This window comes from Rhizobium sp. 42MFCr.1, from assembly GCF_000377185.1.
Lineage (GTDB): Bacteria > Pseudomonadota > Alphaproteobacteria > Rhizobiales > Rhizobiaceae > Rhizobium > Rhizobium altiplani.
In genome coordinates, this window is sequence record NZ_KB897819.1 from 1 (window position 1) to 112987 (window position 112987).

The window sequence follows — 112987 nt, forward strand, 5'->3', positions numbered from 1 at the left end:
GAGACGGTCGAGCGCTCGTTTGCCGATGCCAAGCAGCTTCACGGGCATCGCTATGCCCGCTTTCGAAGTCTCACCCGCGTCGCATGCCAGTGCCTGCTGGCTGCAGCCGCCCAAAACATCAAGAAGATCGCCATGGCGCTCACCAAGCCACCCAGACCAGCCATCGCATGAGGGCCAGAGGCCGCCAACTTCGCCCCGCCTCAGAACCCAACTAAAACAACCAACGTCCAAAAAACAAACCCGCCGAAAATATCGACGGGTTTGTCAGCAGTCTGACGGAGCGGGAGGATGCCTCCCGCTCCGTTTTTATTTCACGATCCAGCCGTATAGGCGGCGATCGCCGCCATGTTGACGATGTCGGAATCCTTTGCGCCCATCGAAGTGATCTGAACGGCCTTGTCGAGGCCGACGAGGATCGGGCCGATGACAGTCGAACCGCCAAGCTCCTGCAGCATCTTCGTGGAGATCGAGGCTGAGTGAAAGGCCGGCATGACGAGCACGTTGGCCGGGCCGGACAGGCGGCAGAACGGATACTGCTCCATGACCTTGCGGTTCAGCGCCACGTCGGCCGCCATCTCGCCGTCATACTCGAAATCGAGGCGGCGCTTGTCGAGGATTTTCACCGCCTCGCGCACACGCTCGGAGCGTTCGCCCGACGGATGACCGAAGGTCGAATAGGCAAGCATGGCGACGCGCGGCTGATAGCCCATGCGGCGCGCAAAGCCTGCGGCCTCGACAGCGATATCGGCGAGCTCCTCGGCGTTCGGCATATCGTGAACCGCTGTATCGGCGACGAACACCGTCCGGCCGCGGCACAGCGCGATCGATACGCCGATGACCCGATGGCCGGGTTTCATGTCGATGCAGCGGCGCACATCTTCCAGGGCCGTCGAATAGTTGCGGGTGATACCAGTAACCATCCCATCGGCGTCACCAAGCGCCACCATGCAAGCGGCGAAGTGGTTGCGATCCTGATGGATCAGACGCTGTGCGTCACGATGCAGGTAGCCTTTGCGCTGCAGGCGCGCATAGAGGTAGTCGATATAAGTTTCGACGCGGGTGGAGATACGTGCGTTGACGATTTCCAGCCCCGGCCGATTGAGGTCGATGCCGGCGCGCTCGGCGGTCTGGTGGATCAGGTCTTCGCGGCCGAGCAGGATCGCCGTGCCGAGCTCCTGGTTTGCGTAGGACATTGCCGCACGCATGACCTGCTCTTCTTCGGCCTCGGCAAAAACCACCCGCTTTGGACGTCGGCGAACGCGTTCGTAGAGGCTCGCCAGCGTCGAGGCGATGGGATCGCGGCGGCCGGAAAGTTCGCGGGCATAGGCCGCCATATCTGTAATCGGCTTGCGCGCTACGCCGCTGTCAATCGCTGCCTGTGCCACGGCAACCGGGATCGCCGAGATCAGGCGCGGATCGAACGGCACCGGAATGATGTATTGCGCACCAAAGCGCGGGCGGTTGCCCTGATAAGCGGCAACAACATCGTCAGGAACGTCCTCGCGGGCGAGATTTGCCAGCGCCTCAACAGCAGCGATCTTCATGGCGTCGTTGATGGTGGTCGCACGGACGTCCAGCGCGCCACGGAAGATATAGGGAAAACCGAGGACGTTGTTGACCTGGTTCGGATAATCGGAGCGACCCGTTGCCATGATGGCGTCGTCGCGGATGCGGGTAACCTCTTCGGGCGTAATTTCCGGATCGGGATTGGCCATCGCAAAGATGATCGGGCGATCAGCCATGGAGCGGATCATGCTCTCGGAGAACGCGCCCTTCTGCGAGAGGCCAAAAACCACGTCCGCGCCCTTCATCGCCTCCTCGAGCGTGCGCGCCTTGGTCTTGACCGCATGCGCCGACTTCCACTGGTTCATGCCCTCGGTGCGGCCCTGGTAGATCACGCCCTTGGTGTCGCAAAGGACGATATTCTCGGGCGCGAAGCCCATGGCCTTGATGAGCTCAACGCAGGCGATGGCTGCTGCACCCGCGCCATTGCAGACGAGTTTCGTCGTTTTCAGGTCGCGACCGGTCAGTTCCAGCGCATTGATGAGACCAGCGGCAGCAATGATCGCCGTGCCGTGCTGGTCATCATGGAAAACCGGGATGTCCATCAGTTCGCGCAGACGCTGCTCGATGATGAAACAGTCGGGCGCCTTGATGTCTTCGAGATTGATGCCGCCGAACGAGGGACCGAGGAAGCGGACGCAGTTGATGAACTCATCGACGTTTTCGGTATCGACTTCGAGATCGATGGAGTCGACGTCGGCAAAGCGCTTGAATAGCACCGACTTGCCTTCCATAACAGGCTTGGAGGCCAGTGCACCGAGATTGCCGAGACCGAGAATTGCGGTACCATTCGAGATGACCGCGACCATGTTGCCGCGCGTCGTATAATCATAGGCGGTGGCGGGATCGGCGGCGATTGCCTTCACCGGAACGGCAACGCCAGGCGAATAGGCGAGCGACAGATCGCGCTGGGTCGCCATAGGCTTCGTGGCGTTGATCTCCAGCTTTCCGGGCCGCCCCATGGCGTGGAACTCAAGAGCCTCGTTGTCGGTCACTGATGTAACCGGCCGCTGCTTCTTCTCGGTGTCGGGCATTTTTCCTCCAACGTCTTGTGGGTGACGCCTTGCTCTTCCTCAATCGCGGTTGTCATCTATAGCGGCGGGCGGCTAGGGTTGGCACCTCTTTTTTGGAAAAAATGCATCTCCGTGAACGAACGAATAGACACTGGAATAGAAGCCTTTTCGGCTGCCGAGCTGGCCACGGAAGAAAGCCGCGCCTCGGCAACGCCGATGATGGAGCAATTCATCGAGATCAAGGCCAACAACCCTGACTCGTTGCTGTTTTATCGCATGGGCGATTTCTACGAGCTGTTCTTCGAGGATGCTCTGGAAGCCTCCCGTGCACTGGGCATCACGCTGACCAAGCGCGGCCAGCACATGGGGCGGGACATTCCTATGTGCGGCGTGCCTGTTCATGCGGCCGACGACTACCTGCAGAAGCTGATCGCCCTCGGTTTCCGGGTTGCCGTCTGCGAGCAGGTCGAGGACCCGGCCGAAGCCAAGAAGCGCGGATCCAAGTCCGTCGTGAAACGCGACGTTATCCGCCTGGTGACGCCGGGCACAATTACCGAGGAAAAGCTGCTTTCGCCGTCGGAATCGAACTATCTGATGGCACTTACCCGGATTCGCGGCAGCGCCGAGCCGGTATTGGCGCTGGCTTGGATCGACATCTCGACCGGAATTTTCCGCCTGGCCGAGACCGAAAGCTCGCGGCTGCTTGCCGATATCCTGCGGATCGACCCGCGTGAACTGATCGTGCCCGATACGATCTTTCACGATGCCGAGCTGAAACCTGTTTTCGACGTACTCGGCCGCACCGCCGTTCCGCAACCATCCGTGCTCTTCGACAGCGCCACCGCCGAGGGGCGGATCGCGCGCTATTTCAATGTCTCTACGCTTGATGGGTTCGGCACCTTTTCGCGCGCCGAGCTTGCCGCCGCCTCTGCAGCCGTCGCCTATGTCGAGAAGACACAGATCGCCGAACGGCCGCCGCTCGGCCGGCCGGAGCGCGAAAGCGGCGCGTCAACGCTGTTCATCGATCCCGCCACCCGTGCCAATCTCGAACTTGCCCGCACGCTTTCAGGCGATCGCAACGGCTCGTTGCTGAAGGCGATCGACCGTACCGTGACGGGCGGCGGGGCACGCTTGCTGGCCGAACGGCTGATGTCGCCGTTGACCGATCCCATCCGGATCAATGAGCGGCTGGATTCGATCGGTTTCCTGATGGAGGAGCCTTCGCTTTGCGGCGACCTGCGCCACCATCTCAAGCATGTTCCCGATATGCCGCGCGCGCTTTCGCGTCTTGCACTCGACCGTGGCGGGCCGCGTGACCTTGCCGCCATCCGTCAGGGCCTGAGTGCTGCGGGCGATGTCGCCCGGCTGCTGTCGGAAGCACTGCTGCCGGAAGAGCTGAAGCTCGCGCTTTCGCGCCTCGAGGCCCTCCCGGCCGGCCTCGCAACGCTGCTTTCCGAAACACTGGGCGACGAGCTGCCGCTGCTGAAGCGCGAGGGCGGCTTCTTGCGGGACGGCGCCAACACCGAACTGGACGAGGTCAGGGCGCTGCGCGATCAATCGCGCCGGGTGATTGCCGGCCTGCAGCTGCAATATGCCGAGGAAACCGGCATCAAATCGCTGAAGATCAAGCACAACAATATCCTCGGCTACTTCATCGAAGTTACTGCCGGCAATGCCGGGCCGATGACCGATACGCCGGAGGCCAAGGGTCGCTTCATCCACCGCCAGACGATGGCGAACGCGATGCGCTTCACCACCACCGGGCTTGCCGATCTGGAAAGCCGGATCGCCAACGCCGCCGACAAGGCGCTTGCTATCGAACTGGCGGCATTCGACCACATGACCTCGGCCGTCGTCGCCGAAGCGGAAGCAATCAAGGCAGGCGCTCGCGCGCTCGCCGTTATCGACGTTGCCGCCGGCCTTGCGCTGCTTGCAGACGAGCAGGCCTATTGCCGGCCGCTTGTCGACGGCTCGAAGATGTTTGCGATCGAAGGCGGACGCCACCCTGTCGTCGAACAGGCGCTGCGGCGGCAATCATCTGGCCCGTTCGTTGCCAACAACTGCGATCTCTCTCCCGTCTCCGGCGGAAAGGATGGCGCGATCTGGCTGCTGACCGGCCCGAACATGGGCGGTAAGTCGACCTTCCTGCGTCAGAATGCACTGATCGCGATCCTCGCGCAGATGGGGTCCTTCGTGCCGGCGACGTCAGCCCATATCGGCATCGTCGATCGGCTGTTCTCGCGCGTCGGCGCTTCCGACGATCTTGCGCGCGGCCGATCGACCTTCATGGTCGAAATGGTCGAAACGGCGGCGATCCTCAATCAGGCGACCGACCGGTCCCTTGTCATTCTCGACGAGATCGGCCGTGGTACGGCTACCTTCGACGGCCTTTCCATCGCCTGGGCGGCCGTCGAACATCTGCACGAAGGGAACCGCTGCCGCGGCCTCTTCGCCACCCACTTCCACGAACTGACGGTGCTGTCGGAAAAGCTTGCACGGTTATCGAACGCGACGATGCGCGTGAAGGAATGGGACGGCGACGTGATTTTCCTGCACGAGGTCGGCCCAGGTGCTGCCGACCGCTCCTACGGCATCCAGGTTGCCCGGCTTGCCGGCCTGCCGGCCTCGGTGGTGGCGCGTGCCCGCGACGTGCTGACACGCCTCGAGGACGCCGACCGCAAGAGCCCGGCGAGCCAGCTCATCGATGACCTGCCTCTGTTCCAGGTGGCGGTTCGGCGCGAGGATGCCAGCCGTGGCCCATCGAAGGTGGAAGAAGCGCTAAAGGCCATGAGCCTCGACGACATGACCCCGCGCGAGGCGATGGGCGCGCTCTACGACCTCAAGAAGAAGCTGAAGCAGGGCTAGCCGATGTTCATGGATCGGCTGTTCAACGATACCCAGAGGCTTGCGGCGATCTTCAACGCGCTTGAAGCGCTGCGGCTTGCGGATGAGCACGGCACCCCGCGCGGCTGGGCTTCGCCCTTCGGCCTGCTGCAGATCATCCGCTGCTGCGCCCGGATTCTGGAACTTTCCTCGTGTGTTGCCAAAGCCGGCTACCGCGAGTGCGACCAAGAGACGCTGGAGGCGATCACCAGCGAAACGCGGCAGGTGCTCTATTCCGTACAGGCTCAGATCGCTGCCTGATCGCCCGATGCCGCCGCTTTCGCGCGCGGCAACACCTTTTCGCCAAAATTAAAGGTTCTGCAGTATGAAAGCCCGTGTCATCGGCGGGCAAAGAGGCTATAGCGCATGCAGACGAAACGAGAGGAGCAGCAGCACACGGCTGCGCCACGCGAACAGGAAGCCGCCCCGCGCATGGCGACGACGAACGACATCGATTTCTCCGATATCCTCGACACCGATAATCTCTCGAAGACGTGCGACGCGGTGGCCGAGTCCAACAAGACGCGGCCCGACGTCATGCGGTCCGATCTGCTGGCGATCCTCAAGAAGGCGAGCAGCGAAGGTAGACAGATAGCGCGCGAGTTGCTTTCTGCCGATGGCAGCGGCATCAATTGTGCCCGCCGTATTTCCTGGCTGCAGGACCAGATCGTCACGGTCCTCTACGAGTTCGTCTGCACCCACGTCTTTCCGAAGCAGAAGGACAAGTTCGCCGTCACCGCCGTTGGCGGCTATGGCCGCGACACGCTGGCGCCAGGCTCCGATATCGACCTTCTGTTCCTGTTCCAGCCGAAGCCGGCGGAGGAGACGCACAAAGCAGTCGAATTCATGCTCTACGTCCTCTGGGACATGGGCTTCAAGGTTGGCCATGCAACGCGCACCCTGGAAGAGTGCATTGCGCTGTCGAAGTCGGACATGACGATCCGCACGGCGATCCTCGAGATGCGCTACATCTGTGGCCTGCGATCGCTGGAAACGCAACTGGAGACGCGCTTCGACAAGGAAATCGTCACCGGCACCGGCCCCGAATTCATCGCCGCCAAGCTTGCCGAGCGTGACGAGCGCCACCGCAAGGCGGGCGACACGCGCTATCTCGTCGAGCCGAACGTCAAGGAAGGCAAGGGCGGCCTGCGCGACCTGCACACGCTCTTCTGGATTTCTAAATACTACTACCATGTTCGCGACACGGCGGAGCTGGTGCCACTCGGGGTTCTCTCCAAGCACGAGTATCGCGTTTTCGAGAAGGCCGACGACTTCCTCTGGGCGGTGCGCTGCCACATGCATTTCCTGACCGGAAAGGCCGAGGAACGGCTGTCCTTCGACATTCAACGCGAGATCGCCGAAGCGCTTGGATATCATTCGCGACCCGGCCTTTCGGCCGTCGAGCGCTTCATGAAGCACTACTTCCTCGTCGCCAAGGACGTCGGCGACCTGACGCGCATCCTCTGCGCGGCGCTCGAGGATCAGCAGGCGAAGTCGACGCCCGGCCTCACCGGTGTCATCAGCCGCTTTGCGCACCGCAGCCGCAAGATCGCCGGCAGCACGGAGTTCGTCGAGGACCGCGGTCGTATCGCGCTTGCAAGCCCGGATGTCTTCAAGCACGACCCGGTCAACATCATCCGCCTGTTCCATGTTGCCGACATCAACGGGCTGGAATTCCATCCCGATGCGCTGAAGCGGGTGACGCGCTCGCTCAACCTCATCGACAGCGATCTGCGCGAAAACGATGAGGCCAATCGCCTCTTCATGTCGATCCTGACTTCGAAGGGCGACCCCGCGCTCATTCTGCGGCGCATGAACGAGGCCGGTGTGCTCGGCCGCTTCATTCCCGAATTCGGCAAGATCGTCGCGATGATGCAGTTCAACATGTACCACCACTATACGGTGGACGAGCATCTGATCCGCACCGTCGACGTCCTGTCGGAAATCGACAAGGGCAAGGCCGACGACCTGCACCCGCTCGCAAACAAATTGATGCCCGGCATCGAGGACCGCGAGGCGCTCTACCTTGCCGTGCTGCTGCACGACGTTGCCAAGGGCCGCCAAGAAGACCATTCCATTGCCGGCGCCCGTGTCGCCCGCAAGCTATGCGCCCGTTTCGGCCTGTCGCAGAAGCAGACAGAGTTGGTCGTCTGGCTGATCCAGGAGCATCTGGTCATGTCGATGGTCGCGCAGACGCGCGACCTTACGGACCGCAAGACGATCACCGACTTCGCCGATGTGGTGCAGTCGCTCGACCGGCTGAAGATGCTGCTGATCCTGACGATCTGCGACATCCGCGCCGTCGGTCCCGGTGTCTGGAACGGCTGGAAAGGCCAGTTGCTGCGCACGCTTTACTATGAAACGGAACTGCTGCTTGCCGGCGGCTTCTCGGAGGTTTCGCGCAAGGAGCGCGCCAATTTCGCAGCCGAAGCGCTCTACAACGCGCTCTCCGACTGGAGCCAGAAGGATCGCAAGATCTATAGCAAGCTGCACTACCAGCCCTATCTGCTCTCCGTTCCCCTGGAAGATCAGGTCCGGCACGCCGGCTTCATCCGGCAGGCGGACAAGGCCGGCCAAGCGCTGGCGACAATGGTGCGGACCGACAGTTTCCACGCGATCACCGAGATCACCGTATTGTCGCCTGACCATCCGCGCCTCCTGGCCGTCATCGCCGGTGCCTGTGCCGCTGCCGGTGCCAACATCGTCGACGCGCAAATCTTCACGACGTCGGATGGGCGCGCGCTGGACACGATCCATGTCAGCCGCGAGTTCAAGGACGATGCCGACGAGCTTCGCCGCGCCGGCACCATCGGGCGGATGATCGAGGACGTGCTTTCCGGCCGCAAGCGACTGCCCGAGGTCATCGCGACCCGCACCAAGAACCGCAAGAAGAGCAAGGCCTTCGTCATCCCGCCGTCGGTCAACATCTCCAACAGTCTGTCGAACAAGTTCACGGTCATCGAAGTCGAATGCCTTGACCGACCCGGCCTGCTGTCGGAAATCACAGCGGTTCTATCGGATCTCTCGCTCGACATTCAGTCGGCCCGCATCACCACCTTCGGCGAGAAGGTCATCGACACCTTCTACGTGACCGATCTCGTCGGCCAGAAAATCTCGGGCGACAGCAAGCGCTCGAATATCACCGCGCGCCTCAAGGCCGTGATGGCCGAGGAACAGGACGAGCTGCGCGAGCGCATGCCCTCCGGCATCATCGCGCCGCCTGCTACGGCCAGCGCCGCGATGCAAACAGAAAAGAAGGCGGATTCGCCCGCATGAGCCCAAACGCATGAGCCTCGTTAGAAAATTCGCCACCGTCGGCGGCGCCACGCTCGGCAGCCGCATCTTCGGCTTCGCCCGTGAAACGCTGATGGCGGCCGCACTCGGCACCGGTCCGATGGCCGACGTCTTTTATGCCGCCTTCCGTTTTCCGAACCTCTTCCGGCGGCTCTTTGCGGAAGGCGCTTTCAATGCCGCCTTCGTGCCGCTCTTTGCCAAGGAAATCGAGGCGAACGGCACCGATGGTGCCAAGCGCTTTTCTGAAGAAGTGTTCGGCGTGCTGTTTTCGGTGCTGCTGCTCATCACCATCGTGATGGAGCTCTCCATGCCCCTGCTCGTGCGCTTCGTCATCGCGCCGGGCTTTACCAACGATCCGGACAAGTTCGACATTACCGTGCGCATGGCGGCGGTCATGTTCCCCTACCTCATGTGCATGTCGCTGACGGCGATGATGAGCGGCATGCTGAATTCGCTCCATCATTTCTTCGCCGCCGCGATTGCGCCCGTTTTCCTCAACGTCGTGATGATCGGCGCGCTGTTCTACGCGCTCTATATCGGCGCGGAGCCCCTGCAGACCGCGTGGTATCTCTCCTGGGGCGTGCTCGTCGCCGGTATCCTGCAGCTCGCCGTCGTCTACTTCGGCGTGCTCCACGCCGGCATGAGCATCGGGTTGCGTTTCCCGCGCTTCACGCCCAACGTCAAACGACTGCTGATCCTCGCGATCCCCGCGGCGGTGACTGGCGGCATTACCCAGATCAACCAGATGATCGGCCAGGCGATTGCGTCCTCGCGCGAAGGCGCCATTGCAGCCCTCCAGTATGCCGACCGTATCTATCAGCTGCCGCTCGGCGTCGTCGGCGTCGCCGTCGGCGTGGTGCTGCTGCCGGAACTTGCCCGCGCCCTGAAGGGCGGCAATCTGCGCGAGGCCGCAAACCTGCAGAACCGGTCGATGGAATTCGTACTGTTCCTGACCATCCCCGCTGCCTTCGCGCTCTGGATTCTCTCCGACGAAATCATCCGTGTGCTCTATGAGCGCGGTGCCTTCCATCAGGAAAACACCTCCATCGTCGGCTCCATCCTCGCCATCTACGGCATTGGCCTGCCGGCTTTCGTGCTGATCAAGGCGCTGCAGCCGGGATTCTACGCGCGCGAGGACACCAGGACGCCGATGCGCTTTTCCGCCATCGCCGTTGGCGTCAATTGCGCCACGGCGCTGACGCTCTTCCCGTTCCTCGGCGCTCCCGGCATTGCAGTCGCGGAAGCGACGGCAGGCTGGATAAGCACCGTACTGCTCTTCACCACCCTGCTGCGTCGTCGCCATCTCACCTGGGAATGGGCCTTGGCGCGGCGCACGGCGCTGCTCGTCGTGTCGGCGGCCGTCATGGGCGGCGTGATCATGTACCTGCAGCACCGCTGGGAGCCGTGGCTTGCCTCAAGCGCGCACCTGACGACGAAGGTCGGCACGCTCGGCCTTCTGATCGTGATCGCCATGGCTGTCTACTTCGCGACCGCATTCCTGATCGGTGGCGCAAATCTCGGCATGATCCGGCGCAATCTCAATCGCAAGCCGGCTGCAAAGGTAGACGGTTGAGCCTCAGCAATAGGTCCATCGTCGTTTGGCGCCTACGTCCACATGGACGATGCCGTTGCAGTAACGGCCGATCCCGCCGATTCCTGGTGCCGATTCAGCGATCGCAATGATGGTGCGCTCCGAAACGCCGGGGATCCGGATATCGGCGGCTGCGCAGTAGCGATGCTGGGAATGAGATCGACCGTGCGCCCGGAACCCCGAGGTTACCATTGGACGGCGACCGGTCTTGGCGGCGATATAAGCAAGAACGCCGCGTAGCCGCGGCGGGAAGCAGTTCGCCTGGACGCTGACGGTCTGCAGCGAGTAGGCAAGCGTTTCCTTATGCTTGAGCGGCGGTATTGCAACTCTTCTGACGTTCTGGGCGTCGGCACTGTCGAAACACGACAGACTGAACAGGCCGGCGAGTGCGATGGAAAATGCCGAATGCATGGTTCCCTCCCCTCGAAATGCGCCGGAATCGCCGGCGCAGTTTTTGGCGAATGGAACGCTCACCCCAAAAATGGCCTTTTTGTGAAATTCTTTACCTACCGTTACGGAACCGTAACACAATTTACGGCCAATTGATGAATTAGCTCTACCTCAGAGGTGGTATAAATTTCCAAGCTGCGTAAATTTTCTTGACATATTCACAGCAAGCAATTCATCGCCAATCTCCCGTTCATGGCGTTTCTCGTGCAAATACCACCGCCAATCCCCGCCGGGTGCAATGTGTGTCAAAACGCTTGCTAGACCTCACGGTCGCGAAGGCGCTCCCGTCGGCGCGAGGAGCATGATCCTTGACCGAGCCCCCGCAACCGGCAACAACACGACACGACAAATCGGAGCCTGCAATGTCCCAATCGCTCTTCCTCGTAACGCTCGTCGTCGACGACTACGATCGCGCCAAGGACTTCTACTGCGGCGCGCTCGGCTTCGAATGCCTCCAGGATGACGTCCAGCCGGATGGCAAGCGCTGGGTCGTCGTCAGACCGAAGGGCAGCGACGGCGCAGCCTTTCTGGTCGCGCAGGCGGCCAACGATCGGCAGATGGCGGCAATGGGCAACCAGACGGGCGGGCGTGTCGGCTTCTTTCTCAAGACCGACGATTTCGCAGGCGACCATGAGTCGATGCTGGCCAAGGGCGTGCAGTTTCTCGAGGCGCCGCGGCACGAAAGCTACGGGACCGTCGCCGTGTTTGCGGATCCTTACGGCAACACCTTCGATCTGATCGAACACGCCGCAGGCTGAACCCCTTGATTGCGGGAGCGCGCGCGTGCATAAGCGCGCCCGTTAGCAACATGGGTTACAGACCCTGGGGCCCTCCACCAGCCTAATCGAGGACATAATGAACGAATTCAGGAAAGTCGTTTTTTCCGGCGTCCAACCGACCGGCAATCTCCATCTCGGCAACTATCTCGGCGCGATCCGCAAGTTCGTGGCACTGCAGGAAGGCAACGACTGCATCTACTGTGTCGTGGATATGCACGCGCTGACGGCGCAGCTCGTCCATGAGGATATGCCGAACCAGATCCGCTCGATCGCCGCCGCCTTCATCGCCTCCGGCATTGATCCGGAAAAGCACATTGTCTTCAACCAGTCGGCCGTGCCGCAGCATGCAGAACTCGCATGGATCTTCAATTGCGTAGCGCGCATCGGTTGGATGAACCGCATGACGCAGTTCAAGGACAAGGCCGGCAAGGACCGCGAGCAGGCCTCGCTCGGTCTCTACGCCTATCCGAGCCTGATGGCTGCCGACATCCTCGTCTATCGCGGGACGCATGTCCCCGTCGGCGACGACCAGAAGCAGCACCTTGAACTCGCCCGCGACATCGCCATGAAGTTCAACCTCGACTACGCGGAGCATATCCGCAAGACGGACTATGGCATCGACATCACCGTCGGCAACGAGCCGGTGCATGCCTATTTCCCGATGGTCGAGCCGCTGATCGATGGCCCGGCGCCGCGTGTCATGTCGCTTCGCGACGGTACCAAGAAGATGTCGAAGTCGGATCCATCAGATCTTTCGCGCATCAACCTGATGGACGACGAGGAGGCGATCTCGAAGAAGATCCGCAAGGCCAAGACCGATCCGGACGGCTTGCCCAGTGAAGTCGACGGTCTCAAGGGTCGCCCGGAAGCGGACAACCTTGTCGGCATCTACGCGGCGCTCGCTGACAGGTCGAAAGCTGACGTGCTTGCCGAATTCGGCGGGCAGCAGTTCTCGGTCTTCAAGCCGGCGCTCGTCGATCTCGCCGTCAATGTGCTCTCGCCGATCACCGCCGAGATGCGCCGCCTGATGTCGGACACCAGTCACATCGACGCGACCCTGCGCAACGGCAGTGAACGGGCTCGGGCCCGCGCCGAGGTGACGATGAAGCAAGTGCGCGACATCGTCGGCTTCTTGTACTGAGATAGGCCTCAAGAGCTTACCCGGGGCGACCTTTGCCGCCCCGGGCTTGTCGAAGCCAAACCTGCGGCGTAGTCTGTTGAAACGACCGTCAGGAGGCTTCGATGCGAGATCGCAACCTCATCCAGATCGGCACGATGGAGATCCGGTTTCTGATCGACGAGGATCAGAGTGCCGGCGGTCTCGTGATGTTCGAATTCACGGTCCCGCCCCAGGCACGCGTCCCCGCCCCCCATTACCACCGGGACGTCGACGAAGTGATCTACGGATTGTCCGGCACGATGTCGACGACGCTGGACGGGCGCAAACACGAGATCGCAGCAGGGGAAACCCTGTTCATTCCGCGCGGTTACGTCCACACCCACGAGAACCTGCATGGCGAAACCGCCAAGGCGTTGATCACCATGACGCCCGGCCTGATCGGCAGGCGCTATTTCGAGGAGATGGCGTCGGCCATCAATGTTCAGGGCAAGCCTGACATCGAACATGTGAAGGCGATCATGCGTCTCTACGGACTGGTTCCGGCCTGACTACACAGCACGCAGGCGATCCTTCGAGGGCGACCAAACGAAGGCTTGCAAATCTTCAGGTTCAGGTGTCAGAGTCCGCCCCATGGTATCAAAACGACTCTCCCGGCTCGAAGGTCATCGCCGCAAATTCATGGCTGTCATTGACGATACGCCCGAATGCTCCCGCGCCGTCCACTACGCCGGTCGGCGCGCCAAGAACTCGAATGGCGGCCTTGTGCTGATGTACGTGATTCCGGAGGGCGACTTCCAGCAGTGGCTGGGTGTGGAGGAAATCATGCGCGCCGAGGCGCGCGAGGAAGCGGAAGCAGTAGTCGCCAAGGCGGCGCATGTGGTTCGCGAAACGATCGGCATCGACCCTGAGATCGTCATCCGCGAGGGAAGCGCCACGGAACAGATCAACGCCGTCATCGAAGAAGACCGTGATATCGCCATCCTGGTGCTGGCCGCAAGCTCGGCAAAGGAGGGACCGGGGCCGCTGGTGTCGTCGATCGCCGGGCGTGGCGCGACATTTCCGATCCCCGTCACTGTCCTGCCGGATACATTGACCGACGAGGAGCTGGATGCCCTCGCATAAAGCCATTTCTTGAGTGCCAGTCTCTTGAATAGAGTTGCCAATCGGCTTATTTTCTTTTTTTGAAGAATTCTAAAGACGGCCTGGGCCACTGCCCGCCGCACGGAGAGCGACATGTTTATTCAGACCGAAGCCACACCGAATCCCGCCACGCAGAAGTTCCTGCCGGGTCGGGTCGTGATGGAAAACGGCACGGCCGAGTTTCGGAGCGCCGACGAGGCCCAGGCATCGCCGCTCGCGGCTCGTCTGTTCGAAATCCCGGGCGTGACCGGCGTCTACTTCGGTTATGACTTCATCTCCGTCTCCAAGGACAATGCCGAGTGGCAGCACCTGAAGCCGGCGATCCTTGGCTCGATTATGGAACACTTCATGTCGGGCAAGCCTGTCATGGGCGATGCATCGATTCTTTCCGAAGATCTCGATGCCGGCGGCGAATTCTTCGACGAAGCCGACGAGTCGATCGTGCTGACGATCAAGGAGCTGCTGGACACACGCGTGCGGCCGGCCGTTGCACAGGATGGTGGCGACATCACCTTCCGCGGCTTCAAGGACGGCAAGGTTTATCTCAACATGAAGGGCTCTTGCTCCGGCTGCCCGTCCTCGACGGCGACGCTGAAGCATGGCGTGCAGAACCTGCTTCGCCATTTCGTTCCGGAAGTCGAGGAAGTCGTCGCCGCCTGACGGCGACGCCCCTGTTCCGGCATTCGTCCTGGCGCAGCAATTGCAAGCGCGGCAGGGTGATTGTATGGACGCTGAGGAACGCTTTATTCGGAAATTGATGCCATGATCATACTGGCGCTCGACACCGCAGGTGTGGATTGCGCTGCCGCTCTCTATGACAGCGGCAGGAATACGATGCTGGGGGAGGCATCGGACATGATCGGCAAGGGGCATGCTGAGCATCTGATGGGGATCGTCGACCGCGCGATGGATAAGGCGGGCCTGGCGCTTTCGGCCGTCGATCGTATTGCCGTCACCATCGGTCCTGGCTCCTTCACGGGCATTCGCGTCGGCGTCGCCGCTGCCCGCGGCTTTGCGCTGTCGCTCGGCGTTCCGGCCGTCGGCATCACCACGCTTGCGGTGATGGCTGAAGCGCAGCGGCAAAAGACGCCCGGGCGCCCGGTGCTGACAGCCATGGATGCCAAGCGAAACGAGATCTACTTGCAGGCCTTCAATGCCGATGGCGAACCGCTCGACGAAGCGCGCGCCGTGACTGTCGAGGAAGCGCAGACGGTTGCTGCGGCATTCGATGGCGAAATAACCGGTTCGGCCACGCCCCTCCTGAAGCCGGACGCTACCGGCGACCATGCCAACCATTTCCCGATTTCTTTGGTGGCGCGCCTCGGTGCCGACGCCGATCCGTCTGCTGGAAAGCCTAAACCTCTTTATCTGCGCGGACCCGATGCCAAGCCGCAGGCCGGATTCGCAATTGCGCGAGTATGACGATGTTGGAATCCTATTTGACCTTGAAGCCGGAATTTGAAATCGTCGCGATGGATGCCGATGATTGCCGCGCGGTCGCCGCGCTGCACGGCGAGCGTTTCGCCCGCCCGTGGGGCGATGGCGAATTCTACAGCCTGCTCAGCCAGGATACCGTCTTCGGCTTCGTGGCCCGCCAAACCAATGCATTCCTCAAGAAGCCGTTGCCGGGCTTCGTGCTGGCGCGCCAAGTCGCCGGCGAAGCGGAAATCCTGACGATCGCCGTGCAGACAAAGGTCGCGCGCGCCGGCCTCGGCTGGCGGCTGATGCAGGCTGCCATGCGCGAAGCGAAACTGCGCGGTGGCGAGAGCATCTTTCTCGAGGTCGACGACGGCAATGCGGCCGCACTCGGGCTCTACGGCAAGCTCGGCTTCGAGAAGGTCGGCGAACGCCGGGGATACTACAAGGATGCCAAGGGCGCGGTTTCCACAGCGCTTGTCATGAAGCGCGTTCTTCGCTAGTTCCGTTGCTTGAACGTTGACTATCGGAAGGCAGCCCATGACTGACGTCGCCAAGACCCTCGAGGAGCTTTGCGCTGAACGCGGCATGCGCATGACCGAGCAGCGCCGTGTAATCGCACGCATACTCGAAGAATCCGCCGACCACCCCGACGTGGAAGAACTTTATCGCCGCTCGGTGAAGGTCGATGCGAAGATCTCGATCTCGACAGTCTACCGCACCGTGAAGCTGTTCGAAGATGCCGGCATTATCGAGCGTCATGACTTCCGAGACGGCCGCTCGCGTTATGAGACGGTGCCGGAAGAGCACCACGACCATCTCATCGACCTCAAGTCGGGTGTGGTGATCGAGTTTCACTCGCCCGAGATCGAGGCATTGCAGGAGCGCATCGCCCGCGAGCACGGCTTCAAGCTGGTCGACCACCGGCTGGAACTTTACGGCATCCCGCTCAAGCCGGACGAGCGCTGAGACATGATCGCAGCCATGGAGTCTTCGTCTTGATCGCCTGGCTGCGCGTCGCCTTTGCGGGTATCGTCATTTTCGTCGCCAGTCTCCTGCTCATGCCCTGGCAGCTTTTGGCGCTCCGCTTCGACTGGAAGCTGCGGCGCTGGCTGCCCCGCGTCTGGCATCGCATCGTCTGTTTCTGTCTCGGCATCCAGATTCGCGTCCATGGGAAGATGGAAACGCACAGGCCGTTGATGCTGTGCGCCAATCATTCGTCGTGGATGGACATCATGGTGCTCTCCGCGGTTGCCGACGTTGCGTTCATCGCCAAGATCGAGGTGCGCGACTGGCCGATTTTCGGCACGCTGGCGAAGCTGCAGAAGAGCGTCTTCGTCGTGCGCGAGGAAAAGCGCAAGACCGGTCATCAGGCGAACGAGATAGCGACCCGAATGGCGGATGGCGAGATCGTCGTCCTGTTTCCGGAGGGCACGACGTCGGATGGAAACCGGCTTCTGGAGGTCAAATCGTCGCTGTTTGGCGCCGCCGCCATGGCGGTTCCCGCTTCGCCGACCGGAGCCGTCGTCGTCCAACCGGTCGCGGTGGCCTATACCGGCGTCCACGGTCTGCCGATGGGGCGCTATCATCGCCCGCTTGCCTCGTGGCCGGGCGATGTGGAGATGTTCCCGCATCTGAAAGACATGCTGCGATGCGGCGCCTTTGAGGTGGAAGTCTGTTTCGGCGAAGCCGTCGAATATCGTGCGAACAGCAACCGCAAGGAAGTCAGCACGACCATCGCTCGTCGCATCCGCACGATGCTTGGCGCAGCATTGCGCGGTCGCAAAGCGGCCTGAGGCAAGATTTCCTTTTCTCGCGCATGAAAAACCACTAAATAGCCGCCCATGACCCAGGACAGTGCCCTTCTTCATGCCCCGGAGACCGATCTCCGTGATGGCAGCAACAGCCGCAAGGTGTTCATCAAGACCTATGGCTGCCAGATGAACGTCTATGACTCGACACGCATGAGCGATGCCCTCGCGCGTGACGGATACGAGTCGACGGAAGTCTTGGAAGAGGCAGACCTTGTTCTGCTGAATACCTGTCATATCCGCGAAAAGGCTGCCGAAAAGGTCTACTCGGCGCTCGGCCGCCTGCGCGACATGAAGAAGGAGCGCAACAAGGAAGGCCGGGAGTTCATGATCGGCGTCGCCGGTTGCGTGGCACAGGCGGAAGGCGAGGAAATCCTGCGCCGGGCGCCCGCCGTCGACGTCGTCATCGGTCCGCAGACCTATCACCGCCTGCCGGAAGCGCTGCGCAAGGCGAAGGAAGGGCAGCGGATCGTCGACACGGAATATGCCCTCGAAGACAAGTTCGAGCATCTGCCGATCGCCGAGAGCAAGAAAATCCGCTCTCGCGGCGTAACCTCCTTCCTGACGGTTCAGGAAGGATGCGACAAGTTCTGCACCTTCTGTGTCGTGCCCTATACGCGCGGTTCGGAAGTATCTCGGCCTGTCAGCCAGATCGTCGAGGAAGCACAGAAGCTCGTGGAAGGCGGCGTGCGCGAAATCACGCTGCTCGGCCAGAACGTCAACGCCTGGCATGGTGTCGGCCCGAATGATCAGGAATGGACGCTCGGAGACCTGCTCTACCGGCTGGCCGAGATCCCCGGACTTGCACGTCTGCGCTACACCACCAGCCATCCTCGCGACATGGACGATCGCCTGATCGAGGCGCATCGGGACCTGCGCGCGCTGATGCCCTACCTGCATCTGCCGGTGCAGGCCGGCTCCGACCGCATCCTGAAGGCGATGAACCGGCGCCATACGGCCGCCGAATACCTGACCCTCGTCGAGCGCATCCGCGCCGCTCGCCCAGACATTGCCCTTTCCGGAGACTTCATCGTCGGTTTTCCGGGGGAGACAGAGCAGGATTTTGAATATACACTCCGTCTCGTGGAGGAGGTGCGCTATGCGCAGGCCTTCTCCTTCAAGTACTCGACACGGCCGGGCACGCCCGGTGCGGAACTGAAGGACCAGGTGCCGGAAGAGATCAAGGCAGAACGGCTAGAACGCCTGCAGGCGCTTCTTCTGAAGCAACAGCAGGAATTTGCCGAATCCTGTGTCGGGAAAACGATCGAACTGTTGCTCGAAAAGCCCGGTCGCATGCCAGGACAGCTTATCGGCCGTTCTCCGTGGCTTCAGTCCGTGAATGTTGATGCAAAAGCATTGCAAATCGGTGACATTATTAACGTGCGAATCACCGGAACCGGAACCAACAGCCTGTTTGCCGAGATAGCAGAGGCTGAGGTCTAAACCCTAGGAGCTCGACCGCTTGAACGGACAAGAATTGGTTTCTTCACCGCGCCACCCACGCATTGCGAGCGACGCCAATCACTTTATTCTGACGTTCGAGAACAATCGGTTCGCCAGTGAGTTGTTCGGTCAGTTCGACCAGAACCTCAAGCTGCTTGAAGAGCGTCTCCACATCGACGCTCGAGCGCGCGGCAATTCCGTCGTTATCTCGGGAGACATTGTCGCTACCAAACAGGCGCGGCGTACACTCGATTACCTCTATGAGAAACTCCAGAAAGGCGGCAGCGTGGAGCGATCCGACGTTGAAGGCGCGATCCGCATGGCGGTCGCCGCAGACGATCAACTGAGCCTGCCGACGATGGAGCGCAAAGCCAAGCTCACCATGGCGCAGATTTCGACCCGCAAGAAGACTATCGTCGCGCGAACGCCGACCCAGGACGCCTACGTGCGCGCTCTGGAACGGGCCGAACTGGTTTTCGGCGTCGGTCCGGCGGGTACCGGCAAGACCTATCTCGCCGTCGCTCATGCGGCCCAGCTCCTCGAACGGGGTCTTGTCGAGAAGATCATTCTTTCCCGCCCGGCGGTGGAAGCCGGCGAGCGGCTCGGCTTCCTGCCCGGCGACATGAAGGAAAAGGTCGATCCCTATCTCCGCCCGCTCTATGACGCGCTCTACGACATGATGCCCGCCGACAAGGTCGATCGGGCAATCACGGCCGGTGTTATCGAAATCGCTCCGCTCGCCTTCATGCGCGGCCGGACGCTCGCAAACGCCGCCGTCATTCTCGACGAAGCGCAGAACACGACCTCGATGCAGATGAAGATGTTCCTGACGCGTCTTGGCGAGAATTCCCGCATGATCGTCACCGGCGACCCGAGCCAAATCGACCTGCCGCGTGGTGTCAAATCCGGACTGGTGGAGGCCCTTCAACTACTGAATGGCGTCGAAGGCATTTCGATCGTCCGCTTCCGGGATACGGATGTCGTACGTCATCCGCTTGTCGGCCGCATCGTCAAGGCCTACGACTCGACCTATATCGCGGAAGCAGAGGAAGCCAGCCGGCAGGATTGATGGCCGAACTCGACATTCAGATCAGCATCGAAGAGGGCGACTGGCCCTCCGAGGATGCGCTGCATGCATTGGCGGATCGGGTGCTGGAAACAGCCGCCACCTATCTGCGTGAAACGGTCAAGCAGCCCTTTCCGAAGATGGTGCCCGAGGTTTCGCTTGTTTTCACGGATGATGCCTCGATCCAGGACATCAATGCCGAGTGGCGCGGCAAGGACAAGCCGACCAATGTGCTTTCCTTTCCGGCCTTCCCGGTCAAGCCGGGCAACGTGCCGGGACCGATGTTGGGCGACATCATTATCGCAAGAGAGACCGTTGAGCGGGAGGCAGTCGAGCTCGAAAAGAGCTTTGACGACCACCTGACCCACTTGATGGTGCATGGTTTCTTGCATCTCTTCGGCTACGATCATAATAATGACGCTGAAGCCGAGATAATGGAGGGGCTCGAGACTCGCATTTTGGCGGTACTCGGCCTATCTGACCCATACGAGGGTCAAGACCTTAAAATGGAACCATGAGCGACTTTACGACGAGACCGGCCGCGGAGGCCAAGGACGCCGACCAATCCTCCTCTTCTGACGAGGGTGGCAGTAGTAGTAGGCAGTCTGGACGACCCCAATCCTTCTGGACGCGCGCCGCGCGTATCTTGAGACCACAGCAGGGCTCGCGCCTTCGCGAGGACATCGCCGATGCGCTGCTGACCGACGCTGCCGACGGTGACGTCTTTTCGCCCGATGAACGGGCAATGCTGCACAACATCCTTCGCTTCCGGGAAGTGCGCGTTGCTGACGTGATGGTGCCGCGGGCCGATATCGAAGCCGTCGATCAGAACATCACGATCGGCGAACTGATGATCCTGTTCGAGGAATCTGGCCGTTCGCGCATGCCTGTTTATGCGGATACGCTCGATGATCCGCGCGGCATGGTGCATATCCGCGATCTCCTGTCCTACGTCGCCAAGCAGGCGCGCAACAAGCGCCGCGGCAGCACCAAGACAGTCAAGTCGACAGAGCCTCTGGTCGAGGTTTCACCCGAACACTTGCAGAAGCCTACACGCGCTGCGAAGCCGAATTTCGACCTCAGCCGCGTCGACCTACAGAAGACGCTGTCGGAGGCCGGGATCATCCGCAAGATCCTGTTCGTTCCGCCGTCGATGCTTGCGTCGGACCTCCTTCGCCGCATGCAGGTCAACCGCACGCAGATGGCGCTGGTCATCGACGAATACGGCGGCACCGATGGATTGGCCTCGCACGAGGACATCGTTGAGATGGTCGTCGGTGACATCGATGACGAGCACGACGACGATGAAGTCATGTTTAAGCGCGTCTCCGAAGACGTCTTCGTCGCGGATGCCCGTGTCGAACTGGAGGAGATCGCCGAGGCGATCGGGCCGGACTTCGACATCACCGAACAGGTCGACGAAGTCGACACGCTGGGCGGCCTGATCTTCTCCGAGCTCGGGCGTATTCCGGTGCGTGGCGAGGTCGTGCAGGCTCTGCCCGGTTTCGAGTTCCATATCCTCGACGCCGATCCGCGCCGGATCAAGCGCGTGAGGATCACCCGCAAGCGTCAGGCCATCCGTCGCCGCGTCAAGATCGACGGCGACAGCACGCCCGGTTCGGATCACGGCGAGGAGAGGCAAACCGACGCCTCCACGTCGACCTGATGCCGCAACGCACGACAAACGGCGGCTTTTTTGAAAGACTGCGAGCGGGTTGATTCGCAGCTTGATGGGAGTGCGCATGGAGCGGCTTGCGGACAGGGTTATCCTTGCCTGGGGGTTCAAGAGGGTTGCGTTGGCGGTCCTTGCTGGCGCCGTCGGCGTTCTGGCCCTGCCTCCATTTGGCTTCTTTGCCGCAATGTTCGTGTCGTTCACGCTGCTCGTCTGGCTGATCGACGGCTCGGCTGCCGCTCCGGAAAGCGGGCTCATTGGGCGACTGTGGCCATCTTTTACCGTCGGTTGGCTCTTCGGCTTTGGCTATTTCGTCGCGGGTCTCTGGTGGCTTGGCCACGCCTTGATGATCGACGCGGAGGCCTTCGCTTGGGCGCTGCCACTGGCGATCCTCGGCCTGCCTGCCGTGCTCGCCATCTTCTACGGCATTGCTGCGGCGCTGGCGCGAACCATGTGGTCCGATGGCATGGGGCGGATTGCGGCGCTTGCGGCGAGCTTCGGGTTGCTGGAGTGGCTGCGGAGCGTGCTTTTCACCGGCTTCCCCTGGAACGCTATCGGCTACGGCATGACGCCCGTGCCGCTCATGATGCAATCGGCGCACGTCATCGGCATCATGGGCATCACGTCGCTCTCGGTCTTCATCTTCGCCGCACCCGCACTCCTCGGCACCCGGCAGGGCGCAAAGCTCGGGCTCTCGCTGGCAGCCCTGCTCTTCGCCGCACATATCGGCTATGGCGCCTATATCCTCTATGGCCCACAACCCGCGCCTGCATCCGACTCCCCGAGCCCGGTCATTCGCCTGGTTCAGCCGATGATCGAGCAGACGGCGAAGATGGACAGCGACGCCGACCGCGCTGCTATCTTCGAGAAGCACCTGAAGCTTTCCGTCGAGCCTCCGAAGGACGGCGGGCGGAAACCGGACATCATTGTCTGGCCGGAAACGTCCATTCCCTTCATCCTGACCGACAATCAGGATGCGCTCAGCCGGATCGCGGACACGCTCGACGACAATCAGATCCTGATTGCCGGCGCTGTCAGGGTGGAGGACATGGGGCCTGGCAATCCGCCTCGCTACTACAATTCGATATACGTCATCGACGGCCGTGGGCAGATTGCCGGCGCGGCCGACAAGGTGCATCTCGTGCCGTTCGGCGAATACGTGCCGTTCGAGAATATCCTCGACGATTTCGGCATCCAGAATGTGGTCGAGATGCCAGGCGGCTTCTCACCCGCCGCCACGCGCCAGCTTCTGAGTTTGCCCACGGGGATCAAGTTCTATCCCCTCGTCTGCTACGAGATCATTTTCCCCGACGAGATGACCGGCGATCTAGGCGCCGCCAATGCCATTCTCAATGTCACGAACGACGCGTGGTTCGGTGCAACACCCGGCCCCTACCAGCACTTTCAACAGGCTAGGTTGCGTGCCGTGGAGACCGGCTTGCCGCTGATTCGAAATGGCAATAGCGGAATTTCAGCCATCGTGAACGCCCGTGGCGAGGTCATTGCGGGTCTCGGCCTCAATGAAACTGGCTTTGTCGACGCAACCATCGAGCGCTTCGACGCCCAGCGCGATCCGGGTTACCCGCGCCAAACTTACTTCCGGTTGATCGAGATACTTCTGTTTGCAATTGCGCTGGTTTCGCGTTTTGGTTTAGTTTTCAAGCAGAATTGACCGAAAACCCCTAAAATTGCATAGTGGTTCGGATCGGCGTTCTTAGCGTATGTTTCAAGGTGGTTAATCAAGACTTTGCAACGTGGCGTTTTGGGGATGGGTTTGGGCATGCCGGTTTGAACAAGGTTGAAAATTTTTGTTAGGGCAGGACCATGATTGAGAACAAGAAGCGGCCGAACCCCATCGACGTACACGTTGGCAGTCGCATTCGCCTTCGGCGAACGATGCTCGGAATGAGCCAGGAAAAGCTCGGAGAGAGCCTCGGCATCACCTTTCAGCAGATCCAGAAATACGAAAAAGGCACCAACCGTGTCGGTGCCAGCCGCCTCCAGAATATTTCCAGCATTTTGAACGTTCCGGTTTCCTTCTTCTTCGAGGACGCGCCGGGCGAACAATCCTCCGGCCTGTCCGGCATGGCGGAAGCCTCCAGCTCCAACTATGTGGTCGACTTTCTTTCGTCGTCCGAGGGGCTTCAACTCAACCGCGCCTTTGTAAAAATCACCGATCCCAAGGTTCGCCGCAAAGTCGTCGAGCTGGTGAAGGCACTCGCCGCCGAAGCCGACAGCGAATAACCGCCATTCAAAATTCGGAGCAGAGACAAAAGCGGTCGCAACGGCCGCTTTTGGCATTTTTGGGGCAAAATTTGCCACTTTGCAGCAGATATAAAGATATATTTATGTCCTTCTACGCTTGTTTTTCTGATGCGAACTGAGTACCTACTAGGCAGCTTTTGTTCTTTGAGGGGAATCCCGGAATGCGCGCGAATTACCTTTTCACCAGCGAGTCAGTTGCCGAAGGTCACCCGGACAAGGTGTGTGACCGGATCTCCGACGAGATCGTGGATCTGGTCTACCGCGAAGCCGCCAAGACCGGCGTCAACCCCTGGGGCGTGCGCATTGCCTGCGAGACCCTGGCAACCACCAACCGCGTCGTGATCGCCGGTGAAGTGCGCCTGCCGCCGAGCCTGATGAAGAAGGACAAGAACGGCAACGACGTCATCAACCCTTCGAAGTTCAAGGCCGCTGCCCGCCGCGCCATCAAGGACATCGGCTATGAGCAGGACGGGTTCCACTGGAAGACGGCGAAGATCGACGTGCTCCTGCACTCGCAGTCCGCCGACATCGCCCAGGGCGTCGATAGTGCCGCCGACCAGCAGGGTGACGAAGGTGCCGGCGACCAGGGCATCATGTTCGGCTACGCCTGCAAGGAAACGCCTGACCTCATGCCGGCGCCGATCTATTACTCCCATAAGATCCTGCAGCTGCTCGCGACTGCCCGCAAGAAGGGCGACGGCGAAGTTGCAAAGCTCGGCCCGGACGCCAAAAGCCAGGTGACGGTGCGCTACGTGAACGGTAAGCCTGCCGAAGTCACGTCGATCGTTCTCTCCACCCAGCATCTCGACGAAAGCTGGGATTCGAAGAAGGTTCGCGCGGTGGTCGAGCCCTATATCCGCGAAGCCCTCGGCGATCTGCCGATCGCCGACGATTGCAACTGGTACATCAATCCGACCGGCAAGTTCGTCATCGGCGGTCCTGACGGCGACGCCGGCCTCACCGGCCGCAAGATCATCGTCGACACCTACGGCGGTGCTGCTCCGCACGGTGGCGGTGCGTTCTCCGGCAAGGACACGACCAAGGTCGACCGCTCGGCCGCTTACGCTGCCCGTTACCTCGCGAAGAACGTCGTTGCCGCCGGTCTTTCCGACCGCTGCACGATCCAGCTGTCCTACGCTATCGGCGTCGCACAGCCGCTGTCGATCTATGTCGACCTGCACGGCACCGGCAAGGGCGTGACGGAAGACCAGATCGAAGCCGCGATCCGCAAGAACATGGACCTGTCGCCAACAGGCATCCGCCGTCACCTCGACCTCAACAAGCCGATCTATGCCAAGACTTCGGCCTACGGCCATTTCGGTCGCAAGGCTGGCCGCGACGGCTCGTTCTCCTGGGAACGCACCGACCTCGTCAAGGCGCTCAAGGACGCCGTCAAGGTCAAGGAAGCAGCATGACCGACATGGAGCGTCGCGGACGCGCGACCGAAGCCTTCTTCGGTCGCCGCAAGGGAAAGGCTCTGCGCGAACATCAGGCAGAGCGACTGAACACCCTGCTTCCGGCGTTCCTCATCGATCTTTCAGCGGCTCCGCCCGAGCCGCTGAAGACCCTCTTTCCGGTGCCGACCGAAAGGCTGCGCCTGGAAATCGGTTTCGGCGGCGGCGAGCATCTGATCCATCGCGCCGTGGAAATGCCCTCGACCGGCTTTATCGGGGTCGAGCCTTTCATCAATTCCATGCAGAAGCTGCTGACGAGCGTCGACAAGGCAGGCGCCAGGAACGTTCGTGTCTACAACGATGATGCGACGCAATTGCTGGATTGGTTGCCGGACGCCTCGATCGACCAGATCGACCTGCTTTACCCGGATCCGTGGCCAAAGCGGAAGCACTGGAAGCGCCGCTTCGTGTCGAAGACGAACCTCGACCGATTCCACCGCGTGCTGAAGCCGGGCGGGCTGTTCTGCTTTGCGTCCGATATCGATACCTACGTCAACTGGACGCTGCTCAAATGCCGCGACCATGGCGGCTTCGAATGGCTAGCACAGAATGCGGCAGACTGGCTGACGCCCTACGAGGGCTGGCCGAGCACACGCTACGAGGCCAAGGCACGGCGTGAAGGCAGATCTTCCGCCTATCTCACATTCAAGCGCGTCTGAGCCTGCCTAGTGCAGGCTCACCGTTTTCAGCTCATCCTCAGCGGCCTTGAAGAAGGTGCTGGAGCGATTATCCGTCAAAAGGATCGGCGTGCCATCGGCGCCGAATAGCGCCCAGAGGTCAACGCTCGGATCGATGTCTGGCGCTTCCGGGAAGCACTTGGCAACTTCTTCGTTGCGCATCTTGCGGATATAGGCGACCTCGCCGTTGCCGATGCCGGCAAGTTCGGTTTTGGTCAGGTGCGAATTGGCTTCTTTCATCAACATTCCTGTACCTCCAAGAGAAGGGACCAACGGCTCAACATGCGCCGTTGTCCTACTGTGAGACCGAAATGTTAATTTTCTTCACCATGCGGCTCGGTTCGGGGCGGATGAGATCCACCGACAGCAACCCATTCTTGAGGCAAGCGCCCAAAACCTGCATGCCGTCGGCCAGAACAAAGGTCCGCTGGAACTGACGCGCGGCGATGCCGCGATAGAGATAATCGCGCTCTTCCTGCTCTGCCTGACGGCCGCGGATCGACAGCTGATTTTCCTCGACGGAGACATCGAGGTCGTCCTCAGCGAATCCCGCGACGGCAAGGGTTATGCGCAGCCTTTCCGGATCGCCGGAAGCGCGGTCAGGAGCAACGCGCTCGATATTGTAGGGGGGATAGCCATCACTCGCCTTGGAAAGGCGCTCCAGCGTCTTCTCCATGGCGTCAAAGCCCAAAAGCAGCGGGCTCGCGAAAGGCGTCATGCGGCTCATCTTTCAAGTCCTTGATTCAAGCGACCTTGCCGGACCTGAAATGCAGCATCCGACTGTCGACAATATGGGAATTGCCGAGCCCGGGCGCAAGGCGGACGTCCATGCTCGCTCCCGGGAAGCCAGCAAGGGTCCGACCTTGACAAAGCAGGCGCCGACTCGCATCAAATCCTGCCCGCGCCGGCTGTGCCGATTTGCGACGGGAATATAAACAAACGGTGCATGCCACGAAGACGCGCACCACGAGGATGGGAACGATCGGAATGGCAAACCCTAGAAAGATCATCATCGACACTGACCCCGGTCAGGACGACGCAGCCGCCATCATGCTGGCCTTTGGCAGCCCGGAAGAGCTCGATGTACTCGGCATCACCACGGTCGCCGGCAACGTGCCACTGTCCTACACCAGCCGCAATGCGCGCATCGTCTGCGAGCTCTGTGGTCGCACCGATACGAAGGTCTTTGCCGGCGCCGACAAGCCGATTGCGCGCAAGCTGGTGACCGCGGAGCACGTGCATGGCAAGACCGGCCTCGACGGTCCGGTTCTCGACGAGCCCACGATGCCGCTGCAGACGCAGCATTCGGTGGATTTCATCGTCGAGACGCTGCGCAGCGAGCCGGAAGGCGCAGTGACGCTCTGCACGCTGGGGCCGCTGACCAATATTGGCCTGGCCTTCCAGCAGGCGCCCGACCTCATCCCGCGCGTCCATGAACTGGTCATGATGGGCGGCGGCTTCTTCGAGGGTGGCAACATTACGCCGGCCGCCGAATTCAACATCTACGTGGATCCCGAGGCAGCCGACATCGTCTTCCGCTCCGGCGTTCCGATCGTGATGATGCCGCTCGACGTCACGCACAAGCTTCTGACACGCAAGGACCGCGTCAAGCGCATGGCTGATCTCGGCACACGCCCGGCCATCGCCATGGTCGAGATGCTGGAATTCTTCGAACGCTTCGATGTCGAGAAATACGGCTCGGACGGCGGCCCGCTGCACGACCCGACGGTTATCGCCTATCTGCTGAAGCCGGAGCTTTTCAAGGGGCGGACCTGCAATGTCGAGATCGAGGTGAAGTCGGAACTGACTGCCGGAATGACCGTCGTCGACTGGTGGCACGTGACCCACCGCAAGCACAATGCGCAGGTCATGCGCGATGTCGATGCGGACGGATTTTTCGATCTGCTGATCGAGCGTTTCGCCCGCATCTGATTTCGGATTGTTTGACGGGCGCCTGAGGGATCAGGCGTCCTTCTGGTCGAAAACCGAATTGGTTTCGGGTTCGACCAGCTTCGGTCCGCCCTTGGCGACGCCGACCATGGCCGGGCGCAGAACACGCTCGCCAATCGTGTAGCCAGCCTGAACGACCTGAACAACGGTGTTGTTCGGCACCTCAGGGTTCGGTACTTCGAACATGGCCTGGTGGAAATTCGGATCGAACTTCTGGCCAACCGGCTCCAGCTTTCGGACACCGTGGCGCTCGAGCGCCGCCAACATCGAGCGTTCCGTCATCTCGACACCCTCGATCAGCGTTGTCAGGCCGGCATCAGCGGCAGCCCTTGCTTCCTCCGGAATCGCATCGATGGCGCGACGCAGGTTGTCCGAAACGGCCAACATGTCGCGGGCGAAGCCAGCAGCCGAATAGGTCTTGGCGTCCTTGATTTCCCGCTCGGTGCGGCGGCGCAGGTTATCCATCTCGGCAGCAAGCCGCAGATAGCGGTCGCGCAGCTCTGCGTTCTCGCCCTTCAGAAGTTCCAGCGGATCGGGCTGTGCGGTGGCTTCGTTCTCGACGTTTGCGGCGGCGTCCGCTGCGGCTTCGGCCGCGGCTGCGTCAGGTCCGTTCTTCGTCGTTTCGTCAGTCATGACGTTCTCCGGTGATTGGTGTCTTTTAGGATGTGCCCGATATCGAGCTTTGACGGGCAAAAATCAAGTCTGCGTGACTGAAAAGCGCGCGATGCGGGGCAACTCATGCCGGGTTGAGCGAGAGGGCCAGCTTGACTTGCTCGCGCTAAAGTTCTTTTATTTTAGAGCTACCTAAACCTTTCTTGCTTCGGCCTAATCCTGGGTCAGGGAGCTGCTACCATGAGCGATCAGAAAAGCTATTCCGGGCGCTGCTTCTGCGGCGCCGTGGAGATTGTTGCTACCGGCGAACCGGTGGCGATGGGATACTGCCACTGTGCCTCCTGCCGGCATTGGTCCGCAGGGCCGGTCAATGCCTTCACGCTCTGGCAGCCGCAGGCTGTCCGGGTCACTAAAGGCGGAGAGCATGTCGAGGGCTATCAGAAGTCCGATACCAGCGTGCGGAAGTTCTGCGAGCTGTGCGGTGGGCATCTCTACACCGAGCACCCGACCTGGGGCGTCACCGACGTCTACGCGGCACTTCTGCCGGATCTCGACTACACCCCGGCGCTGCACGTGAACTATCAGGAGAGCGTGCTGCGCATTCGTGACGGCCTGCCCAAATATAAAGACATGCCCGCGGAGATGGGCGGCTCGGGCGACACGTTGCCTGAGTAGCCGCGCTACTTCGCGCCGCGTGACAGTCGCGTCATAAGCTGAGCGGTATAATCGACCATCGGGACGATGCGCGAGTAGTTGAGACGCGTCGGCCCGATCACTCCCACGGCACCGACAATGCGGTCGTCATCGTCACGATAAGGCGCAACGATCAACGACGAGCCGGAGAGCGAGAAGAGCTTGTTCTCCGAGCCGATGAAAATGCGCACACCTGGCCCGCTTTCGGCCAGATTGAGGAGTTCCAGCAAGCTGTCTTTTTTCTCGAGGTCGTCGAACAGCATGCGCAGGCGGTCGAGATCGTCGGCACCGGCGAGACCGGCGAGCAAATTGGCGCGGCCGCGAATGATGAGCTGAGCCGGTTTGCCTTCGTCCGCGCTGCCGGACCACACAGCGATGCCGCGCTCGACGAGATCCTGCGACAGCGTGTCGAGTTCGCGGCGGACATCGTCCTTCAGTCGGCTCAGCTGATTGCGCAGTTCCGGCAGCGTCTGGCCGGTCATATGCGCGTTGAGGAAGTTTGCGGCCTCGGTCAATTGCGATGATGTGACGCCTGCCGGAAGCTCGATGATGCGGTTTTCCACCTGGTCGTGATCGCCAACGAGCACCGCAAGCGCCTTGGTCGGCTCGAGGCGAATGAACTCGACATGCTTGAGCACAGGATCGCTTTTCGAGGTGATGACAAGTCCGGCGCCGCGCGAAATGCCCGAGAGCATTCGGCTCGCCTCGTTCATCATCAATTCCATCGGATTGTCGCGGCTTTCGGCGCGCACCTGCCGATCGATGTTGGCACGATCCTCGGCCGAGAGATCGCCCACCTGCATGAAGGCGTCGACGAAGAAGCGCAGGCCGATCTGCGTCGGCAGACGCCCGGAACTGACATGCGGTGAATAGATGAGGCCGAGTTCTTCCAGATCGCTCATCACATTGCGTACGGACGCCGGCGACAGCGACATCGGCAGGATTCGCGAAAGGTTGCGGGAACCGAGCGGTTCGCCCGTTTCCAGATAGCCCTCCACGATGCGGCGAAAGATTTCCTTGGAGCGTTCATCCAGCGCAGCCACTGCCTCTGAAACCGACGTCGATCTGAACTCCATGAAACCTTGCGTACCCGTGCTGACGATGATCCGACAAAATATAGCCAATCTCTCCGCAGCGGCAAAAGGGAAATTGCAAATGGACGCTGCCAATCGTAGAAGCTCTCAACACCATAGCACGCATGATCTACCCGAAGCCTGCTCACGCCTTCGGCACGATGATTAGGAGAATAGTATGCGGCCCTCAGGCAGAAAAACCGACCAGATGCGCAAGGTCTCTTTCGAGCGCAATTTCTCCAAGCACGCGGAAGGCTCCTGTCTGGTGAAGTTCGGCGATACGCATGTGTTGTGCACGGCGAGCGTCGAGGAAAAGCCGCCGGCATGGCTGCGCAACACCGGCAAGGGCTGGGTTACGGCCGAATACGGCATGCTGCCGCGCGCCACCGGCGATCGCATGAAGCGCGAAGCTGCGGCCGGCAAGCAGGGCGGTCGCACCCAGGAGATCCAGCGCCTGATCGGCCGCTCGCTGCGCGCCGTCGTCGACCTCAAGGAGCTCGGCGAGCGCCAGATCACCCTCGATTGCGACGTCATCCAGGCGGACGGCGGAACCCGCACCGCCTCGATCACGGGCGCCTGGATTGCGCTCTACGACTGCCTGAAATGGATGGAGAGCCGCAACATGCTCAAGGTCGAGCGCGTGCTCAAGGACCATGTCGCGGCCATTTCCTGTGGCATCTTCGCAAACCAGTCGGTCCTTGACCTCGACTATCTCGAAGACTCCTCGGCCGAGACCGACGCGAACTTCGTGATGACCGGCACTGGCGGTATCGTCGAAATTCAGGGCACCGCCGAAGGCACGCCCTTTACCGACGAGCAGTTCGCTTCGCTGATGACGCTCGCCAAGGGGGGCATTGCCGAACTCGTGGCGATGCAAAAGCAGGCGATCGCCGGATGAACGACGTGCTGGAAGGCATGCTGGAGACGGCGCTCTATGCTGAGGATCTCGACAAGGTCGAAGCCTTCTATGAAGGCGTTCTCGGTCTTTCGAAGATCTCGCGGAGCGGCAACCGGCATGTCTTCTTTCGCTGCGGCCCCGGCGTGCTGCTGATTTTCAATCCGAAAGAAACGATCAAGCCGCCCTCACCGACCGCGCTGCAGGTGCCGCCTCATGGCACAAGCGGTGCGGGACACGCCTGTTTCCGCGTCTCGGGCGAAAATCTCGATGCGATTGCCACCCGGTTGATGTCCGAGGGTGTCGCCATCGAATCCGAAGTCACCTGGCCGCAGGGCGGCCGATCGATCTATTTCCGCGATCCAGCGGGCAACAGCCTTGAATGCGCTGAAGCCCGTATCTGGGGCCTCGAATAGGACAATCATGCGCAAGCTCGAAACCAAGACCATTGTCGTTGCCAGCCACAATGCCGGCAAGATCCGGGAAATCCAGGACCTGATCGGCCCCTTCGGCTTCACCGCGAAGTCGGCGGCTGAATTGAACTTCGTGGAGCCTGACGAAACCGGCACCACCTTCGAGGAAAACGCAAAGATCAAGGCGCTCGCTTCTGCGGAAGCCGCTGGACTTCCGGCGCTGTCGGATGATTCCGGCCTCGCCATCGATGCGCTCGGCGGCGATCCTGGCGTCTATACCGCCAACTGGGCCGAGAAGCCCGACGGGACCCGCGACTTCGCGATGGCGATGGAGAAAGTCGAGGCGGCGCTGGACAAGGCCGGCGCTTCAAAGCCGGAACAGCGTACCGCCCGCTTCGTAAGCGTGCTCTGCCTTGCCTGGCCGGACGGCCATACGGAGCTCTTCCGCGGTGAAGTCGAGGGCACTGTCGTCTGGCCGCCGCGCGGCAGCCAAGGCTTCGGCTACGATCCGGTCTTTCAACCCGAGGGCTATGACACTACCTTTGGAGAGATGAGCGGGGAAGAAAAACACGGCTGGAAGCCGGGCGACGCAGAGGCCCTGTCGCACCGCGCCCGCGCCTTCAAGATTTTCGTCGAAACCTGCCTGGAAGCCTAAGGGCAACGTGGACACTTTGGAACAGCCTGACCTGATGCGCTATGCCGCTCTTCTGCCCGATACCGGCGAACCCGGCTTCGGCGTCTACGTGCATTGGCCGTTCTGCGCTGCCAAGTGCCCCTATTGCGATTTCAACAGCCATGTCCGCCACCAGCCGGTCGATCAGGAGCGCTTCACTGCGGCCTTCCTGAAGGAAATGGCAACGGTGCGCCAATTGAGCGGGCCGAAGACGGTGACGAGCGTCTTCCTCGGCGGCGGCACGCCCTCTCTGATGAACCCTTCGACGGTTTCGGCCATTCTCAATGGTATTGCCAAGCATTGGCATATGCCAGACGGTATCGAGATCACCATGGAGGCGAACCCCTCCAGCGTCGAGGCGGAGCGTTTCCGGGGCTATCGCGCCGCCGGGGTGAACCGCGTCTCGCTTGGCGTCCAAGCCTTGAATGACCGCGACCTGAAGTTTCTCGGACGGCTGCACGACGTTGCCGACGCGCTGAAGGCGATCAAGCTGGCACGCGACATCTTTCCGCGCATGTCCTTCGACCTGATCTATGCTCGCCCGAACCAGACTGTCGAGGAATGGGAGCGCGAGCTGAAGGAGGCGATCTCCTACGCGGTCGATCACCTCTCGCTCTACCAGCTGACGATCGAGGAAGGCACGCCCTTCTACGGCCTTCACAAGGCGGGCAAGCTTGTCGTTCCGGACGGCGATCAATCGGCATTGCTCTACGAAGCGACGCAGGAGATCACGGCTCGCGAAGGAATGCCGGCCTACGAGGTGTCCAACCACGCGCGCCCCGGCGCGGAGAGCCGCCACAACCTCACCTATTGGCGTTACGGCGACTATGCCGGTATCGGCCCCGGCGCCCACGGGCGGCTGACGCGCGGCGCGATGAAGATCGCGACGGCGACCGAGCGGAAGCCGGAAAGTTGGCTCGATCTCGTCGAGCGCGACGGCCACGGCATCCTCGATCAGGAACAACTCGGCTACGAGGAGCAGGCGGACGAACTGCTGTTGATGGGACTACGCCTGAAGGAAGGTGTCGATCTCGCCCGCTGGCAACAGCTTTCAGGCCGCGATCTCGACCCAAAGCGTGAAGAATTCCTGCTGGAACACGGCTTCGTCGAGCGGATCGGCAATTCACGGCTTCGCTGCACGCCGTCGGGTATGCTGATCCTCGATTCCGTCGTAGCCGACCTCGCCTGCTAGGCCGGCCGCTTTCGTCCCAGGGAAAACAACCGCCCGTCGATCGCCGCAAGGCCGATCGCGATCATCGCCATGCCGATCAGATGCTTGGCTTGCAGTTGCTCGCCGAGAATAGCTGCGCCGAGCAGGATGGCGCTGACCGGGATCAGGAAGGTCACGAGCATGAGGTTTGTCGCCCCTGCCGTTGCCAGGATGCGGAAGAACAGCACATAGGCGATCGCCGTCGACAGCAAGGCCAGACCCAGCAAGGCCATCCAGGTCTCGAGTGACGGGGCGGCCAAAGTCCAAGGTTGATCCACGACGAGCGCGATCGGCAGCATCAGGATCGTCGAAGCGGTAACCTGTCCGGCGGCGGGAATGAGCGGCGCCATGCCCATCTGGCGGAAGCGTCGGCCGAAGATCCCGGCGAAGGAGTAGGAGAGCGCAGCACCGAGCACGGCAAGCTGCGCCAGCACGTTCGAGCCGAGATCACGCAACACGTCGAAGCCAATCATGTAGGCAACGCCAGCAAAGCCAACGAGGACGCCGAGCAGGCGGTTGCCGGTCATCTTTTCGTCCGCGGTCAGGAAATGCGCGACGACGACACCGAAGAGCGGCGTCGTGGCATTCAGGATCGAGGCAAGGCCGCTTGCGATGTGCGTCTGGCCCCAGACGATGAGGCAGAAGGGGATCATGTTGTTCAGGATGCCCATGCCGAAGAACGCCGCCCAGGACCTAGCGTCGCGCGGCATCGCATGGCCAGTGGCTCGGACGATAAGGTTCAGCGCAAGTGCGGCAATCAGAACCCGGCCCGAGACGATCGTGAACGGCGGCAGGGTCTTCACCAGAATACCGTTGAAGAGGAAGGAGCCGCCCCATAACAGGGACAACACCAGCAGCATTCCCCACTCGGCAAGGCCCATCTGTTTCTGCTGCATTGTCTTCTCCCTAGTCAGCCTGACGGAATACATCCAGCCGCTGGCTGCCACCACCCGATTGTTGCGCGTCTCGAACGCGGCCATTCTCGATTAATTCTCGCTCATCGCGCAGCTTAAATCAGCTTTTTCGACGGCTTTCCTGCTGATATTATTGCGATGCCTGGCAGGAGACAAACGAGTCTTTCTCGATCCATGATATAGCTGAGCTAAACCATGAGCGACTATCTTCCCTCTCTTTCAGCACTTAGGGCCTTCGAAGCCGCCGCGCGACACCTCAGCATGACGCTTGCGGCAAAAGAGCTCAACGTCACGCCGGGCGCCGTCAGCCTGCAGATCCGTGACCTGGAAGCATCGCTTGGCGTCAAGCTCTTCGAGCGCAAGACGCGCGCGCTGGCCTTGACGGTTGAGGGCGCGGATTATTTTTCGACGCTTAGGGCAGCATTCCGTCTGGTCCGGGAGGCGACGGCGGCAATCACGGCGCGGGGACGCGGCGCCGTCCTCAACGTCACCTGCACGGCGGGATTTGCGACCTACTGGCTCGTGCCGCGTCTCGGGCGCTTCGAGGCGATGCACCCTGAAATCGACGTTCGCATCAGCGCATCGCACCGCGTGCTCGACTTTCAGCGTGACGGCATCGACCTCGCAATCCGCCACGGGCTCGGCGGGTATGACGGCCTGATCAGCGAGCGGCTCGTCGATGACGAACTCGTGCCGGTCTGCACGCCAAAGCTTGCCGCTGAACTGGGGAGCAATCCGTCGCCCGGCGCGCTCGCTGGTTTCCAACTGATCCATGACGTCTATCGCCATGACTGGCAACTCTGGCTGGAAGCGGCCGGCGCAATGGGGGTCGATCCGTCGCGCGGGCCGATCTTCATGCATGGCAACGGAGCCTATGACGCGATGAAGGCCGGGCTCGGCTTTGCCTTGATGCGACGCTCGTTTCTGGAGCGGGACCTGAAGGAAGGTGCGGTGATCACGCCTTTCCCGCTTGGGATCGCAAGCCGCCTTGCCTTCCACCTCGTCTATCCGGGCCCTGCGCTCGAGCGACCGGCAGCGGCGGCCTTTCGCCGCTGGCTGCTGACCGAGGCACAGGCCTGACCTGATTGTGGCTGATTTGTCATGCTGATTAAAAAGTGGAGCAATTTAATCATAAAATAGGGTTTTCTTCGGGCTTTTTCTTGACTATTACACTCCAGATAAAATTCTGCAATGAGCCTTCCGGTGTGATAAGCCAATGAATAATCTTCAATTTTCTTCTCGATTCCTTTCCACATCAGCTTTGACGGGCGTGGTGCTCGCCCATCTTCTCGCGCCGGCTGCGGCACAGGAGGCCGCGGGGCAGCAAGACGGAGCGACGGTTCTTGAAGATATCATCGTCAATGGCGGCAGCGGCGGCGTGATCCAGGCTGACGGCTATGTCGGCAAGAGCAGCGCGACAGGCACGAAGACCGACACGCCGTTCATCGAGATTCCTCAGTCGATTTCGTCGGTAACCGAGCAGCAGTTGAGGGACCGCAATCCGCAGAGCCTGCTCGATACGGTCGCCTACACACCGGGCACTCGTGTCGGTGCTTACGGCTTCGATCCGCGCTTCGATTCATTCTCGGTGCGCGGCTTCGACGTGACCTATACCGGGATCTTCCGCGATAACCTTCGTCAGCCCGGCGCAGGTTCGTCACTCTTCAAGACCGAGCCTTACGGCCTCGAAGGTGTCTCAATCCTGCGTGGACCATCCTCAGCGCTGTATGGAGCAACGGGCGCCGGCGGTCTCTACAACCTCATCACCAAGCGGCCGACGGAAGACGCTTTTCACGAAGTTCAGCTGCAGTATGGCACTGACCAGCGCTATCAGACCCAGTTCGACCTCTCGGGTCCCGTCAACAACGAGGACCCCTTCTACTATCGCCTGACGGGCCTCTACCGCGATGCCAACACGGAACAGGTCAGCGTTCCCGACGACCGCGTCTATATCGCGCCGGCCTTCATGTGGAAACCGGACGAAGATACCAAGCTTACCATTCTCGGCGAGTATTCCCGAACCAAGACCGGCGGTACGGCGGCCTACTATAACGATCCGGCCGGCAACGTAACCGACATTTTCGCAGGCAATCCGGCCTTCAACGATTCAGTCCAGAACCAGGCGCGCATCGGCTATGAATTCGAGCACCGGCTGAACGACGTCTTCGTGTTCCGCCAGAACGCCCGCGCATCGACGCTCAACATCGACGCCGACTGGGCCTTTGCCTACGCCCCCAACGCGGTCGATCCAAGTCTCCTCGACCGCAGCGCCGGCACGTTTGACGAGCGGCTGACGCCCTTCGTCATCGACAATCAATTGGAAGCCAAGTTCGAAACGGGGGCGGTCGACCATACGGTGCTTGCGGGCCTGGACCTGACCAAGCTGCGCTGGCGTTCGCTCGATGGTCGTGGCGTGTCGCCGCCGCTCGACACCAACAATCCGACCGCGGGAGCGTCCGTTGCACCGATCGACTTCGACACGCGCACCATCCAGGATCAATGGCAGGTCGGCACCTACCTGCAGGACCAAATCCGCTATGACGCATGGATACTCACCGTCGGCGGGCGCTACGACTGGGTTTCGACCGACACCGACAATACCGACCTCAGCACGAACGCTCTGACCAGCCTCTCGCAAAAGGACAAGGCATTCTCCGGCCGTGTCGGCTTGGGCTACGAGACCGATTTCGGCGTTGTACCTTATGCCAGCTACTCCACCGCCTTCGCACCCAATGCCGGTATCAACCAGGAGACGGACCAGCCCTTCAAGCCGACGGAAAGCGAGCAGGAAGAGATCGGCGTCAAGTACCTGCTCCCGAACAGCAACACGCTGCTGACGGCTGCGCTGTTCAATATCGACCAGAAGAACAGCCTCTACTACGAGGTCGTGAATCTGCCGACAGGACCGGCGAACATTCAGGTGCAGCGCGGCAAGATTCGCTCCCGTGGCTTGGAACTCGAAGCGAACACGAGCCTCGACAACGGCCTGTCGCTGGTCGCGTCTTATACCTACACCGATACCGAGATCCTGGAAGGAACGACCGGGACCGTTGGCAATTCCGTCTCGTCGGTTCCGAGGCACATGGCTTCGCTCTGGGCGAATTACACATTCCAGGAGAGCAGCCCGGTCTACGGCCTCGGCATCGGCTTCGGCACCCGTTATCTCGGCAAGAGTTACACCAGCGACGCCAACACGGCGCAGAACGGCTCACGCGTCCTCTTCGACGCCGCCATCAGCTATGATTTCGCGGCGCTGGACAAGAAATACGACGGCCTGAGCCTGCAGGTGAACGCCACCAACCTCTTCGACCGCCGGGAGGCCGTCTGCTCGGCGGGCTTCTGCTATCGCGACCAGGGCCGCGCCGTGATCGGCAGCCTGCGCTACACATGGTGAGCTGATGGCGAGCGCACAGCACCATGTCGCCGATCGAGGCCATAGCGCCTCGATCCTCTCGCCGGCTTTCGCCGGCGAGCATGCGTGGTGCAGCGAGAAGATGGTGCTCTCAACCGAGCTATCGGACGGGGTACCGCTGCCGCGCTTCTTCGGTGACGGCGGGTTCAGGCAGGCGATTGATCGTTATGCCGAGGCATGTGGAGACAGCGACAGGCGCGCCGTCGTCTCGATGTGGTCGTTATATTACTTCTCAACTCTTTCCATTCCGTACGTGCTGGCGCGCCGCCTCGCCGCGCAGGCGCTGCCGATCGCCTTCGATGAGATGACCATCGCATTGCAGGAGAACGGGCTGCCACGGGCGTTCGGCGTTCCACACCGGGGCGGGCATGCCGCGGTCGAGGAGGACGACGGGTTCGGGGCGATAGGTCCATTGTTGGAGCAACATCTTTCCGAGGCGGTCGCGAAACTCAACGCTTGCGGTATTTCGGCCAAGCTGTGCTGGAACAATGCCGCTGTCTATCTCGACTATGCGCTGCGATTGACCCGGCCAGCTGAAGGCCCCGATCTCACGGTGTTCGTGCGCGGCTGCCTGCCGGATGGCGGCGTCAATCCTCTTTGCGGCAGCGTCCGATATGTCGAGGAGGATGGTGAGCGCGTCGCCCGGCGGAAGATATGCTGCTTGCGCTACATGCTGCCCGGCGTGCCTAGCTGCGGCAAGCCTTGCGCTCTTCCGAGCCAAAGAAACGTACAATGACCCTTTCCACGATCACGAGACGTGGCTTTCTCGCCGCCGCGTCCACGACGCTCTGCGCGCCGGCTCTCTTGAAGGCCGAGACGCGCTGGCCGCTGACCGTGACCGACGCGGTCGGTCGAACGGTGACGATTTCAAGGAAGCCGAAGTCGATCATCCTCGGAACGGGATTCAATCTTTTCGCGCTGTCGCTGATCCATCCGGATCCGGTCAGCCTGCTTGCTGGCTGGGCGACCGACATGAAGACGGACAATCCGTTCATCTACGACGCCTTTCGCAGCAAGTTTCCGGCCCTCGACAAGGTCCCGCGCGTCAGCAATGGGCAGGCGGATGGCATGAACTTTGAGGCCGCACTCTCCTTGGAGGCGGACCTTGCAATCATGGGCAGGTGGCAGGCCGATGGCGAACAAGGCGAACGTGCCATCGACTATCTCCAATCGATCGGCGTGCCTGTCATCGTCGTCGATTTCAATCTCGATCCACTGAAGACCACCCCGCGAGACATTCGCCTCCTCGGCCGCGTTCTGGAATGCGATCGGCAAGCGGAAGATTATGCGCAGTTCTTCGAGAAGCGGGTGCAGCGCATCAAGGCGGAGTCGGCAGGGAGAGGCGAGGATGCGCCGCTGGTGCTGATGGACGCCTTCCCGAGCGCAACACGGGGCAGCTGGGCGATCGGCCGGACCGGCCTCGGCGAGTTGATCACGCTTGCCGGCGGACGCAACATCGCGGACAAGAACCTACCGCCGCAGGGCGGGCCGGTGACGGCGGAATACATCATCGCGGCGGAGCCGGACGTCTATATCGCCACCGGCTCGCCGGGTGGCGTCTACACCGTCTTCTCGATTGGCCCTGGCGTCGATCCCGCAGAAGCCCGTCGGTCGCTCCAAGAAACCGTTAAGGCACCCGCCCTTGCCCCACTGAAGGCTGTGCGCGAGGGAAATGTGCATGGCATGTGGAACTTCTTCAACGCCGTGCCGCTGAATGTGCTGGCGGCGGAAGCCGTGGCATCCTGGGTAAGGCCTGACCTGTTCGGCGATCTCGATCCGGCGGGCAGCCTCGCCGAAATCAACGAGCGTTTCGCTGCGGTCCCGTTCGAGGGGGCATACTGGACTAGCTTGGCGGGCTAACGTCCAGGCGCACCGGTCTTAAAAAGACTGCCGGTCGGCGTGTTGAGGAACATCTCCAGCGGAATGTATTCCTGATGCAGGAAGCCGGTGGACGGCAGCAGATCCTCGCGCACCATTTCGATCACGGCAACCACCGAGGCCGATGTCGTCCAGGCAATCGCCGTGCGGCGAGCGCCTGCTATCTCGATCGGATAGTAGGCGCGCACAAACTCCTTGCGGCGCAGGTTGCCGTTCTCCGTGCCCTCCGCTGCCACGTGGACATACACAACATCATCCTCGACCGGCGGCTTGGCGTTGGTGAGGATTTCACCGGCGAGCTTGCGCCTGTCGCGCATCAGGAGTTCGTGAAAGAAGAAGTTCATCAGATCCATGTGTCCGGGATAGCGCATCGTCTTGTAGTCGAGGTTCTCGACCTTGCCGAGCATGGTGTCACACATGGTGCCGAGGCCGCCTGATGTCGTGAAGGCCTCCAGCTTCACACCCTCGACGTAGATCGTCTCGTGCCATTCCATCGGCGAGACGAGCTTGCGAATGCCCCCCTCGATCACTTCGCAGTCGTTCAAATACTCATTGACCACGCCTTCGGGCGACCAGTTGAAGGCGTAGCCGAGGAGACCGGTCGGATGCTGCGGCAGGGCGCCGACGCGCATGCGAATGGAACGGCATTTGTCGAATCCATCCGCAAGGCTCGATCCGACAATACCGACGAAGCCGGGGGCGAGGCCACATTGCGGCGCCATCAGCCCGCGCGCGGTCTTGGATAGTTCGATGATGAAATTTGTGGTCGGCACGTCTTCCGTGAGGTCGAAATAATGGATCCCCGCAAGATGGGCAGCGCGCGCCAGGCCGATGTTGAGGTGATAGGGCAGGCAGGAAAGCACGGCCTCGACACTCGACAGCAGTTCGCCGATGGTGGTGGGGTCGGAAACGTCCCCACTCCTGCACTCGAACGGAAGGCTCTCTGTCGGCGCCTGAATATCGATGCCGAGAACGTCGAAGCCCCCCTCGTGCAGGAGCGTCGCTGCCAACCGCCCGACCTTGCCCAGCCCGAGAACGGCAATCCTGTCGAAACTCATCAACTCCCTCCCCTTTTGTGCACGCGGCACACGCTCCTCACAGCCAGCGTACAGAAGATTGTGCGCAAAAGAAAACGGCCGGAGCAATGCCCCGGCCGTCAAAGCACAGAAGGTTTCCCGACTATTCGTTGATCAGGCGCTTCAGCAACTCGATCTCATGCGAGAGCTTCGTATCCTCAGCAATCAACTCCTCGATCTTGCGAACGGCATGCAACACGGTCGTATGATCGCGACCGCCGAAGCGACGGCCGATTTCCGGGAAGGACCGCGGCGTCAGCGTCTTCGACAGATACATGGCGATCTGGCGCGGCTTGACGATGACACGGGTGCGGCGGTTCGAGACCAGCTCCTGGCGCGACACGTTGTAGTGCCGTGCGACGATGCGCTGGATATCCTCGATGCGGACGCGACGCGGCTCACCCGAACCAACAAGGTGGGCAAGAAGCTCGTCCACGCGCTCTACCGTCAGGTTCGGCTCGAAGGAGCGACGGAAAAGCAGCTGGTTGAAGGCGCCTTCCAGTTCGCGGCCGCTCGCAGTGATGTTGCGGGCAACATGGTTGAGCAGTTCCGCCGGGATTTCCAGTGACGGATCCTCGACGCGAGCTACGGCGAGGCGACGCTTCAGGATTTCGAGGCGCATTTCGTAGTCCGGCGCATCGAGCTCGATGGCAACGCCGCCCTGCAAACGCGAGCGGACGCGTGGATCGAGCGATTCCAACTCCCAGGGAGCGCGGTCGGCAGCGACCACGACCTGCTTGGCGCTGTCGAGCAGCATGTTCAGCAGGTGGCAGAACTCGTGCTGGATCATCTTCCCCTGCAGGAACTGCATGTCGTCGATGATCAGAAGGTCGATGTTGCGCAGCGAGTCTTTGAGCGTCAGAGCATCATTGTCGCGGATCGCGGTTGCGAAACGCCACATGAAATACTCTGCCGTCAGATAGACGACGCGCAGTGCGCGCGGGTTCTGAACCGCGGCATTGGCGATCGCCTGCAGAAGATGCGACTTGCCGAGGCCGACGCTGGAATGGACGAACAGCGGATTGAAACGGACAGCGCCCTGTCCGGCTTCCGCAATCGTCTTGGCGGCGGCAAGTGCCACGCGGTTCGAGCTGCCTTCGACGAAGGTGTCGAAGGTGAAGCGGGAATCCAGAGGCGAGCCGAAGAGCGGCTGGCCGGAGGTGGCAGGACGGGCTGCGGCAGCGGACGAAACCGCCTGCTGCGCAATCTGGCCGGCATGCTGCGCCACAGGGCGGCGCGTCTGCGCAGCGGCAACAGGCTCCGGGGAAACCGGCTCTTCAGCCGGCTTACCAACGCCACGCGTTGCCGTGCGAACAAGAATTTCGACTTTCAGGATTTCAGAGTCTTCGGCCCGGAACAGGCTGGTGATCAGCTCAAGATACCGATTGTTGATCCAGGACTTCAGGAAAGTCGTCGGCACCGTCAGGCGCACGACGCTCTTTGAAACCGAATGCAATTTCAGCCGTGCAAACCAGCTTGCATAAACATCCGGACCGACCTGCGCCTTCAGACGGGCGCTGACACGCTCGAAAAGTACACCATGCTTCATGTCTCCCTTTTCCCCTGCCGCCTCGGCGCAAATAGAGCCAAACGCCTGCGGTTCATTGTCCCCACTCTCCAGGACATCCGCCGTCATTGTATTCATCTGCATCATGCCGCCTTCCATTCGTCGGCCGACTTTGTTTCGTCGCCCGATTATTTCCCCGCTATGGCTAGAAAGTGGCACCCTCATGAGCCACTCGCCTGCCGGTTCACTCAAATACTGCCCCACTCGCAAGATGCTCCCGGGAAAGTGCGCGCCGCATCATGCGGTTCGACTGCGTTCCCTCGGACTGGATGCCGTTCCTCGTAACACCGGCGTCCAATCGTCCTGCCACGACTTCTCTTCCCAATTCGGCTTCACGCAACGCGTGCAACCAACACACAAAACATCACCGTTCCGCGACAGCCACATCGCGGTCAAAAATGCCTAACTGCGTGAAAAACCGAAGACTTTGACTCTCCGTAACAAGTGGCACAGGATCATCGCCCTGCCGACGTGGCAGTTTCAGACCAAGCCTTTACAGGTGATGTCTGGACCCCTTGTTGATCGGCATTTAGGCAGGATCGAATGCGGGAATCAACGATGAATTTTACGCAAAATTAAGAGCGGGCCGTTGACTCCGGCTGCAGTTTTTGAGCGTCACATCGATGTCAAAAAAGAATCGCTTTTGAATCAAGGGGATTCCGATTCTGGGCATTTTTGACACGCATAAAAAGAAAAAAATAAAAAAGCTTCTTGACTCTGCTCAGACCGCAGATTGTAGGGCCTGAGTCGAGCACACCTGAAGTATCCTACAACAAGTATTTGTTTTCATTGCATTTTTCATGTCACACGCCCGACATGAAATCGTCGCCGAATTAACCATACGGAAGCTAGTCGGCGGAATCGAAAAAGCCCGACAAAGTTGCCGGGCTAATCATAATGCTGCGTTTATTAACGAAAGATTATGCGGTCGCAGAAACCGACAGAGCCTTCACACGAGCTGCCAGGCGCGAAACCTTACGGGAAGCCGTGTTGGCGTGCACAACGCCCTTGCTTGCGGCGCGAGCCAGTTCCGGCTGCGCGGCCAGGAAAGCTTCCTTAGCCTTGGCAGCATCACCAGATGCGATTGCCTCTTCGACCTTGCGAACGAAAGTACGAACGCGCGAGCGACGAGCCTTATTGACGTCGGTACGGCGGGCGATCTTGCGGGTCGCTTTTTTCGCCGAAGTTGTATTGGCCATGGATGCCTCTCTAAGAATTCGAACAAACTCCGTCATCACCGCGGGCCTTGCGGCCACTTCATACAGCAATGCGGGAGCATAATCGGAAAACCGGAGTGGCTTCCCGAACCGTGGGCGGGCATATAACCCTAAAGCCGACCCACGTCAACGCGCATTTTCAAGGAAACGCCGCCTTTCTCCAAGGCTCAGCGGTTCTTAAAGGCAGGCTTACGCTTTTCGATGAAGGCCGTCATCCCCTCTTTCTGGTCTTCGGTGGAAAACAGGCTATGGAAAAGCCGGCGCTCGAAGCGCAGACCTTCGTCCAGGGTCGTCTCCAAGGCGCGGTTGACCGCTTCCTTGGCCATCAGAACGGAAGGACGCGACAGCGAGGCAATCCTGGCGGCCGCCTCCAGCGCCTCGTCCAACAGGCGCTCGGGCGCCACCACACGTGAAACGAGTCCTGCGCGCTCCGCTTCGGCGGCATCCATCATCCGGCCGGTGAGGATCAGATCCATGGCCTTATATCTGCCGACGGCGCGCGTCAGCCGCTGAGAGCCGCCCATGCCGGGGATGACGCCGAGGGTGATCTCGGGTTGGCCGAACTTGGCAGTCTCCGAAGCGATGATGATGTCACACATCATCGCGAGTTCGCAGCCACCGCCAAGCGCAAAGCCGCTGACGGCAGCGATGACAGGCTTGCGCACCTTGGCAACGTCGTCCCAGCCGCTCATCAGATCGCGGCTATAGACATCGACGTAGCCGAGAGGCTGCATTTCCTTGATGTCGGCACCGGCGGCGAATGCGCGCTCGGAGCCAGTCAAAACGATCGCACCAATAGCGTCGTCGGCCTGGAAGGCTTCATGAACCTGTAGAAGCTCCTTCAGCACTGTAGAATTCAGCGCGTTCAGCGCCTGCGGGCGATTCAATGTGATGAGCCCTACCGCTCCGCGAGTTTCGACGATCAGCGTTTCGTAGGCCATGGACAATCCTCCCGTTATTTTTGGCAGTCAGGGCAGTAGAAGGTCGAGCGCCCCGCCTGAACGATGCGCGCGACCGTACCGCCGCAACCGGGCGTGCGGCAAGGTAGACTTTCGCGATCATAGACCGAGAAAGAGTGCTGGAAATACCCGAGAGACCCATCCGTCTGGATATGATCCCGCAGGGACGAGCCCCCCGCCTTGATGGCGTCGGCGATGACGTCGCGGATCGACGCAACGAGGAGGTCCATCTGCTTGCTCGGCTTACCGGTCTTGGTGACGACAGTCGCCGCTGCCCGGGTGGGGCGCAAATGCGCGCGCCACAGCGCCTCGCAGACATAGATATTGCCGAGCCCGGCAATATTCTTTTGATCGAGCAGCGCGCTCTTCAGCGGCTGCGCCTTGCCCATGAATCGTTCCGCCAGATAGGCAGCGCTGAGTTCGTTGCCGGTCGGCTCCGGCCCGAGGCCGAAGAGGAAGGGATAGAGATCAAGCTCGGAGCGCTGCGCCATATCCATGAAGCCGAAGCGGCGCGGGTCATTATAGATGACGCGGCTGATGCCATTCGGTCCTTCCAGGTGGAAGATCGCGTGGTCGTGCTTTTCATCCTTCGAACGGGCATGATGAAACTCGCCGGGAGCATCGGATAGCGGTCCTGCCTCGATGCGGAAGGAACCTGACATGCCGAGATGCGAGATGATCGTCGTGCCGTCATCGAGATCGATCAGCAGATATTTGGCGCGGCGACCGAGCGCGACGATTTCGCGACCGGTTGCCCGCGCCTCCAAACCGTCCGGAAAGGGAAATCGCAGGTCCTTGCGGCGCAGTTCCAGGCGGGCGATCCGCGCGCCTTCCATGGTGGGGGCAAGCCCGCGTCTGACGGTTTCGACTTCTGGCAATTCCGGCATCTTAACCCATCTATATCTAACATGTTTCAACCACGGGCGTTGTGCGCTATAGCGCCAAGGTGCCGCAGCTTTGACCGTGGCCCACAGATAGCGCTGCGCGGGTCCGTTCGCTATGGTCGCCGCGCCGATTTCAGATAGATGGAGTATTTCGATGTCAGAGAGCCGTACCTCCGCCGAAGGCGGCATGGAAACATCCTACGGCTTCCGCGAAGTGGCGGATGGTGAAAAGCAGGGCCTCGTCAACGAGGTCTTCCATAAGGTCGCCAAGCGCTACGACATCATGAACGACGTCATGTCGGTCGGCATGCATCGCGTCTGGAAGGATGCGATGATCTCAGCCCTCAATCCGCGCAAGGAACCCGGCTACAAGGTTCTCGACGTTGCCGGCGGCACCGGCGATATCGCGTTTCGCATCGTCGAGGCCTCGAACCGGCAGGCCCATGCAACCGTGCTCGACATCAACGGCTCGATGCTCGCCGTCGGAGCCGAACGCGCCGCCAACAAGAAGCTCTCCGACAACCTGACTTTCGTCGAGGCCAATGCCGAGGACTTGCCGTTCGAAGCAAACAGCTTCGACGCCTATACGATTGCCTTCGGCATCCGCAACGTGCCGCGCATCGACGTGGCGCTCAGCGAAGCCCATCGCGTGCTGAAGCGCGGCGGCCGGCTGCTCGTGCTCGAATTCTCCGAAGTGGACATGCCACTGCTCGACCGCGTCTATGACAGCTGGTCGTTCAACGCCATTCCGAAGTTCGGCAAGGCGATCACCGGCGAGGCCGAGCCCTATCAGTATCTCGTCGAATCCATCCGTAAGTTCCCCAACCAGGAGAACTTCGCCGAGATGATCCGCAATGCCGGCTTCTCGCGCGTGAGCTTCACGAATTATACCGGCGGCATCGCAGCCCTTCATTCCGGCTGGAAGCTCTGACGCATGGTTGAGGGCACATCGTTCACCCGCTGGCTTTCGCAGGCAGGCAATCCGGCATGAGCACTCTGGGGGCATATTTCCGGCTCTCTCGCGTCGGCTGGATTCTGGTGCGCGAAGGTGTAATTTCGGCCCTGCCGTCGGAAGATCTTCCGCCGTCCGTCGGCATCGCCAAGTCGTTTGTCGGCTTGTTCGCGCGCAATCGTTCGAAATCGAAGAAGCGCAGCGACCGGCTGGCGCAGGCGGTGGAGCGGCTCGGCCCCTCCTACGTGAAGATCGGCCAGTTCCTGGCGACGCGTCCGGATGTCGTCGGCGTCGAGTTTGCCGACGATCTGTCGCAGCTTCAGGACCGCATGGCATTCTTTCCGCTCGCAGCGGCCAAGGCGAGCATCGCCGGGTCTCTCGGCCGCCCGATCGAGGAGCTTTATGCGAGCTTCGATGAGCCGATTGCAGCGGCTTCGATTGCCCAGGTGCACCCCGCCGAGGTCGATACGCCTGCCGGACGCAAGAAGGTTGCGGTCAAGGTCGTCCGCCCCGGCGTGCGCCAGCGGTTCACGCATGATATCGAGGCGATGTACCTCGTCGCTCACATGCAGGAGCGCTTCATGCCTTCTAGCCGGCGCCTGAGGCCGGTGGAGGTCACGAAGACACTGGAGCAGACCACCAAGGTCGAAATGGACTTGCGGCTGGAGGCCGCGGCCCTTTCCGAGATTGCTGAAAACACTGAGAAGGACCCGGGCTTCCGTGTGCCGAAGGTGGATTGGGAGCGCACCGGCCGCGACGTGATCACAATGGAGTGGATCGACGGCGTGAAGATGTCGGATGTCGAGGGCCTGCGCGCCGCCGGCCACGATCTCAACCTGCTCGCGGACACGTTGATCCAGTCGTTCCTCCGCCACACGCTGCGCGACGGCTTCTTCCACGCCGACATGCATCCCGGTAACCTCTTTGTCGACGAACACGGCGATATCGTCGCCGTTGACATGGGGATCGTCGGACGCCTGGGGAAAAAAGAACGCCGCTTCCTCGCCGAAATTCTCTTCGGCTTCATCACCCGCGACTATATCCGGGTCGCGGAGGTCCACTTCGAAGCCGGCTACGTGCCGGGCCACCACAATGTCGAGAGCTTCGCGCAAGCGATCCGCGCGATCGGCGAGCCGATTCATGGCCAGCCTGCCGAGACGATCTCGATGGGCAAGCTGCTGACGCTGCTATTCGAGGTGACTGAACTCTTCGACATGGCGACGCGGCCGGAACTGGTCATGCTGCAGAAGACCATGGTCGTTGTCGAAGGCGTGTCGCGCATGCTCAATCCACGCTTCAACATGTGGAAGGCGTCCGAACCCGTCGTCGGCGATTGGATCCGCAACAATCTCGGTCCGAAGCGCATCGTCACCGATCTCAAGGACGGGCTGAAGGCGGCTGTGAAGCTTGCCGAAGCGGCGCCGGAGATTGCCGCCAAGACCGAGAAGTTTCACCATCAGCTGCTACAGATGAGCGAGAATGGATTGCGGTTCGACGCGGAAACGGCCGAGGCGATCGGCAAATCCGAGGCGCGCCACAATCGCTCTGGTCGGGCCGCCCTCTGGATTATCGCTCTTGCTCTTCTCTATATAGCCTGGGTGATCACCTGATCCATCGCAATGCATGCTGTGTTCGATATTTGGGATATCCCATTCAGTAGCGCCGTCGCATACTCTCACTTTTCAAGGAGATATGGCAGATGAAGCATGAACGCCCCCGCATCGAACTTTCCGGGCAACCGCTCAGCTTTGCTGAGATGGTGAGGGTCGGATCGGGCAAGGTGGCGCTGTCAGCTTCCGCGACCGGAATGGCCCGCATCGAGATTGCCCGCGGGATCGTTGAGGACGCGATCAAGGCCGGGATGCCCGTCTACGGGGCGACCACCGGCGTCGGCGCCATGAAGGATGTCGAGTGGTCTCCGGAGGACCTAGACGCTTTCAATCTCGGGCTGGTACGTGCGCATCACTTCGGCACCGGGACACCGTTTTCGAGCTCCGTGGTGCGCAACGCCATGGCCATTCGCATCAACACCGCATTGACGGGACAGGTCGGCTGCACGCGTGAACTCGTCGATGCCTATATGCGCATGCTGGAGGCCGACATCATCCCGGTCGTCCGCCGCACCGGCTCCATTGGTTGCGCCGACATCGGTCTCATGGGCCAGATCGGCGCCGTGCTGACCGGCGTCGGGGAAGCGATTTACCGTGGCAAGCGCATGCAGGCGGCCGATGCCTTCGCCGCGGCCGGCATGAAGCCCTTCACCATGGCTCCGCGCGACAGCCTGGCGTCGCTCAGCGTCAACGCGGTGAGCTTTGCCGCGGCGGCGGACGCGACCCGCAGCGCCGCGGCCTCCATACGCGTGCTGCTGGCCTCGGGGATGATGGCGTCAGGCGCGCTCGGCGCCTCCCGCGACCCGTGGCTTTCCGTCCGCCATGTCGGCACCTCCCGGGAGGCCCTGATCGGCTCCTGGCTCTGCAATGCGTCGGACGCCTGGCAATGGCCAGTCAAGACCCACGTCCAGGACCCGTTGAGCTTGCGCATGATCGCGCAGGTCTTCGGGGCGGTGATCGAGAACCTGCTGACGACGGGCCACAAGATTTTGGCCGCCACCGGACGCTCCGACGACAACCCCGTCGTCGTCGAGGGGCGGGTGATGACCTCGGGCGGGTCGCTACCGCTCGACGTGACGATCCTTCTCGAATCGGCTGCTCTCTGCATGGCGCACGCGGCCCGCAATGCCTTCAACCGCTGCGTCCTGCTCGGCAACGGCCAGCGCCGCGACCTGCCGGTCAATCTCGTGCCGCCCGGCCGTATCGCCACCGGTTTCGGCCCGATTATCAAGCTGGCCGGCGAAATCTTCTCCCGCGTGCTGTCGATGTCGAACCCGGTTTCCGCGCAGTCGCTGGTGGTCGCAGCCGGGCTTGAGGACGAGGCCGCGTTCCTGCCGCTGGTGATCGAGCGTTTCGAGCGTCAGATGCGGGCACTGATGCGCCTCGCCGCTCTCGAGGCGCTGCTTTCCGCACAGGCCGTGGACATCCTCGGCGACAAGCCGAAAGGTGTCGGCGGAATGCTCTATGACGTCGTTCGCAAGCATGCGGACTTTTATACGGTCGACCGGCCACTTTCTGCCGAGGTGGAAGCGATCGAGGAAGAATTCGGCTCCGACGCCTTCATGTCCAAGCTGATCGAAGAGGTGCCTATCGCATCCTTCGACGATTTCTTTGCGCTCGGCTCGCTGGCGCGCATCGAGCAGCGCCTGACCCAGGAACCGGTCGCCATCTGATCCTTCAATATTCGCCACGGAGCAAGCGGCATGGCTGATTTCGATCTCGTTCTGCAAGGCACGGTCGTTTTGCCGGAGCGCATTCTGGAAGCCGGCTACGTTGCCGTCCGCGATGGCAAGATTGCGGAAATCGGCCTCGGCGTACCGCCTGCCGCCCGCGAACGCAATCTCCTCGGCAAGGCATTGATCCTGCCCGGAGCAATCGACGCCCAAGTTCACTCTCTGTCGCAGAAGAACCAGGAGGATTTCATCTGGTCGACGCGCTCGGCTGCTGCCGGCGGCGTGACGACGATCGTCGACATGCCCTATGATGAAGGCAATCTTGTCTGTTCGGCGGAAGCGGTAAAGAAGAAGATCGCCTCTGCCGGCCCGCAGGCGCGGGTCGATTTTGCGCTCTACGGCACCGTGGATCCCGAGGAAGGCGCCAAGCGGGTCGCCGAAATGGTGGATGCCGGCGTTGCCGCCTTCAAGTTCTCGACGTTTGGCACGGATCCGAAACGTTTTCCGCGCATTCCCCCTGCCCTGTTGGACGAATGCTTTGCCGCAATTGCGCCGACCGGGCTGACCGCCGGCGTCCACAACGAGGATGACGAGGCCGTCCGCACCTACATGGAGCGCGTGAAAGCAAGCGGGATCACCGATTGGCGGGCGCATGGGCTGTCGCGGCCGCCGATCACCGAACTGCTGGCAATGCACACCATCTTTGAAACCGGCGCCAATACGGGATGCCCCTCGCATGTGGTCCATTGCTCGCTCGGACGCGGCTATGACATCGCGCGCGCCTATCGCCGTGACGGTTTCGAGGCGACGGTGGAATGCTGCATTCACTATCTGACGCTGGACGAGGAAAACGACGTCAAACGCCTCGGCGGCAAGGCGAAGATCAATCCGCCGATCCGGCCGCGTGCCGAGGTCGAGGCGCTGTGGCGCAGGGTTGCCGAGGGCAATGTCTGGCTGGTTTCGACGGATCACGTCAGCTGGTCCGAAAATCGCAAGACCAATCCTGACATGCTGGCGAACGCGTCCGGTGTGCCCGGGCTCGAGGTGATGGTGCCGCTCTTCATCAAGGGTGCCGCCGAGCGCGGTATCCCGCTGACCTGGGCGGCCAAGCTGATGGCAGAGAACCCGGCAAAGCATTTCCGCCTCGACCACGTGAAGGGAGCGCTCACGCCAGGCAAGGACGCCGATATCGTCGTGCTTGAGCCGCGCGAAACGGTCTATGACGCAGCTGCGAGCGGCAACAACGTGGTCGGCTGGAGCCCTTATAACGGCATCCGCCTTCCCTGGACGGTCGCCGCGACCTATCTGCGCGGGGAGAAGATCACCGATGGCGCGACGGTGCTGGCTGAACCGGGGACCGGGCGATTTGTCCATCCGCTGCCGAGGCAGGTGATCGCGGGAGCCGCAGAATGACCAGAAACCTGCCGGTCAACGCAGGTCGTATCGCCGAGGATATCGACGCCCTAGCGGGAATCACTGAACCCGGCCATCCCTGGACCCGCCGTGCCTTCTCGCCGCTCTTTCTCGAGGGGCGCGCCTATATCGAAGCGCGCATGCGAGCGGCTGGCCTTGAGACCCGGATCGATGCCGCCGGCAATCTGATCGGCAAGCGGCGGGGCGCCATCGACGGGCGCGGCACGATCATGCTCGGTTCGCATTCAGACACCGTGCCGGATGGCGGGCGTTTCGACGGCATTGCCGGCGTGGTGGCGGCGATTGAGGTCGCGCGTGCACTCAGCGATCGGGGCATCGAGCTCGATCACGACCTGGAGATCGTCGACTTCCTTGCGGAGGAGGTCAGCATCTTCGGCGTTTCCTGTATCGGCAGCCGAGGCATGACCGGGCAACTGCCGGAAGCCTGGCTTTCGCGCGCGACGGAAGGACGCAACCTCGCCGAGGCCATTGCCGAGGTCGGCGGGCGCCCGGGCGTGCTGCAGCAGCAAAACAGGCCCGATATTTCGGGCTTTCTCGAACTGCATATCGAGCAGGGTCCGGTCCTTGAGAACGACGAGAAGAACGATATCGGCATCGTCACGGCGATCGCCGGGATCACCCGCATTGAGATCATCGTCGAAGGCCGCGCCGACCATGCCGGCACGACGCCGATGGATAGCCGCTCGGATGCGCTGGTCGCCGCCGCACAACTCGTCCTCGATATCCGCAATGCCGCAGCCGCCCGGGCGAAGACGCCGGGGCATTTTGCGGCGACGGTCGGCGAGTTCCGGATCGAGCCGAATGCCGCCAACGTCGTTCCCTCGAAGGTCGTCCTGCTGATCGATGGGCGCGCCGAGATTCGCAACGACATGGAGGCCTTCTGCGAGTGGCTGGACGAACATGTCATAAAGTTAGCCATCGCTTACGGAGCGTCCATCAAAAGCCCGATGCGCGTCTCCGACAACTATCCGACGCCGAGCGATGCCGGGCTATTGAAGACGCTCGAAAGGGCTTGCGAAACCGTCGGCGCCAGGCACCGGCGAATGGCATCGGGCGCCGGTCACGACATGGCCTGGATTGCCAAGGTGGCGCCCGCCGCGATGATCTTCGTACCCTGCAAGGAGGGGCGCAGCCACTCCGCTGACGAGTGGGCCGAGAACGACGACATCGCGCTTGGGGCGGCCGTGCTTTTCGAAGCCGTCATGGACATGGACAAGAGCTTGAAGCAGGAGAATGCCTGATGGGACGCATACTCGTTGAGAAGGACGTCGAAGCAGCGGTCAAGGGCGGGTCGGTCTATGCCGCCGGCGGCGGCGGCTGGGCGGATCACGGACGCATGCTCGGCTATGCAGCGGTCAACGTCGGCAAGCCGGAACTTGTGTCGATCGACGAGCTGAAGGACGACGACTGGATCGCGACGGCCGCCGCGATCGGCGCGCCGGCTTCCACGACACCCTGGGAGATGCAGGGCATCGACTATGTGAAGGCGGTGCAGCTGCTGCAGGACGAACTCGGCGAAAAACTGTCCGGCCTGATCATCGGCCAGAACGGCAAGTCGTCGACGCTGAACGGCTGGCTGCCCTCCGCCATTCTCGGAACAAAAGTCGTCGATGCCGTCGGCGATATCCGCGCGCATCCGACCGGCGACATGGGCTCGATCGGCATGGCGGGCTCGCCCGAGCAGATGATCCAGACGGCGGTCGGCGGAAACCGCGCCGAAAGCCGATACATCGAGCTTGTCGTGAAGGGGGCGACGGCGAAGATCTCGCCGATCCTGCGGGCGGCTTCCGACCAGTCGGGCGGCTTCATCGCCAGCTGCCGCAATCCGCTGCGCGCCTCTTATGTGCGTACCCACGCAGCACTTGGCGGCATCTCGATGGCGTTGGCGCTGGGCGAGGCGATCATTGCGGCTGAGAAGAACGGCGGTTCAGCCGTGATCGATGCCATCTGCAAGACAACAGGCGGGCACATCCTGGCCGAAGGCATCATCACCAAGAAGGACGTCGTCTATACCAAGGAGGCCTTCGACATCGGCACGATCGTCGTCGGCTCCGGCGACAAGGCGGTGACCATTCATGTGATGAACGAATACATGGCCGTCGACGACATCGAGGGCAAACGGATCGCCACCTTCCCCTCGGTTATCACAACGCTCTCGCCCGAGGGCGAGCCGCTGAGCGTCGGTCAGTTGAAGGGTGGGATGCATGTCTTCATCCTGCATGTGCCGATGAGCATCATTCCGCTGTCGGCAAGCGTTCTCGACCCGACCGTCTATCCCCCGGTGGAGAAGGCGATGGGGATCGAGCTTGCCCGCTACGCGCTCGCGGCAAAGGCCTGATCGCATGGCGCGGGACGTCGGCCTCGAGGAATTGCTGAGGGAAGAGCTGGGTACTATGTCCGGTCTCAGCGAGAAGCCGATGTTCGGTGGTTTGGCCTTTCTGCTCGACGGCAATCTCCTTTGCGGCGCCCGACAAGACGGCATGCTGGTCCGCCTCGGCAAAGGCAATGACGGCTGGGCGCTCGATTTGCCCGGCGCGGTGCAGATGCTTTCCGGCGGTCGCGCCATGCACGGCTGGATCCGGGTCGGCGCGGAGATTTACGGCGATGACGATTTGCGGCGCCGCCTCCTGGAGACCGCGACGGCCTTTGTGCGCTCACTGCCCGCCAAGTGAACGGAGCTTGGGCCCAAGAGACCAAAAAAAGACAGAGATAGAGGAACGACCAAGATGCCGAAGCCCAATCCACGTCACCCGAAATTTCCGATACCGGGCGGGCCGGAGCTGCGCGCCAAGGGTTGGCGGCAGGAGGCGCTGCTGCGGCTCCTGGAGAACGTTCTCTCCGTCGGTGAGGATCCGGACAATCTCATCGTCTATGCCGCGCTCGGCAAGGCAGCGCGCAACTGGGCGGCGCACAAGGGCATCGTCAAGGCACTGACCGAAATGGACGAGGACCAGACGCTGCTGATCCAGTCCGGCAAGCCGATCGGCCTCGTGAAGACGCATCCGAAGGCGCCGCTTGTCATCATGGCGAACTGCAACATCGTCGGGCAATGGGCGAAGGCCGAGATCTTCTACGAGCTGCAGCGCAAGGGGCTGATCTGCTGGGGTGGGCTGACGGCTGGCGCGTGGCAGTATATCGGCAGCCAGGGCGTCATCCAGGGCACCTATGAAATCTTCATGCGCATTGCCGAGCGCCGGTTCGGCGGTGATCTCTTCGGACGCTTCGTGCTGACGGCGGGGCTCGGCGGAATGGGCGGCGCGCAGCCGCTCGCCGGCCGCATGGCGGGGGCCGCCATCCTCTGCGTCGACATCGATCCCGAGCGCGCGAAGAAGCGCCAGGAGATCGGCTACTTGCAGGAAATCGCGCCGGATCTCGATACGGCGCTTGCGATGATCGATGCTGCCGTGAAGGACAAGCGGGCGCTTTCGGTTGGTCTCGTCGGCAATGCTGCGGAAATCTATCCCGAGATCGCGCGGCGCGGCATCGTGCCGGATATCGTCACCGACCAGACCTCCGCGCACGACCTCGTCTACGGCTACGTGCCGAAGGGCATGAGCCTTGCGCAGGTTCGCGAACTGCGCGAGGACGGTCAAGGACAGCTGATGGCGGCAAGCCGAGCTTCGATCGTGCAGCACGTCACTGCCATGCTGGACTTCCAGAAGAAGGGCTCCGAGGTCTTCGACAATGGCAACCTTATCCGCACACAGGCCAAGGAAGGCGGCGTCGCCAACGCTTTCGACATTCCGATCTTCACCGAAGCCTATCTGCGACCGCTCTTTGCCCGGGCAATCGGCCCTTTCCGCTGGATGGCACTGTCAGGCGCGGAAAGTGATATCGCCCGCATCGACGTTCTGCTGCTCGAAATGTTCCCAGACAACAAGATCATCACCAACTGGATCCGGTTGGCGCGCGAGCACGTGCCCTTCGAAGGACTGCCGGCGCGTATTGCCTGGCTCGGTCACGGTGAACGCACGATGCTTGCCCGCCGGGTCAACGAGCTCGTAGCAAGCGGTGAACTGAAAGGGCCCGTCGCCTTCTCGCGGGATCATCTTGATGCCGGCGCGATGGCGCATCCGAACATCATGACCGAGCGGATGAAGGACGGCTCCGACGCGATCGCCGACTGGCCGCTGATCGACGCGATGATGCTCTGCTCGTCGATGGCCGATCTCGTCGTCGTCCATTCCGGCGGCGGCGGCTATGCCGGCTACATGACGAGCTGCGGCGTCACCGTCGTGGCCGATGGCACCGACGCTGCCGACGAGCGGCTCGACCATGCGCTTACCAACGACACGGCGCTTGGCGTCATGCGCTATGCCGATGCCGGCTATGACGAGGCGCTCGACGAGGTGGCCAAGAAGGACGTTCCCTACATTAGGCTCGGATAGCGCTAAGGCACCTGTCTCGGAAACATTTCTGTCCGATTACGCTATGGCGTGGCGCAACCGATCGATCGCAGGTCGTGCGCCTCTGATAAAGATCGAGTGTTGATTCGACGCTGCCCTTCCAACGAACGGACCCGCCATGCAGCCCCGCACCTACGGTATGCTCCTCGTCAGCATTGCTACGATCATGTGGAGCACCGCGGGGCTCTTCGTCCGCGCGCTCGATCTCGATGTCTGGACCGTGCTCGGATGGCGCTCGCTGTTTGGCGGTCTGGCGCTGACGATCATCATTCTGGCAAAGAAGCGGATCAGCGCGGAACCCGGCAAGGTACCGCTCTTTTTCTATCCGCTGTTCGGTCTCATGGCCGCTATATCGATGTATGGCTACATCGGCGCGCTGAAGCTGACGACCGTCGCCAACGTGCTGGCGATCTATGCGACCGTCCCGTTCGTCGCGGCAGCCATCGCTTATGTCTGGTTGAAGGAGAAGATCAGCAGGCGTGTGCTCATCGCCAGTATGATCGCCTTCGTTGGCGTTCTGATCGTTGCAGGTTTCGGCGCGAGGCCCCAGGACATCGCCGGCAACGCGCTGGCGTTCTTGATGACCCTGACCTTCAGCATCCTGCTCGTCGCGGCGCGGCGCTACCCCGCACTGCGCTTGGCGCCGGTCAATGCGCTTGGATCCGGCTTCTGCGTGCTGCTCTGCCTGCCACTGATGTCGCACGCGATACCGAGCCTGCAGGAGATCCTCGTGCTTGCCGTCTTCGGGTCGACGACATCGGGAATCGCCTATCTACTGTTCATGACCGGCGGCCGCTATATTCCCTCGAGCGAGGCGGGGTTGATCGGTCTGCTCGACGTCGTGCTCGGCCCGCTCTGGGTCTGGCTCGCCTTCTCCGAGACGCCAACGCTTTCCACGCTCATCGGCGGCGTGATCATCCTGATCTCGGTTTTCTGGTATCTCTGGAGCGGCATGGCGCGGTCACAGCAACCACGCCGCACCTTGAAGAACGTTTAGCCGACCCATTATTTTTCGCGAAGATTACCGCTTCGCCAGCTTGGCGGCGGTGAGCGCCGCGACCATGCCAAGCGCCAGCAGCACCAGCGTGAAGGCAACGACGGCGTTCCAGCCATCGGCACCCCAGAAATAGCCACCGACCGAACCGGCAACACTGGAGCCGATGTAGTAGGACAATAGATAAAGCGCGGACGCGTGCCCCTTGGTGCCGCGGGCAAGGCGACCAACGAGGGCGCTCGCCACCGAGTGGGCGACGAAGAAGCCCGATGTCAGCAACACGATGCCAAAGACGATCAGCGGCAGCGAGGATGACAGCGTGACCGCGACGCCGACCGCCGCAATCGCAATGCCGGCCGGCAGCACGATGAAATGGCCGATGCGATCTCCAAGCAGGCCGGCGATCCAGGATGCGGCGATACCGAACAGATAGACCGTGAAGATCAGGCCGAGCTCCGTCTGGTTGAGATTGTATGGCGGCTGAACGAGGCGGAAACCGATGTAGTTGTAGACGGTGACGAAGCTGCCCATGGCGAGAAAGCCGATGGCGAAGAGCAATGGTAGCGCCGGGTTGCCTATATGGCCAACCCAGGCCCTCACGTGAAAGCGGACATCGAAACCCTTGCGCGGCGCAAAATTGCGCGACGCGGGCAGCAGCAGGAAGAAGCCGATTGCCGCGGCAAGGCCGAGCACGCCAAGCGAACCCAATGCAATGCGCCATGAGAAGAACTCAGCCAATGTGCCGGTAACGACGCGGCCTGCCATGCCGCCAAAAGCATTACCGGCGATGTAAAGACCCATTGAGGCGCCAAGACCGCGGGGATCGATCTCTTCCGAGAGATAGGCCATCGCCACGGCCGGCACGCCGCCAAGCAGCAGCCCTTCAAGCGCGCGGATGACGAGCAGCGGGTGCCAGCTCGACACGAGGGCGCAGGCGATCGTGCAAAGGGCAGCCCCGAGCAGCGAGGCGAACATCAGGATGCGGCGGCCGAAGCTTTCGGAGACGGCAGCGGCACAGAAGATCGCGACGGCGAGAAAGCCGGTCGACAGAGATAACGACAGAGAGCTCGCGGCCGGGCTTACGCCGAAGTCCGCGGCAAAGATCGGCATCAGTGGCTGCACGCAATAGAGCAGCGAGAAGGTAGCAAAGCCGGAAAGGAAGAGGGCGAGGCTGGCACGTCGATAAGGTGACGTGCCGCGCAGCAAGAACTGCTTTTCCTGCATTTCCGCCGTCGTTCGCACGAGGTGGAGATTCGGACGGGGATGGGTTTCGGAGGCGTCTGGCGAGCTGTTTGCGGCGCGTTGCATTGGGGGTACCAACCTTTCACGCCTTTTGATCTAGCCAGCAGCGCGCCATTTGTCCAATATATGAAAATACCATTCTTCATAGCTTTTGGAGATACCGATGGAGTTGCGCCATATCCGCTATTTTCTCGCCGTCGCCGAAGAGGGAAATTTCACCCGCGCCGCAGCAAAACTCGGCATCGGCCAGCCGCCACTCAGCCAACAGATCCGCGATCTTGAAAACGAGATTGGGGCGGCACTGTTTCATCGCGTCCCACATGGCGCGGAACTGACGGAGGCGGGGAGCGCCTTTTTGCCGGAGGGTCGCGCTGCCATCGCGGCCGCCGAGAAGGCGAAGCTCGCCGCCCAGCGCGCCACCCGAGGCGAGACCGGTCGGCTGGCGCTCGGCTTCACGGCGTCCTCAGCCTTCAACACGGCGGTCAGCGGCACGATCCGTCGCTTTCGCGGGCAGTGGCCAGAGGTGAGCCTCTCCTTGACCGAGATGAACAGCAACTGGCTGATGGAGAAACTGCTGCGTGAGGAAATCGACGTTGCTTTCATCAGGCCCGGCCTGGAGGATCCGAAGAACGTCACGCTGAAACGCCTGGCGGATGAGCCGATGCTGATTGCCTTGCCGGCGCACCACCCGCTTGCGAAATACGAGAAGGTGCCCGTGTCGGCGCTTGCCGGCGAGCCGTTCATTCTGTTTCCGCGGACGGTTGGCCTCAGTCTCTATGATGATATCGTGCGTGGCTGCCGCGATGCCGGTTTCGAGCTTGTCGTGACGCAGGAGGCGCCGCAGATCCCATCCGTCGTCAATCTGGTCGCCGCCGATCTCGGCGTATCGATTGTGCCAGCCTCGATTGCCCACCTGACACTCGACGGGGTCGCCTATCGCCAGATCGAGGGGCCGCCGCTGGTGGCGCGTCTCGGGCTTGCGATGCTGAAGGCCCAGCGGTCGCGCGTCGCCGCAAACATGATGAGCCTCGTCTGATCAGCCGGCAGGATCCCAATAGGGCGGATCGCCGAAGGTCTTGCGCAGGTGGTCGGCGACAGCGCGCAGCTTGGCGGACGGATTGCGCCCCTCCGGATGCGCCATGTAGATGAACTCGGCTTCCGGCCTGTAGCCGACATCGATCTCCTGCAGCTGTCCCACACTGATAGCAGGCCCAGCAATGAAGGCTGGCAGAAGCGCGATACCGAGACCCGCAGCCGCGGCATCGCGGATCATGTCTCCATTGTTCATGCCGACGGCCTGGCTTGCCCGCACGACGATGGCTCCATCCGGCGTCTGGAACCGCCAGTCCGCAACGCCCCGGTTGGTGTAGAAGATGCCTTTATGGCCATCGAGATCGGCAAGGGTCTTCGGCACACCATGGCGGCTGAGATAATCCGGTGACGCGACCAAAAGCCGACGGCTGCGACTGAGTTTCCACACGACCAACCGGGAGTCGACGATCGGACCGTGCCGGACCACGGCATCATACCCTTCCGAGGAGACATCGACGCGGCGGTCGTCGATGTCGAGCACCAGTCGGATTTCCGGATGCGCGGCCAGAAACGGGTATAGCGCGGGGCCAAGATGCATGCGCCCGAAGGTAACGGGGGCGGCAATGCGCAGCGGGCCGGACAACGTGCCTCGGCGCACCGCCATCTCGGCGGTGGCTTCCTCGATTTCCTGAACGATCCGCGTCGCGCGCTCCAGAAAGGCCGTACCGTCTTCTGTCAAAGTGAGTTTTCGCGTGGTGCGATGCAGAAGCACACCGCCAAGCGACTTTTCAAGCTCCGCAAGCCTCTCGCTGACGACAGACTTCGATAGGCGCAGGCGTCGGGCAGCCTCGCTGACCGAGCCGGATTCCACGATCGCCACGAAGGCCGTTATTCCCTCAACCCTGATCATCGTTCGGCAAATCCGAATTCGAGTTCCACCATTTGGAGACTAATCCGAACGAAAAGAAAATGCCATCTTCTGCCCATCGAAAGGGACGGCAATCGCCATCCCAACCCCATACTGGAGATGGAACAATGAACCGCTTGAATGGAAAAGTCGCCATCGTCACTGGCGCAAGTGCCGGCATCGGTCGCGCAACGGCCAAGCTCTTTGCGGCCGAAGGCGCCAAGGTCGTCGTCGGCGCCCGCCGCCAGGCTGAACTCGAAAGCCTGGTCGCAGAGATCAAGGCAGCCGGCGGATATGCCGTTGCAGTTGCCGGCGACGTCCGCTCGGAAGACTATCACAAGGCGCTGGTCGCCACCGCCGTCGAGCGCTACGGCAAGCTCGACATTGCCTTCAACAATGCCGGCATCCTTGGCGAAGCCGGCCCGAGCACCGGTGTTTCCGAGGCCGGTTTCACCGAAGCGCTGACGATCAACCTGACGGCCTCCTTCCTGGCTGCCAAGCATCAGATCGCGCAGATGGAAAAGGATGGCGGCGGCTCCGTCATCTTCACCTCGACTTTCGTCGGCTACAGCTTCGCCTTCCCCGGCGTTGCCGCTTATGCCGCCAGCAAATCCGGCCTTATTGGCCTGACGCAGGCGCTCGCCGCCGAATTCGGCCCGAAGAACGTGCGCGTAAACGCGGTTCTGCCGGGTGCGGTCGATACCGACATGTATCGCGAGATGAACGACACTGAGGGCAAGCAGAGCTTCATCACCAACCTGCATGCGCTGAAGCGTGTCGCAGCGCCTGAGGAACTTGCGCGCTCCGTACTCTACCTCGCATCCGACGACTCGAGCTTCGTCACCGGTACGGCCTCGTTGGTCGATGGTGGCGCATCGATCACCCGGACCTGATCCTGCGTTCGACTATCCGCTCTGACTGGACAAGCTTTCCGGAAAAGAGCGGATTATCGCGACGGCATTTTCATCACATCATCCAAGGCAGCAACGGGCGCTCGCCCAACGGGAACACAGGAACTCACGACAATGGCACGCTTACAGAACAAGACAGCCCTGATCACCGGCGGCACCAGCGGCATCGGCCTCGAAACCGCCCGTCAATTCATCGCCGAAGGCGCTCGCGTTGCCATCACCGGCAGCAGCGAAAAGAGCGTCGCGGCGGCCCGTGCCGAATTTGGCGACAAGGCGTTGGTCATCCAGGCGGATGCCGGCAACGCAGCCGGCCAGAAGGTCGTCGCCGGCGCGATCAAGGAGAGCTTCGGGCATCTCGACATTCTCTTCGTCAACGCCGGCGTGGCGGAGTTCGGTGCGCTCGAACAATGGAGCGAGGAAGCCTTCGACAGGTCGGTCGCGATCAACGTCAAGGGACCTTTCTTTCTGATCCAGGCCCTTCTGCCGCTGTTTTCGAAGCAGGCTTCGATCGTTCTCAACACGTCGATCAATGCCCATATCGGCATGCCGAATTCGAGCGTCTACGCCCTGACCAAGGGCGCGCTGCTGACGCTTGCAAAGACGCTCTCCGGTGAACTGATCGGCCGCGGCATTCGCGTCAACGCCGTCAGCCCCGGGCCCATCGCGACACCGCTCTATGGCAAGCTCGGCATGTCGGAAACCGACACCAAGGCAAGGGCGGCACAGATCCCGGTCGGCCGGTTCGGCGATGCCGGCGAAGTCGCCAAAACCATCATCTTCCTCGCCTCCGACGAGGCTCCCTACATCGTCGGCAGTGAGCTCGTTATCGATGGCGGGATGAGTAACCTCTGAGGACCGAGACCCATCAGAGGATGCCTGAGAAGGCCGCGGACCCCTCTCCTCCGCGGCCTTTCCGTGTTCATCAGCCGGCATCATGAGGACGACACCGCGGGGAGGAGAAGCACCGGATCGCGGCCCGCACTTACGCCGAACGCTTCGTCCTGCTCCTGATATAGACCCAGTCCGCTGCCAGCATGACGACCAGCGACAGGCCAACGAGCGGGAAGAACACTCCGCAAACAGCGAGCATCGCGATCAGGCCGCGGACAACACGCTTGTCAGCAGGCATCGGCGGGACGCCGAGCGAGCCCGCTGGGCGTCGCTTCCACCACATGACGGCCGCCGAAACCGCAAGCAGGATGATCGCCGCGCAAGCGGCAAGCAGCACCAGTTGGTTCGCAAGCCCGAACTGCTGACCCAGATGAGTGTTGATGCCCCATTCGAGCGATTTGCCGAGCGGACCGTAGTCGGCATAGCTCATGTCGATCAGCGGCGTCCCGGAATATTGGTCGAGATGCACGACCCGCTGCTTGGAAAGATCGTCGGGATAGACCGATCCGGTAAACACCCCATCCGCTGTGGTTGGTATGTTGACGGCGTAACCCCGATGCAGGCCAAGACGATCAAAGGTGGCTACGGCGTCATCGAGGCCAATCGCCTGTGCATGATGGGCGTGCCCTGACGAGTGCGGTACTTGCGCCTGCTCCAGCGACCAGGATGTCTTGGCGACGTGGTCGAGATGCTCGTCGGACATAGGTACGGCAACCCGCACGCCCGCGGGATAGCCGAAGTTGTTGCCATTGGCCCATTCGTTGACCTTGCCGCCCCAGACCCCCGACCAAGGCATGCCTGTGATGGCCAGGAAGACGATGAAGAAGCCGACGAAGATACCGGTGACCGCATGAGTGTCCCGCCAGAAGACCCGCCGCTTAGGGGTGCCGCGAACGGAGAGAACACCGCCTGTCTGTAGGCGTGGCCACCAGAGGTAGACGCCGGTGGCAACCAACAGGATCGACCATCCGGCGGCGATCTCGATCAGCATACGCGCGTAGTTGCCGAAATATTTGAGGCTGTGGAGGTAGCGGATCGTCCACATGACAGTACCGCGATCCGGCAACGCGCCCAGCACCTTAGCGGTATACGGATTGACGTAGACGGCAAGTTTGCCTTCCGCCTCGGTGCCGATGGTGACTTCGGCAGAGGCATCGGGCGTGGCAGGGTCGGTAAACTTGACTGCAATTCCGGGGTAAACAGCAAGGGCAGCAGCCACCATCGTGGAAGGTGCCGCGCGGTTTGCGCCTTGCTGCACTTCGACGCGCTTGAGTTCGGAATGGATCACCGCGTCAATCTCATCCTTGAACAGGTAGAGGCCGCCGGTGATCGCCAGCGTGATCATGAAGGGCAGGACAAGAAGGCCTGCGTAAAAATGCCAGCGCCAGACGGCGCGATAGAGGTCGGAGGCGGAGCGCGCGGAGGCGCTGACGCTCTCGCGACCGATGGTAAGATCGGACATGGAGGACTCCCAACGTAGGAAAATCGAACCTCGGCGTGACGCGCGCTAGGTCGAGCGATGACGTCAGGCGGTAATGGGAGGTGCTCGCGGTTCAGCGATCCGCCCGCGTAAAGCGGGCGAAACGTCAGCATCGGTTCGGATCGCTGCGTCGATTGCAGTTTCGACTGCGACGTAGAGGACCGCCGCCTGCGCGGCGAGAACTGCCGGCGTGGCAGCCGATGCCAGACGGCAGAGCGTGCCGCATGGCCACTCGGGCGCCTTCTTGGCCGGCAAGTTGCCAAGTCCGGCATCGTCGATGGAACCGTGTCCGCTTGAAGAGCAGATGATTGCGAAGGGATCGACGGCGGACGCCGCCATGGAACCCTGCACAGTGCCGCTCAGCAGTCCTTGGATCAGGAATAGACAGGCGACCAGCAGCGCGACGGCGCTGGCCGATACCCGATCCCGCAAGATGCTTCGCATGGTCCCCATGCTTCGCTCCATGCCACAAGAGGGCAGCATTGTCACTGCGACCAACGCGCTTCCGGTGCCGATTGCATATTATTCCCCAAAGGCTTAGGGTTTGATGCAATCAGATAATCGATGGGAAAAGCCATGGTTCTCAGCGGCAAACGCATCCTCCTCATCATTTCAGGCGGGATCGCGGCCTATAAAAGCCTGGACTTGATCCGACGGCTCAGAGAGCGGGGTGCGTCCGTGCGACCGCTGATGACGACGGGGGCGCAGGAATTCGTGACGCCGCTTGCCGTCGGCGCGCTCGCCGCCGATCATGTGTTCACCGATCTTTTCTCCCGCCAGGACGAGCAGGATGTCGGCCATATCCGGCTGGCGCGCGATTGCGACCTCGTGCTGATTGCGCCGGCGACGGCGGACCTGCTCGCCAAGATGGCGAATGGGCTTGCGGACGACCTTGCCTCGACGGTGCTGCTTGCGACCGACCGTCCGGTACTCGCCGCCCCCGCCATGAACCCGCACATGTGGGCGCATCCGGCAACCAAGCGCAACGTCGAGACCCTGCGCGGCGACCATATCCGTTTTATCGGACCGATGTCAGGCGAGATGGCGGAGAGCCGCGAAGCGGGCGTCGGCCGGATGGCTGAGCCGCTCGAGATCGTCGCGGCCGCGGAAGCGCTGCTCAACGATGGACCGAGGCCGCTTACCGGCCGCAAGGCGATCGTCACCTCGGGGCCGACTCATGAGCCGATCGACCCTGTGCGCTACATCGCCAATCGCTCTTCCGGCCGTCAAGGGCACGCGATTGCCGCCGCCCTCTCCGCCCTTGGGGCTGATGTGACACTCGTTTCCGGGCCAGTCTCGGTCCCTGATCCCATGGGTGTGAAGGTCATTCACGTCGAGCGCGCAGACCAGATGCGCGACGCCGTTCTCGCCGCGCTTCCCGTCGATGTCGCGGTGATGGTTGCGGCCGTCGCCGACTGGCGTGTTGCCTCGGCCGCCGACCAGAAGATCAAGAAGCATCCGGGCGAATCCATCCCGACGCTCGCGCTGACTGAAAATCCCGATATTCTGAAGACCGTCGGTCATCACACGCTGCGGCCGAAGCTGGTGATCGGCTTTGCGGCGGAGACCCAGGATGTCGAGAGCAACGCCATGGCGAAACTCGAACGCAAGGGGGCTGACATCATCGTCGCCAACGACGTTTCGCCCGCAACCGGCATCATGGGCGGCGTTCGCAACAGGGTGAAGATCGTCGCTCACAGCGGCATCGAACAGTGGCCAGACCTTGCGAAGGAAGAGGTTGCGACGAAGCTCGCGGCGATGATCGCTGAACGGCTCAAGCAGTAATCGCGACCGGGGCGGTCTTTGCCACGGCCAGCGCCGGACGAAACGGTGCGATATCGAGGCCAATGTCGGCAAGCGTAACGGCACTGCCATCCGGGATCTCCGTCCAGGCATCGACATCGTCGTTGAGCGGCTCGGACACCAGGCAATAGCCCCTGCCGACAGGAGACGCGTAGAGCGTCGGCGCCTTGCGGTCGGTCGCATAACGGATCGCATAGAGTAACTTGCCATCGGAAAAGGCGGCCGTGTAGCGCACCAAGACTGAACCCAGGACGTTTTCGGCAAGGCCCTCTACGAAGCGTATCATCTCCGCCATGGCTGCCATCGGCGTCTGGCGCAGGCCAAACTGCAGGGCGAGCAGGAACATCAGTTCGGAATCGGTGGTCCCGCCGCGCGCGTTGAAAAGCTCATCGTCTAGCATGGCCTCCATGGGACGGCGCAGCCGTTCGAAGCCTGAGATCTGGCCGTTGTGCATGAAGGACCAGTTGCCGAAGGTGAAGGGATGGCAGTTGTCGCGCCGCGTGCCGCCGCCGGTGGCGGCCCGCACATGCGCCAAGAACAACGGCGACCGGATCTGCCGCGCAAGGCTCTTCAGGTTGCAGTCGGACCAAGCCGGCAAGGTATCGCGGTAGCGCCCTGGCTCCAGCCGGTCGCCATACCAGGCGATGCCGAAGCCGTCGCCATTGGTGGGGGTTTTGGCGCGGGTGGCGCAATGCGACTGCTCGATCAAGGAGTGCGCGGGCGAGGACACCAGTTCCTCCAGATAGAGGGGGTCTCCACGATAGGCTGCCCAGCGACACATGCTCTTTCCACTCCCGAGCCCGCCCTGAGGCGGGAGAATGCCGAAACGCGACAGTGATTGTCGAATCCGATGGTTAATAAGACCTGAACGGCCTCGTGGCTTGCAAGCGGAAGATGACAAATTTCCGGCGGCGGACGCGATCACATTGCGCAATGGCGCATCTTCTTTTGTGAACAGTGCGTTGCCGGGCAGGCTGATTTCGCGGATGCCGGTCAGGCGGCTATAGTCCCGGGCAAGTTGAACCCTTCGAGAGGATGCCATGTCGATCCGTCCCGTAAAGCATATGAGCACCGCAACTCCGACGATGGAGGGCGCCGGCGTGAAGCTGCATCGCGTCTTCGGCTTCGGGGATCCGTCAATGACCGACCCGTTCCTTATGATGGACGATTTCCGCAATGACAATCCGGCCGAATACATCCGTGGCTTTCCCTGGCATCCGCATCGCGGCATCGAGACGATCACATACGTGCTCGCCGGCACGGTCGAGCACGGCGACAGCCTCGGCAATCGCGGCCTGCTCGGCGCCGGCGACATCCAGTGGATGACGGCCGGCAGCGGCATCATGCACCAGGAAATGCCGAAGGGCGATTTCGCCGGACGGATGCACGGCTTCCAGCTTTGGGCCAACCTGCCCTCGTCGCTAAAGATGACGGCGCCACGCTATCAGGACGTCAAATCAGCCGACATTCCTGTCGTGGTCGACGACGACGGCACTGCCGTACGCGTTATCTGCGGCGACTTTTGGGGAAAGGCGGGCCCGGTTGACGGCGTGGCTGCCGAACCGATCTATCTCGACGTCTCGGTGCCGCCGGGCAAGAAGAAGCGCCTGCCCGTCGACACCTATCGCAACGCCTTTGCCTATATCTTCGTTGGCTCCGGCACGTTCCGCGACGCCTCCAAGCCGTTTGGCGTCCGCGTCGAGAAGGAGGTCAACGGGGAGGAGTTGAACATTCGCGATATGTCCGGCAACCGCACGCTCGTCGTCTTCGACAGCGGTGATGAAGTGACCGTGCAGGCCGGCGACGAAGGCATCCGCTTTCTGCTCGTTTCGGGCAAGCCAATCGAGGAGCCGGTCGCCTGGCATGGGCCGATCGTCATGAACTCGCGAGAGGAGATCATGCAGGCGATGCGGGAACTGCAGAACGGCACCTTCATCAAGGCCGCACATTGAGCCGGCTTATCCACAGGCGCTACCACTAAATCTGTATATCGACACAACGAAACAACATTTCATTGTAAACGTTGGCGTATTCCCGACAGCGAGGAAATGAAATCGGGCATTCCTGAAGATGTGGCAGCGACTCGGCCGAGGTTTTTTCTTGCATCGCGGACGAATCATCCTACCTTCTTTCCATCGACAACAGAACGAAAGGAAGGTGATCCAATGTCTAATGAGATTTCAGACCTCGTAAAAGGCATGGAAGTGGTGATGAAAGCGAGGCAGCCCTCGCTCTAAGCCCCACCTTCCTAGGATCGCTTTGACGGTCCGGCCATTTACAGGCCAGAACTCATGGAAAGGGTCGCCTCGAGCGGCCCTTTTCATTTTCCATCACAGGATTGACGACGCCCACGATCTTGGCGTATTCGTAAAGTCATCAAATGACTTTACGAATACCGACGATGCAACCACTCGCAAAAACGAAGCTTGCCGACACGGCCATCGAGGCAATCCGCGCCGAGATATTGGGTAAGCGTTGGGCCGTTGGGGAAAAACTGCCCAACGAGGCAACGCTGTCGTCCATGCTCTCCGTCAGCCGCGGCACCATACGGGAAGCCGTCCGCGTGCTGGTGTCGCAGGGCCTTCTCGAAACCAGGCAGGGCTCCGGAACCTACGTGCTGTCTACCACCGATACGAGGCTGCCGCTCACCATGGCGCGTCGTGCCGGTCTGCGTGATCTCTTCGAGGCCCGGTGTGCACTCGATGTCGAGGCGGCGCGGCTGGCCGCGGTACGACAAACTCCGCAAACCATTGCGGAATTGAGGGCGCTTCTCGCCAAGCGGGGCAATTTCGAAGGCGGCGACAAAAGCGGCTTCGTCGAACGCGACCTTGCCTTCCACCAAGCCGTCATTGCGGCTTCCGGCAACCGCGCGATGGTTGAGATCTATCAGTTCTTCTCCGCCTCGATCGCCGAAACGATCGCGGCGACTTTGGACAATGAGATACCCGAGCCTGATCTGCAGGCGCATGCCGACATCATCGACGCGATCGCCACCGGCGATCCGCAACAGGCCGACGCGGCCGTTCGCCGCTTCATGGCTCCCATCATCAGCGCTCTCGACCGGATGCTCCATTCATGACCACCTCCCTTCAGGACTCCGCGGAGGTCTACGACCTCGCGGACGAGCAACTTATCGATGCCGAAGCCGATAGCGTTCCCCAACCACAACCCCCAGTGGGCAGCAGTGCAGCGGCACGCTTCCTTCTCGGGGTTAGTCTCGTCCTGATCGCCTTCAATCTGCGGCCGGTCTTCTCCAGCGCCTCCGCGCTGCTGCCCGAAATCAAGACGGAACTCGGCCTCTCGTCGCTCGGCGCCAGCTTGCTGACCACCCTGCCCGTCGTCTGCCTCGGTGCTTTTTCGCCAGTGGCGCCGCGGCTTGCCCAACGAATCGGAGCAGAGCGTACGCTTCTGGGGGTACTGCTCCTGCTGGCCCTCGGGACAGCGCTCCGGGGCCTTTCATCCGTTCCGCTACTGTTTATCGGCACCGCGCTCGCCGGCGCTTCCATTGCTGTCGGCAACGTGCTGCTGCCTGGCTTGGTCAAGCGTGACTTTGCCGATCGCGCCGCGCTGATGACCGGCTTCTACACGATGGCGCTCTGCGCGGGCGCGGCAAGTGCTGCGGGCTTCACGTTGCCGCTCGAGCACGTTCTCGGCGACTCGCTCTCCAGCGCACTGGCCGCCTGGGGGCTGCCCGCGCTGATCGTCGGGATCATCTGGTTGCCGCAAGTGCTGTCCACCAAGAGCCAGGTCAAGCGCAGCGGCTTTTCCGTCCAAGGACTCTGGCGAGACCGGCTGGCATGGCAGGTCACGCTCTTCATGGGCCTGCAGTCTGCTCTGGCTTATTGCGTATTCGGCTGGCTCGTTCCCATCCTGCGCGAGCGCGGCGTTGACGGTGTCACCGCGGGAGCGATCGTTTCGGTATCGGTGATGGTTCAGGCCGCGGCTTGCCTTGTAGCTCCGCAGATCGCCGTGGGGGGCAAGGATCAGCGACTGATCAACGCGTCGCTCTGTGCCGTCGCCGTCGTCGCCTTGCTCGGCCTACTGTTTGCGCCGCTCTCGACGATCTGGGTCTGGGCCGTGCTGCAGGGCATCGGCCAGGGCGGCCTGATCGCCGTCGCCATGACGACAATCGTGCTGCGCTCCCGCGATCCGCATGTGGCGGCCCATCTTTCCGGCATGGCGCAATGCGTGGGCTACCTGCTTGCGGCGATTGGCCCGCTGGTCGTCGGGCTCATCCGCGGCTGGACCGGCAGCTTTGCGTGGTCGGCCGTGCTTTTCGTCGCGCTTGGCGCCGGGGCTGCGATCAACGGCTGGAACGCCGGCCGCGCGGAATATGTGAATGCGCAGACGATCGAAAAAATGGACTAACGCCCCCCTCACCATCTGTTGATTTCTCCCGCCAGACGGCGATGTTTAGGTTACGCCTCCAATACCGCTTCCGTCGGAGGACAAGTTTTGCGTTTCCTATCCGCCATCCTGCTTGCAACAGCCTTGCTGGCGCCACTCGCACCCGCCATGTCGCAGGAGGGTCGAGGCGAACCTGCCACACGGGCCTCATCGAGCGACGGCGTACTGAAGCTGCTGCCGGAGGACTCGGTCACCCAACACGCACTGAAGATCGGCGACCGGACGCTCGACTATGTGGCCACGGCCGGAACGCTTGATCTCTTCGCGCAAGACGGCACCAAAACAGGCGCTATATTCTACACGGCCTATGTCGCCAAGAAAGGCGCCCCCGACCGCCCGCTGACCTTTGCCTTCAATGGCGGCCCCGGTGCGGCGTCGGCATTCCTGCATCTCGGCCTGATGGGGCCGCGTATCCTGGACTTCGGCCCGAAAGGCGACGATGGGGCCGACGCGAAGTTGGTCGACAACCCGCACACCTGGCTCGACTTTACTGATCTTGTTTTCATCGATCCGATCGGAACTGGCTGGAGCCGGACCGCCAAGGCCGACGACGCCTCCAAATACTACAACGTCAATTCCGACGCAGAGAGCATCGCGAAGGCGATCGCTCTTTATGTCACTCACAACAATCGATCCGGTTCGCCCAAGTATCTTCTCGGCGAGAGCTATGGCGGCTTTCGCGCCGCCAAGGTGGCCGGCGCCCTGAAGGACAGCCAGGGCATTATCGTCTCGGGCGCGATCATGCTTTCGCCGCTGCTCGAGGGGCAACTGATGTTCAATGCTGATCAGTTTGCGCTCGGCGCGGCACTCGAATTCCCCTCGCTTGCAGCAGCGCATATGGACAGACGCAGCGCTTTCGATGAAGGGCAACAGCGCGATGCGGAGAAATTTGCGCTTGGCGACTATCTCACGACACTCGCCGGCCCGACGCCAACAGGCGAAGCCGCTAAGGCCTTTTACGAGAAAATTGCCGGCATGACCGGGATCCCCTCAGATGTCGTTGAGAAGAACCGTGGCTTCCTCGGAAATGCTTACGCCAAGCAATCAGAAGGGCAGGACGGGCGCGTTGTCAGCCCTTACGACGCGGCGTTCTCGACGCCCGATCCTTATCCGGAATCAAACTCCGATCGCGGCGACGACGCCATCCTCGACGGCTTCACCCGTGCCTATGGCGGGGCCTTCGCCGACTATGCGCGCAGTGAACTCGGATTCAAGACCGAGATGACCTATTCGCTGCTCGACAGCGATATCAATCGCAAGTGGGAATGGGGCGGGCGTGGCGGCGGTTCCATGCGGCAGGCGAGCGTTACCGACGATATCCGCCAGCTTCTCGCCTCCAATCCGAAATTCCGCCTGCTGATCGCCCATGGCTATAGCGATCTCGTGACGCCCTATGGGGTGAGCCGCTATGTTGTCGACCACCTGCCGGCGTCGCTTGCCGGCGAGCGCGTGGCGCTGAAGGTTTATCGTGGCGGCCACATGTTCTATACGCGGGCCGACCAGCGCGCTGCCTTCACCGCCGGGGCCAGGGCCTTCTTCGCCGGACGTTCCGCTGCAATGCCGGCTGAATGAACTGGTATCCAACGCGAAAACCTGAGATTTTCTCGCGTTTTACGCCAAAATGGGTTGCCTTCGGCCGATGCCGACATAGGTAAGTCACCATGTCATACCCCAGTAAGCCATTTCCTGCCACGATGCCGCAACCGGCCTCGGGGCAGACGGAATTGCTGAGCGCCCTTTCGTCCTCCCCTCAAGACTGCGCTCTTTTTCTCGATATCGATGGGACCGTGCTTGACCTGGCCGAGATGCCGGACGCGATTGTCGTGCCGCCGTCTTTGCCGGCGGCGCTTGACGCGGTCTCGCGAAGGCTTGGCGGTGCGCTTGCCTTGGTAACAGGGCGAGCGCTTGCCTATGCCGACGCGCTGTTTGCGCCATTTCGTTTTCCGATCGCCGGCTTACACGGCGCCGAACTCCGTCGACCGGACGGCAGCGTCGCGAAAGCCGAGACCACTGGCGCATTCGAAGCGATGAAAGCGGATCTTCGCAGGGCGGCTGAAAGCCTGGACGGTGTCATCGTGGAAGACAAAGGCGCCGCCGTTGCCGCTCACTATCGCCTTGTGCCGCAGAGGCAGGCAGAGGTGGAGCCGATCATGGAGGCGATGCTGTCCAAGGTAGGGCCCGACTGGACCTTGCAGCGCGGCAAGATGGTTCTCGAAATCCGACCGGCCAGCGCCGACAAAGGTCAGGCCATAGAGGCGTTTCTTTCGATGCCGCCATTTGCCGGCAGGCGTCCGATCACCATCGGTGACGACGTCACGGATGAGGCGATGTTCCGTGTCGCCAATCGCCAGGGCGGCCTCTCCGTTCGGGTCGGCTCGCCCTCCGACACCACCGCCGCCTTGACGCTGCCTTCGGCGTCGGCGGTGCGGGAACTGATCGCGCAGCTCGCCGTTTGATCCCAAGCACCACGTGCTGCCCTCCCAGGAAAGGAATTTTCGTGTCCCGTCTCGTCATCGTTTCCAATCGCGTGCCAGCTCCCGTGAAGGAGGGCGCAGCCTCGGCCGGCGGACTGGCGGTGGCGTTGAAGGCGGCGCTAGAAGAACGCGGCGGTATCTGGATGGGTTGGTCCGGCAAGTCGAGCGAAAACAACGAGCCCGGCCCGCTCTCCCTGACGGAGGAAGGCAAGATCACCTATGCACTGACCGATCTCACCGGCAAGGACGTCGAGGAATACTACTTCGGCTTCGCCAATCGCGTGCTTTGGCCGATCTGTCACTATCGGCTGGACCTTGCGGAATACGGCCGCAAGGAGATGGCGGGATATTTCCGCGTCAATCGCTTCTTCGCGCATCGGCTGGCGCCGTTGCTAAAGCCTGACGACATCATCTGGGTACATGACTACCATCTGATTCCGCTGGCCGCGGAATTGCGGCAGATGGGCTTCAAGAACCGCATCGGCTTTTTCCTGCACATTCCCTGGCCGCCCGCCGATGTGCTCTACACCATGCCGGTTCACGAGGAGATCATGCACGGACTTGCGGCCTACGATCTTGTCGGCTTCCAGACGGACCACGATCTGGAGAACTTCGCCGGCTGCCTTCGCCGCGAGGATATGGGCGATGCCATCGGCGACGGCCGCTTCACGGCGAATGGTAAGGTCTTCAAGGGCGGAGCCTACGGCATCAGCATCGAGACGGCCGCCTTTGCCGAGTTCGCCAAGAGGGCCGGCAGCCATCACATGGTGCAGAGGGCGCGGCAGAGCATCAAGGACCGCGACCTGATCATCGGCGTCGATCGGCTGGATTACTCCAAGGGCATCACGCAGCGGCTGGATGCCTTCGAGCGCTTCGTCGTCAACAATCCGGCCCACCAGCGCAAGGTCACCTATCTCCAGATCACCCCGAAATCGCGGTCGGAGGTGCCGGAATACGAACAGATGCAACGCACCGTCGCGGAGCAGGCAGGCCGCGTCAACGGTGCCTTGGGAACCGTGGACTGGGTGCCGGTCCGCTATATCAACCGCTCCGTCAGCCGCCCAATCCTCGCCGGTCTCTATCGGCTCGCCAAAGTCGGACTGGTCACGCCGCTTCGCGACGGCATGAACCTCGTGGCAAAGGAATATGTCGCAGCGCAGGACCCGGAAGATCCCGGCGTTCTGGTGCTCTCCCGCTTTGCAGGCGCGGCGCGCGAATTGAAGAGCGGCGCGCTGCTGGTCAATCCCTATGATATCGAAGGAACGGCCAACGCGCTGGCGCGCGCCCTGAACATGCCGATGGAAGAGCGCCGCGAGCGCTGGCAGCGGATGATGGACTATCTGCTTGAGCACGACGTGTCGCGCTGGTGCGACGACTTCCTCAATGACCTGGCTGCCTGAGCGCGAGTTCAGACGATTCCCGCCTCTGCCATAAGCCATGCCGTGAGCAGATCGCTTTGAGCGTCGCGTGTTCGCGGCGGCAACAGCCAGTAACCCCGGTCCGTCGCCTCCAGCGTCGGGCCTGCGGTTCTCAGCATCCCCGACGCGAGCAGCGGGTCGACGAGGCCCATCCATCCGATGGCAACGCCCTGCTCACCGATAGCGGCCTGCACGACCAGAGAGTATGTGTTGAAGCTCAGATCGCCCTGCCCCGCGTTAGGATTGCGACTGACCCCGAGTTGCGCGAAGTACCGCCGCCAATCGAACCAAGGCGAAGGCTCCGGCGCATCGAGATGGATCAGGCGTGCGCGGGCAAGGTCAGCCGGCGTGACGATAGCGCCATGGCGATCAAGGAAGCCCTGCGTACAGACGGGCGTGACCCTTTCCGGCAAGAGCAGAACGGCCTGGCGCTCGAACTCCGCGCGCGTACCAAAGACAACGGCAACATCGCCGTCATCAGAGCGGCCGCCCTGCACTCGCTGCGTCGCGACAATCTGAATATCGACGTTCGGGTAAAGGGCGCGGAACGCATGCATGCGCGGAATCAGCCATAGCGCGGAAAACGCATAATCCGTGCGCAACCGGATGATCGGCCGATCTGCTTCGTTGCGGAATCGCCGCGCCAGTTCATCGATGTCGCTGACACTCTTTGCCACGACATCGAGGAGACGCTGGCCTTCCGGCGTCAACTCCACTCCCCGATGCTGCCGCTTCAACAGGCTGACGCCGAGTTGCTCCTCCAAACGACGGATCTGATAGCTCACGGCCGGCTGAGTCAGGCCAAGAACACTTGCCGCCGCCGACAGGCTCCCAGTCTTGCCAATTTCCGCGAAGATGCGCATCCACCCAAGATCGAGACGACGGCTTTCCATAAAAATTCCTTAGAGGAGACGTCAAAAAATGCCTACTTCACAGGTCATGCGATATTGATAATCAATAAATCAAACAGATGGCAAACGTGAGGGATTCTCGAACTCTAAGCAGTCGATGCCAACTAGAAGACCTCCGCAGACGCGGCTAAGTTCCCGCTCTCGCAAACTGAAGGACGATACGCATGGCGCGCCCGAATATTCTCATTCTGATGGTCGATCAGTTCAATGGCACGCTGTTTCCAGACGGACCGGCTGATTTTCTTCACGCGCCTCATCTGAAGGCCCTGGCAGCGCGTTCGGTGCGCTTCGCCAACACCTATACGGCAAGTCCGCTTTGCGCCCCGGCACGGGCATCCTTCATGTCCGGGCAGTTGCCGAGCCGGACTCGCGTTTATGACAATGCCGCCGAGTTTGCGTCCGATATCCCGACCTTCGCGCACCACCTGCGGGCGGCGGGCTATCATACCGCCCTGTCGGGAAAGATGCATTTCGTCGGCCCCGACCAGCTGCATGGCTTCGAGGAACGTCTGACGACCGACATCTATCCCGCCGATTTCGGCTGGACGCCTGACTACACCAAGCCCGGCGAGCGCATCGACTGGTGGTACCACAATCTCGGCTCGGTGACGGGTGCCGGCGTTGCAGAAATCACCAATCAGATGGAGTATGATGACGAGGTCGCCTACAACGCGACCCGCAAGCTCTACGACCTCTCGCGCCGTCACGACGACCGCCCCTGGTGCCTGACGGTGAGCTTCACGCATCCGCACGACCCCTATGTCGCGCGCCGCAAGTACTGGGACCTCTACGAGAATTCCCCAGCGCTGGATCCTGAGGTCGGCACAATTCCGTTCGACGAGCAGGATCCGCACTCGCAGCGTCTGTTGAAAGCCTGTGACTATGATGCCTTCGACATCACGCCGGAACAGATCCGGCGCGCGCGACAGGGCTACTTCGCCAGTATCTCCTACATCGACGACAAGATCGGCGAGATCCTTGACGTGCTCGAGCGCGGGCGGATGGCGGACAATACGATCGTTCTGTTCGTTTCCGACCACGGCGACATGCTTGGCGACCGCGGCCTCTGGTTCAAGATGTGCTTTTTCGACGGTTCATCGCGGGTGCCTCTGACGATCGCGGCGCTGGGCTGGACACCGGCCTCTATCCGGCAACCTGTCTCGACGCTTGATGTGACCCCGACGCTGGCGGCACTGGCGGGCATCGACATTGCCAAGCTGGCGCCATGGACGGATGGCGAGGACCTGACGCCACTTGCAACAGGCACTGGCGGTCGTGGCCCGGTGCCCATGGAGTATGCCGCGGAAGGGTCGGAAGCGCCGCTCGTCTGCCTGCGGGATGGCCGCTTCAAGCTGACGCTCTGCGACAAGGACCCGCCGATGCTGTTTGATCTGGAGGCGGACCCGAAAGAGCTGATCAACCTCGCCGGCGATACCGGGTATGCCGACGTCCTGGCGAAGCTCACAGCCCTGGCCGAGAAACGCTGGAACCTGCAGAATTTCGATGCCGCCGTGCGCGAAAGCCAGGCACGCCGCTGGGTGGTCTACGAAGCGTTGCGGAATGGGGCGTACTACCCTTGGGACTACCAGCCACTGCAGAAGGCGTCAGAGCGTTACATGCGCAACCACATGGATCTGAACGTACTGGAGGAAAGCCAGCGCTACCCGCGCGGCGAGTAAATTGCAGCAGCACACCTCAGCCACCACACTCCGCACGCAAAACAGGAGGCTTCGATGCAGATCAGTGCACGCAATCGCTTGAAGGGAAAGATCGTCGAGGTGAAGAAGGGTGCGACCACGGCGCACGTCCGGATCGATATCGGCGGCGGCTCCATCGTCACGGCCTCAATCACCAACGAAGCGGTCGATGAACTCGGGCTTGCCGCAGGCGGCGACGCCTATGCGGTCATCAAGGCCTCTGATGTCATGATCGCCGTCGACTGACCGTCAGGCTTTCCTGCAATAATGTGCTACGTCGTCGCCGGTCTGGAAATCGCCAGGCTGCGGCGGCGCGATCGGCTTGAACAGCGTGCGATCGGGCTTCAGATCGAGAAGCGGAGTCCCATCCAGGCAATCCATCCCCCGCACCAGCAAGACGCCGTCTTCGACCCCTTCCAGCTTGACGATCGAGGTACCGATCGGATTTGGCCGCACCGGCGAGCGAAGCGAAAACGTGCCATGGACTTTTCCGCTATTGGCGGGGCTTTGCAGAACAAGATCGCGCCGCGCCCGATCCAGCCAATAAAGTATTTCCAGCCGCTCGAAGGCTTCCACGCCCCTGAGAGCCTGTCTCCAAGGCTCGAATATCTCGATTTTGCAGAGCGGACCGTCGTGCCGCCCCTGGCGCGGTGTCTCCATGCGCGAGGTCCAGGGCGTCGAGACGCCCGATGAACACTAGGCCAGCGTCGGTCGCCGGGGGCACTTCAACCGCGACCTCATTTTCCCTGATTTCATTCTCGCGAACCATGAACCGCTCCCTTTCGGAACGGCATCATGGCAGATCGTTGTATCCAATCCAATATCACGCCGCCTTGACGGCGTGATATTCCTTGAGGGCGGCCATCTTGATCGCCGGATAGCGCTCGGCCTCGTAACGCAGCGAGAAGCTGTCCTGCGCCAGGAACACCGGATCATGATCCAGATCCCGCGCGATATCGCCGCGACGCGCGGTGATGAACTTTTCGAGCTCCGCCGGCTGATCGGCCGAAATCCAGCGGCAGACGGAAAAGCGCGACATTTCAAAGGAAACCGGCAGGCCATATTCGGCCATCAGGCGCTCCTTCAGAACATCGAGCTGCAGGGCGCCGACAACGCCAACGATAGCCGGCGAACCATCTTCCGGCGAAAACAGCTGGACAACGCCTTCTTCAGCCATCTGTTGCAGCGCTTCCTTGAGCTTCTTCGCCTTCATGGCGTCTTCCAGACGTACGCGGCGCAGGATTTCCGGCGAGAAGTTCGGCACGCCCTGGAACACCAGCGACTCTCCTTCCGTCAGCGTATCGCCGATGCGCAGCGTGCCGTGGTTGGGAATGCCGACGACGTCGCCGGCGTAGGCCGTATCGGCCAGCTGGCGCTGCGAGGCGAAGAAGAACTGCGGCGCGGTGAGACCGAGCTGTTTGCCGGTACGCGACAGGCGAGCCTTCATGCCGCGCTCGAGCTTGCCGGAGCAGATGCGGGCAAAGGCGATGCGGTCGCGATGGTTCGGGTCCATGTTGGCCTGGATCTTGAAGACGAAGGCGGTCATCTTGTTGTCGGTCGCCTGCACGGTGCGGATATCGGCCACCTGGTCGCGCGGCGGCGGCGCAAACTCGCCGAGCGCGTCAATGAGGTCGCGAACGCCGAAATTGCGCAGCGCCGAACCAAAGAAAACCGGCGTCAGATGGCCTTCGAGGAAGGCCTTCTTGTCGAAGGGTTTGCAGGCCTCGATCGCCAGCGTCGTCTCCTCGACGAACGCGTCGCGCTCGTTTTCCGGCAAGCGATGGGCAACCATCTCGGGATCGGTGACCTTCGTCATGATCTCCTGCGTGTCGGCACCGCGCACCTCGTTCGTTGCGAGGTGATAGGAGCCGCAGAAGGTCTTCGACCGTCCGATCGGCCACGTCACCGGCGCGCAATCGAGCGCCAGCTTTTCCTCGACTTCATCCAGGATTTCGAACGGGTCGCGGCTTTCGCGGTCCATCTTGTTGATGAAGGTGATGATCGGAATGTCGCGCATGCGGCAGACTTCGAACAGCTTCAGCGTCCGCGGCTCGATACCTTTGGCGGCGTCAATCACCATGACCGCGGCATCGACGGCCGTCAGCGTGCGATAGGTGTCGTCGGCGAAGTCTTCGTGGCCGGGCGTATCGAGAATGTTGAAGACATTGTCCTTGTACTCGAACGTCATGACCGAGGTGACGACGGAAATGCCGCGCTCACGCTCGATCTTCATCCAGTCGGAGCGCGTCTGCATGCGATCCTTCTTTGCCTTGACTTCGCCGGCAAGCTGGATGGCGCCGCCGAACAGCAGCAGTTTTTCGGTGAGCGTGGTCTTACCCGCGTCCGGGTGCGCGATAATAGCGAATGTGCGGCGGCGGGAGACCGCCTCGGCGAGACTTTCGGCCATGATGTGAATCCTGTGGAATTGCGGCGTATCTAGCGATTAAAGCCCGTCATTGCAATTGACCTTGGCGCATCGGGCGCAAACTAATGCCCCATGACAATCCATACCGATACGCGCCCGACTCTCAACATCATCCGCCTCGCCAATGGCCAGGGCCTCGATCTGCCCACTTACGAAAGCAAGGGGGCGGCCGGCATGGACCTGCGCGCCGCCGTTGATGCCGACGCGCCGACCATTCTACAGCCTGGCAAGCGTGCGCTGGTGCCGACGGGCTTCGTCTTCGAAATTCCGGAAGGATTCGAGGGCCAGGTACGCCCGCGCTCCGGCCTTGCCTTCAAGCACGGCCTCACCTGCCTCAATACGCCGGGAACGATCGACAGCGACTATCGCGGCGAGGTAAAAGTCCTGTTGATCAATCTCGGCGAAGAGCCGTTTGAGATCACAAGGGGCATGCGCATCGCGCAGATGGTGATTGCGCCGGCAATCCAGGCCCATATCTGCGAAATCTCCGAGGCGAGTGCCACGGCGCGCGGCGCTGGTGGCTTCGGCTCGACCGGCGTATGACCTCCAAGGGTATCGATCATTCCGGCCTGACCTTCCGCCTAGACTATTTCGGCGACCTCAAGGCCTGGCAGGCACTGGTCGATCTCCTGAAGGACACATTCGCTATCGATATCGGCCCGTTGCAGCAAATGGGCGGGCCGGACCCGAGCAGCATGCCCTTCGGCTGGTTTGACGGCGATGGCCTGCTTGCCGCCAATCTTTCGGCCTTTGCAATGCCGCTTGTTATCAACGGTCGACCGCTGAATGCTGCCGCCTTCCAGTCCGGTGCGGTTCGCCCGCCTTGGCGTGGGCGCGGCTTGTATCGCGACCCGACCCAAAAGGCGCTCGCCTGGTGCGAGGAGAAGGGTTTCGAAGCCATCGTGCTCTACACCGACAAGCCGGCGCTCTATGGACCTTACGGCTTTCGCGTGCTGCCGCTGCACGCTTATTCCGGCAAGGCACCGACGGTACCGAAAGCACAGAGGTCGGCCCGGCGTCTCAATCCGCGAGAAACGGCAGACCTGAAGATGTTAAGCGCCGCCTTGAAGACGCGTCAGCCGGTCTCGGACGTGCTCGCCGTTTGCGAGAGCGCCGCGATGTTTCTGATCAACACCCAGCTCGATCCTGGCGTCAGGATCAGCTGGCTGGAACGGGAACGGGTCGCAGTTGCATGGAAGATGGACGCGCCGCGACATGTCATGCTGCTCGACGTCGTCGGCGGCAGTATCCCGTCGCTCGCGACGATCATTGGTGCACTCGACGTCGAGGCTGAGATCGTCGATGTGCTGTTTTGCCCGGACAAGCTTGACTGGAGTGGACAGGCGAAGCCTCTTGAGAGCCACACGCGTCTGATGATCCGAGCGCCCGGCACCATCGCCTTCGATCGACCAGCCATGCTCTCGCCGATGGCCGACTTCTGAGCTACCGCTCGCGCGAAAGCGGAGGCAGACGCCGCTTGACCGGCGATGCCTTGACCATCGAGGTGCTTGTTTCGGCCTTCTCCGCAACCTTGTCGAGGATCGTGTCGAGCTGCGGCATCGAGCGGACGACGAGCCGGGCAATGAAACAGTCATCTCCCGTCACCTTGTCGCATTCCACGAACTGAGGCGTCTCCTGGATGATCCGCTGAACGACATGCAATTGCCCGGGCAGCGGCCGAACGCGCACGATCGCCTGCAGCGGATATCCAAGCGCGGCCGGGTCGATGTCGATCGTGAAGGCGGCGATGATCCCGCGCTCTTCCAGGCGGCGGAGGCGTTCAGCGGCACTGGGCGAGGACAGCCCGGCAGCCTGGGCCAGTTCCTTCAACGAGATGCGGGCGTTCTCCGCCAACGCCTCCAGGATCTTCTGGTCGACATCGTCGATCACATTATCATTAGGCAAAACAGACATTATCCCTCACAATGACAGGAAAGATCCGCAACTAACCTAATGCAAACTATATAATGCAGCGCACTGCCGCAATAGTCTTCATCCATCGAGATGGAGAGATGTGATGCAGAGCGAAATCCGCGCCGGCACGACCCAAATGACCGCCGCAATGCTGATATCGGGGACAATCGGTTGGTTCGTGGTGATGTCCGGCCAGCCGGTGAGCGGCGTGGTGTTCTGGCGCTGCCTCTTTGGCGCGATCAGCCTGCTTGTCGTATGCGCGGCAATGGGGCTGCTGCGACCGGGCGTCATCAGCCTGAAATCGGCAGGCATCGCTGTCCTCGGCGGCGTGGCCATCGTGCTCAACTGGTTGCTGCTCTTTGCATCCTACGGCCACGCATCGATTTCGATCGCGACGACCGTCTACAACACGCAGCCTTTCATGCTGCTTGCGCTGGGCGCCCTGTTCCTCGGCGAAAAGATCACCGCCGCAAAGCTGTTTTGGCTGACGCTGGCCTTTGCCGGCATGGCGGCCATCGTCGAGGCCAAGCCGGCCGCGGCGGGTGGCCATGAGGGATATGGCCTCGGTATCCTGCTGGCGCTCGGTGCCGCCTTTTTCTACGCTCTCGCGGCGATCGCGGCAAAATGGCTCAAAGGAACGCCGCCGCATCTTATCGCGCTGATCCAGGTGGCGACCGGCGTGCTGATGTTGCTGCCGACGGTGAATTTTTCTGAGCTGCCCACAAATGGCCAGTCATGGTCGATCCTGATTACCCTGGGTGTCGTGCATACCGGTCTGATGTATGTGCTGCTTTATGGCGCGATCCAGAAGCTGCCGATCCATCTGATCGGAGCGCTGTCATTCATCTATCCGATTGCGGCGATCCTGGTGGACCGTTTGGCCTTCGGACACGCCTTGCAGCCGCTGCAGCTCGTCGGCGCTGCCGTCATTCTGGTCGCTGCGGCCGGAATGAACCTTGGCTGGACGCCCGCGCAGCTGTTGCGTACGCGGGCGGGCTGATGATTTAGAGCCTTTCAGGTTTAAAGGACCGGCTACTTCTGCTGCCGGGTCGTTTCGAACAGGAACCAGGTGCGGCGCTCAGCCTCGTCGATCCAGACCTCCAGCAGGCTTGTCGTCGCAAAATCATTATGCTCTGAGCAGACATCGTGCGTCTCGCGCAACAGCGAGACCAGCTGCTTGTTGTCATCACGCAGTTCCGCCAGCATGTCCTCAGGCGTGACGTAGTCTGCATCGTTGTCGTTGATGCGTTGCAGGCGGCCGATATGGCCGATCGAGCGCAGTGTCGTGCCGCCGATTTTGCGGGCGCGCTCGGCGATCGCATCGGTGGTGGCGAAGATCTGCTCGGCCTGCTCGTCGAGCATCAGGTGATAGTCGCGAAAATGCGGCCCCGACATGTGCCAGTGGAAATTCTTGGTCTTCATGTAGAGCGCAAAGACATCCGCCAGCAGCGCCGCCAGGGCGGCCGAAATATCCTGAATGGCATTGCTTTTCAGGTCGGTGGGGGTGGCGAGCGGGGCGAGTTTGCGCTTTTCGGCGGCAGTGGGGCTCATCAGTGTCTCCTTTGGCGAGCGGCGGGTGGCAGGTGTCGGCGCGGTGGGGGGATGCAGGCTCCACCAGCCATAATCACCGCCTTGGAACTAGAACCGCGACAGGCAGCGTCAATAGCGACAAGCGACCGCAGCATGATGACAGAACGACGCTCCTTGAATGGAGCGAGCCGCAGGCGTAGAAGGCGGCTGAAGCAGGAGTCCACATCATGTCATTCACCGCCCTTTTAGCTTACGCTGCGGCGCTGTTCATCGCGGCGGCAATTCCGGGACCGGGCATCACGGCGATCGTCGCGCGCGCGCTCGGTTCGAATTTTCGCGAGACGTTTTTCATGGGCCTCGGCCTCGTGCTGGGCGACATGACCTATCTGACTGCCGTCATCCTCGGGCTCGCCTTCGTGGCACAGACCTTCACCGAGGTCTTCATCGTCATCAAGGTCGCCGGTGCGCTCTATCTCTGCTACATCGCCTACAAGCTATGGACCGCCGGGCTGCTGCCCCAGGACATCGCGGCCAAGAAGGCAAGCAGTGCCGGCATGAGCTTCCTGTCCGGACTGCTGGTCACGCTCGGCAACCCCAAGACCATGCTTTTCTACGTCGCCCTGGTGCCGACGCTGATTAATATCAACAGCGTCGGACCTCGCGAATACTGCACCCTCCTGGCAACCACCTTCGTCGTCCTGCTCGTGGTTCTGGTGCCCTATATGCTGCTGGCGTCGCGGGCGCGCATCATGCTCAAGCAGCCGCGCGCGCTGCAGGCGCTGAACAAGACAGCGGCAGGCATTCTGGCCGGTACGGCAGCCTTTATCGCCACCCGTACGGCGTGAAAAATTCAACCGGCAAAGTTCGGTTCTTAAAGGTTTTTTTCTCAAAGGATGGCCTCAAGCGGGTGAAGCCAGACTGGTTTCCATGCGCCTTTGACCCTATTCTCTCCGCACATTTCACCCAGGGAGAGCCTAATGTCGAAGAAACCTGGCCGCGGCCGCATCTATTCCTCGATCACCGAAACCATTGGCGATACACCGATCGTGCGGCTCGACAAGCTCGCCAAGGCGAAAGGCGTAAAGGCGAACCTGCTGGCCAAGCTTGAGTTCTTCAATCCGATCGCGTCCGTAAAGGACCGCATCGGCGTCGCGATGATCGAGTCTCTGGAATCGCAGGGCAAGATTTCGCCCGGCAAGACGACCCTCATCGAGCCGACATCGGGCAATACCGGGATTGCGCTGGCTTTCGCCGCTGCGGCGAAGGGATACAAGCTGATCCTGACCATGCCGGAAACCATGTCCGTCGAGCGCCGCAAGATGCTGGCGCTGCTTGGCGCCGAGCTCGTGCTGACGGAAGGTCCGAAGGGCATGAAGGGTGCGATCGCCAAGGCTGAGGAACTGGCTGCGACGCTCCCGGATGCGATTATCCCGCAGCAATTCGAAAACCCGGCCAACCCGGAAATCCACCGCCGCACGACGGCCGAGGAGATCTGGAATGATACCGACGGTACGGTCGACATCCTAGTTTCCGGCATCGGCACAGGCGGTACCATTACGGGCGCCGGCCAGGTGCTGAAGTCGAAGAAGCCCGGCATCAAGGTGGTCGCCGTCGAGCCGACAGAATCTCCGGTCCTTTCCGGCGGCCAGCCGGGACCGCACAAGATCCAGGGCATCGGCGCAGGCTTCGCGCCGGCAATCCTCGACACCCATATCTACGACGAGATCGTTACGGTAAGCGGCCCCGAGGCGCTGGACCTTGCCCGCGAAGTCGCCAGGCTCGAAGGCGTGCCCGTTGGCATCTCCTCCGGCGCAGCACTGGCCGCTGCTATCCAAGTCGGCCAACGAGACGAGAATGCTGGGAAGAATATAGTTGTGATCATTCCGTCCTTTGCCGAGCGCTATCTCTCGACCGCGCTGTTCGATGGCCTTGGAAGCTAGGCAACGCCTTTTCTGCAGCATCTGGGGCGCCTCGGCGCCCCTTTCTGTTCAGGCAGCCGTGCTTAGCCGCTCACCGGCGATGCGATAGGAAATTGCCTCAGCGAGGTGAATGCGGCCCACCGTCTCGTTACCGTCGAGATCCGCGAGAGTGCGCGCCACCTTCAGTACACGATGGTAGCCCCGCGCCGAAAACCTCATTTTCTCGGCCGCGTCACGGAGCAATTTCAGGCCGGCAGGTTCGGGCGCGGCGTAATTTCTCGATCATGGCGGTTGAGCAGCGAGCGTTGGTGCCGACGCCTCCAAGCCCGGCCGCCTCAAAACCGCTACGCTGGATATCGCGGGCACGGCCGACGCGGCGGGCGACATCCGCGCTCCTTTCAGCCGGCATCGGCCGGATGAGATCGACAGCGGAAACGGCGAGCACATCGATGCGGATGTCGATACGATCCATCAGCCGAGCTGATATGCGCGCCTGATAATCCGGCATGCAGCACGGGCCGCGGGCGCGCCGGCCATGCCGCAGCGGCACGGATTCATGGCCGCAACCAGCTGGATGCTGGCGGGGTAAGCCACGCGATGATTGGCGCGTGCGATGCTGCACTCGCCCGTTTCCAGAGGTTGGCGAAGGGCATCCAGCGCCTGCGGCGAAAACTCCGGGAACTCATCGAGAAACAATACGCCATGGCGGGCAAGCGACGCCTCGCCGGGCTTCGCTCGAAGACCACCTCCGATCAGTGCCGCCATGTTGCCGAATGATGGGGGTCCGGAAGGGGCGTCGATCCGAAAGCTTTCCGCCGGACAATTGTCCGGCCACCGAATGGATCATCGAGATTCGGGCAGTTCGGCAGCCGAAAGCGATGGCAAAATCGAGGGCAGCCGAGCGGCGAGCATCGATTTTCCCGAGCCGGGAGGACCGACCATCAGCAGATTGTGGCCACCAGCCGCAGCCACCTCGAGCGCCCACTTGGCACTCTCCTGCCCTTTGATATCGGCTAGATCAGGCAGGTTCGCCATATTCGCGCGGATCCCCGGTTCCGGACGGGCGGAACCTGGGTGCCACAAAAGTGATTGGCAAGCGCGATGAGGCTGCGCGGCGCGAGGATGTCGATATCGGGACCGGCCCAGGCTGCCTCCGCACCGCTCTCGGCCGGACCGATCAAGCCCTTGCCGATCGCGTTGGCGCCAATGGCCGCCGGCAGTGCCCCGGCAACGGGAGCGATCGTGCCGTCGAGATTGAGCTCGCCGATAACCACGTAGCCGGAGAGCGCGTCCGCGGGGATCGCGCCGAGAGCGGCCATCAAGCCGAGGGCAATCGGCAGATCGAAGTGGGAGCCCTCTTTCGGCAAGTCAGCGGTGCCAGATTGACGGTAATCTTCTTGGCTGGCAGAGCCAGGCCGGAGGCGTGCAATGCCGCGTGAACGCGCTCTCGACTTTCGGCAACGGCCTTGTCCGGAACCCCAACGATCTGGGTCACGACCCGCCCGGGCGCGACCATGACCTGAACTTCGACCGGAACACCCTCAATGCCCTGAAATGCAACCGTGCTGACGCGTGCGACCATGCCCCAATCCCCTGTGCCGCAACCCACTACACTACAGTTTAACGACGTATCATTGTCGACAATTGCAATCTTTCATAGAAACCAGAATGGAACAAGAACAATAAAAGAACGAATTCAAGCCTGCGCTGTAGTCAGGTTGTGGTTGGTTGCGCTAGCAGAACAAAGTAAGGAAACGCCCGGATCGATGCCAATCCGGGCGCTCACAAACTCATTATAATTTTGCGAAAAAGCTCTCCTCACCGTGCATGAGGCGGCGAAGCCAAGCACTAGGCGCGCTTGCGCTCAATCGCGTCCCAAAGAAGGGCTGAGATGTCGGCGCCGCCAAATTTGCGGACCTCCCGAATGCCCGTCGGCGACGTGACGTTGATCTCCGTCATGTAGTCGCCGATGACATCGATGCCGACAAAGAGGAAACCGCGTTCCTTGAGCGCAGGGCCGATACGCTTGCAGATTTCGATTTCGCGGGCCGTCAGGTCAGTCGCCTCGGCGCGGCCGCCGACATGCATGTTGGAACGGCTGTCGTGCTCGGCGGGGACGCGATTGATGGCGCCGACCGGCTCGCCGTCGACGAGCAGGATGCGCTTGTCGCCCTTGCGGACATCCGGGAGATATTGCTGCGCGATGAAGGGCTCGCGGAACAGCTGACCGAACATTTCGAGCAGCGACGACAGGTTGCGGTCGTCCCTGGTCGAATGGAAAACGCCGGCGCCGCCATTGCCGTAGAGCGGCTTCAGGATGATGTCGCCCATCTCGTCCCTGAACCGGCGAATTTCGGCCGCGTCCTTGGTGATCAGCGTCTTCGGCATCAGATCTGCAAATTCGGTGACGAAAATCTTCTCGGGCGAATTCCGGACCCACGCCGGGTCGTTGACGACGAGCGTCTTCGGGTGGATTCGCTCCAACAGGTGCGTCGAGGTGATATAGGCCATGTCGAACGGCGGGTCCTGGCGCAGCAGGATCACATCCATCGTCGACAGATCCACGCGTTCCGGCGCCCCCAGCTCGAAGTGATCGCCCTTGACGTCGCGCAGCACCATCGGCTCCACGGTGGCGTACAGATTGCCATCCCTGAAGCTCAGGCGCTCAGGCGTGTAATGGAAGAGCTTGTAGCCACGGGTCTGGGCTTCCAGGCTCATCGCAAAGGTGGAATCGCCTGCAATATTGATGCCGGCAACATGGTCCATCTGGACCGCTACATTCTTGATCTTGGCCATTTCCGTCCCTTAGCTGATGCCGGACAGATGTAGGCTGCAGATGCCTTGAAAGCAACGCCAATCAATGGCGTCCGGGGCAACGAGCGGGCGAATTCCTCAGGCCGCGATGCCGCTCTTCGGCGCCTCGCCGCGCAACAGGCTGCGAAGCCGGTAGACAAGCGCGACCGGCTTCGGAAACGGCTTTCTCAGGAATGCGACCTTGCGCACATAATTGTCGACGCGCCAGCAGGCCCAGGTGCCCGCCGCGAAGAACGCAACGTCGCCGGCCTCCAGCGTCCGCTCCGTGCCATCCTCGGCAACAATATGGACGCCGCCTTCAAGGATCATCACCGTTTCGTCCCAGTAGAAGTGCCAGCGGAATTCGCCGGCTGTGCAATCCCAGATCGCCGTATATGCCGCATCATCATTGCTGCGCGAATGCTCGCCGGTGCGGGCCTGCGGCTCGCCGCTGATGATCCAGTCCGGGTTGATGGGCGTCGCGTGCATGACGAAGTTATCCCCGGACTTCGCCACGAAGGTCTTTGCTGCCGGTTGCGGAAGACTCGGAAAGGGCACCACTCGTGCGGCCATCGCGACCACGCTCGCCAGCATCACATGAATACCCATGAGCAACCCCCGCTGCTATCCAGTCCTTGTCGGGATAGCAGAGAGTCGTAAAGGCACCGTACAGGCGGTCGGTACAATTTGAATGATCAGCCCAAGGCGTCAGGCGATTTCCGTTTTCACCTGGACGACCTGCGGAGACACGGTATCGCCGATGCGCTTCCCCGTTTCCTGATTGAAGAAATGCAGCTTCTCGGTAGCCACCACCAGGCGCAACTCCGACTTCAGCTCTGTCTCAGGGGACAGGACTGCCGTCAATGATTGGTCGCCCAGATTTCCATGCACGAGACGCTGGGAACCAAGCTCTTCCACATAGTCTACCGCAACGGTCATGGCATGTTCGCCGGGACCGGCAAGGCGGAGGTCCTCGGCGCGAATGCCGACGGTGACCGGTCCCGATGCAGGAGCAAGCCCCGCAAGGTCGATCATGCTTGGCCCCAATGCGAGCTTGTCGCCATGCAGTTCGCCCTTGAGCAGGTTCATGGCCGGCGAGCCGATGAAGCTCGCGACGAAGGTCGAGGCCGGGGTGTGGTAGACCTCGAGCGGCGCGCCGATCTGCTCGATCTCGCCGCCGTTCAGAACCACCAGGCGATCGGCCAGCGTCATGGCTTCCAGCTGGTCGTGGGTGACGTAGATCGAGGTGCTGCCGAGCCGGCGTTGCAGGCGCTTGATCTCGCCGCGCATCGAGACGCGCAGCTTGGCGTCGAGATTGGACAAGGGCTCGTCGAACAGGAAGGCCGCCGGCTTGCGCACGATCGCGCGGCCCATGGCAACGCGCTGACGCTGGCCGCCGGACAAGGCGCGCGGCTTGCGCTCGAGGTATGCTTCGAGTTGCAGCATGCGCGCGGCTTCCGCGACGCGGGCGTCGATCTCGGCCTTCGGCGTCTTGCGATTGCGCAGGCCGTAGGCAAGGTTTTCATAGACCGACATATGCGGATAAAGCGCGTAGTTCTGGAAGACCATGGCAATGTCGCGCTCGGCCGGATCGATCTTGTTGACGACGCGATTGCCGATCTTCACGTCACCCTTGGAGACCTCCTCCAGTCCCGCGACCATACGAAGCAGAGTGGATTTTCCGCAGCCGGAGGGGCCGACGAGGACGATGAACTCGCCGTCCTTGATGTCGATGCTCACGGATTTCACCGCATGCACGTCCCCGGTATAGATCTTGGAGACCTGATTGATTTCGATGGCGGCCATCGGCGTTTCCTTTACTTGTCGCTTTCGGTGAGGCCCTTGATGAACCAGCGCTGGAACACCACGACGATGATGACAGGCGGTAGCATCGCGAGGATCGCGATCGCAAAGGCTTCGTTGTAATCGGGGATCTGAGCGCCGACCCAGACCAGCAGGATCTGCTTGATGCCGCGCACCAGCGTGTAGAAGCTCTCGTCATTGGTCATCAGCATTGGCCAGAGATACTGGTTCCAGCCATAGACGAACATGATGATGAAGATGGCTGCCACCATCGTCTTCGAGAGCGGCACGATGACGTCGAAGAAGAACTTGATCGGGCCGGCGCCGTCGATGCGCGCCGCCTCGAGCAGCTCGTCCGGGATCGATTTGAAGAACTGCCGGAAATAGAAGGTGCCGGTTGCCGAGGCGAGTAGCGGCACGATCAGGCCGGTATAGGTGTTGATGAGGTGCAGTTGGTGCATCACCTCGTAGGAAGGAAGGATGCGGACCTCGAGCGGCAGCAGCAAGGTCGTGAAGATCATCCAGAAAAACAGCGTTCCAAGTCGAAAGCGGAAATAGACGATCGCATAGGCGGCGAGCATCGACAGCACGATCTTTCCGACGGCAAAGCCGATACCGAGGATCAGCGAGTTCATCAGCATCCGCATGCCGGTCACCTGTCCGGTGAAACCACCTTCGCGGTTCAGAACCGCATTGTAGGTCTCGACGAAATGGTTTCCCCACCTGAGCGTCAAACCGTTGCGGTGAATTTCGGCCGCCTCGTGCGTCGAGGTGAAGAAGGCGACGACGACGGGCGCCATCATGACGAAGACGCCGAGGAGCAGGATAATGTGATCGGTTATCTTGAGACGATACATTGCGCCCCCTCAATTGTAGTGAACGCGCCGCTCAAGGAAGCGGAACTGGAAGACCGTGAGCACGAAGACGACAATCATCAGGATTACCGACTGGGCCGAGGAGCCGCCGAGGTCGTTGCCGCGGAAGCCGTCCATGTAGACCTTGTAGACAAGGGTGATCGGATTGTTGGCGGCCTTGTCCTTCACCATCACGTCGACGATGCCGAAGGTATCGAACAGCGAGTAGGTGACGTTGATGACGAAGAGGAAGAAGGCGGTCGGCGCCAGAAGCGGCAGGATAACTGTCCAGAAGCGGCGGAAGCCCGAGCGGCAGTCGAGCGCCGCAGCCTCGCGAACGGAAACGGGAATGCCCTGAAGGCCAGAAAGAAAGAAGATGAAATTATACGGGATCTGCTTCCAAACGGAGACGACCACCATCGCAAAGGCCGTGTCGAAGTAGTTCAGGCCGATCTTCATGTCCCAGCCGAACAAGGCGGCGAAACGCACGAAGGGGCCTATGTGCTGGTCGAAGAACATCATGCCGATCAGGCCGGCGACCGGCGGGGCGATCGCATAGACCGAAATTAGCACGGTCTTGTAAGCCGAGCTGCCGCGAATGACAGCGTCCGCCTTGACCGCCAGCAGGAGGCCAAGCGACAGCGAGAAAAACGTGACAAGCGCCGTGAAGATCGCCGTAAAGCCGGCAATCGAGCGGTACTCCGCGCTTTCGAGGATGCCCTTGTAATTGTCGAAGCCCACGAAGCTGGAGCCGAAGCCGAAGGGATCCTCAAGGAAGAACGAGGACTTCACCGCCTGAACGGACGGCCAGTAGAAGAAAATGAAAATCACCGCCATCTGCGGCAGCAGGAAGAGATAAGGCAGCGTTGGCGACGAAAACTGCACGCGCTTCATGGCGGGACCTTTTTGCAAAGCGGTTCCGGAAACGGCGAACGCCTCCGGAACCGTTGTTTTTCAGCAATGGCCTAAATCAGCCGGCAGTCTTGGCAAAACGCTCGAGGAGCTGGTTGCCTTCCTTCTCGATGGTGTCGAAAGCGTCCTTGACGGAGGTTTCGCCCGAGAAGATGCGGCCGTATTCGCGTTCCATTATTTCGCGGATCTGCGGGTAGAAGCCGAGGCGGTAGCCCTTCGACCATTCGCCATCATCCAGCTTCAGCTGCTTGATACCGACTTCGGCAGCCGGCTCCTTGTCGTAGTAGCCTTCCTTCTTGGCGAGCTCGTAGGCTGCCTCGGTGATGGCGACGTAACCGGTTGCCTGGTGGTAGAACTTCTGGATCTCAGGCGAGGTCAGGAACTGGAAGAAGTCGGCAACGCACTTGTTCTCCTCAGCCGACTTGCCGGACATTGCGAAGAGCGCCGCGCCGCCGATGAAGCTGTGGGTGCCGGCGCCCTTGATCGCACCCCAATACGGCAGGAAGGTTGCCGAGAAGGGCATCGTTGCCGTCTTCTTCAGGCCGCCGAAGGAGCCCGAGGAACCGATCCAGAGAGCGACCTTGCCTTCTTCGAAGGGCTTCTGGTTGTCGTTCCAGCCGGCGCCGTAGTACTTGAAGTAGCCTTCGTCGGACCAGGCCTTCAGCTTGTCGAACATCATGATGAGGTTCGGATCGGTGACCTTGAGCTTGGTGTCGACAACGCTGTCGTAGCCGTTGTTGTTGGTGGCGAACTGGATGTTGTTGCGCGAGAAGAAGTTCTCGGTGAATTCCCAGGTCAGCTGCGACTGGACGAGCGGGATATAGCCGGCCTCCTTGAGCTTCGGAGCAATCGCTTCGAACTCTTCCCAGGTCTTCGGAGCTTCGACGCCAGCCTTCTTCAGCGCTTCCGGATTGATGTACATAATCGGTGCGGAAGAGTTGAAGGGCATGCCGACGAACTTGCCGTCAGCAGCGGCGTAGAAATAGCGAACGCCGGGAATGAAGGCATTGCGGTCGAACTTGTAGCCGGCGTCCTTGATCAGGTCTTCGGCCGGAACGACAGCGCCCTTGGCGTTGATGATGGTTGCTGCACCTGCGTCGAAGACCTGCAGAATGTTCGGCTGTTCGCCCGAACGGAAGGCCGCGATGCCGGCGGCGAGTGCTTCTTCATATGTGCCCTTGCTGACCGGGGTCAGGGCGCAGGCGGACTGCGCAGCGTTGAACTTCTGTGCAACCTCATTGATGACTTCGCCGTTGCGGCCGCCCATGCCGTGCCACCAGGTGATGTTGGTCGCAGCAAAGGACGACGACGCCGAAAAGCTGACCGCCATGGCGGCCATAGAAATTTTCTTGAACATGGCTAATCCCTCTCCACCAATTGTTGGGGTGAGGAGTGCAATAGAGGCCTTCCATGACGCCTCCTTGATGGTTTCATGACAGGACTGTTACAGCCGGATTCTTTTGCACGCGATTGCAATGACGTCAGAAGGCATTCGGAAAGTTCGCGGCAGGCGGCCGGGCAGGATGGCCACGATGTCGTAACGCCGCGAAAGCAAAGCATAATCGCGTTGTCGCTGTAGCCACAGATCGCTGGCCGCTCTGATGCGGTTTTGCGCTGTAGGAGACACGGCGTCGATCGCGCTCATCTCCTCGCGCAGCGCCTTCACTTCAACAAAAATCGCCAGGTTGCGCTTACGTGCAATGATGTCTATTTCCTTGGTGCGATAGCGCAGCGCGACGATGCGATAGCCCTTCAGGATACGATAAAGAGCAGCGAGATACTCGGAGACCTGGCCCCGGCCGAGCGCCCTGCGGCGGTCGGCAGCAGCAGCCCTATCGCCCATCGCCGCCCTTCATGTCGAGAAGCCGCTGGTAGAGTTCCTTCTTGGAGACGCCAGTCAGCTTCGATGCCTCTGTTGCCGCTTTGGAGGTCGGCAGGGTTCTTGCCAGATAGGCCAAGATCGCATCGACATCGGCAGCTTCGACCACCCGTTCGGGAGGAGGACCTATGACCAACACGATCTCGCCTTTGACGTTGTCGACATCGGCGTAGTGGGCAGCCAGCGTCCCTAGCGTGCCGCGGCGAAACTCTTCGAAGGCTTTGGTCAGTTCGCGACAGACGCAAGCCGACCGGTCTGCACCGAGCACATCGGCGGCGGCGGCAAGGGTCGCAGCAATGCGATGCGGCGATTCAAAGAACATCAGCGTCGCGGGGGCCGCCTCTAACTCCGCCAGCCGATCGCGACGGGCCTTGTCCTTGGTCGGCAAAAAACCGGCGAACAAGAACGCATCATTCGGCAGGCCGGAACCCACGAGAGCCGCAAGCGGTGCCGAGGCACCGGGGATTGGCACGACGCGATAGCCGGCCTCGATGGCGCTCTGTGCGAGGCGATAGCCGGGATCGGAGACCAGGGGCGTTCCGGCGTCCGAGACGAGAGCGACTGACTTGCCGGCCTCCAGCGCCTGCAGGAGCCGCGGACCAGCCTCGTCGGCATTGTGTTCGTGATAGGCATAGGGGCGGTTCTGAATGCCAAAACGGTCGAGCAAGACGCGGGTGACGCGCGTGTCTTCGCAGGCCAGCACATCGGCGCCGGCAAGCGTTTCCAACGCACGCAGCGTGATGTCGCCGAGATTGCCGATCGGCGTCGCAACGAGGTAAAGCGCCGGCTCCAACGGTCGTGCCGGAACAGACATATTGTGCAGGCGGAAGCTGCGTTGCCTGCCGCCATCGGCCATCACATCGTCATTGCTCAAGGTATCGATACTCTCCTCTGGTTTCCGCTTTTATGGGCGAGACCCCGCCGTTCGGCAAGGCCGCAGCAATTTCTGTGTGCATTGCACCGGAAAACGGCAAATGCACTGGCGCGGCCATTCGCGCCTCTTGCAATCGGTCTCAAAATCCTGCCATTTTGCCTATCCACTCTATGGTCCCTTTTGGGCAAAGGCATTCCTTGCGGCGCGCAACCTGCGCGCTCAAGCAGTAACGGTCGAAAGCGGTAGCATCCCATGCGTATTACAATTGAGCGGTCCAACCTTTTGAAGTCGCTGAACCACGTGCATCGCGTGGTCGAACGCCGGAACACGATCCCGATTCTGTCCAACATCCTGCTGCGCGCCGACGGACAGAATCTGGACATGAAGGCGACCGACCTCGATCTCGAAGTGACCGAAGCGACGCCTGCGAATGTCGAACAGGCCGGCGCCACTACGGTCCCCGCCCATCTTCTTTACGACATTGTGCGCAAGCTGTCTGATGGCTCCGAAGTTCTGCTGGCGACCAGCACCGACGGCGGCTCGATGACTGTCCAGTCCGGTCGTTCTAAGTTCTCGTTGCAGTGCCTACCGGAGTCGGACTTCCCTGACCTCACCGCCGGCACCTTCAGCCATACCTTCAAACTGAAGGCAACCGATCTCAAGATGCTGATCGATCGCACCCAGTTCGCGATCTCGACCGAGGAAACCCGCTACTATCTGAACGGTATCTTCTTCCACACCATCGAGAGCAAGGGCGACCTGAAGCTGCGTGCCGTCGCAACCGATGGCCACCGCCTCGCCCGCGCCGACGTGGATGCACCATCCGGCTCGGAGGGCATGCCCGGCATCATCATCCCGCGCAAGACCGTCGGCGAACTGCAGAAGCTCGTCGATGTGCCTGATGCGATGGTGACCGTGGAAGTCTCGGACGCCAAGATCCGCCTCAGCATCGGCTCGATCGTCATGACCTCGAAGCTCATCGACGGCACGTTCCCGGACTACCAGCGCGTCATCCCGACCAACAACGACAAGGAAATGCGCGTCGATTGCACGACGTTCGCTCAGGCCGTCGACCGCGTGTCGACGATCTCCTCTGAGCGCGGTCGCGCCGTCAAGCTCGCCCTCTCCGACGGCCAATTGCTGCTCACCGTCAACAATCCGGATTCCGGCAGCGCAACCGAAGAAGTCGCGGTCGGCTACGACACCGACTCGATGGAAATCGGCTTCAACGCCAAATACCTGCTTGATATCACCGCGCAGCTTTCCGGCGATGAAGCGATCTTCCTGCTCGCCGACGCCGGCTCGCCGACGCTCATTCGCGACACGGCTGGCGACGATGCCCTTTATGTGCTGATGCCGATGCGCGTCTAGCCGCGCGTCGCATCTACGGTGCAAACTTTGCCAATTGCGACGTCAGGCCTTGTTTTTCGGCGGAACTGACTGCAATTAGAGAGCGGGCTGTTTTGTTGCATATCTAGGAGGACGGGCATGGCGTTGCGCCTAAAGGAACGGCTGGGCAAAAAATTCGATGAAGAAATCCGCTTCTTCAAAGGAATGATGCAGGGGCCGAAGACTGTCGGTTCGATTGTTCCCACCTCCTCCATAACGGCCCGTAAGATGGCAAGCGTCATCAACCCGCATTCGGGACTGCCGGTCCTTGAGCTCGGCCCGGGTACCGGCGCAATCACCAAGGCCATTCTTGGTCGCGGCGTGAAACCCGAGAAGCTGGTTGCCGTCGAATATTCGACGGATTTCTACGAGCACCTGGTCCGGCTCTATCCGGGCGTGAACTTCATCAACGGCGATGCGTTCAATCTCGACAAGACGCTCGGATCGATGAAGGATCAGACGTTCGATTCCGTCGTATCCGCCGTCCCGCTTTTGAATTTCCCGATGCAGGCGCGCATCGCGCTGCTCGAAACCCTGCTCGACCGCTTGCCGGCAGGCCGCCCCGTTGTCCAGATCTCCTACGGCCCGGTGTCGCCGATCATCGCGCGGCCGGATCGCTACCATATCCAGCACTTCGACTTTATCGTCCGCAACATTCCGCCGGCACAGCTCTGGATCTACCGACGCGGCTGACCCGGTGTTCGGCCTCTACGTCACCCATCCGCAGGTGAGGATCGACGCAGCGGTTCCCGTGCCGAAATGGGGGCTGTCGGAGATCGGCGCCGCACGCGCCCACAAGGCCGCCGAACGCCGCTGGGCAAAGCAGCTGCGCCGCATCGTTTCCAGCGACGAGACAAAGGCGATCGAGACTGCCGAGATCCTTGCAGCCGCAGCGGAGGTGACCGTCGAGATCGTCCACGACATGCATGAGAACGACCGCTCGGCGACCGGTTTCATGCCGCCCCCCGAGTTCGAGAAGGCGGCCGACTGGTTCTTTGCGCATCCCGAGGCGAGCTTCAAAGGCTGGGAGCGCGCGATCGACGCCCAACGGCGTATCGTTTCCGCCGTCACAGATATCCTCGCGTCGCACAATCCCGCCCTGCCCATCGCATTCGTCGGCCATGGAGGCGTCGGCACGCTGCTCAAGTGCCACCTTGAGGGCCGCCCGATCCGGCGTGATGGCGATCAACCGGGAGGCGGTGGCAATCTCTACTGTTTCAGCCTTGCGGATCGACGCCCGTCGTGCGACTGGACGCCTATCGAAGAGTGGCAGGGATGGATGTGAGATGGACGTACGCGAACGCCTGATCGTCGGGCTGGATGTTCCAACACTTGGCGAGGCCGAAAGGATCGTCCATACGCTCGGCGACGACGTCGTCTTCTTCAAGATCGGATATCAGCTGGCTTTTGCCGGCGGCCTGGAATTTGCGCGCGATCTTGCCAAGAGCGGCAAGAAGATCTTCCTTGACATGAAGCTGCTCGACATCGACAACACGGTTGCATCGGGTGTCGAGAACATCGTCAAGATGGGCATGTCGATGCTGACGCTGCATGCCTATCCGAAGGCGATGAAGGCCGCCGTCGAGGCCGCCAAGGGCTCCGACCTCTGCCTGCTCGGCGTGACCGTACTGACGTCGATGGACGAGCAGGACCTGGTCGCGGCCGGCTACGAATACGATCCGCATACGCTGGTTTTGCGCCGCGCCGAACAGGCCCACCTCGCCGGTATGGGCGGCATCGTCTGCTCAGCAGAGGAATCGGCGGCCGTGCGCAAGATCATCGGCCCCGATATGGCGCTGGTCACGCCGGGCATTCGCCCTGCCGGCGCCGACAAGGGCGACCAGAAGCGCGTGATGACGCCGGCTGACGCACTGAAGGCCGGCTCCAGCCATCTGGTCGTTGCCCGCCCGATCGTGAAGGCACCCGATCCCCGCGAAGCGGCTCGCGCAATCCTCGCCGAAATGTCGGCGGCCCTTTAATAACCTGACAAACAGGGAGGACCTGAAATGGCAAAGGCATATTGGATCGCACGCGTCGATGTTCGTGATGTCGAGCGCTACAAGGACTACGTCGCAGCAGGAAAGCTAGCCTTCGATAAGTATGGCGCCAACTTCCTCGCCCGGGGCGGCGCGATCACCGAGCTCGAGGGCAAGTCCCGCGCACGCAACGTTGTGATCGAGTTTCCCTCGATGCAGCACGCTGTCGATTGCTATAATTCGCCGGAATACCAGATCGCTGCGAAAATCCGCCAGGAAATCGCCGACGCCGAAATGGTCGTCGTCGAAGGCATCTAAGACGAGTTCTCAGCCGTGAGATCTGCGGCGCGATGACCCTTTTCGTCGGGTCGCGATTGGTCTAAGACGAAACCAGATCGACCACACAACCGAGCCTTTCGAGGAGCCTGTCATGACCCTTGCCAACCTGCCGCCACTCGTTACCGTGTTCGGAGGGTCCGGCTTCATCGGCAGGCACGTCGTCCGTGAACTCGCAAAGCGCGGATATCGCATCCGCGTCGCCGTTCGCCGCCCGGATCTCGCCGGCTTCCTGCAGCCGCTCGGCAATGTCGGCCAGATCTCCTTCGTTCAGGCAAACCTTCGCTACCGCAACTCCATCGACCGTGCCGTCGACGGAGCCGACTTTGTCGTGAACTGCGTCGGCATTCTGCACGAAGCCGGCCGCAATTCCTTCGAGGCGGTTCAGGAGTTTGGCGCACGTGCTGTCGCTGAAGCAGCTCGCGGCGTCGGCGCCAAGCTGATCCACATCTCGGCAATCGGCGCAAACGCGCACTCCGATTCAGCCTACGCCCGCACCAAGGGCCGCGCAGAGGCAGCGATCCACGCGATCAAGCCGGATGCCATCATCTACCGCCCGTCCGTCGTCTTCGGTCCCGAGGACAGCTTCTTCAACAAGTTTGCCGACATGGCGCGCATCGCGCCGGCGCTGCCGCTGGTCGGCGGCGGCAAGACGAAGTTCCAGCCGGTCTATGTCGTCGACGTGGCCGAAGCCGTGGCAAAGGCAGTCGAGGGCAAGGTGACCGCGGGCCAGGTTTACGAGCTTGGTGGCCCCGAGGTGCTGACCTTCCGCGAATGTCTCGAGGTCATGCTCAAGACAACCTGGCGCAAAAATCGTCTGGTTTCGCTTCCCTTTGGCATTGCCTCGCTCATCGGCAGCATCGCCTCGCTCATTCCGTTCGTCACACCGCCGATCACCTCCGACCAGGTGCGTCTGCTGAAGAAGGACAATGTCGTTTCGAAGGAAGCGGAAACCGAAGGCCGGACGCTGAAGGGTATCGGCGTCACACCGACGCTGGTGAACTCGGTCATCGGCTCTTACCTCGTGCAGTACCGTCCGCACGGGCAGTACACCGGATCGGGCAAGGCGGCCTGAGAGCTGCGACCTTCCCAAAGCAACACGCCGCTCGCGACCTTCACGGGCGGCGTTTCTCGTGGAAGGTTTTTTCAGAATCGCAGAAGTTGTGAACGCTTTTTTCCCTGTAGCAGACCGGCACTCGTTGCATAAAAGTCGCACGTAAAAATTAGCGGAATTAACACCAAATTTAGCAGGAACATTTATTGCTATTTGTCATTCCACTGACTACACACCCCGCGCGTTTCCCAATGGACTCAGCGCCTTGACGGCGCACTAACGACTTTTGAAAGGCTTTCTTCGATGGGTAGGTCAATCGCGCTCCTGTTTGCGTGTGCGGCGCTGGTTATTCTGGCAGGCTCCTTCATTGCGCCCGGATCGGTTGCAGCGGTGAAGGGTGAGTGCTCGCCGGCCTACGGTGTCGATCCCTGCGAGACCGGCTCGATCAGCCGATAATAAAAAACCGGCGCTCTTCACGCCGGTTTTTTTCTTGCCTTGCTTTCGGTAGTGGAACTGATCCGCATCCGCGCCACAAGGACTCGGATGCGTCGATCAAGTGCGTCTCAGGCGATCATGCCTAATGCCGCCATGCCGAGCAGGATAGCGCCGAGAATGATGCGATAGATTGCAAACACCGTAAACCGGTTGCTCCTGATGTAGGACAGCAGCCATTTCACGGCGATAAACGCAACAATCGTCGAGACGATGAAAGCGATGCCGAGGCTCGTCCAATCCTCGTTTGCAGCCCCGCCATCCTTGAACGTCTTCAGCAGTTCGTAGCCGCTTGCGGCATACATGGTCGGGATGCCGACCAGGAAGGCGAACTCGGTCGCGGCGGCGCGATTGCCGGTGCCGGCCAGCATGGCAACGAAAATCGTGGCGCCGGAGCGCGACGTTCCCGGGAAGACGCCGGCCACCACCTGGGCAATACCGACCAAGATGGCGACGAGCCAGGTAATCTCCTTGTGAGGCGGTCGACGAGCGGCGGCCCATTCGGCAAAGATCATCCAGATACCGCCGATGATCAGCGCCCAGGCAATCGGCGTCGCATTCTCCGGCAGTTGGAAGCCGAGCTTCTTGACGACCAGTCCGAGGATCGCCGTGATGAGAAACGCGACGATCAGCTTGGCCGCGTAAGTGCGATTGCGCGGATCACGCCAGCCCAGGACGAGATCCAGGAGGCGACGCCAGTAAATAATGGTGACGGCGAGAATCGCGCCCGCCTGAATGACGATGTTGAACATGTCCGACCGGTGGCCGAGCCATTGCTCAGCGATGATAAGGTGGCCGGTGCTCGAAATCGGCAGAAACTCGGTAATTCCCTCTATTATGCCTAGAATTATAGAGTTCACATAATCCATACATTCTCTCCGTGGAGTTTGGTCGGGCTTTGATTGGGGTTATGGCGTCCGGAAATGACGAAGGCAGGGCGGGAAAACAAAAATCCGTTTTTCGAGCACGCCCACCTCCTTTGTCAGGGAGTTGGCTACCCGACTCGCTTGTATTGAAAGGGCCAAGCTCCTATAGCTTCAACGAATAAGTCATGACTAGGGCGCTATGATCATCGCGCTCCCGCAACATGCCACACACCTCAAAAAATCCGAGAATCAATGCCCACGCTCTATCATCATCCCATGTCATCCGCATCACGCTTCGTTCGGCTGATCCTGACGGAGTACGGCTATCAGGCGGACCTGATCGAGGAGCAGACCTGGGAAAAGCGCCGGGATTTCCTCGCGCTCAACCCGGCCGGAACCTTGCCGGTTTATGTCGATGACAGCATGCGGGCGTTGTGCGGCGCGGCTGTGATCTCCGAGTATCTCGACGAGACGCACGGCGTGCTCAAGCGTGATCGCCGGCTCCTGGCGGAAGATCCATTCCAGCGCGCCGAGATTCGCCGGCTGACGGAATGGTTCATGCAGAAGATGGAAACAGACGTGACCAAGCCGCTCGCCCGCGAGCGGGTCTACAAGCTGCAGATGACGGCGGACCAGGGCGGCGGCGCGCCTGATTCCAAGATCCTCCGCACGGCGCGGGCGAATATCCGCCAGCACATGAAATATCTGGGCTGGCTTGCCGGCTCCCGACAGTGGCTGGCCGGCGACCGCATGAGTTATGCAGATCTCGCTGCTGCCTCGGCCGTTTCCATTCTCGACTATCTCGGTGAAATCGACTGGTCGGAAGCTCCTCTCGTCAAGGAGTGGTATCAGCGCCTGAAGTCGCGTCCATCCTTCCGGCCGTTGCTCACCGAGCGCGTGCGTGGCCTGACCCCGGTTTCGCACTACGCCGACCTGGATTTCTGACGAGGGCCTTCAATGGCCATGGAAAACAAGGACCAGAAACGCCGCGATACCCTCACCGCCTTCGTTCGGTCGGAGGCGAAGGCCTTGGGTTTCGACCTCTGTCGCATCACGCGACCCGACGCCATACCGGAAGCCAAGGAGCGGCTCGGCGAATTCATTGACGCCGGGCGGCATGGAACGATGGAGTGGATGGCGGAGACCCGCGACAGGCGCGGCGATCCACGCACGCTCTGGAGCGACGTCCGGTCGATCGTCGTCTTCGGCCTCAATTACGGACCGGATGAAGATCCGCGCGAGATTCTGACAAAACCCGACAAGGCTGCAATCTCGGTCTACGCGCGCAATCGCGACTATCACGACATCATCAAGGGGCGATTGAAGGAGATCGCAACACGCTTTGCGGCGCGCGCCGGGGCGGATGTGAAGGTCTTTGTCGACACGGCTCCGGTGATGGAAAAACCGCTCGCGGCAGCAGCCGGCCTCGGCTGGCAGGGCAAGCATACGAACCTCGTCAGCCGCGAGCACGGATCATGGCTTTTCCTCGGCTCGATGTTCACGACCGCGGATCTGAACATCGATGCGCCGGAGATTGACCACTGTGGCTCCTGCCGCGCCTGTCTCGATATCTGCCCGACGAAAGCCTTTCCCGGTCCCTACCAGATCGACGCACGGCGCTGCATCTCCTACCTGACCATCGAGCACAAGGGACCGATCGACCCGGCGTTGCGGTCCCAGATCGGCAACCGCATCTATGGCTGCGACGACTGTCTCGCCGCCTGTCCATGGAACAAATTTGCCCATGAGGCCTCCGAGATGAAGCTGCAGGCCCGGGAGGACTTGAAGGAGCCATCGATCGAGTATCTGCTCGGCCTCGATGATGCCGCCTTTCGCACATTCTTCAGCGGCTCGCCCGTCAAGCGTATCGGCCGCGATCGGTTCATCCGCAATGTGCTCATTGCCGCCGGCAATTCGAACGATCGCCGATTTGTCGAGCAGTGTCGGAAACTGTCAGAGGATCCCTCCCCGGTCGTACGCGGTATGGCAATTTGGGCCTTGTCGCGCCTTCTCGAGGCTGGCGAATTTTCTGCCTTTGCGGCACAAAGGCCAGATGAGTCGGATAGCGATGTCCTGAGTGAATGGCGCCTGGCGGGAGCAGTTTGATGCAAGTGATGATTTTCGGCTGCGGCTATTCGGGCACGGCGATCGCCAGGGCTTTCATGGCGGACGGCGCGCGTGTCTCCGGTACGACGCGCTCGGAAGACAAGGCAGCTGCCCTGCGTGGCCAGGGCATCGACGCTTTCGTGTTTGACGGAGACGCGCTGGACGAGAAATTGAGCGAGGCGATGCGGGGCGCGACCCATCTCGTCCAATCCATTGCGCCGCGCGATAATGGTGATGCGCTGATCAGGCTCGCTGGCGACCGTCTGAAGGAGATGATGCCCAAGCTCCAGTGGATCGGCTATCTCTCGACGGTCGGCGTCTATGGCGATCACAAGGGAAATTGGGTCACCGAAGAAATGCCCTGCACGCCGGTTTCCGGCCGCTCGAAGGAGCGGCTGGAAGCAGAAGACGGCTGGATGGCCATCGGCGCCGCCATCAATGTTCCGGCGGCGGTTCTCCGCCTCTCCGGTATCTACGGGCCAGGCCGCAATGCCCTTTGCAATCTGGAACGCGGTACCGCACGGCGATTGATCAAGAAGGATCAGGTTTTCAACCGGATCCGGGTTGAGGATATCGGCGCGGCGACGCGGTTCCTCGCCGACCGTGGGCTCGGCGGCATATATAATGTGACCGACGATCTGCCCGGCCCGCCTCAGGACGTCATCGTCGAAGCAGCCCGGCTGCTGGGCGTCGAGCCGCCGCCGGAGCAGCCCTTCGAAACTGCCGAGCTCACCCCGATGGCGCGGTCCTTCTACGGCGAGAACAAGCGGGTCTCGAACGCCAAGCTGAAGGCGGCGGGCTTTATCTTCGCCTTCCCGACCTATCCCGCCTCGCTCGCGCAGCTGATGCAGAGCAACAGCTGGCGAGGATAGCGACGCCTCAAATCGAGACGCCGAGCGCCGGCTCGGCCTTTACCCGTGCGAGCGGCGGGAATGCGAGGGCTATTGCGGCTGCGCCGAGCCCGACCAGAGCGGATCCGATGAAGAGCCACGAGTAGTTGTCAAAGGTGTCGAAGATCCATCCGCCGATAAGAGGACCGAAGGCCATCCCGAGGCTGGAGAGCATCGTCGCCGCGCCGAACACCGTACCGATGATGCGTGGCCCGAAATATTCTCGCGCCAGAACAGCATAGAGCGGCATCACGCCGCCATAGGCGCTGCCGAAGATAATGGCGAGGGCGTAGAATTCGCCGAGCCTGCTGACGAAGAGGTAGGTCGCAAGCGCAATCGCCTGGACGAGCAAACCGGCGACGAGGACCGGCTTCACCCCGACCCTGTCGGCCAGCCCGCCATAGAGAAGCCGGCCGCCGAGCCCCGCAAGTCCCTCGACGCTATAGATGCTGACGGCGGCCATTGGCGCTATGCCGCAGATCGTCGCGTAACTGACCATGTGAAAGATCGGACCGGAATGCGCAGCGCAGCAGGCGAAGAACGTCAGCCCCAACACAATGAATTGTGGCGATCGGAACACCCGCGAGAGCGAAGGCTGTTCCCCGCTTGTTGCAGTGGCGGTCGCGCCGTCCCCTGCCTCTGCCGGCGGGCGCCGAACCAGCAAGGCTGCCGGAAGCAGCAGGACCCAGGCAGTGATGCCGATCAGCAGCATCGCGGTTCGCCAATCATAGGCAGAAATGAGCCAGCGTGCGAAAGGTGAGATCGTCATGGGCGCGACACCCATGCCGGCAGAGACAAGGGAGACGGCGAGGCTGCGGTTCTCCTCGAACCACCCGGTCGTCGTCGCGATCATTGGCGCGAAGAAGGTGCTGGCGGCAAGCCCGACCAAAATCCCGTAGGTCAGCTGAAACTGCAGAAGCGATTCCGCGCGGCTTGCCAACACAAGGGCCAGGCCAAGGCCGGCAGCACCGATCAGAACGACAACCCGCGCGCCGAAGCGATCGCTCGCAGTGCCCCACAGGAAACCGCCAATCCCCATGACAATGAAATTAAGTGTCATCGCGCTCGCAATGCCAGCGTGCGACCAGCCGGTCTCGGTCGCGATTGGCTCCTGGAAGATTGCCAGGGAGAACATCGCGCCGAGTGCAACGCAGGTCATCAACGCCCCGGCAGCAACAACGATCCAACGATAAGGTATGCTCATGATTTCGCAGCCTCCCTGCCCAATTTGAACGAGGCGCGCACTGCTTGCGCGCTTGCAAGCTAAAGACGTTTGAATGTCACCGTTTTCGACACGCCCGGGGCGTTTTTATGCTATGCCGCAGCGACTTCCGTCGACTTGCATATCACGACTTGCCTGCGGGGCGAGAGCGGGCGGCAGACTTTTCGTCTTGCGATTGTATTTGTCGATCATAAATAGCGCGGTTTCAGGGTAGGAAATTTCTACTTCCTCCATTCGGCGCATATAATATAGCGCCTGATTATGGTTAACGGCCTCTGAATTTGCGCAAATGAGGCACTAATTATGGCAATCGCGCAAAATTATTTTCGTTAATTTTGTGATCTTTGGTTGCGTGGATCAGGCCTTGCAAAAAACGTTCTAATTTTACTTGATTTCATTATCTTTTTTCCCAATCATTCGATTTTCTGTGGCGCACATGCCGCGCATCTAGCCATCACGTATATTACACTTTGTATTATTCCGTGATAATTGGGGGCACTTTTTCGCCACACTTGGCCGGATTCAACCCTCCCACCGCCCACAAGGCGTGAGTTCAACAATTGAGGGGACAATTCGTTTTGAAGAAAATCTGCCGTTCTGTCATCGCCGCAGCAACAATTGCAGCTTGCTCTACTATCCTTCCCGTTGAAGGATTTGCTGCAAATGGTTGCGGTGGCGCTTCATGGTACGCACTTCGCTCCAAAACCGCCTCCGGGGAACGTATGAACCCGACCATCAATACTGCAGCACATCGTTCGCTGGCATTTGGCACGAAGCTGAAAGTTACCAACAGCAAAAACGGACGCAGCGTCGTCGTCCGCGTCAATGATCGTGGCCCATTCATTCGCGGCCGCGTCCTCGATCTCTCCCGCGCTGCCGCCCAGAACATTGGCATGGTCAGCAGTGGCACGGCAAAGGTCTGCTACGAAGTCATAGGCTAAGCGTTCGCCCGTACACGAACGGGTCGCTTGCTCTTGCCGCCAATCGCGTCTACGACGCGGTCTAGACTTGTGTACTATCCGCTGCGTCTGTCGCGCTTCCTGCGGATTGTTCACAAGCCCGGTATTTTGATCCAGGCGATAGGAGCTGTTTGAATGCGGTTGGGCGGTCGGCTCGAAGGGGCGATTTCGGTTCTTGCAGATATCGATGCCCGCAGACGGCCTGTCGCCGACGCATTGAAGGACTGGGGTCTTGCCCATCGGTTTGCCGGATCGGGCGATCGCGCCGCGATCGGCAATATCGTCTACGATGCCCTTCGCATGCGCCTCTCCCACGCCTGGCTGATGGACGATGACAGCGCATCCGCTCTCGCCCACGCCGTGATGTTCCGGCAATGGGGTTTCACGCCAGAAAGCCTCGCCGCGGAACTCGCAGACGACAAGTTCGCACCAAGCCCGCTTTCGCAAGCTCAGCTTTCCGCTTTCAACAGCCGCCAGCTGGCCCACGCGCCCGCTCACATCCAGGGCGATATTCCCGAATGGGTCCAGCCCTCGTTTGAAAGCGCCTTCGGCGATCACTGGATCGTCGAGGCGCAGGCCCTCGCCGGGCGTCCGACCCTCGATCTGCGCGCCAACATCCTGAAGGCGACCCGCGACAAGACAGTCAAGGCGCTCGAAAGAGCCGGCGCACAAGAGGCGGCGATCGCGCGTTACGGCATCCGGATTCCCGCCGGCGAAGGCGCCTCAAGGCTGCCAAACGTGACCGCCGAGCTTTCGTTCCAGAAAGGCTGGTTCGAAGTGCAGGACGAGGGGTCGCAGATCGTTGCCGATCTCGTGCTCCCAAAAGACGGCGAACAGGTTCTCGACTACTGTGCCGGTGGTGGCGGCAAGACGCTCGCCATGTCGGCGGCGATGCACAACAAGGGCCAGGTTCACGCCTATGATGCCGACCGCAAGCGGCTCGCGCCGATCATCGAACGGCTGAAGCGTGCCGGAACGCGCAATGTCCAGGTGCACGATGACGCCAAGGCTCTGAAGAGCCTGAGCGATCGCTGCGACAAGGTGCTCGTCGATGCGCCATGCACGGGAACCGGGACCTGGCGGCGGCGGCCCGACACCAAGTGGCGCCTGACCGCGAAGAACCTCGACGAGCGCACGACCCAGCAGCAGGACGCGCTCAAGCAGGCGAGCGCCTTTGTCCGTCCGGGCGGAGAACTGATCTACGTGACCTGCTCGGTGCTGCCGCAGGAAAACGAGGCGCAGGTCCGGCGTTTCACCGCAGAAAACGGCGACTACGAGATTGTCAGCGCCCTGCCTGCGTGGGATGGACTATTCGGAAAGGACAGCCCACGTCCTCGTTCGTCCGACGGCAAGACCATCACGCTGACACCCGCCTCCACCGATACGGACGGTTTCTTCTTCTGCCGCATGCAGAGGAAAGGCTGAGCCCTCGCTCAGCCGGCAGACTTCTGACAAAGCCGTCAACTCAATTGATTTTCTGGGGGCGAGATACCCATCGCCGTCATACCGGCCTCGAACCGGTATCCAGCGCGATCAAGTCCTTGATCGCGAAAAACTCTTCAGCCCCGCAGACGCGCGGCGGGCTGGATTCCGGCTCAAGGCCGGAATGACGGAGAAGCAGGGGGTGTCAAAACAACAAGAGGTTCGTCAGACCGCGCGAATACACTTAAAATCATTCCAAACTAGAGTGTTTGACACCAGTTTGCTTTTGGGCGAAGAGATTTTTCGTCGGACCTCAGACGGAAAGTCCGCACAGGAGAGGATCATGAAACTCAACAAGAATTTCCGCGCAGCCGTGGCGCTGGCGCTGGCCCCAGCCGCTCTGCTGGCCATTCCCGCTTACGCGGCCCCGGATGCTGCTGCAGTTGTAAAACACTACGCCGACGTTGCGCATGCCAAATACGAAGACTCGCTGACGACGGCCAAGGCCCTCGACGCGGCAATCGACGCCCTGCTCAAGGACCCGACCGACAAGACATTGAAGGCTGCCCGCGCCGCGTGGATCAAGGCACGCATCCCTTACCAGCAGACGGAAGTCTATCGCTTCGGCAACCCGATCGTTGACGACTGGGAAGGCAAGGTCAACGCCTGGCCCCTCGACGAAGGCCTGATCGATTACGTCGATGCGTCCTACGGCACCGAGAGCGACGAGAACGCGCTCTACGTCGCCAATGTCATCGCCAACAAGACGATCAAGATCGACGGCAAGGATGTCGACGCGTCCAAGCTGACTCCTGAATTCCTGTCCGGCACGCTGGCCGAAGCCGGCGGCATCGAAGCCAACGTCGCAACGGGCTATCATGCCATCGAATTCCTGCTCTGGGGCCAGGACCTGAACGGCACCGGTCCCGGAGCTGGCAACCGCCCTGCCACGGACTACGACCTGAAGAATTGCACGCACGGCAATTGCGATCGCCGTGCCGAATATCTGAAGTCCGCCTCGACGCTGCTGGTCTCCGACCTTCAGGAAATGACCAACAACTGGGCTCCGGAGGGCGAAGCCACCAAGCATGTCGAAGCCGATCCGAAAGCCGGTCTCGTTGCCATTCTGACCGGAATGGGCTCCCTCTCCTACGGTGAACTGGCCGGCGAGCGCATGAAGCTCGGCCTGCTGCTGCACGATCCGGAAGAAGAGCATGATTGCTTCTCGGACAACACCTTCAATTCGCACCTCAACGACGCGATCGGCATCGCCGCTGCCTACACGGGCGACTACACCCGCGTCGACGGCACGAAGATGAAGGGACCGTCGCTGCACGATCTCGTCGCAGCCAAGGACGAGAAGCTCGACAAGGAAATGCGGGCCAAACTCGACGCGACGCTCAAGGCAATGAATGTCATGGCGAAGCGCGGTCTGAACGTCGAGAAGTACGACCAGATGATCGGCGAAGGCAACAAGAAGGGCAACGCCGTCGTTCAGGCCGCCATCGACGGTCTCGTCGACCAGACCAAGACGGTGCAGCGCGTTATTGCCGCACTCGATCTCGGCACGGTGAAGCTTGAAGGTTCCGACAGCTTGGATAATCCTGGCGCGGTCTTCCAATAAGTGAAAAGGCGGGCCGCTTCGTTCGACGCAGCGGCCCGAAACTCTCGAATGCCTCCCAGACCGGCTCGTCGTCTTCTCAGTTGCGCAGCATTTTGCGCCGCGATTGCCGGATTCTCCGTTGCGCTGGCATCCGGGTTCGATCTTCCGACGAAACGACGCGACCTTTCCGACGCGGATATGAAGCGCGTCGCCGATGTCACGCGGCCGACCACGGATTTTTCCAAGGCCGAGCAATACGAAGCGATGCAGGCCGGCGGCGCCACCTCCATCGATCCGGTCACGCAGGATTCCTTTTCGCATATCTCGGCGACAATCCCCTTTGAAGAAGAACAGCCGTTCCGGCTCGGAAATGCCCTTTTCAAGAAGCTCTGGGTCTCCGCCCCTTCCTCGACGCAGGCCTCAGATGGTCTGGGGCCACTCTTCAATGCCCGCTCCTGCATGAGTTGCCACTTGAACGACGGCCGCGGCAAGCCGCCGGAAGGTGGCGTCAGTGCCACCTCGATGTTCCTGCGCCTGTCGCGCCCGGCGACAACGCCTGATGAGCAGCGGGCGATTGCCAGCGCCGAAGTCGTCAATTTCCCGGACCCAATCTACGGCCACCAGTTGCAGGATCTTGCGGTTCCAGGGCTTCCCTCAGAGGGCAAGATGGCTATCCGCTACACCGAGGAGCCCGTGACGCTCGGCGACGGCGAGACCATCTCGCTCCGCCGTCCGACATACGAAGTGACCGACCTCGGCTATGGGCCACTCGACCCAACAACGACGATCTCGCCGCGCGTTGCGCCGGCGATGATCGGGCTCGGGCTGATCGAGGCCATCCCTGAAGCGGACATCCTTGCCCACGCCGATCCGGACGATGCGGACGGCGACGGCATCCACGGCAAGGCGGCCATCATACGCGACCATCGCACCGGCAAAGTTGCGCTCGGGCGCTTCGGTTGGAAGGCACAGAATGCGAGCGTGCGCGACCAGAGCGCGGATGCCTTCTCCAATGACATTGGCATTTCGACGCCGGACCGAGCCGACCCGCATGGCGATTGCACAGAAGCCGAAGCCAAGTGCGGGAAGATGCCGACCGGCGTGCAGAAGCGCCTTGGCAAGGAGGAGGCCCCCGGCCCGATCCTCGACCTCGTCACCTTCTATTCGGCCAACCTTGCCGTTCCTGCCCGCCGCAAGGCGAGCTTCCCCGCGACTCTTCAGGGCAAGAAAATCTTCTACCAAAGCGGCTGCATTTCCTGCCACATGCCGAAGTTCGTCACGCGGCGCGACAGCGCCGACAAGGCTCAAGCCTTCCAGCTGATCTGGCCCTATTCCGACTTCCTGCTGCACGACATGGGCGAGGGTCTCGCGGACGGACAACAAGTCGGGAGCGCGAACGGACGTGAATGGCGCACGCCGCCGCTATGGGGTATAGGTCTGACCCAGACTGTCAGCGGGCACAGCTTTTTCCTCCACGACGGCCGCGCCAGAAATCTCACCGAAGCGATTCTCTGGCATGGCGGCGAGGCTGAAAAGGCGCGTGACGCTTTCGCATCCCTGCCCGGGGATGACCGGCAGGCACTGATTACATTCCTGGAGTCCCTTTGATGCGCCTTTGGCAACCTCTTGTCCTCTCCCTTGTCCTTGCTACTTCTGCCTTCGCCCAGACTCCTCCCGCACCGCAAGCCGGTCTGAACGAGGAGGCGGTCTCCGGAGTCATGCAGCGGGCGGTCGATGAGGTGATCCGCCCAGGCTATCGCAATGCCCAGCAATCGGCAGCACGCCTGACAACGGCGATGAAGGACCTCTGCGAGGACGCGACGCAGCAGAAGCTGGACAAGGCGCGGTCAGCACTCGACGACATGATCCGCTATTGGTCGGTCATTGAGATTGTTCAGACTGGACCAGTGATCCAGGACAATCTCTTCGAGCACATCCTGTTCTACCCCGATCGCAAGGGCGTCGCCCTGAAGCAGGTTCAGGCTCTGATCGCCAAAGCCGATCCCAAGGATACGACTGTCGATGCAATCGCCGGCAAGAGCGTCGCGCTGCAGGGGCTGACTGCGCTCGAATACGTGCTCCACGGCACCGGTTCGGAAGACCTGACGACGCAGAAGAACAGCTTCCGATGCCTCTACGGCGCTGCGATTGCCGGTAACATCCAGCGTGAGGCGGGCGAGGTCGTCGCGGCCTGGGAAAAGCCCGATGGCGTGCAGGGAAGCTGGAAGCATCCCGGCCCGCAAAGCGAAGACTTCATGGACAACAAGGAGGCCATAACCGCTCTGCTCGGCATCCTCGTTCATGGCGCGGAGACCGTTCGCGATCAGCGGCTCGAGCAGTTCTACAAGGGCAAGGACGCCACGCCTCGTCCACGCATGGCGATCTACTGGCGCTCCGGGAACACCTGGAAGTCGATGACGGCCAACGTCGAGGGACTTCGCACACTCTGGCAAAAAGCCGGCATGGCCGAGCTCTTGCCAGCCGACAAGAAGCCGATCGCCGACACGATCGATGCCAATTTGAAGTCGCTGCTTGAGGCGTTGCAGAAGCTCAACCCCGATATCGAAGTTGCAACAAGCGACGCCGAGAGGGCAAAGCTTGATGCTCTTCTGGTCAGCACGCGTGAGCTGATCACCAAGATCAGCGATGACTATGGCGCGGCAATCGGCCTTTCAGCGGGCTTCTCCTTCTCGGACGGCGACTGAACCCATGTGGAATAGCTCCGCGATCGATCGGCGCAGTTTCGTCAAGGCGGCCGGGCTGACTTTCCTGGCTGCCCTACAGCCGCGAGCGCTCATGGCACTTGAGCGCGCGGATGCGATCTATGCGTCAGGGATGCGGACCGCGAACGGATCCTACGCCGTTGCGACGGTCACGGAGCGCGGCGAGATCGTCGATCAAATCGCCCTTCCGGCACGCGCCCATGGCATGGCCTTCAGCAACGCGACGGGAAAAACCGTCGCCTTTGCGCGCCGCCCCGGCACCTATGCGATGATCTTCGATCCCCGCGGCAAAAACGAGCCGATCACCATTGCAGCCGCCGAGGGGCGCCATTTCTATGGCCATGGCGCCTTCTCGCCGGACGGCCGGATTCTCTATGCCAGCGAGAACGCCTTCGACGCCAACCGCGGCATGATCGGCCTCTACGATGCAACCGGGCGTTTTGAGCGCATAGGAGAGTTCGAGACCTACGGTGTCGGTCCGCATGACATGACCGTGTCCGACGACGGGCGCATGCTGATCGTTGCCAATGGCGGCATTGAAACGCATCCGGATTTCGGCCGCGCCAAGCTCAACCTCTCCAATATGCAGCCTTCGCTGACGCTGATCGATGCGGCAACCGGAGCCCTAATCGAAAAGCACTCCCTCCCATCGCAGTGGGTGCAGCTCTCCACCCGACACGTCGATGTCGACGCGAGGGGCCGCATCTGGTTTGCCTGCCAGTATGAAGGGCACCGCAACGACCTGCCGCCGCTCGTCGGCTCCTTTGCCAAAGGCGAAGACCTGCGCTTCGTCGATCTGCCGGAGGAGACGACACGCCGGCTTGCCAACTATGTCGGCGCGATCGCAATCAATCGCGGTGAAGGGCTCGTCGGCGTCACGTCTCCCAAGGGCGGCGCGTCCGTGACGATCGATGCGAAGAGCGGACGCGTGCTTCGTGAAGAGATTGTGCCGGATGCGGCAGGGATTGCCGCAGCCAAGGCCGGCTTTGCCGTGTCATCCTATGAAGGCGGATTTTTGTCGACGCAGAGCGACGTTACCTGGGACCAGCATATCGTGCGCATTGCGGCCGTCTAAATTGTGCGCAAAAGATCGCTAGCGATCTGGCTGGAGAGTCCAGCCGCCCTATTTCCGGCGAATGAGCAAAGCCCTGACCTACGTCGTCTTCGTCGCCATCGCACTCGGCGGGGGGCTCGCCATCGGCGTCAACAATCTGCCGGAGGAATGGTATCAATCTCTCGCCAAGCCGCCGTTCAATCCACCTGATTGGATATTCGGACCTGTCTGGCTCACCCTCTATGTTTTGATTGGTATTGCCGGGGCACGGACGTGGTTGCGCGGGCATTTGTCTGTCGGCATGCTTATCTGGGCCTGGCAGATGGTGCTGAACTTTCTATGGTCGCCGTTCTTCTTCGGCCTGCGAATGCTGTCGGCCTCGCTCGTCGTCATTGTGCTGTTGCTCGGACTGATCCTCGCCTTTGCCGCAAACCGCTGGAATTCGGATCGGACCGCCGCCCTGCTCTTCGTGCCCTATGCAGCCTGGGTTGGCTTCGCGACCTTGCTCAACGCCGCGATCGTCTATTTGAACTAGCGATCAGCGAGAAAATCGAGCACGCGCCGTTCGAGAACGGCTGCCGCCGCTGGATCGAAGGCGGCGAGCGACCGATCGGAAAAAAGATGCGCGTCCCCCCGATAGAGGAAAAGCCTGACATCCGACGACTCGGCAACCAACGCCTTCGCCGCCTCGATATCACCGTCTCCAACGAAGAACGGGTCGGCGTCCATGGCATGGATCTCAGCCCGCAAGCCTTTCGGCCAGGCCGAGCCGAATTCCGAACGCGGCAAGCAGGCGTGAAGGAAGATCGCACCCCGCGCACCGGCACGCGTCTGAGCCAGATATTGTGCCGGGAGCACTCCCAGGGAAAACCCGACATAGACGAGATCGGCTGCAAGGCCATCCACGGCGCGGGCTCCACGCTGAATGATCTCGCCGAAGCCGGTCTCCTGGGCGTGCTGCACGCCCTGCTCCAGCGTGTCGAACGTCCGGCCGGCAACCAGGTCAGGCGTATGTACGACGTGCCCGGCGGCCCGCAGATCGCCAGCAAAAGCGATGACGCCTCGCGTCAATCCAAGCGCGTGGTGAAACAGCACAACCTCTGCCATGGCGAACCTCCCGGTTGTTTCGCGCGGGCGAGACGAGCAGCACCTCAGTCCGATCTGGCGACCCAGTCGTGCCAGTCGGCTTCGCTGCCGTGGAACACATTCAGGTCAATGCGGCCATCAACGCCGTGCGAGATGCCGGAGCCCGAATACTGCCAGAATACCCACCGGCGTCCGGGATAAACCTTCGACGGGTGGGCTGCAACCGAACGCAGCCAGAAGGGATAGTTCAGGAAGGCGCCCTTGAGGTTGTCGCGATAGAAGTCCGGCGCGGTGTAGATGATCGGCCGCTGGCCATAGTGCTGCTCGAGCTTGTCCATGAAGACCTGCATCTTCTCACGGACCTTCTCGGGCGAGACCCGCCGCTTGCAGCTCGACTCGCCGTTCCATTCGACGTCGATGACCGGTGGCAGAGCCCCGGCTTCGCGGGGAACGTTGCGGATGAACCAGTCCGCCTGTTCGCCCGCCGTGCGGCACCAATAGAAGAAGTGATAGGCGCCCCGCCTCATCCCAGCTTGCTTGGCGTCGCGCCAGTTCTTCCGGAACATCGGATCGAGATGGTCACCGCCGTCGGTCGCCTTGATGTAGACGAAATTCGCACCCTGCGTTCTCAGCTTGTCCCAGTCGATGTCGCCCTGCCAGCGCGAAACGTCGACGCCATGGACGGCAAGCTTTCTGGGCGAGGAAGAGCCGAAATTGATCGGTTTGACGTCGCGGAAACGATGACTGTAGATCCGCGAACGTGTGCGCGGCGTCTCGTCAATTTCGGGCGCTGCGGGCGTCAGGACGGCTGGCACTGCCGTTGCCATCGGCCTTTCCGACGGCACGGGAGCGGTGGCCACTCCGGCCTGTTGTGTGAAGGCTTGCGGCTGAGACGCCGGGCCGGCCCAGGCCAATTCCTCCTGTTGCGGCGCGGCTGGCGTTGGCGCCTCTGCGACATCAGGTGAGGGAACAGGGCTCGCCGGCATGACGCTGGCCGGCACGGGCGCGATTGGGCGTGCGACCGAGCTGGTCGTCTCCCGCGACGGGATTCCCGCGACGAGGCTGTCCGGTCCCAAACTGGACGTGCAGCCCGACAAGGCGAGACAAGCAAGGAAGAAAGCTGGCGCAGCCAATAGACGCATAAGAACCCGCACGCAAAACAATTGTCGACGACAGATTCGCTGCCGCCAGGGACCCATCGAAAAGCAATGGCTAACGGAGATTTACCAAAAAAGACTGAATCCAATCTTTACGCCCGGCACTTGCATGCGCGTCAGACAAGCGACCGCATGGCACGGGAGCACTCTGCCAACAGATTTCCGGGAAGCGCTTGTCTGATGCGGCGCAGCATGCCACTTTCGCGATCGCAAGAAAGGCGCGATGATGACCGACAACGACAGCGGCGATTTCCACGAGCGAATCCGCCAGAACTTTACCCGCCAGGCGGCGTTGCATACGCTCGGCGCCGAACTGACCCGCGTCGGGCGGGGGTTGGTGGAGATCGAACTGCCTTTCGACGTCAAGCTCACCCAGCAGCACGGAATTCTGCATGCCGGCGTGATCTCCGCTGCCCTCGATTCCGCTTGCGGCTTGGCGGCCTA

At 61.4% G+C, this 112987-nt stretch carries 111 protein-coding genes and 3 pseudogenes (1 of these 114 cut by a window edge); 76 read left to right on the forward strand and 38 right to left on the reverse strand.

The window, feature by feature from the left end; all coding sequences use genetic code 11:
• On the forward strand, positions 1–171 hold a 171-nt coding region (locus tag C934_RS31555), incomplete at its 5' end, for a transposase (protein ID WP_018855096.1).
• Between the two features lie 140 nt (positions 172–311).
• On the opposite strand, the gene C934_RS0102305 is transcribed toward C934_RS31555, so the two are convergent.
• Positions 312–2597 (reverse strand): NADP-dependent malic enzyme, encoded by a 2286-nt coding sequence (locus tag C934_RS0102305; protein ID WP_018855097.1) that lies wholly within the window; start codon positions 2595–2597, stop codon positions 312–314.
• A 111-nt stretch (positions 2598–2708) separates the two neighbouring features.
• On the opposite strand from C934_RS0102305, the gene mutS reads away from it, so the two are divergent.
• The 4 genes from mutS to murJ all read left to right on the forward strand — a co-directional run bounded on the left by mutS (position 2709) and on the right by murJ (position 10326).
• Positions 2709–5441 (forward strand): DNA mismatch repair protein MutS, encoded by a 2733-nt coding sequence (gene mutS / locus C934_RS0102310; protein ID WP_018855098.1) that lies wholly within the window; start codon positions 2709–2711, stop codon positions 5439–5441.
• A gap of 3 nt (positions 5442–5444) precedes the next feature.
• Positions 5445–5720 carry a hypothetical protein gene (locus C934_RS0102315; RefSeq protein ID WP_018855099.1) on the forward strand — a complete coding sequence of 92 codons (276 nt, stop codon included), beginning with the start codon at positions 5445–5447 and terminating at the stop codon, positions 5718–5720.
• Positions 5721–5825: 105 nt separating this feature from the next.
• The gene (locus C934_RS0102320; RefSeq protein ID WP_018855100.1) at positions 5826–8735 is read left to right on the forward strand and encodes a [protein-PII] uridylyltransferase; all 2910 of its coding nucleotides are present in this window, start codon (positions 5826–5828) and stop codon (positions 8733–8735) included.
• A gap of 10 nt (positions 8736–8745) precedes the next feature.
• Positions 8746–10326, forward strand: coding sequence for a murein biosynthesis integral membrane protein MurJ (gene murJ / locus C934_RS0102325; RefSeq protein WP_018855101.1), 1581 nt, complete (start codon positions 8746–8748; stop codon positions 10324–10326).
• 3 nt (positions 10327–10329) lie between these two features.
• On the opposite strand, the gene C934_RS0102330 is transcribed toward murJ, so the two are convergent.
• Positions 10330–10755 carry a YcbK family protein gene (locus tag C934_RS0102330; RefSeq protein WP_018855102.1) on the reverse strand — a complete coding sequence of 142 codons (426 nt, stop codon included), beginning with the start codon at positions 10753–10755 and terminating at the stop codon, positions 10330–10332.
• Positions 10756–11156: 401 nt separating this feature from the next.
• Between C934_RS0102330 and C934_RS0102335 the strand changes: the two genes are divergently transcribed.
• From C934_RS0102335 to trmB, 17 genes are all read left to right on the forward strand, one after another.
• Positions 11157–11552 carry a VOC family protein gene (locus tag C934_RS0102335; RefSeq protein ID WP_018855103.1) on the forward strand — a complete coding sequence of 132 codons (396 nt, stop codon included), beginning with the start codon at positions 11157–11159 and terminating at the stop codon, positions 11550–11552.
• 97 nt (positions 11553–11649) lie between these two features.
• The gene (gene trpS, locus C934_RS0102340; RefSeq protein WP_018855104.1) at positions 11650–12714 is read left to right on the forward strand and encodes a tryptophan--tRNA ligase; all 1065 of its coding nucleotides are present in this window, start codon (positions 11650–11652) and stop codon (positions 12712–12714) included.
• A gap of 101 nt (positions 12715–12815) precedes the next feature.
• Positions 12816–13241, forward strand: coding sequence for a cupin domain-containing protein (locus tag C934_RS0102345; protein ID WP_018855105.1), 426 nt, complete (start codon positions 12816–12818; stop codon positions 13239–13241).
• Positions 13242–13323: 82 nt separating this feature from the next.
• Positions 13324–13815: a universal stress protein gene (locus tag C934_RS0102350; protein ID WP_007789346.1), complete on the forward strand. Its 492-nt coding sequence runs from the start codon at positions 13324–13326 to the stop codon at positions 13813–13815.
• Between the two features lie 111 nt (positions 13816–13926).
• Positions 13927–14493 carry a NifU family protein gene (locus C934_RS0102355; protein WP_018855107.1) on the forward strand — a complete coding sequence of 189 codons (567 nt, stop codon included), beginning with the start codon at positions 13927–13929 and terminating at the stop codon, positions 14491–14493.
• A gap of 102 nt (positions 14494–14595) precedes the next feature.
• On the forward strand, positions 14596–15255 hold the full coding sequence (tsaB, locus tag C934_RS0102360) for a tRNA (adenosine(37)-N6)-threonylcarbamoyltransferase complex dimerization subunit type 1 TsaB (RefSeq protein WP_018855108.1): 660 nt from the start codon (positions 14596–14598) through the stop codon (positions 15253–15255).
• Positions 15252–15752, forward strand: coding sequence for a GNAT family N-acetyltransferase (locus C934_RS0102365; RefSeq protein WP_018855109.1), 501 nt, complete (start codon positions 15252–15254; stop codon positions 15750–15752). The genes tsaB and C934_RS0102365 overlap by 4 nt, the downstream gene beginning before the upstream one ends.
• Positions 15753–15789: 37 nt before the next feature.
• Positions 15790–16218 carry a Fur family transcriptional regulator gene (locus C934_RS0102370; protein WP_007789354.1) on the forward strand — a complete coding sequence of 143 codons (429 nt, stop codon included), beginning with the start codon at positions 15790–15792 and terminating at the stop codon, positions 16216–16218.
• 29 nt (positions 16219–16247) lie between these two features.
• A complete protein-coding gene (locus tag C934_RS0102375; protein WP_018855110.1) occupies positions 16248–17045 on the forward strand; it encodes a lysophospholipid acyltransferase family protein in 798 nt (265 codons plus the stop codon).
• A gap of 48 nt (positions 17046–17093) precedes the next feature.
• Positions 17094–18503: a tRNA (N6-isopentenyl adenosine(37)-C2)-methylthiotransferase MiaB gene (miaB, locus tag C934_RS0102380; protein ID WP_018855111.1), complete on the forward strand. Its 1410-nt coding sequence runs from the start codon at positions 17094–17096 to the stop codon at positions 18501–18503.
• 19 nt (positions 18504–18522) lie between these two features.
• On the forward strand, positions 18523–19572 hold the full coding sequence (locus C934_RS0102385) for a PhoH family protein (protein ID WP_018855112.1): 1050 nt from the start codon (positions 18523–18525) through the stop codon (positions 19570–19572).
• Positions 19572–20087, forward strand: coding sequence for an rRNA maturation RNase YbeY (gene ybeY, locus C934_RS0102390; RefSeq protein ID WP_018855113.1), 516 nt, complete (start codon positions 19572–19574; stop codon positions 20085–20087). The genes C934_RS0102385 and ybeY overlap by 1 nt, the downstream gene beginning before the upstream one ends.
• Positions 20084–21235, forward strand: coding sequence for a hemolysin family protein (locus C934_RS0102395; RefSeq protein ID WP_026371511.1), 1152 nt, complete (start codon positions 20084–20086; stop codon positions 21233–21235). Before ybeY ends, C934_RS0102395 begins: the two co-directional genes overlap by 4 nt.
• Positions 21236–21311: 76 nt before the next feature.
• A complete protein-coding gene (lnt, locus tag C934_RS0102400; protein ID WP_018855115.1) occupies positions 21312–22913 on the forward strand; it encodes an apolipoprotein N-acyltransferase in 1602 nt (533 codons plus the stop codon).
• 152 nt (positions 22914–23065) lie between these two features.
• Complete coding sequence (locus C934_RS0102405; protein ID WP_018855116.1) at positions 23066–23485, forward strand: helix-turn-helix domain-containing protein; 420 nt, start codon at positions 23066–23068, stop codon at positions 23483–23485.
• Between the two features lie 182 nt (positions 23486–23667).
• Positions 23668–24921 (forward strand): methionine adenosyltransferase, encoded by a 1254-nt coding sequence (gene metK / locus C934_RS0102410; RefSeq protein ID WP_018855117.1) that lies wholly within the window; start codon positions 23668–23670, stop codon positions 24919–24921.
• Positions 24918–25619, forward strand: a complete 702-nt coding sequence (gene trmB / locus C934_RS0102415; protein ID WP_018855118.1) for a tRNA (guanosine(46)-N7)-methyltransferase TrmB — start codon at positions 24918–24920, stop codon at positions 25617–25619. Before metK ends, trmB begins: the two co-directional genes overlap by 4 nt.
• Before the next feature lie 6 nt (positions 25620–25625).
• On the opposite strand, the gene C934_RS0102420 is transcribed toward trmB, so the two are convergent.
• Both C934_RS0102420 and C934_RS0102425 read right to left on the reverse strand, forming a co-directional pair.
• Entirely contained in the window at positions 25626–25883 is a 258-nt protein-coding gene (locus C934_RS0102420) for a DUF1150 family protein (protein WP_007799651.1), read from the reverse strand.
• A 49-nt stretch (positions 25884–25932) separates the two neighbouring features.
• Positions 25933–26364 carry an Hsp20 family protein gene (locus C934_RS0102425; RefSeq protein WP_026371512.1) on the reverse strand — a complete coding sequence of 144 codons (432 nt, stop codon included), beginning with the start codon at positions 26362–26364 and terminating at the stop codon, positions 25933–25935.
• Positions 26365–26624: 260 nt separating this feature from the next.
• On the opposite strand from C934_RS0102425, the gene C934_RS0102435 reads away from it, so the two are divergent.
• Positions 26625–27569, forward strand: a complete 945-nt coding sequence (locus tag C934_RS0102435) for a nucleoside hydrolase (RefSeq protein WP_018855121.1) — start codon at positions 26625–26627, stop codon at positions 27567–27569.
• A gap of 30 nt (positions 27570–27599) precedes the next feature.
• Here C934_RS0102435 and grpE read toward each other — a convergent pair whose 3' ends face one another.
• A complete protein-coding gene (gene grpE / locus C934_RS0102440) occupies positions 27600–28220 on the reverse strand; it encodes a nucleotide exchange factor GrpE (protein WP_018855122.1) in 621 nt (206 codons plus the stop codon).
• 219 nt (positions 28221–28439) lie between these two features.
• Between grpE and C934_RS0102445 the strand changes: the two genes are divergently transcribed.
• On the forward strand, positions 28440–28874 hold the full coding sequence (locus tag C934_RS0102445) for a GFA family protein (protein WP_018855123.1): 435 nt from the start codon (positions 28440–28442) through the stop codon (positions 28872–28874).
• 5 nt (positions 28875–28879) lie between these two features.
• On the opposite strand, the gene hrcA is transcribed toward C934_RS0102445, so the two are convergent.
• Positions 28880–29968 carry a heat-inducible transcriptional repressor HrcA gene (gene hrcA / locus C934_RS0102450; RefSeq protein ID WP_018855124.1) on the reverse strand — a complete coding sequence of 363 codons (1089 nt, stop codon included), beginning with the start codon at positions 29966–29968 and terminating at the stop codon, positions 28880–28882.
• A gap of 175 nt (positions 29969–30143) precedes the next feature.
• On the opposite strand from hrcA, the gene rph reads away from it, so the two are divergent.
• Genes rph through hemW form a run of 4 tightly spaced genes read left to right on the forward strand, consistent with a single transcriptional unit; the run spans position 30144 to position 33138 of the window.
• The gene (gene rph / locus C934_RS0102455) at positions 30144–30863 is read left to right on the forward strand and encodes a ribonuclease PH (RefSeq protein WP_018855125.1); all 720 of its coding nucleotides are present in this window, start codon (positions 30144–30146) and stop codon (positions 30861–30863) included.
• Positions 30860–31276: a VOC family protein gene (locus tag C934_RS0102460; protein ID WP_018855126.1), complete on the forward strand. Its 417-nt coding sequence runs from the start codon at positions 30860–30862 to the stop codon at positions 31274–31276. Before rph ends, C934_RS0102460 begins: the two co-directional genes overlap by 4 nt.
• Positions 31277–31283: 7 nt before the next feature.
• On the forward strand, positions 31284–31928 hold the full coding sequence (rdgB, locus tag C934_RS0102465) for an RdgB/HAM1 family non-canonical purine NTP pyrophosphatase (RefSeq protein WP_018855127.1): 645 nt from the start codon (positions 31284–31286) through the stop codon (positions 31926–31928).
• Between the two features lie 34 nt (positions 31929–31962).
• On the forward strand, positions 31963–33138 hold the full coding sequence (gene hemW / locus C934_RS0102470) for a radical SAM family heme chaperone HemW (RefSeq protein WP_018855128.1): 1176 nt from the start codon (positions 31963–31965) through the stop codon (positions 33136–33138).
• Here hemW and C934_RS0102475 read toward each other — a convergent pair.
• Positions 33135–34052, reverse strand: a complete 918-nt coding sequence (locus C934_RS0102475; protein ID WP_026371514.1) for a DMT family transporter — start codon at positions 34050–34052, stop codon at positions 33135–33137. The genes hemW and C934_RS0102475 overlap by 4 nt on opposite strands.
• 213 nt (positions 34053–34265) lie before the next feature.
• On the opposite strand from C934_RS0102475, the gene gcvA reads away from it, so the two are divergent.
• The 4 genes from gcvA to C934_RS0102495 all read left to right on the forward strand — a co-directional run bounded on the left by gcvA (position 34266) and on the right by C934_RS0102495 (position 39342).
• A complete protein-coding gene (gene gcvA / locus C934_RS0102480) occupies positions 34266–35150 on the forward strand; it encodes a transcriptional regulator GcvA (RefSeq protein WP_018855130.1) in 885 nt (294 codons plus the stop codon).
• A gap of 136 nt (positions 35151–35286) precedes the next feature.
• Positions 35287–37464: a TonB-dependent siderophore receptor gene (locus C934_RS0102485; RefSeq protein WP_018855131.1), complete on the forward strand. Its 2178-nt coding sequence runs from the start codon at positions 35287–35289 to the stop codon at positions 37462–37464.
• 4 nt (positions 37465–37468) lie between these two features.
• On the forward strand, positions 37469–38218 hold the full coding sequence (fhuF, locus tag C934_RS0102490) for a siderophore-iron reductase FhuF (protein WP_018855132.1): 750 nt from the start codon (positions 37469–37471) through the stop codon (positions 38216–38218).
• Positions 38215–39342: an ABC transporter substrate-binding protein gene (locus tag C934_RS0102495; protein WP_018855133.1), complete on the forward strand. Its 1128-nt coding sequence runs from the start codon at positions 38215–38217 to the stop codon at positions 39340–39342. Before fhuF ends, C934_RS0102495 begins: the two co-directional genes overlap by 4 nt.
• Here C934_RS0102495 and C934_RS0102500 read toward each other — a convergent pair.
• From C934_RS0102500 to mutM, 5 genes are all read right to left on the reverse strand, one after another.
• Entirely contained in the window at positions 39339–40418 is a 1080-nt protein-coding gene (locus C934_RS0102500) for a saccharopine dehydrogenase family protein (protein WP_018855134.1), read from the reverse strand. The genes C934_RS0102495 and C934_RS0102500 overlap by 4 nt on opposite strands.
• Positions 40419–40539: 121 nt before the next feature.
• Positions 40540–42087 carry a chromosomal replication initiator protein DnaA gene (gene dnaA, locus C934_RS0102505; RefSeq protein ID WP_026371516.1) on the reverse strand — a complete coding sequence of 516 codons (1548 nt, stop codon included), beginning with the start codon at positions 42085–42087 and terminating at the stop codon, positions 40540–40542.
• Between the two features lie 836 nt (positions 42088–42923).
• A complete protein-coding gene (gene rpsT / locus C934_RS0102510) occupies positions 42924–43202 on the reverse strand; it encodes a 30S ribosomal protein S20 (RefSeq protein WP_016552476.1) in 279 nt (92 codons plus the stop codon).
• 185 nt (positions 43203–43387) lie between these two features.
• A complete protein-coding gene (locus tag C934_RS0102515) occupies positions 43388–44161 on the reverse strand; it encodes an enoyl-CoA hydratase (protein ID WP_018855136.1) in 774 nt (257 codons plus the stop codon).
• 14 nt (positions 44162–44175) lie between these two features.
• Positions 44176–45066, reverse strand: coding sequence for a bifunctional DNA-formamidopyrimidine glycosylase/DNA-(apurinic or apyrimidinic site) lyase (gene mutM, locus C934_RS0102520; protein ID WP_018855137.1), 891 nt, complete (start codon positions 45064–45066; stop codon positions 44176–44178).
• A gap of 151 nt (positions 45067–45217) precedes the next feature.
• On the opposite strand from mutM, the gene ubiE reads away from it, so the two are divergent.
• The 9 genes from ubiE (at position 45218) to C934_RS0102565 (ending at position 56135) form a co-directional block, all read left to right on the forward strand.
• Entirely contained in the window at positions 45218–45994 is a 777-nt protein-coding gene (gene ubiE, locus C934_RS0102525; RefSeq protein ID WP_018855138.1) for a bifunctional demethylmenaquinone methyltransferase/2-methoxy-6-polyprenyl-1,4-benzoquinol methylase UbiE, read from the forward strand.
• A gap of 56 nt (positions 45995–46050) precedes the next feature.
• Positions 46051–47625, forward strand: coding sequence for a 2-polyprenylphenol 6-hydroxylase (ubiB, locus tag C934_RS0102530; RefSeq protein ID WP_018855139.1), 1575 nt, complete (start codon positions 46051–46053; stop codon positions 47623–47625).
• Between the two features lie 89 nt (positions 47626–47714).
• Complete coding sequence (locus C934_RS0102535; protein ID WP_018855140.1) at positions 47715–49298, forward strand: aromatic amino acid lyase; 1584 nt, start codon at positions 47715–47717, stop codon at positions 49296–49298.
• A 30-nt stretch (positions 49299–49328) separates the two neighbouring features.
• A complete protein-coding gene (locus C934_RS0102540) occupies positions 49329–50711 on the forward strand; it encodes a dihydroorotase (protein WP_018855141.1) in 1383 nt (460 codons plus the stop codon).
• Positions 50708–51973 carry a Zn-dependent hydrolase gene (locus C934_RS0102545; protein ID WP_018855142.1) on the forward strand — a complete coding sequence of 422 codons (1266 nt, stop codon included), beginning with the start codon at positions 50708–50710 and terminating at the stop codon, positions 51971–51973. The genes C934_RS0102540 and C934_RS0102545 overlap by 4 nt, the downstream gene beginning before the upstream one ends.
• Positions 51973–53070, forward strand: a complete 1098-nt coding sequence (locus C934_RS0102550; protein WP_018855143.1) for a DUF917 domain-containing protein — start codon at positions 51973–51975, stop codon at positions 53068–53070. The genes C934_RS0102545 and C934_RS0102550 overlap by 1 nt, the downstream gene beginning before the upstream one ends.
• Before the next feature lie 4 nt (positions 53071–53074).
• Positions 53075–53404, forward strand: a complete 330-nt coding sequence (locus C934_RS0102555) for a TfoX/Sxy family protein (RefSeq protein WP_018855144.1) — start codon at positions 53075–53077, stop codon at positions 53402–53404.
• Between the two features lie 54 nt (positions 53405–53458).
• Positions 53459–55120, forward strand: coding sequence for a urocanate hydratase (locus C934_RS0102560; RefSeq protein ID WP_018855145.1), 1662 nt, complete (start codon positions 53459–53461; stop codon positions 55118–55120).
• Positions 55121–55256: 136 nt separating this feature from the next.
• Positions 55257–56135: a DMT family transporter gene (locus C934_RS0102565; protein ID WP_018855146.1), complete on the forward strand. Its 879-nt coding sequence runs from the start codon at positions 55257–55259 to the stop codon at positions 56133–56135.
• A 24-nt stretch (positions 56136–56159) separates the two neighbouring features.
• On the opposite strand, the gene C934_RS0102570 is transcribed toward C934_RS0102565, so the two are convergent.
• Positions 56160–57440, reverse strand: a complete 1281-nt coding sequence (locus tag C934_RS0102570) for an MFS transporter (RefSeq protein ID WP_018855147.1) — start codon at positions 57438–57440, stop codon at positions 56160–56162.
• A gap of 97 nt (positions 57441–57537) precedes the next feature.
• On the opposite strand from C934_RS0102570, the gene C934_RS0102575 reads away from it, so the two are divergent.
• On the forward strand, positions 57538–58410 hold the full coding sequence (locus C934_RS0102575) for a LysR family transcriptional regulator (RefSeq protein ID WP_018855148.1): 873 nt from the start codon (positions 57538–57540) through the stop codon (positions 58408–58410).
• Here the strand turns inward: C934_RS0102575 and C934_RS0102580 are convergent, their stop codons facing one another.
• Positions 58411–59316: a LysR family transcriptional regulator gene (locus C934_RS0102580; RefSeq protein ID WP_018855149.1), complete on the reverse strand. Its 906-nt coding sequence runs from the start codon at positions 59314–59316 to the stop codon at positions 58411–58413.
• Between the two features lie 125 nt (positions 59317–59441).
• On the opposite strand from C934_RS0102580, the gene C934_RS0102585 reads away from it, so the two are divergent.
• Both C934_RS0102585 and C934_RS0102590 read left to right on the forward strand, forming a co-directional pair.
• Positions 59442–60206 (forward strand): SDR family oxidoreductase, encoded by a 765-nt coding sequence (locus C934_RS0102585; RefSeq protein WP_018855150.1) that lies wholly within the window; start codon positions 59442–59444, stop codon positions 60204–60206.
• Between the two features lie 132 nt (positions 60207–60338).
• Entirely contained in the window at positions 60339–61076 is a 738-nt protein-coding gene (locus C934_RS0102590) for an SDR family oxidoreductase (protein ID WP_018855151.1), read from the forward strand.
• Positions 61077–61206: 130 nt separating this feature from the next.
• Here the strand turns inward: C934_RS0102590 and C934_RS0102595 are convergent, their stop codons facing one another.
• Positions 61207–62577, reverse strand: coding sequence for a PepSY-associated TM helix domain-containing protein (locus C934_RS0102595; RefSeq protein WP_018855152.1), 1371 nt, complete (start codon positions 62575–62577; stop codon positions 61207–61209).
• A gap of 63 nt (positions 62578–62640) precedes the next feature.
• Positions 62641–63048: a DUF2946 domain-containing protein gene (locus C934_RS0102600; protein ID WP_018855153.1), complete on the reverse strand. Its 408-nt coding sequence runs from the start codon at positions 63046–63048 to the stop codon at positions 62641–62643.
• 123 nt (positions 63049–63171) lie between these two features.
• Between C934_RS0102600 and coaBC the strand changes: the two genes are divergently transcribed.
• Positions 63172–64380, forward strand: coding sequence for a bifunctional phosphopantothenoylcysteine decarboxylase/phosphopantothenate--cysteine ligase CoaBC (gene coaBC / locus C934_RS0102605; RefSeq protein WP_018855154.1), 1209 nt, complete (start codon positions 63172–63174; stop codon positions 64378–64380).
• On the opposite strand, the gene C934_RS0102610 is transcribed toward coaBC, so the two are convergent.
• Positions 64370–65179, reverse strand: coding sequence for a class II glutamine amidotransferase (locus C934_RS0102610; protein WP_018855155.1), 810 nt, complete (start codon positions 65177–65179; stop codon positions 64370–64372). The genes coaBC and C934_RS0102610 overlap by 11 nt on opposite strands.
• 259 nt (positions 65180–65438) lie before the next feature.
• On the opposite strand from C934_RS0102610, the gene C934_RS0102615 reads away from it, so the two are divergent.
• The 6 genes from C934_RS0102615 to otsA all read left to right on the forward strand — a co-directional run bounded on the left by C934_RS0102615 (position 65439) and on the right by otsA (position 72679).
• Positions 65439–66350: a pirin family protein gene (locus C934_RS0102615; RefSeq protein ID WP_018855156.1), complete on the forward strand. Its 912-nt coding sequence runs from the start codon at positions 65439–65441 to the stop codon at positions 66348–66350.
• 449 nt (positions 66351–66799) lie between these two features.
• The gene (locus C934_RS0102620; RefSeq protein WP_018116802.1) at positions 66800–67477 is read left to right on the forward strand and encodes a FadR/GntR family transcriptional regulator; all 678 of its coding nucleotides are present in this window, start codon (positions 66800–66802) and stop codon (positions 67475–67477) included.
• Positions 67474–68766 carry a CynX/NimT family MFS transporter gene (locus C934_RS0102625; protein ID WP_018855157.1) on the forward strand — a complete coding sequence of 431 codons (1293 nt, stop codon included), beginning with the start codon at positions 67474–67476 and terminating at the stop codon, positions 68764–68766. Before C934_RS0102620 ends, C934_RS0102625 begins: the two co-directional genes overlap by 4 nt.
• A 147-nt stretch (positions 68767–68913) precedes the next feature.
• On the forward strand, positions 68914–70377 hold the full coding sequence (locus tag C934_RS0102630) for a S10 family peptidase (RefSeq protein WP_198011795.1): 1464 nt from the start codon (positions 68914–68916) through the stop codon (positions 70375–70377).
• 89 nt (positions 70378–70466) lie between these two features.
• Complete coding sequence (gene otsB / locus C934_RS0102635; RefSeq protein WP_026371517.1) at positions 70467–71261, forward strand: trehalose-phosphatase; 795 nt, start codon at positions 70467–70469, stop codon at positions 71259–71261.
• A gap of 41 nt (positions 71262–71302) precedes the next feature.
• Positions 71303–72679 carry an alpha,alpha-trehalose-phosphate synthase (UDP-forming) gene (otsA, locus tag C934_RS0102640; protein WP_018116806.1) on the forward strand — a complete coding sequence of 459 codons (1377 nt, stop codon included), beginning with the start codon at positions 71303–71305 and terminating at the stop codon, positions 72677–72679.
• Positions 72680–72687: 8 nt separating this feature from the next.
• Here otsA and C934_RS0102645 read toward each other — a convergent pair whose 3' ends face one another.
• A complete protein-coding gene (locus tag C934_RS0102645; RefSeq protein WP_018855160.1) occupies positions 72688–73590 on the reverse strand; it encodes a choline sulfate utilization transcriptional regulator in 903 nt (300 codons plus the stop codon).
• Positions 73591–73772: 182 nt separating this feature from the next.
• Here C934_RS0102645 and betC point away from each other — a divergent pair, with 182 nt between their 5' ends.
• Positions 73773–75287: a choline-sulfatase gene (gene betC / locus C934_RS0102650; protein ID WP_018855161.1), complete on the forward strand. Its 1515-nt coding sequence runs from the start codon at positions 73773–73775 to the stop codon at positions 75285–75287.
• A 54-nt stretch (positions 75288–75341) separates the two neighbouring features.
• Positions 75342–75551, forward strand: a complete 210-nt coding sequence (locus C934_RS0102655) for a TOBE domain-containing protein (RefSeq protein WP_018855162.1) — start codon at positions 75342–75344, stop codon at positions 75549–75551.
• Positions 75552–75554: 3 nt separating this feature from the next.
• Here the strand turns inward: C934_RS0102655 and tsaA are convergent.
• Positions 75555–76074: pseudogene (gene tsaA / locus C934_RS31560) on the reverse strand (tRNA (N6-threonylcarbamoyladenosine(37)-N6)-methyltransferase TrmO).
• 54 nt (positions 76075–76128) lie between these two features.
• Positions 76129–77712 carry a peptide chain release factor 3 gene (locus C934_RS0102665; RefSeq protein ID WP_018116811.1) on the reverse strand — a complete coding sequence of 528 codons (1584 nt, stop codon included), beginning with the start codon at positions 77710–77712 and terminating at the stop codon, positions 76129–76131.
• Between the two features lie 90 nt (positions 77713–77802).
• On the opposite strand from C934_RS0102665, the gene dut reads away from it, so the two are divergent.
• A complete protein-coding gene (gene dut, locus C934_RS0102670; RefSeq protein ID WP_018855164.1) occupies positions 77803–78273 on the forward strand; it encodes a dUTP diphosphatase in 471 nt (156 codons plus the stop codon).
• Positions 78270–79172, forward strand: coding sequence for a GNAT family N-acetyltransferase (locus C934_RS0102675; RefSeq protein WP_018855165.1), 903 nt, complete (start codon positions 78270–78272; stop codon positions 79170–79172). Before dut ends, C934_RS0102675 begins: the two co-directional genes overlap by 4 nt.
• A 1-nt stretch (position 79173) precedes the next feature.
• Here the strand turns inward: C934_RS0102675 and C934_RS0102680 are convergent, their stop codons facing one another.
• Positions 79174–79644, reverse strand: coding sequence for an Lrp/AsnC family transcriptional regulator (locus tag C934_RS0102680; RefSeq protein WP_192303932.1), 471 nt, complete (start codon positions 79642–79644; stop codon positions 79174–79176).
• A gap of 103 nt (positions 79645–79747) precedes the next feature.
• Here C934_RS0102680 and C934_RS0102685 point away from each other — a divergent pair, with 103 nt between their 5' ends.
• Positions 79748–80644, forward strand: a complete 897-nt coding sequence (locus C934_RS0102685; RefSeq protein WP_018855167.1) for a DMT family transporter — start codon at positions 79748–79750, stop codon at positions 80642–80644.
• A 32-nt stretch (positions 80645–80676) separates the two neighbouring features.
• Here C934_RS0102685 and C934_RS0102690 read toward each other — a convergent pair whose 3' ends face one another.
• Positions 80677–81195, reverse strand: a complete 519-nt coding sequence (locus tag C934_RS0102690; RefSeq protein WP_018855168.1) for a Dps family protein — start codon at positions 81193–81195, stop codon at positions 80677–80679.
• A 206-nt stretch (positions 81196–81401) separates the two neighbouring features.
• Between C934_RS0102690 and C934_RS0102695 the strand changes: the two genes are divergently transcribed.
• A complete protein-coding gene (locus tag C934_RS0102695) occupies positions 81402–82019 on the forward strand; it encodes a LysE family translocator (protein ID WP_018116817.1) in 618 nt (205 codons plus the stop codon).
• Positions 82020–82151: 132 nt separating this feature from the next.
• Entirely contained in the window at positions 82152–83114 is a 963-nt protein-coding gene (cysK, locus tag C934_RS0102700; protein ID WP_018855169.1) for a cysteine synthase A, read from the forward strand.
• A 48-nt stretch (positions 83115–83162) separates the two neighbouring features.
• Here the strand turns inward: cysK and C934_RS35485 are convergent, their stop codons facing one another.
• From C934_RS35485 to rsmI, 12 genes and pseudogenes are all read right to left on the reverse strand, one after another.
• Positions 83163–83312 (reverse strand): hypothetical protein, encoded by a 150-nt coding sequence (locus C934_RS35485; protein ID WP_018855170.1) that lies wholly within the window; start codon positions 83310–83312, stop codon positions 83163–83165.
• A 13-nt stretch (positions 83313–83325) separates the two neighbouring features.
• Entirely contained in the window at positions 83326–83565 is a 240-nt protein-coding gene (locus C934_RS35490) for a hypothetical protein (RefSeq protein WP_018855171.1), read from the reverse strand.
• A pseudogene (locus C934_RS35495) lies at positions 83565–84128 on the reverse strand (ATP-binding protein). The gene C934_RS35490 and the pseudogene C934_RS35495 overlap by 1 nt, the downstream one beginning before the upstream one ends.
• Positions 84107–84675 (reverse strand): annotated as a pseudogene (locus C934_RS36385) (magnesium chelatase domain-containing protein). The pseudogenes C934_RS35495 and C934_RS36385 overlap by 22 nt, the downstream one beginning before the upstream one ends.
• Positions 84676–84941: 266 nt before the next feature.
• Complete coding sequence (gshB, locus tag C934_RS0102735; RefSeq protein WP_018855176.1) at positions 84942–85889, reverse strand: glutathione synthase; 948 nt, start codon at positions 85887–85889, stop codon at positions 84942–84944.
• 96 nt (positions 85890–85985) lie between these two features.
• Positions 85986–86495, reverse strand: coding sequence for a cupin domain-containing protein (locus tag C934_RS0102740; protein WP_018116824.1), 510 nt, complete (start codon positions 86493–86495; stop codon positions 85986–85988).
• Between the two features lie 99 nt (positions 86496–86594).
• Positions 86595–87692 carry an ABC transporter ATP-binding protein gene (locus tag C934_RS0102745; RefSeq protein ID WP_018855177.1) on the reverse strand — a complete coding sequence of 366 codons (1098 nt, stop codon included), beginning with the start codon at positions 87690–87692 and terminating at the stop codon, positions 86595–86597.
• Between the two features lie 11 nt (positions 87693–87703).
• Entirely contained in the window at positions 87704–88546 is an 843-nt protein-coding gene (gene ugpE, locus C934_RS0102750) for a sn-glycerol-3-phosphate ABC transporter permease UgpE (RefSeq protein ID WP_018855178.1), read from the reverse strand.
• A gap of 9 nt (positions 88547–88555) precedes the next feature.
• Positions 88556–89437, reverse strand: coding sequence for an ABC transporter permease subunit (locus C934_RS0102755; RefSeq protein ID WP_018855179.1), 882 nt, complete (start codon positions 89435–89437; stop codon positions 88556–88558).
• Between the two features lie 76 nt (positions 89438–89513).
• Positions 89514–90812 (reverse strand): extracellular solute-binding protein, encoded by a 1299-nt coding sequence (locus C934_RS0102760; protein WP_018855180.1) that lies wholly within the window; start codon positions 90810–90812, stop codon positions 89514–89516.
• Between the two features lie 87 nt (positions 90813–90899).
• Complete coding sequence (locus tag C934_RS0102765) at positions 90900–91298, reverse strand: YraN family protein (protein WP_018855181.1); 399 nt, start codon at positions 91296–91298, stop codon at positions 90900–90902.
• Positions 91288–92190, reverse strand: a complete 903-nt coding sequence (gene rsmI / locus C934_RS0102770) for a 16S rRNA (cytidine(1402)-2'-O)-methyltransferase (RefSeq protein WP_018855182.1) — start codon at positions 92188–92190, stop codon at positions 91288–91290. The genes C934_RS0102765 and rsmI overlap by 11 nt, the downstream gene beginning before the upstream one ends.
• A 270-nt stretch (positions 92191–92460) precedes the next feature.
• Between rsmI and dnaN the strand changes: the two genes are divergently transcribed.
• The 7 genes from dnaN to C934_RS35020 all read left to right on the forward strand — a co-directional run bounded on the left by dnaN (position 92461) and on the right by C934_RS35020 (position 97419).
• Positions 92461–93579 carry a DNA polymerase III subunit beta gene (gene dnaN, locus C934_RS0102775; RefSeq protein ID WP_018116831.1) on the forward strand — a complete coding sequence of 373 codons (1119 nt, stop codon included), beginning with the start codon at positions 92461–92463 and terminating at the stop codon, positions 93577–93579.
• Between the two features lie 117 nt (positions 93580–93696).
• Entirely contained in the window at positions 93697–94290 is a 594-nt protein-coding gene (gene pmtA / locus C934_RS0102780; RefSeq protein WP_018855183.1) for a phospholipid N-methyltransferase PmtA, read from the forward strand.
• A gap of 4 nt (positions 94291–94294) precedes the next feature.
• Complete coding sequence (locus C934_RS0102785; protein ID WP_018855184.1) at positions 94295–94882, forward strand: histidine phosphatase family protein; 588 nt, start codon at positions 94295–94297, stop codon at positions 94880–94882.
• 1 nt (position 94883) lies between these two features.
• Positions 94884–95576 carry an orotidine-5'-phosphate decarboxylase gene (pyrF, locus tag C934_RS0102790; protein ID WP_018855185.1) on the forward strand — a complete coding sequence of 231 codons (693 nt, stop codon included), beginning with the start codon at positions 94884–94886 and terminating at the stop codon, positions 95574–95576.
• Between the two features lie 27 nt (positions 95577–95603).
• The gene (locus tag C934_RS0102795) at positions 95604–95891 is read left to right on the forward strand and encodes a DUF1330 domain-containing protein (RefSeq protein WP_018855186.1); all 288 of its coding nucleotides are present in this window, start codon (positions 95604–95606) and stop codon (positions 95889–95891) included.
• 112 nt (positions 95892–96003) lie between these two features.
• Positions 96004–96984 (forward strand): complex I NDUFA9 subunit family protein, encoded by a 981-nt coding sequence (locus tag C934_RS0102800; protein ID WP_018855187.1) that lies wholly within the window; start codon positions 96004–96006, stop codon positions 96982–96984.
• 282 nt (positions 96985–97266) lie between these two features.
• On the forward strand, positions 97267–97419 hold the full coding sequence (locus tag C934_RS35020) for a hypothetical protein (protein ID WP_007799501.1): 153 nt from the start codon (positions 97267–97269) through the stop codon (positions 97417–97419).
• Positions 97420–97526: 107 nt separating this feature from the next.
• On the opposite strand, the gene C934_RS0102810 is transcribed toward C934_RS35020, so the two are convergent.
• Positions 97527–98324, reverse strand: coding sequence for an undecaprenyl-diphosphate phosphatase (locus C934_RS0102810; protein ID WP_018116837.1), 798 nt, complete (start codon positions 98322–98324; stop codon positions 97527–97529).
• A gap of 249 nt (positions 98325–98573) precedes the next feature.
• Between C934_RS0102810 and C934_RS0102815 the strand changes: the two genes are divergently transcribed.
• The 3 genes from C934_RS0102815 to C934_RS0102825 are packed head-to-tail and all read left to right on the forward strand — an operon-like array spanning position 98574 to position 101299.
• Positions 98574–99266, forward strand: coding sequence for a glutathione S-transferase family protein (locus C934_RS0102815; protein WP_018116838.1), 693 nt, complete (start codon positions 98574–98576; stop codon positions 99264–99266).
• Between the two features lie 12 nt (positions 99267–99278).
• Positions 99279–100427 carry a tRNA epoxyqueuosine(34) reductase QueG gene (gene queG / locus C934_RS0102820; protein ID WP_018855188.1) on the forward strand — a complete coding sequence of 383 codons (1149 nt, stop codon included), beginning with the start codon at positions 99279–99281 and terminating at the stop codon, positions 100425–100427.
• Positions 100427–101299 carry an SDR family oxidoreductase gene (locus tag C934_RS0102825; RefSeq protein WP_018855189.1) on the forward strand — a complete coding sequence of 291 codons (873 nt, stop codon included), beginning with the start codon at positions 100427–100429 and terminating at the stop codon, positions 101297–101299. The genes queG and C934_RS0102825 overlap by 1 nt, the downstream gene beginning before the upstream one ends.
• A 7-nt stretch (positions 101300–101306) precedes the next feature.
• Here C934_RS0102825 and C934_RS0102830 read toward each other — a convergent pair whose 3' ends face one another.
• Complete coding sequence (locus tag C934_RS0102830; RefSeq protein ID WP_018855190.1) at positions 101307–102521, reverse strand: MFS transporter; 1215 nt, start codon at positions 102519–102521, stop codon at positions 101307–101309.
• Between the two features lie 596 nt (positions 102522–103117).
• Between C934_RS0102830 and C934_RS0102835 the strand changes: the two genes are divergently transcribed.
• The 7 genes from C934_RS0102835 (at position 103118) to C934_RS0102865 (ending at position 110835) form a co-directional block, all read left to right on the forward strand.
• On the forward strand, positions 103118–103480 hold the full coding sequence (locus C934_RS0102835) for a septal ring lytic transglycosylase RlpA family protein (RefSeq protein WP_018116842.1): 363 nt from the start codon (positions 103118–103120) through the stop codon (positions 103478–103480).
• Between the two features lie 153 nt (positions 103481–103633).
• Positions 103634–104923: an RsmB/NOP family class I SAM-dependent RNA methyltransferase gene (locus C934_RS0102840; protein ID WP_018855191.1), complete on the forward strand. Its 1290-nt coding sequence runs from the start codon at positions 103634–103636 to the stop codon at positions 104921–104923.
• Between the two features lie 340 nt (positions 104924–105263).
• Positions 105264–106544, forward strand: a complete 1281-nt coding sequence (locus tag C934_RS0102845; protein ID WP_018855192.1) for an imelysin family protein — start codon at positions 105264–105266, stop codon at positions 106542–106544.
• A gap of 48 nt (positions 106545–106592) precedes the next feature.
• Positions 106593–108131 carry a di-heme oxidoreductase family protein gene (locus C934_RS0102850; RefSeq protein ID WP_018855193.1) on the forward strand — a complete coding sequence of 513 codons (1539 nt, stop codon included), beginning with the start codon at positions 106593–106595 and terminating at the stop codon, positions 108129–108131.
• Positions 108131–109228, forward strand: a complete 1098-nt coding sequence (locus C934_RS0102855; RefSeq protein ID WP_018855194.1) for an imelysin family protein — start codon at positions 108131–108133, stop codon at positions 109226–109228. The genes C934_RS0102850 and C934_RS0102855 overlap by 1 nt, the downstream gene beginning before the upstream one ends.
• A 4-nt stretch (positions 109229–109232) precedes the next feature.
• A complete protein-coding gene (locus C934_RS0102860; RefSeq protein ID WP_018855195.1) occupies positions 109233–110321 on the forward strand; it encodes a DUF1513 domain-containing protein in 1089 nt (362 codons plus the stop codon).
• 61 nt (positions 110322–110382) lie between these two features.
• Entirely contained in the window at positions 110383–110835 is a 453-nt protein-coding gene (locus C934_RS0102865) for a TspO/MBR family protein (RefSeq protein WP_018855196.1), read from the forward strand.
• Here C934_RS0102865 and C934_RS0102870 read toward each other — a convergent pair.
• Entirely contained in the window at positions 110832–111407 is a 576-nt protein-coding gene (locus tag C934_RS0102870; protein WP_018855197.1) for a dienelactone hydrolase family protein, read from the reverse strand. The genes C934_RS0102865 and C934_RS0102870 overlap by 4 nt on opposite strands.
• Positions 111408–111451: 44 nt before the next feature.
• Positions 111452–112528 carry a glycoside hydrolase family 25 protein gene (locus tag C934_RS0102875; RefSeq protein ID WP_026371520.1) on the reverse strand — a complete coding sequence of 359 codons (1077 nt, stop codon included), beginning with the start codon at positions 112526–112528 and terminating at the stop codon, positions 111452–111454.
• A 241-nt stretch (positions 112529–112769) separates the two neighbouring features.
• On the opposite strand from C934_RS0102875, the gene C934_RS0102880 reads away from it, so the two are divergent.
• Positions 112770–112987, forward strand: the 5' portion of a protein-coding gene (locus tag C934_RS0102880) for a PaaI family thioesterase (RefSeq protein ID WP_025658634.1). 232 nt of this gene lie beyond the right edge of the window; only the first 218 of its 450 coding nucleotides appear in the window; the start codon lies at positions 112770–112772; its stop codon lies beyond the right edge, outside the window.

Excerpts from the sequence above, each read along its gene's own strand:
- dnaN (WP_018116831.1), top strand. The coding sequence starts at position 92,461 with ATGCGTATTACAATTGAGCGGTCCAACCTTTTGAAGTCGCTGAACCAC.
- C934_RS0102550 (WP_018855143.1), top strand. The coding sequence starts at position 51,973 with ATGGGACGCATACTCGTTGAGAAGGACGTCGAAGCAGCGGTCAAGGGC.
- C934_RS35490 (WP_018855171.1), bottom strand. The coding sequence starts at position 83,565 with ATGGATCGTATCGACATCCGCATCGATGTGCTCGCCGTTTCCGCTGTC.
- C934_RS0102320 (WP_018855100.1), top strand. The coding sequence starts at position 5,826 with ATGCAGACGAAACGAGAGGAGCAGCAGCACACGGCTGCGCCACGCGAA.
- C934_RS0102765 (WP_018855181.1), bottom strand. The coding sequence starts at position 91,298 with ATGGGCGATAGGGCTGCTGCTGCCGACCGCCGCAGGGCGCTCGGCCGG.
- C934_RS0102485 (WP_018855131.1), top strand. The coding sequence starts at position 35,287 with ATGAATAATCTTCAATTTTCTTCTCGATTCCTTTCCACATCAGCTTTG.
- C934_RS0102445 (WP_018855123.1), top strand. The coding sequence starts at position 28,440 with ATGAGCGATCAGAAAAGCTATTCCGGGCGCTGCTTCTGCGGCGCCGTG.
- C934_RS0102315 (WP_018855099.1), top strand. The coding sequence starts at position 5,445 with ATGTTCATGGATCGGCTGTTCAACGATACCCAGAGGCTTGCGGCGATC.
- C934_RS0102850 (WP_018855193.1), top strand. The coding sequence starts at position 106,593 with ATGCCTCCCAGACCGGCTCGTCGTCTTCTCAGTTGCGCAGCATTTTGC.
- C934_RS35020 (WP_007799501.1), top strand. The coding sequence starts at position 97,267 with ATGGGTAGGTCAATCGCGCTCCTGTTTGCGTGTGCGGCGCTGGTTATT.
- C934_RS0102760 (WP_018855180.1), bottom strand. The coding sequence starts at position 90,812 with ATGTTCAAGAAAATTTCTATGGCCGCCATGGCGGTCAGCTTTTCGGCG.
- metK (WP_018855117.1), top strand. The coding sequence starts at position 23,668 with ATGCGCGCGAATTACCTTTTCACCAGCGAGTCAGTTGCCGAAGGTCAC.
- queG (WP_018855188.1), top strand. The coding sequence starts at position 99,279 with ATGGCCATGGAAAACAAGGACCAGAAACGCCGCGATACCCTCACCGCC.
- C934_RS0102690 (WP_018855168.1), bottom strand. The coding sequence starts at position 81,195 with ATGAGCCCCACTGCCGCCGAAAAGCGCAAACTCGCCCCGCTCGCCACC.
- C934_RS35485 (WP_018855170.1), bottom strand. The coding sequence starts at position 83,312 with ATGAGGTTTTCGGCGCGGGGCTACCATCGTGTACTGAAGGTGGCGCGC.
- C934_RS0102745 (WP_018855177.1), bottom strand. The coding sequence starts at position 87,692 with ATGGCCGCCATCGAAATCAATCAGGTCTCCAAGATCTATACCGGGGAC.
- C934_RS0102420 (WP_007799651.1), bottom strand. The coding sequence starts at position 25,883 with ATGTTGATGAAAGAAGCCAATTCGCACCTGACCAAAACCGAACTTGCC.
- miaB (WP_018855111.1), top strand. The coding sequence starts at position 17,094 with ATGACCCAGGACAGTGCCCTTCTTCATGCCCCGGAGACCGATCTCCGT.
- cysK (WP_018855169.1), top strand. The coding sequence starts at position 82,152 with ATGTCGAAGAAACCTGGCCGCGGCCGCATCTATTCCTCGATCACCGAA.
- C934_RS0102575 (WP_018855148.1), top strand. The coding sequence starts at position 57,538 with ATGGAGTTGCGCCATATCCGCTATTTTCTCGCCGTCGCCGAAGAGGGA.
- C934_RS0102870 (WP_018855197.1), bottom strand. The coding sequence starts at position 111,407 with ATGGCAGAGGTTGTGCTGTTTCACCACGCGCTTGGATTGACGCGAGGC.
- C934_RS0102555 (WP_018855144.1), top strand. The coding sequence starts at position 53,075 with ATGGCGCGGGACGTCGGCCTCGAGGAATTGCTGAGGGAAGAGCTGGGT.
- pyrF (WP_018855185.1), top strand. The coding sequence starts at position 94,884 with ATGGACGTACGCGAACGCCTGATCGTCGGGCTGGATGTTCCAACACTT.
- tsaB (WP_018855108.1), top strand. The coding sequence starts at position 14,596 with ATGATCATACTGGCGCTCGACACCGCAGGTGTGGATTGCGCTGCCGCT.
- C934_RS0102350 (WP_007789346.1), top strand. The coding sequence starts at position 13,324 with ATGGTATCAAAACGACTCTCCCGGCTCGAAGGTCATCGCCGCAAATTC.
- rdgB (WP_018855127.1), top strand. The coding sequence starts at position 31,284 with ATGCGCAAGCTCGAAACCAAGACCATTGTCGTTGCCAGCCACAATGCC.
- C934_RS0102625 (WP_018855157.1), top strand. The coding sequence starts at position 67,474 with ATGACCACCTCCCTTCAGGACTCCGCGGAGGTCTACGACCTCGCGGAC.
- C934_RS0102545 (WP_018855142.1), top strand. The coding sequence starts at position 50,708 with ATGACCAGAAACCTGCCGGTCAACGCAGGTCGTATCGCCGAGGATATC.
- C934_RS0102565 (WP_018855146.1), top strand. The coding sequence starts at position 55,257 with ATGCAGCCCCGCACCTACGGTATGCTCCTCGTCAGCATTGCTACGATC.
- C934_RS0102815 (WP_018116838.1), top strand. The coding sequence starts at position 98,574 with ATGCCCACGCTCTATCATCATCCCATGTCATCCGCATCACGCTTCGTT.
- C934_RS0102830 (WP_018855190.1), bottom strand. The coding sequence starts at position 102,521 with ATGAGCATACCTTATCGTTGGATCGTTGTTGCTGCCGGGGCGTTGATG.
- C934_RS0102675 (WP_018855165.1), top strand. The coding sequence starts at position 78,270 with ATGACCTCCAAGGGTATCGATCATTCCGGCCTGACCTTCCGCCTAGAC.
- C934_RS0102795 (WP_018855186.1), top strand. The coding sequence starts at position 95,604 with ATGGCAAAGGCATATTGGATCGCACGCGTCGATGTTCGTGATGTCGAG.
- ugpE (WP_018855178.1), bottom strand. The coding sequence starts at position 88,546 with ATGTATCGTCTCAAGATAACCGATCACATTATCCTGCTCCTCGGCGTC.
- C934_RS0102645 (WP_018855160.1), bottom strand. The coding sequence starts at position 73,590 with ATGGAAAGCCGTCGTCTCGATCTTGGGTGGATGCGCATCTTCGCGGAA.
- C934_RS0102560 (WP_018855145.1), top strand. The coding sequence starts at position 53,459 with ATGCCGAAGCCCAATCCACGTCACCCGAAATTTCCGATACCGGGCGGG.
- C934_RS0102615 (WP_018855156.1), top strand. The coding sequence starts at position 65,439 with ATGTCGATCCGTCCCGTAAAGCATATGAGCACCGCAACTCCGACGATG.
- C934_RS0102435 (WP_018855121.1), top strand. The coding sequence starts at position 26,625 with ATGGCAAACCCTAGAAAGATCATCATCGACACTGACCCCGGTCAGGAC.
- grpE (WP_018855122.1), bottom strand. The coding sequence starts at position 28,220 with ATGACTGACGAAACGACGAAGAACGGACCTGACGCAGCCGCGGCCGAA.
- dnaA (WP_026371516.1), bottom strand. The coding sequence starts at position 42,087 with ATGCAGATGAATACAATGACGGCGGATGTCCTGGAGAGTGGGGACAAT.
- ubiB (WP_018855139.1), top strand. The coding sequence starts at position 46,051 with ATGAGCACTCTGGGGGCATATTTCCGGCTCTCTCGCGTCGGCTGGATT.
- C934_RS0102365 (WP_018855109.1), top strand. The coding sequence starts at position 15,252 with ATGACGATGTTGGAATCCTATTTGACCTTGAAGCCGGAATTTGAAATC.
- C934_RS0102685 (WP_018855167.1), top strand. The coding sequence starts at position 79,748 with ATGCAGAGCGAAATCCGCGCCGGCACGACCCAAATGACCGCCGCAATG.
- C934_RS0102740 (WP_018116824.1), bottom strand. The coding sequence starts at position 86,495 with ATGGGTATTCATGTGATGCTGGCGAGCGTGGTCGCGATGGCCGCACGA.
- murJ (WP_018855101.1), top strand. The coding sequence starts at position 8,746 with ATGAGCCTCGTTAGAAAATTCGCCACCGTCGGCGGCGCCACGCTCGGC.
- C934_RS0102305 (WP_018855097.1), bottom strand. The coding sequence starts at position 2,597 with ATGCCCGACACCGAGAAGAAGCAGCGGCCGGTTACATCAGTGACCGAC.
- C934_RS0102630 (WP_198011795.1), top strand. The coding sequence starts at position 68,914 with ATGTCGCAGGAGGGTCGAGGCGAACCTGCCACACGGGCCTCATCGAGC.
- C934_RS0102570 (WP_018855147.1), bottom strand. The coding sequence starts at position 57,440 with ATGCAACGCGCCGCAAACAGCTCGCCAGACGCCTCCGAAACCCATCCC.
- pmtA (WP_018855183.1), top strand. The coding sequence starts at position 93,697 with ATGGCGTTGCGCCTAAAGGAACGGCTGGGCAAAAAATTCGATGAAGAA.
- C934_RS0102825 (WP_018855189.1), top strand. The coding sequence starts at position 100,427 with ATGCAAGTGATGATTTTCGGCTGCGGCTATTCGGGCACGGCGATCGCC.
- C934_RS0102840 (WP_018855191.1), top strand. The coding sequence starts at position 103,634 with ATGCGGTTGGGCGGTCGGCTCGAAGGGGCGATTTCGGTTCTTGCAGAT.
- C934_RS0102355 (WP_018855107.1), top strand. The coding sequence starts at position 13,927 with ATGTTTATTCAGACCGAAGCCACACCGAATCCCGCCACGCAGAAGTTC.
- C934_RS0102495 (WP_018855133.1), top strand. The coding sequence starts at position 38,215 with ATGACCCTTTCCACGATCACGAGACGTGGCTTTCTCGCCGCCGCGTCC.
- C934_RS0102845 (WP_018855192.1), top strand. The coding sequence starts at position 105,264 with ATGAAACTCAACAAGAATTTCCGCGCAGCCGTGGCGCTGGCGCTGGCC.
- C934_RS0102680 (WP_192303932.1), bottom strand. The coding sequence starts at position 79,644 with ATGTCTGTTTTGCCTAATGATAATGTGATCGACGATGTCGACCAGAAG.
- C934_RS0102665 (WP_018116811.1), bottom strand. The coding sequence starts at position 77,712 with ATGGCCGAAAGTCTCGCCGAGGCGGTCTCCCGCCGCCGCACATTCGCT.
- C934_RS0102595 (WP_018855152.1), bottom strand. The coding sequence starts at position 62,577 with ATGTCCGATCTTACCATCGGTCGCGAGAGCGTCAGCGCCTCCGCGCGC.
- C934_RS0102755 (WP_018855179.1), bottom strand. The coding sequence starts at position 89,437 with ATGAAGCGCGTGCAGTTTTCGTCGCCAACGCTGCCTTATCTCTTCCTG.
- gshB (WP_018855176.1), bottom strand. The coding sequence starts at position 85,889 with ATGGCCAAGATCAAGAATGTAGCGGTCCAGATGGACCATGTTGCCGGC.
- C934_RS0102395 (WP_026371511.1), top strand. The coding sequence starts at position 20,084 with ATGAGCGACTTTACGACGAGACCGGCCGCGGAGGCCAAGGACGCCGAC.
- rsmI (WP_018855182.1), bottom strand. The coding sequence starts at position 92,190 with ATGGCCGATGGCGGCAGGCAACGCAGCTTCCGCCTGCACAATATGTCT.
- C934_RS0102810 (WP_018116837.1), bottom strand. The coding sequence starts at position 98,324 with ATGGATTATGTGAACTCTATAATTCTAGGCATAATAGAGGGAATTACC.
- C934_RS0102370 (WP_007789354.1), top strand. The coding sequence starts at position 15,790 with ATGACTGACGTCGCCAAGACCCTCGAGGAGCTTTGCGCTGAACGCGGC.
- C934_RS0102500 (WP_018855134.1), bottom strand. The coding sequence starts at position 40,418 with ATGAGTTTCGACAGGATTGCCGTTCTCGGGCTGGGCAAGGTCGGGCGG.
- C934_RS0102610 (WP_018855155.1), bottom strand. The coding sequence starts at position 65,179 with ATGTGTCGCTGGGCAGCCTATCGTGGAGACCCCCTCTATCTGGAGGAA.
- betC (WP_018855161.1), top strand. The coding sequence starts at position 73,773 with ATGGCGCGCCCGAATATTCTCATTCTGATGGTCGATCAGTTCAATGGC.
- C934_RS0102860 (WP_018855195.1), top strand. The coding sequence starts at position 109,233 with ATGTGGAATAGCTCCGCGATCGATCGGCGCAGTTTCGTCAAGGCGGCC.
- C934_RS0102580 (WP_018855149.1), bottom strand. The coding sequence starts at position 59,316 with ATGATCAGGGTTGAGGGAATAACGGCCTTCGTGGCGATCGTGGAATCC.
- gcvA (WP_018855130.1), top strand. The coding sequence starts at position 34,266 with ATGAGCGACTATCTTCCCTCTCTTTCAGCACTTAGGGCCTTCGAAGCC.
- C934_RS0102540 (WP_018855141.1), top strand. The coding sequence starts at position 49,329 with ATGGCTGATTTCGATCTCGTTCTGCAAGGCACGGTCGTTTTGCCGGAG.
- C934_RS0102330 (WP_018855102.1), bottom strand. The coding sequence starts at position 10,755 with ATGCATTCGGCATTTTCCATCGCACTCGCCGGCCTGTTCAGTCTGTCG.
- C934_RS0102655 (WP_018855162.1), top strand. The coding sequence starts at position 75,342 with ATGCAGATCAGTGCACGCAATCGCTTGAAGGGAAAGATCGTCGAGGTG.
- trmB (WP_018855118.1), top strand. The coding sequence starts at position 24,918 with ATGACCGACATGGAGCGTCGCGGACGCGCGACCGAAGCCTTCTTCGGT.
- C934_RS0102865 (WP_018855196.1), top strand. The coding sequence starts at position 110,383 with ATGAGCAAAGCCCTGACCTACGTCGTCTTCGTCGCCATCGCACTCGGC.
- C934_RS0102345 (WP_018855105.1), top strand. The coding sequence starts at position 12,816 with ATGCGAGATCGCAACCTCATCCAGATCGGCACGATGGAGATCCGGTTT.
- C934_RS0102600 (WP_018855153.1), bottom strand. The coding sequence starts at position 63,048 with ATGGGGACCATGCGAAGCATCTTGCGGGATCGGGTATCGGCCAGCGCC.
- C934_RS0102335 (WP_018855103.1), top strand. The coding sequence starts at position 11,157 with ATGTCCCAATCGCTCTTCCTCGTAACGCTCGTCGTCGACGACTACGAT.
- hemW (WP_018855128.1), top strand. The coding sequence starts at position 31,963 with ATGCGCTATGCCGCTCTTCTGCCCGATACCGGCGAACCCGGCTTCGGC.
- otsB (WP_026371517.1), top strand. The coding sequence starts at position 70,467 with ATGTCATACCCCAGTAAGCCATTTCCTGCCACGATGCCGCAACCGGCC.
- ybeY (WP_018855113.1), top strand. The coding sequence starts at position 19,572 with ATGGCCGAACTCGACATTCAGATCAGCATCGAAGAGGGCGACTGGCCC.
- C934_RS0102590 (WP_018855151.1), top strand. The coding sequence starts at position 60,339 with ATGGCACGCTTACAGAACAAGACAGCCCTGATCACCGGCGGCACCAGC.
- hrcA (WP_018855124.1), bottom strand. The coding sequence starts at position 29,968 with ATGGAGTTCAGATCGACGTCGGTTTCAGAGGCAGTGGCTGCGCTGGAT.
- C934_RS0102800 (WP_018855187.1), top strand. The coding sequence starts at position 96,004 with ATGACCCTTGCCAACCTGCCGCCACTCGTTACCGTGTTCGGAGGGTCC.
- C934_RS0102875 (WP_026371520.1), bottom strand. The coding sequence starts at position 112,528 with ATGCGTCTATTGGCTGCGCCAGCTTTCTTCCTTGCTTGTCTCGCCTTG.
- ubiE (WP_018855138.1), top strand. The coding sequence starts at position 45,218 with ATGTCAGAGAGCCGTACCTCCGCCGAAGGCGGCATGGAAACATCCTAC.
- C934_RS0102535 (WP_018855140.1), top strand. The coding sequence starts at position 47,715 with ATGAAGCATGAACGCCCCCGCATCGAACTTTCCGGGCAACCGCTCAGC.
- coaBC (WP_018855154.1), top strand. The coding sequence starts at position 63,172 with ATGGTTCTCAGCGGCAAACGCATCCTCCTCATCATTTCAGGCGGGATC.
- C934_RS0102405 (WP_018855116.1), top strand. The coding sequence starts at position 23,066 with ATGATTGAGAACAAGAAGCGGCCGAACCCCATCGACGTACACGTTGGC.
- C934_RS0102460 (WP_018855126.1), top strand. The coding sequence starts at position 30,860 with ATGAACGACGTGCTGGAAGGCATGCTGGAGACGGCGCTCTATGCTGAG.
- C934_RS0102425 (WP_026371512.1), bottom strand. The coding sequence starts at position 26,364 with ATGAGCCGCATGACGCCTTTCGCGAGCCCGCTGCTTTTGGGCTTTGAC.
- C934_RS0102695 (WP_018116817.1), top strand. The coding sequence starts at position 81,402 with ATGTCATTCACCGCCCTTTTAGCTTACGCTGCGGCGCTGTTCATCGCG.
- C934_RS0102585 (WP_018855150.1), top strand. The coding sequence starts at position 59,442 with ATGAACCGCTTGAATGGAAAAGTCGCCATCGTCACTGGCGCAAGTGCC.
- fhuF (WP_018855132.1), top strand. The coding sequence starts at position 37,469 with ATGGCGAGCGCACAGCACCATGTCGCCGATCGAGGCCATAGCGCCTCG.
- C934_RS0102475 (WP_026371514.1), bottom strand. The coding sequence starts at position 34,052 with ATGCAGCAGAAACAGATGGGCCTTGCCGAGTGGGGAATGCTGCTGGTG.
- mutM (WP_018855137.1), bottom strand. The coding sequence starts at position 45,066 with ATGCCGGAATTGCCAGAAGTCGAAACCGTCAGACGCGGGCTTGCCCCC.
- trpS (WP_018855104.1), top strand. The coding sequence starts at position 11,650 with ATGAACGAATTCAGGAAAGTCGTTTTTTCCGGCGTCCAACCGACCGGC.
- rpsT (WP_016552476.1), bottom strand. The coding sequence starts at position 43,202 with ATGGCCAATACAACTTCGGCGAAAAAAGCGACCCGCAAGATCGCCCGC.
- C934_RS0102620 (WP_018116802.1), top strand. The coding sequence starts at position 66,800 with ATGCAACCACTCGCAAAAACGAAGCTTGCCGACACGGCCATCGAGGCA.
- rph (WP_018855125.1), top strand. The coding sequence starts at position 30,144 with ATGCGGCCCTCAGGCAGAAAAACCGACCAGATGCGCAAGGTCTCTTTC.
- C934_RS0102855 (WP_018855194.1), top strand. The coding sequence starts at position 108,131 with ATGCGCCTTTGGCAACCTCTTGTCCTCTCCCTTGTCCTTGCTACTTCT.
- C934_RS0102515 (WP_018855136.1), bottom strand. The coding sequence starts at position 44,161 with ATGGCCTACGAAACGCTGATCGTCGAAACTCGCGGAGCGGTAGGGCTC.
- lnt (WP_018855115.1), top strand. The coding sequence starts at position 21,312 with ATGGAGCGGCTTGCGGACAGGGTTATCCTTGCCTGGGGGTTCAAGAGG.
- dut (WP_018855164.1), top strand. The coding sequence starts at position 77,803 with ATGACAATCCATACCGATACGCGCCCGACTCTCAACATCATCCGCCTC.